At 67.6% G+C, this 111,488-nt stretch carries 106 protein-coding genes and 2 tRNA genes (2 of these 108 cut by a window edge); 69 read left to right on the top strand and 39 right to left on the bottom strand.

Annotated features, from left to right (window positions below; translation table 11 throughout):
• Positions 1-364, top strand: partial view of an RNA polymerase sigma factor RpoD gene (rpoD, locus tag LCI23_RS07205; RefSeq protein WP_224945753.1) — the 3' portion only. Its footprint begins 2,372 nt before the window's first position; only the last 364 of its 2,736 coding nucleotides appear in the window; its start codon lies off the left edge, out of view; it ends in the stop codon at positions 362-364.
• Positions 365-675: 311 nt separating this feature from the next.
• Here rpoD and ppc read toward each other — a convergent pair whose 3' ends face one another.
• On the bottom strand, positions 676-3,522 hold the full coding sequence (ppc, locus tag LCI23_RS07200) for a phosphoenolpyruvate carboxylase (RefSeq protein WP_224945752.1): 2,847 nt from the start codon (positions 3,520-3,522) through the stop codon (positions 676-678).
• 117 nt (positions 3,523-3,639) lie between these two features.
• Here ppc and hemC point away from each other — a divergent pair, with 117 nt between their 5' ends.
• From hemC to ppa, 5 genes are all read left to right on the top strand, one after another.
• Positions 3,640-4,665, top strand: a complete 1,026-nt coding sequence (gene hemC, locus LCI23_RS07195) for a hydroxymethylbilane synthase (RefSeq protein ID WP_224945751.1) — start codon at positions 3,640-3,642, stop codon at positions 4,663-4,665.
• Complete coding sequence (locus tag LCI23_RS07190) at positions 4,637-5,422, top strand: uroporphyrinogen-III synthase (protein WP_224945750.1); 786 nt, start codon at positions 4,637-4,639, stop codon at positions 5,420-5,422. Before hemC ends, LCI23_RS07190 begins: the two co-directional genes overlap by 29 nt.
• A gap of 40 nt (positions 5,423-5,462) precedes the next feature.
• Complete coding sequence (locus LCI23_RS07185; protein WP_224945749.1) at positions 5,463-6,581, top strand: uroporphyrinogen-III C-methyltransferase; 1,119 nt, start codon at positions 5,463-5,465, stop codon at positions 6,579-6,581.
• Position 6,582: 1 nt separating this feature from the next.
• Positions 6,583-7,779 carry a heme biosynthesis protein HemY gene (locus LCI23_RS07180; RefSeq protein WP_224945748.1) on the top strand — a complete coding sequence of 399 codons (1,197 nt, stop codon included), beginning with the start codon at positions 6,583-6,585 and terminating at the stop codon, positions 7,777-7,779.
• Between the two features lie 122 nt (positions 7,780-7,901).
• Complete coding sequence (ppa, locus tag LCI23_RS07175; protein ID WP_224945747.1) at positions 7,902-8,441, top strand: inorganic diphosphatase; 540 nt, start codon at positions 7,902-7,904, stop codon at positions 8,439-8,441.
• 81 nt (positions 8,442-8,522) lie between these two features.
• On the opposite strand, the gene LCI23_RS07170 is transcribed toward ppa, so the two are convergent.
• The 7 genes from LCI23_RS07170 to LCI23_RS07140 all read right to left on the bottom strand — a co-directional run bounded on the left by LCI23_RS07170 (position 8,523) and on the right by LCI23_RS07140 (position 16,702).
• A complete protein-coding gene (locus LCI23_RS07170; RefSeq protein ID WP_224945746.1) occupies positions 8,523-9,602 on the bottom strand; it encodes a branched-chain amino acid ABC transporter permease in 1,080 nt (359 codons plus the stop codon).
• A gap of 4 nt (positions 9,603-9,606) precedes the next feature.
• Positions 9,607-10,647, bottom strand: coding sequence for a branched-chain amino acid ABC transporter permease (locus LCI23_RS07165; protein ID WP_224945745.1), 1,041 nt, complete (start codon positions 10,645-10,647; stop codon positions 9,607-9,609).
• A gap of 13 nt (positions 10,648-10,660) precedes the next feature.
• Positions 10,661-11,386 carry an ABC transporter ATP-binding protein gene (locus LCI23_RS07160; protein ID WP_224945744.1) on the bottom strand — a complete coding sequence of 242 codons (726 nt, stop codon included), beginning with the start codon at positions 11,384-11,386 and terminating at the stop codon, positions 10,661-10,663.
• A complete protein-coding gene (locus LCI23_RS07155; RefSeq protein ID WP_224945743.1) occupies positions 11,379-12,185 on the bottom strand; it encodes an ABC transporter ATP-binding protein in 807 nt (268 codons plus the stop codon). The genes LCI23_RS07160 and LCI23_RS07155 overlap by 8 nt, the downstream gene beginning before the upstream one ends.
• A gap of 1 nt (position 12,186) precedes the next feature.
• Complete coding sequence (locus tag LCI23_RS07150; RefSeq protein WP_224945742.1) at positions 12,187-13,389, bottom strand: substrate-binding domain-containing protein; 1,203 nt, start codon at positions 13,387-13,389, stop codon at positions 12,187-12,189.
• Between the two features lie 20 nt (positions 13,390-13,409).
• On the bottom strand, positions 13,410-14,294 hold the full coding sequence (locus tag LCI23_RS07145; protein WP_224945741.1) for an alpha/beta fold hydrolase: 885 nt from the start codon (positions 14,292-14,294) through the stop codon (positions 13,410-13,412).
• Positions 14,295-14,413: 119 nt separating this feature from the next.
• On the bottom strand, positions 14,414-16,702 hold the full coding sequence (locus LCI23_RS07140) for a TonB-dependent receptor (protein WP_224945740.1): 2,289 nt from the start codon (positions 16,700-16,702) through the stop codon (positions 14,414-14,416).
• Between the two features lie 310 nt (positions 16,703-17,012).
• Between LCI23_RS07140 and LCI23_RS07135 the strand changes: the two genes are divergently transcribed.
• From LCI23_RS07135 to LCI23_RS07120, 4 genes are all read left to right on the top strand, one after another.
• Positions 17,013-17,879, top strand: coding sequence for a LysR family transcriptional regulator (locus LCI23_RS07135; RefSeq protein WP_235584363.1), 867 nt, complete (start codon positions 17,013-17,015; stop codon positions 17,877-17,879).
• A gap of 176 nt (positions 17,880-18,055) precedes the next feature.
• A complete protein-coding gene (locus LCI23_RS07130; protein ID WP_224945738.1) occupies positions 18,056-18,193 on the top strand; it encodes a hypothetical protein in 138 nt (45 codons plus the stop codon).
• 144 nt (positions 18,194-18,337) lie between these two features.
• Positions 18,338-19,255, top strand: coding sequence for a hypothetical protein (locus tag LCI23_RS07125; RefSeq protein ID WP_224945737.1), 918 nt, complete (start codon positions 18,338-18,340; stop codon positions 19,253-19,255).
• Between the two features lie 12 nt (positions 19,256-19,267).
• Positions 19,268-19,543: a hypothetical protein gene (locus tag LCI23_RS07120; RefSeq protein WP_224945736.1), complete on the top strand. Its 276-nt coding sequence runs from the start codon at positions 19,268-19,270 to the stop codon at positions 19,541-19,543.
• A gap of 40 nt (positions 19,544-19,583) precedes the next feature.
• Here LCI23_RS07120 and LCI23_RS07115 read toward each other — a convergent pair whose 3' ends face one another.
• Positions 19,584-19,970 (bottom strand): response regulator, encoded by a 387-nt coding sequence (locus LCI23_RS07115; RefSeq protein ID WP_224945735.1) that lies wholly within the window; start codon positions 19,968-19,970, stop codon positions 19,584-19,586.
• 67 nt (positions 19,971-20,037) lie between these two features.
• Complete coding sequence (locus LCI23_RS07110; protein ID WP_224945734.1) at positions 20,038-21,177, bottom strand: GNAT family N-acetyltransferase; 1,140 nt, start codon at positions 21,175-21,177, stop codon at positions 20,038-20,040.
• A gap of 35 nt (positions 21,178-21,212) precedes the next feature.
• On the opposite strand from LCI23_RS07110, the gene LCI23_RS07105 reads away from it, so the two are divergent.
• The 4 genes from LCI23_RS07105 (at position 21,213) to LCI23_RS07090 (ending at position 26,950) form a co-directional block, all read left to right on the top strand.
• Complete coding sequence (locus tag LCI23_RS07105; RefSeq protein ID WP_224945733.1) at positions 21,213-23,270, top strand: NAD(+) synthase; 2,058 nt, start codon at positions 21,213-21,215, stop codon at positions 23,268-23,270.
• 24 nt (positions 23,271-23,294) lie between these two features.
• Positions 23,295-23,633 carry a P-II family nitrogen regulator gene (locus tag LCI23_RS07100; protein WP_224945732.1) on the top strand — a complete coding sequence of 113 codons (339 nt, stop codon included), beginning with the start codon at positions 23,295-23,297 and terminating at the stop codon, positions 23,631-23,633.
• A 154-nt stretch (positions 23,634-23,787) separates the two neighbouring features.
• Complete coding sequence (locus tag LCI23_RS20615; protein ID WP_235584362.1) at positions 23,788-25,287, top strand: ATPase domain-containing protein; 1,500 nt, start codon at positions 23,788-23,790, stop codon at positions 25,285-25,287.
• The gene (locus tag LCI23_RS07090) at positions 25,280-26,950 is read left to right on the top strand and encodes an ATP-binding protein (RefSeq protein WP_224945731.1); all 1,671 of its coding nucleotides are present in this window, start codon (positions 25,280-25,282) and stop codon (positions 26,948-26,950) included. Before LCI23_RS20615 ends, LCI23_RS07090 begins: the two co-directional genes overlap by 8 nt.
• Here LCI23_RS07090 and LCI23_RS07085 read toward each other — a convergent pair.
• From LCI23_RS07085 to trxB, 4 genes are all read right to left on the bottom strand, one after another.
• Positions 26,947-27,552, bottom strand: a complete 606-nt coding sequence (locus tag LCI23_RS07085) for a trimeric intracellular cation channel family protein (protein ID WP_224945730.1) — start codon at positions 27,550-27,552, stop codon at positions 26,947-26,949. The genes LCI23_RS07090 and LCI23_RS07085 overlap by 4 nt on opposite strands.
• Positions 27,553-27,639: 87 nt before the next feature.
• The gene (locus LCI23_RS07080) at positions 27,640-29,826 is read right to left on the bottom strand and encodes an ATP-binding protein (RefSeq protein WP_224945729.1); all 2,187 of its coding nucleotides are present in this window, start codon (positions 29,824-29,826) and stop codon (positions 27,640-27,642) included.
• Positions 29,827-29,940: 114 nt separating this feature from the next.
• A complete protein-coding gene (locus LCI23_RS07075; RefSeq protein ID WP_224945728.1) occupies positions 29,941-30,618 on the bottom strand; it encodes a Smr/MutS family protein in 678 nt (225 codons plus the stop codon).
• Positions 30,619-30,626: 8 nt separating this feature from the next.
• Complete coding sequence (gene trxB, locus LCI23_RS07070; protein ID WP_224945727.1) at positions 30,627-31,598, bottom strand: thioredoxin-disulfide reductase; 972 nt, start codon at positions 31,596-31,598, stop codon at positions 30,627-30,629.
• Positions 31,599-31,803: 205 nt separating this feature from the next.
• Between trxB and LCI23_RS07065 the strand changes: the two genes are divergently transcribed.
• The 3 genes from LCI23_RS07065 (at position 31,804) to LCI23_RS07055 (ending at position 36,415) form a co-directional block, all read left to right on the top strand.
• A complete protein-coding gene (locus LCI23_RS07065) occupies positions 31,804-34,314 on the top strand; it encodes a DNA translocase FtsK (RefSeq protein WP_224945726.1) in 2,511 nt (836 codons plus the stop codon).
• A 91-nt stretch (positions 34,315-34,405) separates the two neighbouring features.
• A complete protein-coding gene (lolA, locus tag LCI23_RS07060; RefSeq protein ID WP_374041152.1) occupies positions 34,406-35,047 on the top strand; it encodes an outer membrane lipoprotein chaperone LolA in 642 nt (213 codons plus the stop codon).
• A 63-nt stretch (positions 35,048-35,110) separates the two neighbouring features.
• Positions 35,111-36,415 (top strand): replication-associated recombination protein A, encoded by a 1,305-nt coding sequence (locus LCI23_RS07055; RefSeq protein ID WP_224945724.1) that lies wholly within the window; start codon positions 35,111-35,113, stop codon positions 36,413-36,415.
• On the opposite strand, the gene LCI23_RS07050 is transcribed toward LCI23_RS07055, so the two are convergent.
• A complete protein-coding gene (locus LCI23_RS07050) occupies positions 36,412-36,768 on the bottom strand; it encodes a winged helix-turn-helix domain-containing protein (RefSeq protein ID WP_224945723.1) in 357 nt (118 codons plus the stop codon). The genes LCI23_RS07055 and LCI23_RS07050 overlap by 4 nt on opposite strands.
• 146 nt (positions 36,769-36,914) lie before the next feature.
• Here LCI23_RS07050 and LCI23_RS07045 point away from each other — a divergent pair, with 146 nt between their 5' ends.
• The 5 genes from LCI23_RS07045 to LCI23_RS07025 all read left to right on the top strand — a co-directional run bounded on the left by LCI23_RS07045 (position 36,915) and on the right by LCI23_RS07025 (position 39,932).
• Positions 36,915-37,448 carry a hypothetical protein gene (locus tag LCI23_RS07045; RefSeq protein ID WP_224945722.1) on the top strand — a complete coding sequence of 178 codons (534 nt, stop codon included), beginning with the start codon at positions 36,915-36,917 and terminating at the stop codon, positions 37,446-37,448.
• Between the two features lie 190 nt (positions 37,449-37,638).
• Positions 37,639-37,836, top strand: coding sequence for a hypothetical protein (locus LCI23_RS07040; RefSeq protein ID WP_224945721.1), 198 nt, complete (start codon positions 37,639-37,641; stop codon positions 37,834-37,836).
• Positions 37,837-38,009: 173 nt separating this feature from the next.
• Positions 38,010-39,302: a serine--tRNA ligase gene (serS, locus tag LCI23_RS07035; RefSeq protein ID WP_224945720.1), complete on the top strand. Its 1,293-nt coding sequence runs from the start codon at positions 38,010-38,012 to the stop codon at positions 39,300-39,302.
• Positions 39,303-39,397: 95 nt separating this feature from the next.
• Positions 39,398-39,487 (top strand) — tRNA-Ser (locus LCI23_RS07030).
• A gap of 355 nt (positions 39,488-39,842) precedes the next feature.
• Positions 39,843-39,932 (top strand) — tRNA-Ser (locus tag LCI23_RS07025).
• A gap of 414 nt (positions 39,933-40,346) precedes the next feature.
• Here the strand turns inward: LCI23_RS07025 and LCI23_RS07020 are convergent.
• Positions 40,347-41,549, bottom strand: a complete 1,203-nt coding sequence (locus LCI23_RS07020) for a family 1 glycosylhydrolase (RefSeq protein ID WP_224945719.1) — start codon at positions 41,547-41,549, stop codon at positions 40,347-40,349.
• Between the two features lie 197 nt (positions 41,550-41,746).
• Between LCI23_RS07020 and LCI23_RS07015 the strand changes: the two genes are divergently transcribed.
• Positions 41,747-42,454, top strand: coding sequence for a YjjG family noncanonical pyrimidine nucleotidase (locus LCI23_RS07015; protein WP_224945718.1), 708 nt, complete (start codon positions 41,747-41,749; stop codon positions 42,452-42,454).
• A 20-nt stretch (positions 42,455-42,474) separates the two neighbouring features.
• Here LCI23_RS07015 and LCI23_RS07010 read toward each other — a convergent pair whose 3' ends face one another.
• A complete protein-coding gene (locus LCI23_RS07010; RefSeq protein ID WP_224945717.1) occupies positions 42,475-43,410 on the bottom strand; it encodes a class I SAM-dependent methyltransferase in 936 nt (311 codons plus the stop codon).
• A 189-nt stretch (positions 43,411-43,599) separates the two neighbouring features.
• On the opposite strand from LCI23_RS07010, the gene LCI23_RS07005 reads away from it, so the two are divergent.
• The 4 genes from LCI23_RS07005 to LCI23_RS06990 all read left to right on the top strand — a co-directional run bounded on the left by LCI23_RS07005 (position 43,600) and on the right by LCI23_RS06990 (position 46,728).
• The gene (locus LCI23_RS07005) at positions 43,600-43,797 is read left to right on the top strand and encodes a hypothetical protein (RefSeq protein ID WP_224945716.1); all 198 of its coding nucleotides are present in this window, start codon (positions 43,600-43,602) and stop codon (positions 43,795-43,797) included.
• Between the two features lie 44 nt (positions 43,798-43,841).
• Positions 43,842-44,702, top strand: coding sequence for a neutral zinc metallopeptidase (locus LCI23_RS07000; RefSeq protein ID WP_224945715.1), 861 nt, complete (start codon positions 43,842-43,844; stop codon positions 44,700-44,702).
• Between the two features lie 190 nt (positions 44,703-44,892).
• Entirely contained in the window at positions 44,893-46,077 is a 1,185-nt protein-coding gene (locus LCI23_RS06995; protein WP_224945714.1) for a zinc-dependent alcohol dehydrogenase, read from the top strand.
• A gap of 9 nt (positions 46,078-46,086) precedes the next feature.
• Entirely contained in the window at positions 46,087-46,728 is a 642-nt protein-coding gene (locus LCI23_RS06990) for a hypothetical protein (RefSeq protein WP_224945713.1), read from the top strand.
• A 7-nt stretch (positions 46,729-46,735) separates the two neighbouring features.
• On the opposite strand, the gene LCI23_RS06985 is transcribed toward LCI23_RS06990, so the two are convergent.
• Complete coding sequence (locus tag LCI23_RS06985; RefSeq protein WP_224945712.1) at positions 46,736-47,965, bottom strand: PepSY domain-containing protein; 1,230 nt, start codon at positions 47,963-47,965, stop codon at positions 46,736-46,738.
• A 101-nt stretch (positions 47,966-48,066) separates the two neighbouring features.
• Between LCI23_RS06985 and LCI23_RS06980 the strand changes: the two genes are divergently transcribed.
• Complete coding sequence (locus tag LCI23_RS06980; RefSeq protein ID WP_224945711.1) at positions 48,067-50,214, top strand: TonB-dependent receptor; 2,148 nt, start codon at positions 48,067-48,069, stop codon at positions 50,212-50,214.
• Positions 50,215-50,218: 4 nt separating this feature from the next.
• Here the strand turns inward: LCI23_RS06980 and LCI23_RS06975 are convergent, their stop codons facing one another.
• Both LCI23_RS06975 and LCI23_RS06970 read right to left on the bottom strand, forming a co-directional pair.
• On the bottom strand, positions 50,219-50,935 hold the full coding sequence (locus LCI23_RS06975; RefSeq protein ID WP_224945710.1) for a M23 family metallopeptidase: 717 nt from the start codon (positions 50,933-50,935) through the stop codon (positions 50,219-50,221).
• Positions 50,936-50,968: 33 nt separating this feature from the next.
• The gene (locus LCI23_RS06970; RefSeq protein ID WP_224945709.1) at positions 50,969-51,976 is read right to left on the bottom strand and encodes a L,D-transpeptidase; all 1,008 of its coding nucleotides are present in this window, start codon (positions 51,974-51,976) and stop codon (positions 50,969-50,971) included.
• Between the two features lie 112 nt (positions 51,977-52,088).
• Between LCI23_RS06970 and LCI23_RS06965 the strand changes: the two genes are divergently transcribed.
• Positions 52,089-52,391, top strand: coding sequence for a 2Fe-2S iron-sulfur cluster binding domain-containing protein (locus tag LCI23_RS06965; protein ID WP_224945708.1), 303 nt, complete (start codon positions 52,089-52,091; stop codon positions 52,389-52,391).
• A 4-nt stretch (positions 52,392-52,395) separates the two neighbouring features.
• Here LCI23_RS06965 and LCI23_RS06960 read toward each other — a convergent pair whose 3' ends face one another.
• Complete coding sequence (locus LCI23_RS06960; RefSeq protein WP_307727712.1) at positions 52,396-53,328, bottom strand: alpha/beta hydrolase; 933 nt, start codon at positions 53,326-53,328, stop codon at positions 52,396-52,398.
• 160 nt (positions 53,329-53,488) lie between these two features.
• On the opposite strand from LCI23_RS06960, the gene LCI23_RS06955 reads away from it, so the two are divergent.
• Both LCI23_RS06955 and LCI23_RS06950 read left to right on the top strand, forming a co-directional pair.
• Positions 53,489-53,671, top strand: a complete 183-nt coding sequence (locus tag LCI23_RS06955) for a hypothetical protein (RefSeq protein WP_224945707.1) — start codon at positions 53,489-53,491, stop codon at positions 53,669-53,671.
• A 112-nt stretch (positions 53,672-53,783) separates the two neighbouring features.
• Entirely contained in the window at positions 53,784-53,933 is a 150-nt protein-coding gene (locus LCI23_RS06950; protein ID WP_224945706.1) for a hypothetical protein, read from the top strand.
• 61 nt (positions 53,934-53,994) lie between these two features.
• Here LCI23_RS06950 and LCI23_RS06945 read toward each other — a convergent pair whose 3' ends face one another.
• The gene (locus LCI23_RS06945) at positions 53,995-54,204 is read right to left on the bottom strand and encodes a hypothetical protein (protein WP_224945705.1); all 210 of its coding nucleotides are present in this window, start codon (positions 54,202-54,204) and stop codon (positions 53,995-53,997) included.
• A 149-nt stretch (positions 54,205-54,353) separates the two neighbouring features.
• On the opposite strand from LCI23_RS06945, the gene LCI23_RS06940 reads away from it, so the two are divergent.
• On the top strand, positions 54,354-54,725 hold the full coding sequence (locus LCI23_RS06940) for a hypothetical protein (RefSeq protein WP_224945704.1): 372 nt from the start codon (positions 54,354-54,356) through the stop codon (positions 54,723-54,725).
• A 38-nt stretch (positions 54,726-54,763) separates the two neighbouring features.
• On the opposite strand, the gene LCI23_RS06935 is transcribed toward LCI23_RS06940, so the two are convergent.
• The 3 genes from LCI23_RS06935 to LCI23_RS06925 all read right to left on the bottom strand — a co-directional run bounded on the left by LCI23_RS06935 (position 54,764) and on the right by LCI23_RS06925 (position 58,965).
• Entirely contained in the window at positions 54,764-55,000 is a 237-nt protein-coding gene (locus tag LCI23_RS06935) for a hypothetical protein (RefSeq protein ID WP_224945703.1), read from the bottom strand.
• A 137-nt stretch (positions 55,001-55,137) separates the two neighbouring features.
• The gene (locus LCI23_RS06930) at positions 55,138-58,086 is read right to left on the bottom strand and encodes an EAL domain-containing protein (RefSeq protein WP_224945702.1); all 2,949 of its coding nucleotides are present in this window, start codon (positions 58,084-58,086) and stop codon (positions 55,138-55,140) included.
• A gap of 108 nt (positions 58,087-58,194) precedes the next feature.
• Entirely contained in the window at positions 58,195-58,965 is a 771-nt protein-coding gene (locus LCI23_RS06925) for a fused MFS/spermidine synthase (RefSeq protein WP_224945701.1), read from the bottom strand.
• Between the two features lie 125 nt (positions 58,966-59,090).
• Between LCI23_RS06925 and LCI23_RS06920 the strand changes: the two genes are divergently transcribed.
• The 6 genes from LCI23_RS06920 (at position 59,091) to LCI23_RS06895 (ending at position 66,453) form a co-directional block, all read left to right on the top strand.
• A complete protein-coding gene (locus LCI23_RS06920; protein ID WP_224945700.1) occupies positions 59,091-59,366 on the top strand; it encodes a hypothetical protein in 276 nt (91 codons plus the stop codon).
• 11 nt (positions 59,367-59,377) lie between these two features.
• Positions 59,378-60,550, top strand: coding sequence for a diguanylate cyclase (locus tag LCI23_RS06915; RefSeq protein ID WP_224945699.1), 1,173 nt, complete (start codon positions 59,378-59,380; stop codon positions 60,548-60,550).
• An 86-nt stretch (positions 60,551-60,636) separates the two neighbouring features.
• Positions 60,637-61,545 (top strand): ABC transporter substrate-binding protein, encoded by a 909-nt coding sequence (locus LCI23_RS06910; protein WP_224945698.1) that lies wholly within the window; start codon positions 60,637-60,639, stop codon positions 61,543-61,545.
• On the top strand, positions 61,532-64,618 hold the full coding sequence (locus tag LCI23_RS06905) for a hybrid sensor histidine kinase/response regulator (protein ID WP_224945697.1): 3,087 nt from the start codon (positions 61,532-61,534) through the stop codon (positions 64,616-64,618). The genes LCI23_RS06910 and LCI23_RS06905 overlap by 14 nt, the downstream gene beginning before the upstream one ends.
• Positions 64,615-65,736: a two-component system response regulator gene (locus LCI23_RS06900; protein WP_224945696.1), complete on the top strand. Its 1,122-nt coding sequence runs from the start codon at positions 64,615-64,617 to the stop codon at positions 65,734-65,736. Before LCI23_RS06905 ends, LCI23_RS06900 begins: the two co-directional genes overlap by 4 nt.
• Before the next feature lie 93 nt (positions 65,737-65,829).
• Entirely contained in the window at positions 65,830-66,453 is a 624-nt protein-coding gene (locus tag LCI23_RS06895) for a hypothetical protein (RefSeq protein WP_224945695.1), read from the top strand.
• Here the strand turns inward: LCI23_RS06895 and LCI23_RS06890 are convergent.
• From LCI23_RS06890 to LCI23_RS06865, 6 genes are all read right to left on the bottom strand, one after another.
• Complete coding sequence (locus tag LCI23_RS06890) at positions 66,450-66,737, bottom strand: hypothetical protein (protein ID WP_224945694.1); 288 nt, start codon at positions 66,735-66,737, stop codon at positions 66,450-66,452. The two genes, LCI23_RS06895 and LCI23_RS06890, sit on opposite strands and share 4 nt — an antisense overlap.
• Before the next feature lie 178 nt (positions 66,738-66,915).
• On the bottom strand, positions 66,916-67,560 hold the full coding sequence (locus LCI23_RS06885) for an ABC transporter ATP-binding protein (RefSeq protein WP_224945693.1): 645 nt from the start codon (positions 67,558-67,560) through the stop codon (positions 66,916-66,918).
• Between the two features lie 14 nt (positions 67,561-67,574).
• Positions 67,575-68,357, bottom strand: a complete 783-nt coding sequence (gene phnE, locus LCI23_RS06880) for a phosphonate ABC transporter, permease protein PhnE (RefSeq protein ID WP_224945692.1) — start codon at positions 68,355-68,357, stop codon at positions 67,575-67,577.
• A complete protein-coding gene (locus tag LCI23_RS06875; RefSeq protein ID WP_224945691.1) occupies positions 68,357-69,181 on the bottom strand; it encodes an ABC transporter permease in 825 nt (274 codons plus the stop codon). The genes phnE and LCI23_RS06875 overlap by 1 nt, the downstream gene beginning before the upstream one ends.
• Complete coding sequence (locus LCI23_RS06870) at positions 69,181-70,008, bottom strand: phosphonate ABC transporter ATP-binding protein (protein ID WP_224945690.1); 828 nt, start codon at positions 70,006-70,008, stop codon at positions 69,181-69,183. Before LCI23_RS06870 ends, LCI23_RS06875 begins: the two co-directional genes overlap by 1 nt.
• Before the next feature lie 18 nt (positions 70,009-70,026).
• Positions 70,027-70,914 carry a putative selenate ABC transporter substrate-binding protein gene (locus LCI23_RS06865; protein WP_224945689.1) on the bottom strand — a complete coding sequence of 296 codons (888 nt, stop codon included), beginning with the start codon at positions 70,912-70,914 and terminating at the stop codon, positions 70,027-70,029.
• 204 nt (positions 70,915-71,118) lie between these two features.
• On the opposite strand from LCI23_RS06865, the gene egtD reads away from it, so the two are divergent.
• From egtD to LCI23_RS06840, 5 genes are all read left to right on the top strand, one after another.
• On the top strand, positions 71,119-72,078 hold the full coding sequence (gene egtD, locus LCI23_RS06860; protein WP_224945688.1) for an L-histidine N(alpha)-methyltransferase: 960 nt from the start codon (positions 71,119-71,121) through the stop codon (positions 72,076-72,078).
• Positions 72,078-73,310, top strand: coding sequence for an ergothioneine biosynthesis protein EgtB (gene egtB / locus LCI23_RS06855; protein WP_224945687.1), 1,233 nt, complete (start codon positions 72,078-72,080; stop codon positions 73,308-73,310). The genes egtD and egtB overlap by 1 nt, the downstream gene beginning before the upstream one ends.
• Positions 73,307-74,236: a YihY/virulence factor BrkB family protein gene (locus LCI23_RS06850; protein WP_224945686.1), complete on the top strand. Its 930-nt coding sequence runs from the start codon at positions 73,307-73,309 to the stop codon at positions 74,234-74,236. Before egtB ends, LCI23_RS06850 begins: the two co-directional genes overlap by 4 nt.
• Positions 74,237-74,371: 135 nt before the next feature.
• On the top strand, positions 74,372-74,548 hold the full coding sequence (locus LCI23_RS06845) for a hypothetical protein (protein WP_224945685.1): 177 nt from the start codon (positions 74,372-74,374) through the stop codon (positions 74,546-74,548).
• Positions 74,549-74,655: 107 nt separating this feature from the next.
• On the top strand, positions 74,656-75,015 hold the full coding sequence (locus LCI23_RS06840; protein WP_224945684.1) for a hypothetical protein: 360 nt from the start codon (positions 74,656-74,658) through the stop codon (positions 75,013-75,015).
• 26 nt (positions 75,016-75,041) lie between these two features.
• On the opposite strand, the gene selD is transcribed toward LCI23_RS06840, so the two are convergent.
• On the bottom strand, positions 75,042-76,097 hold the full coding sequence (gene selD / locus LCI23_RS06835; RefSeq protein WP_224945683.1) for a selenide, water dikinase SelD: 1,056 nt from the start codon (positions 76,095-76,097) through the stop codon (positions 75,042-75,044).
• Positions 76,094-77,092, bottom strand: a complete 999-nt coding sequence (senB, locus tag LCI23_RS06830) for a selenoneine biosynthesis selenosugar synthase SenB (RefSeq protein WP_224945682.1) — start codon at positions 77,090-77,092, stop codon at positions 76,094-76,096. The genes selD and senB overlap by 4 nt, the downstream gene beginning before the upstream one ends.
• A 158-nt stretch (positions 77,093-77,250) precedes the next feature.
• Here senB and LCI23_RS06825 point away from each other — a divergent pair, with 158 nt between their 5' ends.
• A complete protein-coding gene (locus tag LCI23_RS06825; RefSeq protein WP_224945681.1) occupies positions 77,251-77,499 on the top strand; it encodes a hypothetical protein in 249 nt (82 codons plus the stop codon).
• A gap of 87 nt (positions 77,500-77,586) precedes the next feature.
• Here the strand turns inward: LCI23_RS06825 and LCI23_RS06820 are convergent, their stop codons facing one another.
• Together LCI23_RS06820 and LCI23_RS06815 are read right to left on the bottom strand one after the other, a co-directional pair.
• Positions 77,587-79,236: a DEAD/DEAH box helicase gene (locus LCI23_RS06820; protein WP_224945680.1), complete on the bottom strand. Its 1,650-nt coding sequence runs from the start codon at positions 79,234-79,236 to the stop codon at positions 77,587-77,589.
• 416 nt (positions 79,237-79,652) lie between these two features.
• Positions 79,653-80,984 (bottom strand): transglycosylase SLT domain-containing protein, encoded by a 1,332-nt coding sequence (locus tag LCI23_RS06815; RefSeq protein WP_374041151.1) that lies wholly within the window; start codon positions 80,982-80,984, stop codon positions 79,653-79,655.
• Between the two features lie 329 nt (positions 80,985-81,313).
• Between LCI23_RS06815 and LCI23_RS06810 the strand changes: the two genes are divergently transcribed.
• Positions 81,314-81,883 (top strand): DUF1415 domain-containing protein, encoded by a 570-nt coding sequence (locus LCI23_RS06810; protein WP_224945679.1) that lies wholly within the window; start codon positions 81,314-81,316, stop codon positions 81,881-81,883.
• Positions 81,864-82,100 carry a DUF1289 domain-containing protein gene (locus tag LCI23_RS06805; protein ID WP_224945832.1) on the top strand — a complete coding sequence of 79 codons (237 nt, stop codon included), beginning with the start codon at positions 81,864-81,866 and terminating at the stop codon, positions 82,098-82,100. The genes LCI23_RS06810 and LCI23_RS06805 overlap by 20 nt, the downstream gene beginning before the upstream one ends.
• A gap of 16 nt (positions 82,101-82,116) precedes the next feature.
• Here LCI23_RS06805 and LCI23_RS06800 read toward each other — a convergent pair whose 3' ends face one another.
• Positions 82,117-82,623, bottom strand: coding sequence for a DUF1993 family protein (locus LCI23_RS06800; protein ID WP_224945678.1), 507 nt, complete (start codon positions 82,621-82,623; stop codon positions 82,117-82,119).
• A gap of 183 nt (positions 82,624-82,806) precedes the next feature.
• Between LCI23_RS06800 and LCI23_RS06795 the strand changes: the two genes are divergently transcribed.
• Positions 82,807-85,989: an EAL domain-containing protein gene (locus LCI23_RS06795; protein WP_224945677.1), complete on the top strand. Its 3,183-nt coding sequence runs from the start codon at positions 82,807-82,809 to the stop codon at positions 85,987-85,989.
• The gene (locus tag LCI23_RS06790) at positions 85,946-88,279 is read left to right on the top strand and encodes a molybdopterin cofactor-binding domain-containing protein (protein ID WP_224945676.1); all 2,334 of its coding nucleotides are present in this window, start codon (positions 85,946-85,948) and stop codon (positions 88,277-88,279) included. Before LCI23_RS06795 ends, LCI23_RS06790 begins: the two co-directional genes overlap by 44 nt.
• 77 nt (positions 88,280-88,356) lie before the next feature.
• On the opposite strand, the gene LCI23_RS06785 is transcribed toward LCI23_RS06790, so the two are convergent.
• A complete protein-coding gene (locus LCI23_RS06785) occupies positions 88,357-88,773 on the bottom strand; it encodes a thioredoxin family protein (protein WP_224945675.1) in 417 nt (138 codons plus the stop codon).
• Between the two features lie 67 nt (positions 88,774-88,840).
• On the opposite strand from LCI23_RS06785, the gene tsaB reads away from it, so the two are divergent.
• The 4 genes from tsaB to LCI23_RS06765 are packed head-to-tail and all read left to right on the top strand — an operon-like array spanning position 88,841 to position 91,869.
• On the top strand, positions 88,841-89,557 hold the full coding sequence (gene tsaB, locus LCI23_RS06780) for a tRNA (adenosine(37)-N6)-threonylcarbamoyltransferase complex dimerization subunit type 1 TsaB (RefSeq protein ID WP_224945674.1): 717 nt from the start codon (positions 88,841-88,843) through the stop codon (positions 89,555-89,557).
• Complete coding sequence (gene rimI / locus LCI23_RS06775; protein ID WP_224945673.1) at positions 89,554-90,024, top strand: ribosomal protein S18-alanine N-acetyltransferase; 471 nt, start codon at positions 89,554-89,556, stop codon at positions 90,022-90,024. The genes tsaB and rimI overlap by 4 nt, the downstream gene beginning before the upstream one ends.
• A complete protein-coding gene (locus LCI23_RS06770; protein ID WP_224945672.1) occupies positions 90,021-90,908 on the top strand; it encodes a uracil-DNA glycosylase in 888 nt (295 codons plus the stop codon). The genes rimI and LCI23_RS06770 overlap by 4 nt, the downstream gene beginning before the upstream one ends.
• Positions 90,892-91,869, top strand: coding sequence for a DUF1853 family protein (locus LCI23_RS06765; RefSeq protein WP_224945670.1), 978 nt, complete (start codon positions 90,892-90,894; stop codon positions 91,867-91,869). The genes LCI23_RS06770 and LCI23_RS06765 overlap by 17 nt, the downstream gene beginning before the upstream one ends.
• Before the next feature lie 220 nt (positions 91,870-92,089).
• On the opposite strand, the gene lplT is transcribed toward LCI23_RS06765, so the two are convergent.
• A complete protein-coding gene (lplT, locus tag LCI23_RS06760) occupies positions 92,090-93,340 on the bottom strand; it encodes a lysophospholipid transporter LplT (RefSeq protein WP_224945668.1) in 1,251 nt (416 codons plus the stop codon).
• A 148-nt stretch (positions 93,341-93,488) separates the two neighbouring features.
• Between lplT and alr the strand changes: the two genes are divergently transcribed.
• The 16 genes from alr to LCI23_RS06680 all read left to right on the top strand — a co-directional run bounded on the left by alr (position 93,489) and on the right by LCI23_RS06680 (position 110,724).
• A complete protein-coding gene (alr, locus tag LCI23_RS06755) occupies positions 93,489-94,595 on the top strand; it encodes an alanine racemase (RefSeq protein ID WP_224945667.1) in 1,107 nt (368 codons plus the stop codon).
• Complete coding sequence (gene radA / locus LCI23_RS06750) at positions 94,588-95,964, top strand: DNA repair protein RadA (RefSeq protein WP_224945665.1); 1,377 nt, start codon at positions 94,588-94,590, stop codon at positions 95,962-95,964. The genes alr and radA overlap by 8 nt, the downstream gene beginning before the upstream one ends.
• 20 nt (positions 95,965-95,984) lie before the next feature.
• Positions 95,985-96,341 carry a PilZ domain-containing protein gene (locus LCI23_RS06745; RefSeq protein ID WP_307727711.1) on the top strand — a complete coding sequence of 119 codons (357 nt, stop codon included), beginning with the start codon at positions 95,985-95,987 and terminating at the stop codon, positions 96,339-96,341.
• A 528-nt stretch (positions 96,342-96,869) separates the two neighbouring features.
• On the top strand, positions 96,870-97,907 hold the full coding sequence (gene pstS / locus LCI23_RS06740; protein ID WP_224945661.1) for a phosphate ABC transporter substrate-binding protein PstS: 1,038 nt from the start codon (positions 96,870-96,872) through the stop codon (positions 97,905-97,907).
• A 161-nt stretch (positions 97,908-98,068) separates the two neighbouring features.
• Positions 98,069-99,001 (top strand): phosphate ABC transporter permease subunit PstC, encoded by a 933-nt coding sequence (gene pstC / locus LCI23_RS06735; protein WP_224945831.1) that lies wholly within the window; start codon positions 98,069-98,071, stop codon positions 98,999-99,001.
• A complete protein-coding gene (gene pstA / locus LCI23_RS06730; protein WP_224945658.1) occupies positions 99,001-99,858 on the top strand; it encodes a phosphate ABC transporter permease PstA in 858 nt (285 codons plus the stop codon). Before pstC ends, pstA begins: the two co-directional genes overlap by 1 nt.
• 37 nt (positions 99,859-99,895) lie before the next feature.
• The gene (gene pstB / locus LCI23_RS06725; protein ID WP_224945656.1) at positions 99,896-100,678 is read left to right on the top strand and encodes a phosphate ABC transporter ATP-binding protein PstB; all 783 of its coding nucleotides are present in this window, start codon (positions 99,896-99,898) and stop codon (positions 100,676-100,678) included.
• 34 nt (positions 100,679-100,712) lie between these two features.
• The gene (gene phoU, locus LCI23_RS06720; protein ID WP_224945654.1) at positions 100,713-101,414 is read left to right on the top strand and encodes a phosphate signaling complex protein PhoU; all 702 of its coding nucleotides are present in this window, start codon (positions 100,713-100,715) and stop codon (positions 101,412-101,414) included.
• Positions 101,415-101,416: 2 nt separating this feature from the next.
• Complete coding sequence (locus LCI23_RS06715; protein ID WP_224945652.1) at positions 101,417-102,103, top strand: response regulator; 687 nt, start codon at positions 101,417-101,419, stop codon at positions 102,101-102,103.
• An 18-nt stretch (positions 102,104-102,121) separates the two neighbouring features.
• On the top strand, positions 102,122-103,438 hold the full coding sequence (gene phoR / locus LCI23_RS06710) for a phosphate regulon sensor histidine kinase PhoR (protein WP_224945650.1): 1,317 nt from the start codon (positions 102,122-102,124) through the stop codon (positions 103,436-103,438).
• Between the two features lie 152 nt (positions 103,439-103,590).
• Positions 103,591-104,505, top strand: a complete 915-nt coding sequence (locus LCI23_RS06705) for a patatin-like phospholipase family protein (protein WP_224945647.1) — start codon at positions 103,591-103,593, stop codon at positions 104,503-104,505.
• A 9-nt stretch (positions 104,506-104,514) separates the two neighbouring features.
• A complete protein-coding gene (locus tag LCI23_RS06700; RefSeq protein WP_224945645.1) occupies positions 104,515-104,928 on the top strand; it encodes a heme-binding protein in 414 nt (137 codons plus the stop codon).
• 318 nt (positions 104,929-105,246) lie between these two features.
• Entirely contained in the window at positions 105,247-106,437 is a 1,191-nt protein-coding gene (gene carA / locus LCI23_RS06695; protein WP_224945643.1) for a glutamine-hydrolyzing carbamoyl-phosphate synthase small subunit, read from the top strand.
• Positions 106,430-109,660 (top strand): carbamoyl-phosphate synthase large subunit, encoded by a 3,231-nt coding sequence (gene carB, locus LCI23_RS06690; RefSeq protein WP_224945641.1) that lies wholly within the window; start codon positions 106,430-106,432, stop codon positions 109,658-109,660. The genes carA and carB overlap by 8 nt, the downstream gene beginning before the upstream one ends.
• A gap of 102 nt (positions 109,661-109,762) precedes the next feature.
• Positions 109,763-110,242: a transcription elongation factor GreA gene (gene greA / locus LCI23_RS06685; RefSeq protein WP_224945633.1), complete on the top strand. Its 480-nt coding sequence runs from the start codon at positions 109,763-109,765 to the stop codon at positions 110,240-110,242.
• Positions 110,243-110,262: 20 nt separating this feature from the next.
• A complete protein-coding gene (locus LCI23_RS06680) occupies positions 110,263-110,724 on the top strand; it encodes a DUF4149 domain-containing protein (RefSeq protein ID WP_224945628.1) in 462 nt (153 codons plus the stop codon).
• Positions 110,725-110,820: 96 nt separating this feature from the next.
• Here LCI23_RS06680 and yhbY read toward each other — a convergent pair whose 3' ends face one another.
• Positions 110,821-111,291 carry a ribosome assembly RNA-binding protein YhbY gene (yhbY, locus tag LCI23_RS06675; protein WP_224945626.1) on the bottom strand — a complete coding sequence of 157 codons (471 nt, stop codon included), beginning with the start codon at positions 111,289-111,291 and terminating at the stop codon, positions 110,821-110,823.
• A 41-nt stretch (positions 111,292-111,332) separates the two neighbouring features.
• Here yhbY and LCI23_RS06670 point away from each other — a divergent pair, with 41 nt between their 5' ends.
• A protein-coding gene (locus LCI23_RS06670; protein WP_224945624.1) for an RlmE family RNA methyltransferase crosses the window boundary here: on the top strand, positions 111,333-111,488 show its beginning. The gene runs 492 nt beyond the window's last position; only the first 156 of its 648 coding nucleotides appear in the window; its start codon is at positions 111,333-111,335; its stop codon lies off the right edge, out of view.

Here is a 111,488-nt window from a genome sequence, read left to right as displayed (position 1 = left end):
TCGCGAGATCATGAAGATCGCGAAGGAACCGATTTCGATGGAGACCCCGATGGGCGAGGATGGCGATTCGCAGCTGGGCGACTTCATCGAGGACAACACCACCCTGGCCCCGCTGGACGCCGCGCTGCACGCCTCGATGCGCAACGTGATCAAGGAAGTGCTGGACTCGCTGACCCCGCGCGAAGCCAAGGTGCTGCGCATGCGCTATGGTGTCGAGATGTCGAACGACCACACGCTGGAAGAAGTCGGCAAGCAGTTCGACGTGACCCGCGAGCGCATCCGCCAGATCGAAGCCAAGGCGATGAGCAAGCTGCGCCAGCCTTCGCGCTCGGACAAGCTCAAAACCTTCCTGCACAACCAGTAATTTTTACCAGCTGGTAAAAAATGCCGCCCGGCCCGCGCCCGGCGGCATTTTTATTGCCTGGTGTAACTGTGCAACGACATTCTCTTTATAGAATTGCATTGATGCGCTGGAGGAGCAGGCGGCGCGCCTGGCCAGCCTGGTCGGGGTATCCAGCCTGGCTGACAGGCGAGACACGAAACACCGCACGGACTGCAGTACCGTGATGTGACCGCGTGGGCGGGAGACCCGCCCACCCTACGGACGAGCGGGCCTTTCAGGCAACCGGCACTAAGCCGGCGGAGCCTCGGCCAACGCAAGGTCCGCCGGCCCGCTCAGCCGGTGTTGCGCAGCCCCGCCGCCACGCCGTTGATCGACAGGTGGATCCCCCGGTGCACGCGCGGATCCACGTTCTCGCCCAGCTTGCGGCGGCGGTGGATCAGCTCCACCTGCAGGTGGTTGAGCGGATCGAGGTAGGCGAAGCGGTTCTGGATCGAGCGCGCCAGCAGCGGATTGCCGGCCAGCCGCTCGCCCACCCCGGTCACCGCTTCCAGGCAACGCAGGGTTTCGCCATGCTCGGCCGTGATGCGGCTGAAGATTCGTTCGCGCAGCGCCACATCCGCCACCAGGCTGGCATAGCGCGAGGCGATCGCCAGGTCGGTCTTGGCCAGCACCATGTCCATGTTCGACAGCAGGGCCGCGAAGAAGGGCCAGTCGCGGTGCATCTCGCGCAGCAGGGAAAGGCGCTCCTCGCGCCCGTCCGCTCCAGCCTCGTCCAGCCAGTCGCCGACGGCGCTGCCGAAACCGTACCAGCCCGGCAGCAGCAGGCGGCACTGGCCCCACGAGAAGCCCCAGGGAATCGCGCGCAGGTCTTCGATGCGGCGGGTCGACTTGCGCGAAGCAGGGCGCGAGCCGAGGTTCAGTTCCGCGATCTCGGCGATCGGGGTGGCGCTGAAGAAGTAATCGGTGAAGCCCGGGGTCTCGTAGACCAGCTTGCGGTAGGCGCGGTAGGCGCGCGCCGACAGTTCGGCCATCACGGCTTCGAAGCGGGCCAGGCGGCCACCCGCTTCGCCAGCGGCTTCCCCGGCGCCGGCGCTGGCCGGGCGCCGGCCCAGGCTCGCTTCCAGCGTGGCCGCCACCAGCAGCTCCAGGTTGCGCCGGCCGATCTCCGGATTGGAGAACTTCGAGGCGATGATCTCGCCCTGTTCGGTCAGGCGGATCTGGCCGTTGACGGTGCCCGGCGGCTGGGCCAGGATCGCGTCGTAGCTCGGGCCGCCGCCGCGGCCGACGGTGCCGCCGCGGCCGTGGAACAGGCGCAGCTTGACGCCGCGCGCGGCGAACACGTCCACCAGCTTCAGCTCGGCCTGGTACAGCTCCCAGTTCGAGGTAAGGAAGCCGCCATCCTTGTTCGAGTCCGAGTAGCCGAGCATGACTTCCTGCAGCCGGCCCTGGCGCTCGACGATGCCGGCCACCAGCGGCAGCGCCATCCATTCGTCCATGATGGCGCTGGCGCGCTGCAGGTCGGGAATGGTCTCGAACAGCGGGATCACCATCGCGTCGCAGCTGCCGGAAGACACCTGCAGCAGGCCGGTCTCCTTCTGCAGCAGCAGCACCTCGAGCAGGTCGGACACGGTCTCGGTGTGCGAGATGATGTAGTTGCGGATCGCGCGGCTGCCGTAGCGCGCGCGGATCTCGCGCGCGGTGCGCAGGATCGCCAGTTCCGAGTTGGTCTCGTCGGAATAGGCTTCGAACGGCGAGTACAGGGGCCGCGGCTGGGCCAGTTCGGCCAGCAGCAGGGCGCGCTTGGCGTCCTCGTCCAGGCCTGCATAGTCGCGCTCGGTGCCGGCGCGCGCGAACAGCTCGGCCAGCACGCGTTCGTGCACGTCCGAGCTCTGGCGCATGTCGAGCGAGGCCAGGTGGAAGCCGAAGATGCGCGCCGCGCGGGTCAGGCCGGACAGGCGCGGCTCGATCAGCGCCGCGCCGTGGTTGGCGCGCAGCGAATCGACCAGCACGTCGAGGTCGGCCGCGAAGTCCCGCGCCTCGTGGTAGGGCGGCGCTTCGCCGACTTCCTTGCGCAGGATGTGGTCCACGCCCAGCACGCGCGCGGTGGCGGCTAGGCGCGCGTAGATGCCGATCAGCGCGCGGCGGTAGGGTTCGTCGCTGCGGTGCGGGGAATGGTCGACCGAGGCGTCGGCCAGGGCCTGCATCTCGGGCGTCACCGGCACCATCAGGGTCGAGCTGGACAGCTCGGCGCCCAGCGCATGCACTTCTTCCAGGTAGAAGTCGAGGATGGTGGTGGACTGCCGTACCAGCGCATGGCGCATGGTGTCGGCATTGACGTTCGGGTTGCCGTCGCGGTCGCCGCCGATCCAGCTGCCCATCTGCAGGAAGCGCGCTTCGCCCAGCTGCGGCTGGCGGCCGTAGCAGGCCGCGATCTCGTCCTCGATGTCGTCGTACAGGCCGGGCAGCTCGCGCAGGAAGGTGATGCGGTAGTAGGACAGCGCGTTGTCGATCTCGTCGGCCACGGTCAGCTTCGAGTAGCGCAGCATGCGGGTCTGCCACAGCGTGGCCACGCGCGCCTGCAGCAGCTGGGTGTTGCGCTGCAGTTCCTTCGGCGTCAGGCCGCGGTCGCGCTCGGCCAGCAGGCGCGCGATGTCGTGCTCGGCGTCGAGGATGCTCTTGCGCTGCACTTCGGTCGGGTGGGCCGTGAGCACCGGCGAGATCAGGGCCTCGCGGAAGAATCCCTCGACCTCGTCCTGCTCCACGCCGGCCGCGCGCAGCTCGCCCAGGGCGTGCGCCACGCTGCCGCGGCGCGGCGGCGCGCCGCGCATCAGGTGGGCGCGGCGGCGCCGGATGTGGTGCTGGTCCTCGGCGATGTTGGCCAGGTGCGAGAAATACGAAAAGGCGCGTACCACCGAGATGGTCTGGTCGCGCGTGAGGCGGTGCAGCAGCGTGGTGAGTTCTTCGCCGGCCACCGGGTCGGCATCGCGGCGGAAACGCACGGCGGTCTGGCGCACGGTTTCGACCACGTCGAACACGGCTTCGCCTTCGTGCTCGCGCAGCACGTCGCCGAGCAGGCGGCCGAGCAGGCGGATGTCTTCTTTCAGCGGCGCGTCCTTGTCCGGCGAAGGTGGGGAAGCGTCGGATACGGCAAGCTTGGAGGGTAAGGCTGGATTTTCCATATGGACCACAAGTTAAATTGTTGGGCATGGCCGATGGGCCATCGTCTGCGAGAGGGCCCATGCTAAAATTTGTGATCTTATGCAAGGGCCGTTACCGGCATCGTCCTGGTGGGCCAGATGACAGTGAAAGAATCCGTGTTGAATGCAAATGAACCGGCGCTGCAAGCGCCTGCGAAACTGATTATCGCATCCCGCGAGAGCCGCCTGGCAATGTGGCAGGCCGAGCATGTGCGCGAGCGCCTGGCCGCCCTGTATCCACAGTGTAGCGTCGAAATTCTCGGAATGACAACACGGGGCGACCAGATCCTCGACCGCGCGCTATCGAAGGTGGGTGGCAAGGGCCTGTTCGTGAAGGAACTCGAAGTGGCGATGGCCGAAGGCCGCGCCGACCTGGCGGTGCACTCGCTGAAGGACGTGCCGATGGAGCTGCCGCAGGGCTTCGGGCTGGCCGCCGTGCTCGAACGCGAAGACCCGCGCGACGCGTTCGTGTCGAACGACTACGCCAGCCTGGCCGCGCTGCCGCCGGGCGCGGTGGTCGGCACCAGCAGCCTGCGGCGCCAGGCCCTGATCGCGGCGCGCTATCCGCAGCTGGTGATCAAGCCGCTGCGCGGCAACCTCGACACCCGCCTGGGCAAGCTCGATCGCGGCGAATACGCGGCCATCATCCTGGCCGCGGCCGGCCTCAAGCGCCTCGGCCTGCCGCAGCGCATCCGCGCGCTGCTGGAACCCGAGGACAGCCTGCCGGCGGCCGGCCAGGGCGCGATGGCGATCGAGATCCTGGACGCTCCGCGCAGCGACGGCGTCGACCTGCGCGCGCTGCTGGCGCCGCTGAACCACGAGGCCACCGCGCGCGCCGTCGCGGCCGAGCGCAAGGTCTCGAAGCTGTTCGGCGGCAGCTGCCAGATCCCGCTGGCCGCCTTTGCCACCGTGAGCGGCGCCACCATGCGCCTGCGCGCCATGGTCGCCACGCCCGACGGCAGGCGCACCGCGCGCGCCGAAGTGGCGGGGTCCTGGGAACACCCGGAATTCCTGGGCGAGCAGGTGGCGATCCTGCTCGAGGACCAGGATGCGCACGCGATCCTCGACGCCTGCCGGCAGGAAGCCGCCGCCGCCGATGCCAGCTCCCCCGGCCAGGATGCCTGAGCGGGCGGTCGTCATCACCCGGCCGCGGGCCCAGGCCGAAGGCCTGGCGCAGGCCGTCGCCGCGCGCGGGCGCCGCGCCGAGGTCCTGCCGCTGCTCGAGATCGCGCCGGTCGAGGATACCGCGCCGCTGCGCGCCGCGCTGGCCACGCTGACTTCCTGCGCGCTGGTGGTGTTCGTGTCGCCGAACGCGGTCGATGCCGCGTTCGCCCACCTCGCCGCCTGGCCGGCCGGGGTGCCGATCGGCGTGGTCGGGGAGGGCAGCCGGGCCGCGCTGGCGCGCCACGGCATCACGGGCGACCAGGCCACGATCCACGCGCCGCAGGATCCAGCCTGCAGCGATTCCGAACACCTCTTGGCGAGCCTCGACCTGGCAGCCCTGGCCGGCCGCCGCGTCCTGATCGTGCGCGGCGACGGCGGGCGCGCGCTGATGGCCGACACCCTGCGCGCGGCCGGCGCCCTGGTCGAGACGGTCGCCGCCTACCGGCGCAGCGTGCCGCGCCTGGACGCCGCGCTGGCGGCCCGGCTGGCCGCCTTGCTGGGCGGGACGAACGACTGGATAATCACGAGTTCGGAAGCGCTGCACGGTCTGGCCGGCCTGGTGCGCGAACTCGATCCCGGCGCCGGGATGGAGGCGCTGCGCGCCCAGCACCTGATCGTGCCCCATGCACGCATCGCCGAGACGGCGCGCGCACTGGGCTGCACCCAGGTCACCCTGACCGGTTCGGGCGACCTCCGCTTACTTGAGGCACTCCACTGAGCATGCACTGAGGCGCCCGGCGCCGCGCTACAATCACGGTATGAACGAACAAGCAAACCCACCAGACCAGAACATCCCGGCCAGCGCCCCGCAGAAAGCGGCGATCCAGCCGCCGGCCGGCCCAGGCCTGCTGCACACGCTGCAGCGCCCGCTGCCCGCCGCAGTCGCCATCCTCGCCCTGCTGCTTGCGGTGCAGGCCTGGAGCTCGCACAGCCGCATCAACACGCTGCGCCGCGACATGGCGCAGAGCCTGCAGAAGGGCAATGCCGTGAACGCCGAGACCGCGGCGCTGGCGCGCGAGGTGTCCGACACCGCCAAGGAGTTGCAGATCAAGGTCGGCGTGCTCGAAAGCCGCCAGTCGGAGGCCCAGACCCAGCAGCTGGCCCTGGAACAGCTCTACCAGGACCTGTCGAAGAACCGCGACGAATGGGCCCTGTCGGAGGTCGAGCAGGTCTTGAACACGGCCAGCCAGCAGCTGCAGCTGGCGGGCAACGTGCAGGGCGCCCTGATCGCACTGCAGAACGCCGACCGCTCGCTGGGCCGTTCCGACAAGCCGCAGTTCCTGAACATCCGCCGCGCGATCGGCGCCGACATCGAGCGCCTGAAGGCGATGCCGGCGGTCGACCTGGCCGGCGTCGCGCTGCGCCTCGATAACGTGATCGCGCAGGTGGACACGCTGCCGATGCTGTCCGACGAAAAGCCGCTGCTGCCGGCCGCGCCGGTGCGCAGCACGCGCCAGGGCGCCTCGGCGACCCCTGCCGCGCCGGAAAACCTCGGCCTGGGCCAGCGCATGCTGCAAACCTGGCGCAACTGGAGCCAGGAGATGTGGGACGACGTGCGCCAGCTGGTGCGCGTGCGCAGCGTCGATACGCCGGAGGCGCTGATGCTCTCGCCCACCGAGTCCTTCTTCGTGCGCGAGAATCTCAAGCTGCGCCTGCTGAACGCGCGCCTGGCCCTGCTGTCGCGTAACGAAGCGGCCTTCCGCGACGACCTGGGCAGCGCCCAGGCCATCCTGCTCAAGTACTTCGACACGCGCGCCCGCGCCACCCAGTCGGCGCAGAACGCGCTGCGCCAGGTGCAGGCGAACAACCTGACGATCGAGATGCCGACCCTGTCCGAGAGCCTGAACGCGGTGCGCAACTACAAGGCGAAGCAATAAGATGCGGCTCCTTCTCTGGCTAGTCGCCCTGATGGCCGCCGCCATCGGCATCGCCGTGACGGCACGTTTCAACCCGGGCAATGTGGTGCTGTTCTATCCGCCGCACCGGCTCGACATGTCGCTCAACCTGTTCGTGGTGCTGCTGGTGCTGCTGTTCGCGCTGGTCTACGGCCTGGTGCGCGCGGTCAAGTCGACCATGAACATGCCGCAGCGCGTAGCCGCCTACCGCCAGCGCAAGCGCGAGCGCGAAGGCAACAAGGGTTTGCGCGATGCGCTCAAGGCCTTGTTCGAGGGCCGCTTCGGACACGCCGAAAAGGCTGCCATGCGCGCCGCCGAGCTGCCGGAAAACGCCGGCCTGGCGGCCCTGATCGGGGCCCGCGCCGCGCACCGCATGCGCGAACCAGGCAGGCGCGATGCCTGGCTTGCGGGCATCGCCCACGACAATGCGCTCAAGACCGCGCGCCTGATGACGGTGACCGAACTGCTGGTCGACGACCACCAGCCGGAAGCGGCGCTGGAGGCGGTGGCTGAACTGAATGCCAGCGGCCAGCGCCATATCCACGCGCTGCAATGGTCGATGAAAGCCAACCAGCAGGCCCGCAACTGGCCCGAGGTATTGCGCCTGGTGCGTATCCTCGACAAGCGCAAGGCCCTGCATCCGGCGCTTTCCAGCCGCCTGCGCGAGCTGGCCTACGAATCCCTGCTGGGCGAGGGCGGCCACGATGCCGAGTCGATCCGCCGCGTGTGGGCCGGCGTGCCACCCGCCGAACGCACCGTCCCCACCATCGCTGCGCGCGCGGCGAATGCCTTCAATGCCTGCGGCCTGCACGACGAGGCAAGAGTCGTCGCCGAGGAAGCGCTCAAGGCCAACTGGGACGACTGCGTGGTGCGCGCCTACCGCGAGGCGGCGGGGCCGTCCGGCTCGCCCTCGCTGCTGGCCCAGATCGAACACTGCGAAACCTGGCTCCGGGAGCGTCCGCAGGATGCCGAACTGGCACTGACCCTGGGCTCGCTCTGCCTCAAGCAGAAGCTGTGGGGCAAGGCCCAGCGCTACCTGGAGCAGGCGCTGTCGGACGCCACGGAAGGCGACATGGTGCGCGAGGCGCATCTCAAGCTGGCGCAGATGCACGAGGCGCTGGGACAGGAAGCGGAGGCCGCCAGGCATTACCGGCAGTGCGCGCTGGCCAGCATGCTCTGAACCTGGTCGGCGCCAGAACCGCCCCGCACCGGCAAGCCAAACGCCCCGCGCAGCGCGCCCAGGTCTTGCCGGATTCGCTATAATGACGCCCTTTATTCAAACTTCCGCAAGCAAGGAATCCCATGAGCCTGAATAACGTCCCAGCCGGCAAAGACGTGCCGAACGACTTCAATGTCATCATCGAGATCCCGATGAACGCCGATCCGGTCAAGTACGAGGTCGACAAGGACAGCGGCGCGATCTTCGTCGACCGCTTCATGGGCACCGCCATGCACTACCCGTGCAACTACGGCTACGTGCCGCAGACCATCGCCGACGACGGCGACCCCTGCGACGTGCTGGTGGTCACCCCGTTCCCGCTGCCGCCGGGGGTGGTGGTGCGCTGCCGCGCGCTGGGCGTGCTGAAGATGACCGACGACGGCGGCGGCGACGCCAAGGTGATCGCGGTGCCGGTCGAGAAGGTGCTGCCGATGTACAAGAAGATCCAGAAGCTGGAAGACCTGGAAGAGCTGCGCCTGCAGCAGATCCAGCATTTCTTCGAGCACTACAAGGACCTCGAGCCGGGCAAGTGGGTCAAGATCGAAGGCTGGGCCGATGCCGAAGCGGCCAAGGCCGAGATCACCAATGGCGTCGAGGCGTTCAAGCGCAAGGGCGAGGCATAAGCCGCTGCCGCCGCGGCCATGAAAAAACCGGCGCCCTTGCAAGGGGCGCCGGTTTTTTTTGGGGCCTTGCCGTAGCCGGCCTCAAGGCTGCCGTGCCGCCAGGCTGCGCAGGCGCAGCTTGCCGACGATACCCACCGGGAAAAAGTAGATCGACAGGATGAACAGCACGCCCAGCCACAGCATCCAGCGGTCCGGATGCAGCAGGGCCGCCAGCAGCGGCACGCCGGCCAGCGCTTCCGAGCCGGCGCCCATCAGGCCCTGCAGGTAATTCTGTGCCAGGATGAACAGGACCGCGCCGACCACCGCGCCGTACATGGTGCCCATGCCGCCGATGACGACGATCAGGAGGATGTCGGTCATCACCTTGAAGCCGAGCGAGGTGTCCGGGCCGACGTAGCGCAGCCAGAGCGCCATCAGGGCGCCGGCCAGGGCCGCGACCAGCGCCGCCAGGCAGTTGGCCCAGATCCGGTAGGTCATGGTGCGGTAGCCCAGCGCCTCGGCGCGGAACTCGTTCTCGCGGATCGCCTGCAGCACCCGGCCGAAGGGGGAATTCACCACCCGCAGCAGGAACAGGAATAGCGCCAGGCAGCCGAAGAACACCAGGTAGTAGCTGAGCAGCTTGCCGTCGATCGAGCGCCCGAACACCTCGTTTTCCATCAGCGTGAAGCCGGGCGTGAGCACTTCCGGCACGCTGAAGGTGATGCCGTCCTCGCCGCCGGTGAAGTCGGACAGCTGCGAGGCCAGCACGGCGAAGGAAGAAGCCACGGCCAGCGTGATCATGGCGTAGAAGATGGCGCGCACGCGCAGGGCGAACAGGCCGACCACCAGCGCCAGCGCCAGTGCCAGCAGCAGGGCGATGCCCAGGCCCGTCAGGGCCGCGCTCCAGGTTGGCTCGTCCACGCGCGCCAGGCCGAGGCCGATGCCGTAGGCGCCGATGCCGTAGAACATGGTATGGGCGAAGGAGACGATGCCCGTATAGCCCAGCAGCAGGTCGTAGGACGCGACCAGCACGATGTAGATGCAGATCGTGGCGGCCGTGTTGAGCGGACGCGCGCCCGAGGTGAGGAAGGGCGCGAAGGCCAGGCCGAACAGGATCAGGAGCAGGACGCCCGACAGCAGGCGGCTGCGCGGCATGTCGGCGGAAAGAAGTCGGTGCAGCATGTGTTCAACCCCGCATTTTCGAGTACAGGCCGGCCGGACGCCACAGCAGGATCGCGATCATCAGGATGATGTTCGAGACCAGCGCGATCTTGGGCGCCAGGAAGCCGGCATAATTGGCCACCAGCGCCATGAGCAGGGCGCCGATGAAGCAGCCGCCCACCGAGCCGAGGCCGCCGATGATGATGACGATGAAGATCATGACCATGATCTCGCCGCCCATGGCGGCGGTCAGGGTCTCCTTGTACAGGCCCCACAGCACGCCGCCCATGCCGGCCAGCGCCGAGCCGGCCGCGAACACGGTGACGAACAGGCGCTTGATGCGGTAGCCGAGCGCTTCCACCATCTCGCCGTTTTCCACGCCGGCCCGGATCAGGAGGCCGATCTTGGTCCGGTTCAGCAGCAGGAACATGCCCACGAAGACCAGCAGGCCGATCACCACCGCCACCAGGCGGTACTTCTCGATGGCGGCGTCGCCAAGGAAGATGGCGCCGCGCAGCGCGGTCGGCAGCGGCAGGGCCACCGTCTCGGCGCCCCAGATCACGTGGATCAGCTGCTCGACCACGATCATGCCGCCCATGGTGACCAGGATCTGCTTCAGGTGCTGGCCGTAGACCGGCATGATGATCAGGCGCTCGAACGCCCACCCCATCAGGGCGGTGACCAGCATCGCGACCGTGATCGCCAGCGCCAGCACGCCCAGGTTGAGCAGCAGCGAATCGACCTCGAGCCAGCCGCGCATCGGCAGCAGCACCAGGGTGGCGGCGAAGGCGCCGACCGACACGAAGGCGCCGTGGCCGAAGTTCAGCACGCTCATCAGGCCGAACACGAGGGTCAGGCCGCTGGCCATGATGAAGATCATCATGCCCATCGCCAGGCCGGCGACGGTGAGGGTGACCCAGGTGGGAAAGCTGCCGACCAGGGGCAGCATGGCCAGCATCAGGGCCGGCACCAGCAGCAGCGGCGCCAGGTCGCGCGGCGCCTTCGGCAGGGGCGCGCTCGCTTGCTGCGGGGTGTCCGTGGCGGGGACGGGAAGGGTAGCGCTCATGGTGGATCGGTCCTCATTGGTGGGAGTCGAGCGACAGGCCGAGCAGGCGCTGCTGCAGGTCCTCGTCGCCGGCCAGCTGGGCCATCGCGCCGGTATGCACGACGCGGCCGTCGTCCATCACGCCGACCGTGTCGCCCAGGGTGCGCACGAAATTGAAGTTCTGCTCGACCAGCAGGATGCTGGTGCTGGTGTCCTTCAGCTCGCGGAAGGCCGCCATCAGGCTCTGCACGATGGCCGGCGCCAGGCCCTTGGTCGGTTCGTCGACCAGCAGCAGCTTCCTCGGCTCGACGATGGCGCGGGCGATCGCCACCATCTGCTTCTGGCCGCCGGACAGGTTGCCCGCCGGGTAGTACCAGAATTTCTTCAGGGCCGGGAAGAAGCGGCAGATCCAGTCCACCCGCGCCTCGTCCAGCGGACCGTTGCGGGCGGCCAGGTAGAGGTTCTCGCGCACGGTGAGGTCGGAGAACACGGCCATGCTTTCCGGGACATAGGCGATGCCCAGGCGCGCGATGTCGGGCGTGGCCATCTTCGTGATGTCGTGGCCGTCGAACACGATGGAGCCGCTCGACGCCTTCCACAGGCCCATGATGGTGCGCAGGGTGGTGGTCTTGCCGGCGCCGTTGCGGCCCAGCAGGACCGCCAGGCCGCCGCGCGGCACGGCCAGGTCGACGCCTTGCAGGATGTGGTACTGGCCGATGTGGGTATGCACGCCGGACAGGCGCAGTATCGGTTCAGGCATGGGCGGCGTCCGGTGCGGGTTCGGGTGTTCCAAGATAGGCTTCCTGTACGATCTTTGATTGCATGACTTCCTGCGGCTTGCCGTCCGCGACCAGGGTGCCGTTGTGCAGCACCACGATGCGGTCGGCCAGGGCGCGCACCACGTCCATCTTGTGCTCGACCAGCAGCACGGTCTTGTTGCGCTCGGCCTTGACGGCATGGATCAGGTCGAGCACCACCGGCACTTCGTCCACGCTCATGCCGGCGGTCGGTTCGTCGAACATCATGATCTCCGGTTCCAGCGCCAGCAGGATCGCCACTTCCAGCTTGCGCTGGTCGCCATGCGACAGGGTGCGTACCCAGGCGTCGCGGCGCCTGACCAGGCCCACGCGCTCCAGGTAGTGCTCGGCGCGCGCGATCGGCTCGTGGTGGCTGGACCAGACCGAGAACAGCTTCAGGCCCAGGCCGGCGCGGCTCTGCACCGCCAGGCGCACGTTCTCCATCACCGTCAGGTTGGGGAACAGGTTGGTCAGCTGGAAGGCGCGGCCGATGCCCATGCGGGTACGGCGGGCGGCGCCGGCGCGGGTCAGGTCCTGGCCCTTGACCAGCACGCGGCCCGAGGTGGCCGGTAGCTGGCCCGAGACCAGGTTGAAGTAGGTGGTCTTGCCGGCCCCGTTGGGGCCGACGATCACGGTCAGGGTGCCGGGGTAGAAGTCCGCCGTCACCGCGTTCACCGCGACGTGGCCGCCGAAGCGCACGGTCAGGTCGCGGGTCGAGAGCGCCGGCGCGGCGCTGGCGTGCGGAGTGCTGTGAACCGTCATGTCAGCGCTTGTTCCGCACCGGCAGCGGAAGTTCGGAGGCCGGGATCTCGCGCACCAGTTCCAGCAGGTCCCACTCGCTCTTCTGGTCCTTCTTGATGCGGAAGTGGTACATCGGCTGCAGCGCCTGGTGGTCTTCCTTGCGGAAGCTCATCCTGCCTTTCGGCGTGTCGAAGGCCATGCCTTCCATCGCCGCCACCAGCTCGTCGCCGTTCTTCGCGTTCGGCGCCTTCGATAGCGCCGCATGCACGGCGCCCGCCGCCGCCATGCCGCCGGCGGTGAACATATCGGGCGGCATCTTGTAGCGCCTGGTGTGTTCGGCCACCAGCCAGTCGTTCATCTTGTTCTTCGGGAAGCCGTAGTAGTAATAGATCGTGCCTTCGGTGCCTGCGAAGCTCTTCCAGGTCTTCATCACCGGCAGGATGTTGCCGCCCGGGGCCAGCGCGATGCCGTAGCGCTCGGGCTTCATGTCGGCCAGCTTGTTCAGCGGATTCGGGCCGGCCCACACGATCTGCAGCACGCGCGGCTGCGGCTTGTCCTTCAGCTTGTCGAACAGGCGCTGGGCCGGGGCGGTGAAGTCGGTGGCGGTGGCCGGCGCATATTCCTCGTGCACCACCACGCCCTTGCTGCCGGTGGTCTTCAGCGCTTCCTTGGCGGCCGCGATGGCGTCCCGTCCGAACGCGTAATCCTGGGCCAGGAAGCCCACGCTGCCGCTCCTGAAGGTGCTGGCCGCCGCCAGCGCGTCCTGCATCGAGCTGCGCGCGGTACGGAACACGTACTTGTTCCACTTGTCCTGGGTGATGGCATCGGCCACGGCCGGCTCCACGATCAGGACCTTCTTGTACTCCTTCGCCACCGGCAGCATGGCGATCGCCGAGCCGGAGGACGTAGTGCCGACCGCGAGGTCGACCTTGTCGTCGCCATAGGCCTCGGCCAGCAGCGTGCGGCCGAGCGAGGGGTTGGACTGGTCGTCCTTGACGATGACCTTGATTCTCCGGCCATTGATCTGCATGGTGCCGCCGGTGAGGTACTCCAGGCCCATCATGAAGCCGGTCTCGGTCTCCTTGGCATAGGCTTCGAGCGGGCCGGTCTTGCCGGCGATGAGGGCGATCTTCAGGTCCTTGCCCTGGGCCTGCGCGGCCGGAGCGGCGCCGGCGGCGAAGGCCGCGAACATGGCTGCGGCCAGGGGGGTGATCAGGTGCTTCATGTAGTCTCCTCGTGATTCACTTACGGTAGCTTGGACAGGAAGGCGCGGATCGCCTCCAGCGCTTGCGGCTCGGTGAGCATGGGCGCATGGCCGACGTCCGGCACTTCCACGTAGTGCAGTTCCGGCGCCGCCTTGCGCATCCATTCGGCCTGTTCGGTTTCGACCAGGTCGGACAGCGCGCCGCGTACCAGCAGGGTAGGACGGTGCCGCGCCAGCCGGCGGAAGGCCATGCGCGCCGCGAGTGACGTCGGACGCAGCGCGCCAGTCTGGATCGCGGTCGCGATATGCGGATCGTAACGCAGAGCCAGCCGTCCGTCATCCCCGGGGGCGAAGGCGCGCCGCGCCCATTTGCCCCATTCCTCGTCGCCGTTGGCGGGGAAGGCGCAGGCGTTGATGTCACGCAGGTAGGCGGCCGCCTCCTCCCACGACGACAGCGTGCTGCAGCGGCCCGCATAGCCGGCAATGCGGCGCAGGCCGCGTACCGACAGCACCGGGCCGACGTCGTTGAGCACGGCGGCGGCGATCAGGTCGAGCCGGCGCGCCGCCAGGGTCATGGTGATCAGGCCGCCCATCGAGGTGCCGATGAAGACCGCCTGGCCCAGGCCCAGTTCGTCCATCAGCTCGATGATGTCGCCGGCGTAGACCGTGGCGTTATAGTTGGCGGGGTCGGGATCGTGCGCGGAATGGCCGCGCCCTCGCACGTCGACCGCGATCACGCGGCGGCCGGTGGCGGCCAGTTCGGGCGCGAGTTCGTCGAAATCGGCCGAATTGCGTGTCAGGCCGTGGATGCAGATCACCGGCAGGCGCGCCTCGGCGCCGTGATCCGTGCCCGCAGGCGGATAGTCACGCGCATACAGCGCCAGCCCGTCGCTGCTGGTGTAGCTGATGGGAGTAAAAGTGGACACGCTGGCTTATATCCTGTGAGTCGTTCTGGGTCGGCCGAAGCCGTTCGGTAGGGCGGCAGCCGCCCCGGCCGGCGCCGCGCGGGCGCCAGCCAGGGGAACTGCCGGTGCGGCCGGGATGCTTAGAAGCGGTACTCGAGCGTCGCCGAGACCTGGCGCGGGTTGCCGTAGAAGGCGGTCAGCGTGCCTTCGAAGCCCAGGGTCGGGAACACGTAGCCGCCGGTGCGGTAGTGCTTGTCGCCTAGGTTCTTGCCGTGCAGGCCGGCGCGCACCTTGCCGTCGCTGCGGGTCCAGACGATGCTGGCGTCATACAGCTTGTACGATTCCTGGTCCAGGGCGGACGCGGTCTCGAACTGGGCGGTGGCCCCCTTGTACGCGGCGCTGCCGATCAGCGACAGCTTGCCGCCGTAGCCCATTACCGGCATCGGGATGTCGTAGTTGAAGCGCAGGTTGGCCGAGTTCTTCGGGGTGTTCTGGAAGCGGCGCTGGCTGGCCACGTTGACGCCACCCGCGAAATATTCCTTGTACTCGGCATCGATGTAGCTGTACATGCCGGCGACCATGAAGTTCGGGGTCAGGTTGGCCACGGCTTCCAGTTCGGCGCCCTTGATCTTGGCCTTGCCGGCGTTGGTGGTGACACCTGCGAAGCTGTCGTCCTTGCCGTCGCCGTTGGTATCGATCGCCACCGAACCCGGGATCTGCACGTCCTGGTAGTCGCTGTAGAACACCGCCGCGTTGGTGGTGATGCGGCCCTTGTAGAAGGCCGACTTCAGGCCCAGCTCGTAGGTTTCGATGGTTTCCGGCTCGTAGCCGCGCCTGGCAACCTCCAGCGGCAGTTTGGTACCGACCATGTTCAGGCGCGGCTCGAAGCCGCCGCCCTTGAAGCCCTCGGAGTAGGACGCGTACACGTTGTGGTCCTGGTTCAGCTTGTAGTTCAGGGCCAGGCGCGGGGTGAACTTCTTGTCCTTGCGGCTCAGGATGCCGCCACGGAGGTCGGTGTCGGTGCGGAATAGCAGCGCGTTGGGTGCGCCCAGTTTCGGCGAACCGGCAGCGCCGAAGTAGATCTGGCGCAGCACTTCGGCGTCGCGCTGGTCGACGGTATAGCGGCCGCCCAGCGACACGCTGAAGGCGTCGGTCACGTTGTAGCTGCCGTCGGCATAGATGGCCCAGGCCTTGGTGTCGATGTCGCCCATCGTGTAGGTCGAGGTCGGCACGGCGCCGGCCAGGATGGTGTCGAACTCGTTGAAGGCGTTGGCATCGATGTAGTAGATGCCGGCCACGCCGGCAAGCCGCTCGCCGGTGTAAGTAAGGTTGAATTCCTGGCTGAACTGCTTGTTGGTGTACAGGGCCGGCACGTGCATGTCGGTCACCGCGAGCGAATCGAAGTCGATCGGCGCGTAGGACTTGTCCTTGCGCGAGGCCGTAATCGACTTGAAGCTCCACGCGTCGTTGAGCGTGTATTCGACGGTGGCCGAGACGCCGTGCGCCTTGACTTCCTGGTCGTGCCCGAGCGCTTGCATCAGGTTGGCGCGGGTGTCGAAGACGTTGCCCAGGATCGGTGCGCCGCTGGTGCGGCCGACGATCAGGCGGTGCCCGTTCTTCGGGCTGGAGTCGTCCTGGGTGATGTCGCCGGCGATGCGGATGAACAGGTCCTGGCTCGGCGTGAACTCGGCCGACAGGCGCGCCGCGGTGACATCCTTGTCGTAGTTCTCGCCGCCGGTGGTCAGGTTCTTGCCGAAGCCGTCGCGCTTGAAGCGGGCGAAGGTGCCGCCGATGCGTGCGCTTTCCGCGATCGGGGTGCTGGCGGTAGCGACGATTTCCTTCTGGCCGTACTGGCCGATGGTGGCACGCAGGCGCGCGTCCGGCTGCGGGGCCAGCTTGCGGGTCACATACTTGACCGCGCCGCCGATGGTGTTGCGGCCGTACAGCGTGCCCTGCGGGCCGCGCAGGACCTCGATGCGTTCGACGTCGTAGATGTCGGCCACGGCAGCCTGCGGGCGGGCCAGGTAGATGTCGTCGATGTAGATGCCGACACCGGCCTCGAAACCGGCCAGCGGGTCGGCCTGGCCGACGCCGCGGATGAAGGCGGTCAGGGTCGAGTTGGTGGCGCGCGAGGCCTTCAGGGTGGTGTTCGGCAGGGCCACGGCGAGGGCGGTGATGTCCGGGGTGGCGGTCTTCGACAGCTGGTCGGCGCTGAAGGCGGTCACCGAGACCGGGACGTCCTGCAGGGATTCCTCGCGGCGGCGGGCGGTCACGACCACCTTGTTCACGCCTTCCTCGCTGGTGGCCACCGGCGGCGCGCCGGTCGCTTCCTGGGCCAGGGCCACGTTGCCGCCGGAGAGCACGAGCAGGGCGACGGCGGACTGGATGGCGGGGTTCAGCAGCTTCAGTTTGTTCTTGGTCAGACGCATTCTTGTCTCCTAATTTTTGATGGCGGCATGCGTTCAGGTTTTCGCATGACCGGCAGTGTGCCTCGCTCGGGTCTGCTTAGATAGTCAACAATCGCCCACCCCTTTGTGCAAAAATGCACAGTCCACTGCACCAAGCCCGTGCGGGTACGTACCCAGGAGGATGGCGTGCGGAGTTGCGGCAGTGCACCGTTTGCGCGCGGCGGGAAGGGAGGTGCACCGGAGGATTGCAGGGGCAATGTGCACTAGTGCACAATATGTCACATTGACATCAGACAATAGCCAAATGAATACGTTGCCCGAGTGGACAGACTTGCGCTTCTTTCTGGAACTGGCGCGCGCCGGCACCCTGTCGGGCGCCTCGCGCCGGCTGGAAGTCGAGCATACGACCGTGGCGCGCCGCATCGACCGCCTCGAAACCCAGCTCGGCTCGACCCTGTTCGACCGTTCGCGCGAAGGCTATGAGCTGACCGAGGTGGGCCAGGCGCTGCTGCCGCATGCGGAGGCGATGGAAGGGGCGGCGCTGGCGGCGGCCGAGCAGATCGGCGGCGCGGAAGTGGCGGCGCACGGCGTGGTGCGCCTGGGTGTGCCGGAAGTGTTCGGGGTGCGGGTGGTCGCGCCGCTGCTGGCCACCCTGCTGGAGCAGCATCCGGACCTGTCGATCGACCTGCTGAACCTGCCGCGCTTCGCCAACCTGGCCAACCGCGAGGCCGACCTCGGCGTCATGCTCGATCCGCCCACCACCGGCCGCTACATGGTGACGCGCCTGGCTTCCTTCCACTTCTACCTGTACGCCTCGCCCGGCTACCTGGCGCGGCATCCGCCGATCCGCACCCAGGCCGACCTGGCCCACCACGATTTCGTCGACTATGTGCAGGACCGGCTGGCCAGCCGAGAACTGTCCTATCTGAACGAACTCGGCTTCACGCCGCGGCGCCGCATCTGCTGCTCGGGCATGACCGGGCAGCTGGAAGCGGCCTCGCTCGGCATGGGCCTGATGATGGCGCCACCCTACGCGATCCCGGCCGACGGGCGCCTGGTGCGGGTGCTGCCCGGCTTCCAGGCCGAGCGCTCGTTCTGGCTTGCCGCTCCCACCGACCTGTACCGGCTGCGGCGGGTGAAGGTGGTGTGGAACCTGCTGCGCGAGTGTGCCGAGAGCCATCCCGACTTGTTCGTGTGAATATCAGATGATATAAATATTCACCTTGTAAATAACTGGTATGGCGAACCGGAATTGGCAATGCGGCCGGCGAAGGCCTATAAAGGTGCTTGTCGGCGATCGCTGCTGGATCCTGCCGAATCCCAGCGGGGCCGCATCCGACCTGGCCCCGCACCAATACCGAGGAGTCGATGGTGATGCCTATCCTGAAGGCCGCCCCAGGCATGTTGATGTCGGCTGCCGATGGCCCCGTCCTGCGCGTCCTGCGCAAGGGAGCCGCGCTGTCCGAGCCCTTCCATGTCGAGTTCCGCTCCTGGCCGGACGGCTGGCGCTGATACTGCAGTGAGCTGTCGAAGGGCCATCGGGCCCACGGCGCCGGCACCGGCGTGGCGGTGCCGGACGTGGAAATGCGAGGACATTGACGGCGCCCGGCTGGCTATACTCGGTCCATCGCCCTGATGTTAGCCCCAGCCCCTGCCATGACCTTGCCGCCACGCCTGCCAGCGCCATCTGCCCGCTTCCTGAAGGCGCTTGCCGCCTGTTGCCTGTCGCTGGCCGCGCTGTTTTCCGCGCCGCCTGGCGTGCAGGCCGAAGAGCGCTTCATTCCCGACGACCTGCGCGCCTGCGCGCCCCAGCTTCCCGCGGACGGCTATGCCATGCCGTGCAAGGCGCCGCTGTCCAGCGCGGAACGGGCGGCGCTGGCAGGCAGGCTCGGCGAGCGCGGCTTCGCCTACGCCGTCGAGGGCGATTCGCTGCTGCTGGTGCTGAAGATGGCCGCATCCGCGCTGCCTTATCCACGCGGTCCCTACATCTGCTGCGAGATCCAGGCCTACCTGGACCCGGCGGGCACGGACCTGCATGCCGCCCGGATCCGCTGGAACCGGATGCCGGAAGCCTTGCTCGACCTGCATCTGCTGGACGTGCAGGACCGTCCCGACGCCATCGTTCGGCACCGCGGCTCGCCCGCGTTTGTCATGCCCGCCGCCGGGCCGGCGCAGCAGGCACTGGCCGCGTCCGGCATCGCCGTGGTCACCGAAACCATCGACGCCGGGCCCGTGCTTGGCCGGCGCAAGCTGACGGTCGCCACCGGCGCCCGTTGTACCGCCACGCTGGACGGCTGCACCGTGGTCTACATGCCGGATGGAGGGAGCACGGCCAGCCTGGTGCGCAATGCCCAGGACAACGGCGCCGACATGCACGGTTTCGTGGTGGTTGGCCTGCACAATGCCGAGACCGATCCGATCGGCTCGCGCATCGGCGAACTGCTGGCCGGCCAGGAGCCCGCGCGCCACCAGGCCTACCTGCGCTTCATGGTGGAGCAGCTGCCAGCCCGCATCGAAGGCGGCGCCAGGCCGCGGCGGCGCCTGGCGGCCGGCTACTCGAACGGCGGGGCCTAGGCCTTCGAAGCCATGCAGGCCCATCCCGGCTGGTTCGATGGGGCGATCGTGATGTCGCCTGCCATGACCGCGCCGCCGCAAACCCGGCGCCTGGATGGCCACCGCGTGTTCATCGGCGCCGGCTACATGGAGCCGCGCTTCCATGCGAAAGCCGTGGCGCTGGCCGCCGACCTGAAGGCGCGCGGCGCCGAGGTCGGCGAACGCTACGTCCCGAGTGGCCACAGCATGAACACCTGGGTCAATGTGTGGAATGCGGCGATCACGGCGCTGAACGCGCAGGTGCAGTAAAAAGCCCGGCGGGCGAGCCTCGCGTGCCGGCCTCACGCCTTCAGGCGCGCAGGCCGTTGCGTTCGAGGGTAGTGGCGAGGTCGGCGTGGAAGACCGCGAAGTCCAGGGCTTTTTCGACGAAGCCGCAGGCGCCCAGCATGCGCGTGCGCACCTGGTCCGAGCCCTTGCGGGAACTCGACAGCACGATGATGGGAACGTCGGACAGGAAGGGTTTCGACGAGAGTTCCTTCAGCACTTCGAAACCGTCGACCTTGGGCAGGGCCAGGTCGAGCAGGATCAGGTCGAAGTCACAGGTTTCGCGCAAGGTCGTCAAGGCGGCTTCGCCGTCGGACACCACGGTGACTTCATAGGCGCTGTCGCAACGGTGCAGCGCCCGTTGGGTCAGTTCGGCGTCCAGCGGCAGGTCATCCACGATCAGGGCTTTCATCCGCGCAGTGTAACCGTGATTGTCAATTGTGTCTAAAGTTTACATTCCGCCATGGGGCGCTGCGCGTTTATCCCGGGCGGAATGGACTGCGCTCGTTCAGTTCGTCCAGGTAGTCGTCGATCCCGTCGCGTTCCCGTTCCAGGAAGCGCTCGACCGCATCCGCGAACGAGGGATGCGCCAGCCAGTGCGCCGACCAGGTGCGCGTCGGCAGGAAGCCGCGCGCCATCTTGTGCTCGCCCTGGGCGCCGCCTTCGAAGACGGCGATGCCCTGTTCGATGCAGAACTCGAGCGGCTGGTAGTAGGCCGCTTCGAAGTGCAGGCAGGGCACATGTTCCAGCTCGCCCCAGTAGCGGCCGAACAGGGTGCGCTCGTTGTGGATCACCAGCGAGGCGGCGATGTCGCGTCCCGCGCGCGAGGCGATCACCAGCAGGATGTTGTCCGGCATGGTGTCCCCGATGCGGCGGAAGAAATCCAGGTTCAGGTAGGGCGTCGCGTGGTGCGCCTGGTAGGTGCGGCGGTAGCAGCGGTTGAACAGCACCCAGTCGGCATCCACGGCGTCGCGCCCGCGCACGCGGCGCAGCGTCACGTCGGCCTCGCGTACCTTGCGCCGCTCGGCGCGGATGTTCTTGCGCTTTTTTTGTTCCAGCGTGGCCAGGAACGCGTCGAACGAGGCGTAGCCTGCGTTCAGCCAGTGGAACTGTACGCCGCTGCGCAGCATGAAGCCGGCTTCCTGCAGCTGGCGCGCCTGTTCCTCGGGCGGGAACAGCACGTGGGTCGACGACACGCCGGCCGCCTCCTGCGTCGCGATCAGCACCTCGACCAGGGCCGCGCGCGCTGCGGCATCGGTTGCCAGCAGGCGCGGGCCCGCCACCGGCGTGAACGGAATCGCGGCCAGCAGCTTGGGATAGTAGGGCAGGCCGTGCCGGTGGTAGGCATCGGCCCAGGCCCAGTCGAACACGTACTCGCCATACGAATGGTCCTTGACATACAGGGGCAGGGCGGCTGCCAGCCGCTCGCCCTGGTACAGCACGATGTACTGCGGCTGCCAGCCGGTCTCCGGCGCGGCGCTGCCGGATGCGTGCAGCGCATGCAGGAAGGCCCAGGACAGGAAGGGGTTCGGATTGTCCTGGCTCGCCAGCAGCGCATCCCAGGCCTGCTGGCCAATCTCGGACAAAGTGGAAACGATATGCGTGCGATAATTCGACATGACTTCCGTAACATTTGGATAATGGCGGACCACCAATGAACAAGCGATTCTTCAACCTCTACACGCACCACTTCGCCCGCGTCGCGGTCGCCATTCCGCGCTGCCGGATCGCCGACCCCGGCTTCAACGTCGAGCAGACCCTAAACCTGGCGCGCCAGGCGGCGGCCGAGGGCGCCGTGCTGGCCGCCTTTCCGGAACTGGGCCTTTCGGCCTACAGCTGCGACGACCTGTTCCACCAGGGTGCCCTGCTCGATGCCTGCCTGGACGGCCTGGCCAGGATCATCGAGGCATCGCGCACCCTGCCGCTGGCGCTGGTCGTCGGGCTGCCGCTGAAGGTCAACCACCAGCTCTTCAACTGCGCCGCCGTGGTCGCCGGCGGCCGCGTGCTGGGCGTGGTGCCCAAGAGTTTCCTGCCTAATTATGGCGAGTTTTACGAATCCCGGCAGTTCAGTGCCGCCGATTGCGCCGCGGTCGAGCAAATCGACCTGTTCGGCGCCACCGTTCCCTTTGGCCCCAACCTGCTGTTCGAGGTCGAGAACCTGCCGCTGCTGCGCTTCCATGTCGAGATCTGCGAAGACGTCTGGGTGCCGATCCCGCCGTCCTCGTTCGCGGCGATGGCCGGGGCCACGGTGCTGGTGAACCTGTCGGCTTCGAACGTCGTGGTGGGCAAGAGCGGCTACCGCCACCAGCTGGTGAGCCAGCAGTCGGCGCGCTGCCTGGCGGCCTATTTGTATACCTCGGCCGGGCGCGGCGAGTCGACCAACGACATGGCCTGGGACGGGCAGTCCCTGATCTACGAAAAGGGCGAGCTGCTGGCCGAGTCGGAACGCTTCAGCGACGACTCGCACGTGATCTACGCCGACGTCGACCTCGAGCGCCTGTCGAACGAGCGCATGCATGCGACCACCTTCGCCCAGTCGGTGCGCCGCCATGCGGACGAAGTCGCGAAATTCCGGCGCGTGGCGTTCGCGCTCGACCTGCCCGTGGCGCGCGACCTGCCGCTGGCGCGCACGGTCGAACGCTTTCCCTATGTGCCGGCCGACGCGGCGCGGCGCGACGAGCGCTGCCAGGAGGTCTATAACATCCAGGTGCAGGCCCTGGTCCAGCGCCTGTCGAGCACCGGCATCAGGAAGGTGGTGATCGGTGTCTCGGGCGGGCTCGACTCCACCCACGCGCTGCTGGTCTGCGCCAGGGCCATGGACCGGCTCGGCCTGCCGCGCACCAACATTCTTGCCTACACGATGCCGGGTTTCGCCACCAGCGAACGCACCCTGCACCAGGCCAATGCGCTGATGCGCGTGGTCGGCTGCAGCGCCCAGCTGATCGACATCCGGCCGAGCTGCCTCCAGATGCTCAAGGACCTCGGCCACCCGTATGTGGAAGGCAAGGCCGACTATGACATCACCTTCGAGAACGTGCAGGCGGGCGAACGCACCAACCACCTGTTCCGCCTCGCGAACTTCCACAACGGGATCGTGATCGGCACCGGCGACCTGTCCGAGCTGGCGCTGGGCTGGTGTACCTATGGCGTGGGCGACCACATGTCGCACTACAACGTGAACGCGAGCGTGCCCAAGACCCTGATCTCCTACCTGGTGCGCTGGGTGGCCGAGACCGGCGCCGTCGTGCAGGATGGCGCTGACGTGCTGCTGCGTATCCTCGATACCGAGATCAGCCCCGAGCTGGTGCCCGGAGGGGACAAGGATGGCAAGCCGGCCCAGATCACCGAGGACACGATCGGACCCTACGAGCTGCAGGATTTCAACCTGTACTACACGCTGCGCTATGGCTTCAAGCCGAGCAAGGTGGCCTTCCTTTCATGGAGCGCCTGGCACGACCGCGCGCAAGGCAGCTGGCCGAGCGCGGCCAATGTGCGCAACGAGTACGGGCTGGATGCGATCAAGAAGAACCTCGGCATCTTCCTGTGGCGCTTCTTCAAGACCAGCCAGTTCAAGCGTACCTGCGTGCCGAACGGGCCGAAGGTCGGCAATGGCGGCTCGCTGTCCCCGCGCGGCGACTGGCGCGCACCGTCCGATTCCGAGGCCACCGTGTGGATGGATGACCTGAACAATATTCCCGACCAAGCCCGATAACCTGTTGTGTAGAGAGAGAACAAGATGAAACAGATTACCTGCGTGATCAAACCCTTCAAGCTGGATGAGGTGCGCGAGGCGCTGGCCGAAGTGAACGTCACCGGCCTCACCGTGACCGAAGTGAAGGGCTTCGGCCGCCAGAAGGGCCATACCGAGCTGTATCGTGGCGCCGAGTACGTGGTGGACTTCCTGCCGAAGGTGAAGATCGAGGTGGTGGTGGACGACGCCATGGCGGACGGGGTGGTCGACGCCATCATCAAGGCGGCGCGCACCGGCAAGATCGGCGACGGCAAGATCTTCGTCCAGAACGTCGAGCAGGTGATCCGCATCCGCACCGGCGAAACCGGCCCGGACGCCGTCTGACCCGACCGGCGCTCATCCCTTGTAGTCCTATTCTTGCTTGACGAGAAGCCAGCCCGCCAGCGTCGCGCGGGCTGACCTGAGCTATCATGCATAAAATTGTATTTATGGCATGTAAGATATCGTTCGCTCTTCCTTCAAATTCAGCGAGAACCCCATGAGCGACCTGGAAAAAATTCACACCGGCATCCCCGAGCTCGACATGGTCTTGCGCGGCGGCCTGCCCCAACAGCGTATCCACCTGGTCGAAGGGCGGCCGGGTTCCGGCAAGACCACCATCGGCCTGCGCTTCCTGATCGACGGCGCCGAAAAGGGCGAGACCTGCCTGTACGTCTCGCTGTCCGAGACGGTCGAGGAACTGCGCGCCACCGCGGCCAGCCACGGCTGGTCGCTGGAGAACATCGCGCTGCGCGAAGTCGTGCCGGCCGAAGTCCAGCTTGGCCGCCAGCAGAGCGTGCTGTTCCCGTCCGAGGTCGAGCTGGGCGAGACCATCGCGGCGATCACCGGCGCGGTACAGGACATCGCCCCGACGCGGGTGGTGATCGACTCGATGTCGGAACTGCGCATGGTGGCCGACGACCCGATGCGCTACCGGCGCCAGATCGTGGCCCTGAAGCGCTTCCTGCTGCGGCAGAACTGCACCACGCTGCTGATGGACGACCTTACCGACGAGCCGCGCCAGTACGACCTGCAGGGCACGGTGCACGGCGTGATCACCCTCGAACAGCGCGAGCGTGAATTCGGCGCCGCGCGCCGGCGGCTGCGGGTGGTCAAGATGCGCGGCGCCGAGTTCCAGAGCGGCTGGCACGACTTCGCCATCACCGCGCGCGAAGTCTACGTGTTCCCGAGCCTGATCGCGGACGAGCACAAGAGCGAACGCAGCCGCGACGCGATCACCAGCGAGATCCCGGCCCTGGACGGCATGCTGTGCGGCGGCCTGGCGCGCGGCACCTCGGCCCTGATCCTCGGCCCGACCGGGGTCGGCAAGTCTTCGCTGGCACTGCAGTACGCCAACGTCGCCGCCGAGCGCCAGGAGCACGTCGCCTATTTCGCCTTCGACGAGTCGCGCGCAACCCTGGTCGAGCGCGCCAACGGGCTGTCGATGCGCGCCGCCGACGCCATCGACAAGGGCACCATCTACTGGGAACGCATCAATCCCTCGCGTATCTCGCCAGGAGAATTCATCTGGAAGGTGCGGCGCCAGGTCGAGGGCCAGGGCGCGGCCGTGGTGGTCATCGACAGCCTGAATTCCTATCTCGAGACCATGCACGAGGAAAAGGCGCTGATGCTGCAGATGCACGAGCTGCTCAGCTACCTGTCGAACCAGGGCGTGCTGTCGATCCTGATCGTCGGCCAGAGCGGCTTGCTGAACGACGTCGGCGACCCGCTCGACATCGCCTTCATCAGCGACACCGTGATCCTGATGCGCTACTTCGAGGCCGAAGGCCAGGTACGCAAGGCGATTTCGGTCGTCAAGAAGCGTCCCGGACGGCATGAAACCAGCATTCGCGAATTTTCCCTCACCGCCGCCGGGGTCGCGGTGGGGCCGGCGCTGGAAGAGCTGCAGGGTGTGCTGAGCGGCGCGCCGCGCGCGGCGGCCGAGGCTTCCGGGCCGCCCGAAGCCGTGGCTCCACCGCCGCCGGTGGGACATGACTGACCCGCGCAAACCCGGCGCCAGCGTAGCCGTCGCCATCTGCGCGCCCTTCGGCTACGACGAGCAGGCGCTGGCCGGCCTGCTGGCGGAGTGGGGCGCGCAGGCGAGGACCTGCGCCGACGGGGCCGCGCTGGCCGCGGCGGTGGAAGATCCCGGCGTCTGGCTGCTGCTGCTCACCGACGATGCCCTGGAAACCCACGCCACGCCGCTGGCCGCGGCGCTCCAGGCGCAGCCCGCATGGTCGGACATGCCGCTGATCGTGCTCAGCGCCCAGGCCAGCAGCAGCGGCTCGCACCTGCAATGGAATTTCCTGCGCCAGTTCGCGAATATCACGGTATTGGGGCGACCGGGGTCGGCCAACGTGCTGCGCACCGCCTTTGACGCCGCCTGCCGTGCGCGTGCCTGGCAGTTCACCGTGCGCGAGCAGATGGCGACCCTGTCGGCGGCGGCCACCCTGCTGGAGCAGCGGGTGCTGGAACGGACCGCCGAGCTGGTGGCGGAAACCGACAGCCGCAAGCGGGTCGAAAGCGCCCTGAACGAAGCGCGCAAGCTCGAAGCGATCGGGCGCCTGACAGGCGGCGTGGCCCACGACTTCAACAACCTGCTGCAGGTGATCCAGGGCTCGACCACCCTGCTGCCGCTGGTCGAGCCGCACAGCGAGCGCTGGGAGCGCGCCCTGCATGCGATCCAGCGCGCGGCCGCGCGTGGCGCCAAGCTGACCCACCAGCTGCTCGCCTTCGGCCGGCGCCAGGCCCTGAGCGGCGGCGCGCTCGACATCGCGCGCCAGCTCGACGAGATGCGCGACCTGCTGCAGCAGTCGCTGCGCGAACGGATCGTCCTGCAGCTCGAGGTCGCGCCGGACCTGTGGCTGGCCGAGGCCGACTTGACCCAGCTGGAAGTAGCACTGCTCAACCTGGCCGTGAATGCTAAGGACGCCATGCCGGACGGCGGCACGGTCACGATCCGCGCGCGCAACTGCAGCCTGCCCGCGCCGGAACTGCCCCAGCTCGGGCTGAGCGGCGACTTCATCTGGCTGACCGTGCTCGATACCGGCGCCGGCATGGCGCCCGACGTGGTGCGCCAGGCCTTCGACCCCTTCTTCACCACCAAGCCGGTCGGCGCCGGCACCGGCCTTGGTCTGAGCCAGGTGTACGGGTTCGCGCGCCAGTCCGGCGGCATGGCCTGGATCGAGAGCTCGACGCAAGGCACGGCAGTGTCGATCCTGCTGCCGCGCAGCGCGGCCGAACGGGTGCAGCAGAAGGAAGACGGCGCGCTGGCCGCACCTCTGGAGGCCGGCGCGCGCGTGCTGTTCGTCGAGGACGACGCGGAGGTCGCCGACGCCACCCTTGCGCTGCTGTCCAACCTCGGTTGCGAAGCGTTGCTGGCGCGCGATGCGCAAGAGGCGCTGCGCCAGCCGCTGGAGCAGTTCGACCTGGTGTTCTCGGACGTGGTGATGCCAGGGGCGATGGACGGCATCGGCCTGGCGCGCCATATCCGCGAGCGCCACCCAGGGCTGCCCGTGCTGCTGGCCAGCGGCTACGTGGTGGCGCCCGAGCGCCTGCGCGGGCTGGATGTGAGCGTGCTGGCCAAGCCCTATACGCAGGAAGAACTGCGGCGGACGCTGGCGCGGCTGCTGGCGCGCGGCGCCGGCAAGGGCGCGCCCTAGCGGCCCATGCGCAGGTCGAACTTCCAGGTAAGCAGGCGCAGGCTACTGATGAACAGGGCGCTCGACCAGAGCGCGAAGTCGTGCGCCACGCCATACTTGCCCATCAGGAGGAACAGCCAGTTGCCGAGGAAGGCGCAGATCGCATAAGGCTTCCCGTCGCGGAACACCATGGGCACTTCGTTGCAGACGATGTCGCGCAGCACCCCGCCGAAGATCCCGGTGATCACTCCCATCATCGAGGCGATGAAGATCGGCATGTTGGCGTCCAGCGCAGCCGAGGTGCCGGCAATCGAGAACAGGCCCAGGCCGACCGCGTCGGCGATCACGATCAGGCGTTCCGACACGATCTGGCGCAGGGTGCGGATCAGCGGCGAGGCCACCAGCGCCAGCACGAAGATCAGGATCGCGTATTCCTGGTGGATTACCCAGAACAGGGGGCGGCGGTCGAGCAGGATGTCGCGCAGGGTACCGCCGCCGAAGGCCGTGATGAAGGCAACCGTGAACACGCCCACCAGGTCCATGCGCTTGCGCCGCGCCTCGATGAAGCCGGAAAAGGCGCCGACCAGGATCGCCATGATTTCGATGAACTTGATGAGGGTCATGCGCTAGGGAAGAGCCGGGGTGTTGCTAGACTACCATGCCGCTGAGCATTTATGAAAGGCGCAGTCAGCCGGACAGACTAGCGGTCCCTAGCTGTCGAGCAGGGGCAGGCGCACCGCGAACACGACTTCCGCGCCCTGATGCCGGTAGGCGATCTCGCCATGGTGCTCGCGCACGATCTGCTGCGCGATGTACATGCCCAGCCCCATGCCGGTGCGGTTGCGCGGATTGTGCAGCGAGGCGCGCTTGAAGGGATTGAACAGGGTCGCCACGATGTCGGGCGCGATCGGCGCGCCCACGTTGCTGACCTCGACCACCGCTTCCCGTCCGTCCGCCATCACGCCGACCCGCACCGGCGTGCCCGCTTCGCCATGGTGGCGCGCGTTGCTCAGCAGGTTGGACAGCACCTGGCCCAGGCGGCCGCTGTCGGCATTCACGATTGCCGGTTCGCGGGGACCGGACTGGAAGGGAATCGCGGGATAGGCCATGCGCGCTTCGTCGAGCAGGTCTTCGACCAGCGCGGCCAGGTCCACCGGTTCCAGGCTCATGCCCAGACCGAGGCCGCCGTCGATGCGGCTCATGTCCAGCACCTGGCTGATCATGCGCTGCATGCGGCTGGTCGAGGACTGGATGCGCTTGCCCAGGGTCGGCTGGGCGGCGTTCTTTTCGAGTACCATGCCGGCCATGTTGATCGAGTGGAGCGGGTCGCGCAGGTCGTGGCCAAGCATGGCCAGCAACTGCGCACGGGTGGCCTCGGTCTGGCTGCGGCGCGAGGTCATCACGCGCACCAGTTCCGCCATGGTCAGCCGCGCATTGGCCAGGATCGTCGCTTCCCACGGATGCGCATGGCCGCGCACCGTCTCGTACCAGGCGTCGAAGGAGCCGCGCGGCGTCAGGCGTTCGCCCAGCGGGCCGAAGGTGCTGGTCTTCTCGGGCCGCCTGCCCCAGGCTACCTGTTCGATCTGCTCGACGCGCAGCACGATGTTCCAGCCGTTGGCTGGCGGATCGAAGGGCAGGGCCAGCATGCCGACCCACTTGCCGAGCCGGGCGCGGACCGGCGCGGGCCAGTCGTCCAGTTTTTCCCGCATGATCATGTCGTGGCCGCCGTCCGGCAGCGAGTCGACGATGGTCTGCGCCAGGCCGGCCGGAACATCGCCGTGCACGCGCAGCTTGCCGTAGCAACTCGTGATCTGCGCCTGGGCGTCGGTGGCGGCCAGGATCGACCCGGCGAAGCGGCTGAAGGTCTCGAGCGGGTCGTCCTCCAGCAGCAGGTCCTCGACCAGCTTGGTGCGGTTCGAGGCCGAGCGTTCGATCAGCTGGCTTTCCAGACGCGACTCAATGCTGTGGATGGTCGAGCCCATCACCTGGGCCAGCACGTCGGCCGCCATGCGGATCGAGTAGGGGACAAGCTTGCGCGCCATGTGGTGGCAGGCGATCAGTCCCCACAGGCGGCCATTGATCACGATCGACACGCTCATCGAGGCGCCTACGCCCATGTTCTTCAGGTATTCGATGTGGATCGGCGAAACGCTGCGCAGCACCGCATGGCTCATGTCCAGCGTGGGCGTGCCCGCCGGGCCGAGCAGGGGAACGGCCTGGTAGTCCACGTCGACGATCGAGCGCAGGGTGTTCAAGATGTACAGGCGGCGCGCCTGGGCCGGGATGTCCGAGGCCGGGTAGCGCTGGCCGAGGTAGGGCACGAGGTCGTCGCGCCGGCTCTCGGCCACCACGTCGCCGCTATCGTCGGGGCGGAAGCGGTAGGCCATCACGCGGTCGAAGCCGGTGAATGCGCGGATCTGGTCGACCGCGCTGGTCAGCAAACCCTCGATCGTCTTCTGGCGGCGCAGGCGGTCGATCGAAGCATGCGCCTTGACCGCGAACAGCGCCACCTGGTCCGCACCCACGTCGCGTCCCTCGAACTCGGCCACCACGCGGCCGCAGGCGGCGTGCACGATGCAGTCGAAGTCCTGGCCTCCGATGTCGATCGGGACCATCGAGGGCGAGCTCTCCGTCTCGCCGGTGCCGACATAGTCGCCCAGCAGGTCGAGCACGGGTTGCGGGAGTGGCAGCGCATCATAGGGCATGCCAGGAGCAGGATCGACGGCGAGCAGGCCGGGAGCGTTGACGCTCCAGCCTTCGAGCAGGCCGCTGGCAGTGAAGAAGAGGAGGGCGCCGTGTGGCTGGATCAACCCGGGAAGATGGATCGGCTCGTCGGCACAGTTGAGCAGGTCGACCTGGCGGCCGTGCTCCATGGGAATCACGGAAGTACCCTTCAATTCGCCACCATTCCCTTCTCGTCAAATCCGGCAATTGCCGGTCGAGCACATTTTACATGCAATGCATGGCGCGACACACTTTATTCAAAAGGAGAGACCGGTCCGTGCGCCGGTTCAGTCCTGGAGGGCGGGGCGCAGCAGGACAACCAGGGCGCCGTGCCCGCCATCCTTCTTGCCGGCGACGCAAAAGGCCACCACTTCGCTCTTCTGCACCAGCCAGCTGTGCACGATCCCGCGCAATACCGGTTCGCCCTTGGGCGAACCATAGCCGATGCCGTGCACGATGCGCACGCAGCGCACGCCGCGCCGGTTGGCACGGTGGAGGAACTCGGTGACGGCGTCGCGCGCCTGGTCGCGGTTCATGCCGTGCAGGTCGAGTTCGTCCTGCACCGGCCAGTGGCGCTTGCGCAGCTTCTTGACGACGTCCGGCCCCACACCCGGCTGGGCGTAGCTTAGCGACGGGTCTTCGTCGAGCAGGCCCTCGACGTCGAACAGGTCCGACAGCGACTCGCGCAGCACGGCCTGGATTTCTTCTTCCTCGGACAGGGGCATGCCTGGCTTGCGGTCCTGGAAGCTGCGCTCGGACGGTACGTAGACCGGGCGGTAGACGTAGCGGTCCGACTCCGGCAGCTTCTTCACGTCTACCATCGCGCCGCGAAATTCCACGGCGCGCGCGCGCGCGATGCGCTCGCGCCTCTCGCGCTCGGCCTGTTCGATGGCGCGCTGGCGCTCGTCTTCCTTGAGCTTGTCGCGCAAGCCCTTCAGTTCGGAAAAGTCCTTCATGCCCGCCATCGTTCCCCTCAAGCCTGTTGCGGCGAGTCCTCCAGCGCTTCGAGGTAGCGCTGGGCGTCGAGCGCGGCCATGCAGCCGGTGCCCGAGCTGGTGATCGCCTGGCGGTAGATGTGGTCCTGCACGTCGCCGGCGGCGAACACACCCGGCACGCTGGTGGCGGTGGCCATGCCTTCGGTACCCGAGCGGGTCAGGATATAGCCGTTCTTCATCTCGAGCTGGCCTTCGAAGATGCCGGTGTTCGGCTTGTGGCCGATCGCCACGAACAGGCCGTGCACGGCCAGGTCGCGGGTGGCACCGTCGCCGGTGGACTTGATCCGCAGGCCGGTCACGCCGCTGTTATCGCCCAGGACTTCGTCCAGGGTGTGGTTCAGCGCCAGTTCGATCTTGCCTTCCCCGACCTTGTGCATCAGGCGGTCGACCAGGATCGGCTCGGCGCGGAACTTGTCGCGGCGGTGGATCAGGGTCACCTTGGAGGCGATGCCGGCCAGATACAGGGCTTCCTCGACCGCGGTGTTGCCGCCGCCGATCACCGCCACTTCCTGGTTGCGGTAGAAGAAGCCGTCGCAGGTGGCGCAGGCCGACACGCCCTTGCCCATGAAGGCCTGTTCCGAGGGCAGGCCGAGGTACTGGGCCGAGGCGCCGGTGGCGATGATCAGGGCGTCGCAGGTGTATTCGTGCGCGTCGCCCACCAGGCGGATAGGTTTCTCATGCAAGTGGGTGGTGTGGATGTGGTCGAACACGATCTCGGTATTGAAGCGCTCCGCGTGCTGCAGCAGGCGCTGCATCAGTTCCGGACCCTGCACGCCCAGCGGGTCGCCCGGCCAGTTCTCGACGTCGGTCGTGGTCATCAGCTGGCCACCCTGCTCGACGCCGGTCACCAGCATCGGCTGCAGGTTGGCGCGCGCGGCGTACACGGCGGCGCTATAGCCGGCAGGGCCGGAACCGAGAATCAGGACTTTGGCGTGTTTGGAAGTAGTCATGGGAGGCTTCAATAAGAGATGAACAAGCGGAAACTGGGGGCGGCCTTCTCCAGATCAAGGCCTGCTTTGCAACACAAGATTATAGACGATGATGCATGCCAGCATGAATCGTGGTCCGGCCCAGCCGTATATGGCTTAGAATGGGCGGATTGTCGATAGCGTACACTTCTGCGGACATTTTGCAGACATTTAGCAGCACCAAGCAATGAGCAAGAATAGCCAAGCCAGCACTTCAGGATATACCCGCACCGCGCAATCCACGCATGCCCGCCAGCCCCTGCCGGGCCGGTTGTCGCGCCTCCTGCTGGAGGCGCGCTGGATCGCCATGGCCGGCGCCTTCCTGTACTTCGTGCTGATCCTCCTCAGTTACAACAAGGCCGACCCGGGCTGGTCGCACGCCAATGCCGTGCCGCGCATCGCCAACCTGGGCGGCAAGGCCGGCGCCTGGCTGTCCGACCTGCTGCTGTTCATCTTCGGTTTCTCGGCCTGGTGGTGGGGCGTGATCTTCCTGCGCGGGGTGTGGAAGGGCTGGCACCGTCTGAGCAACGCGCTGGCGCCGGCCGAACCGGTGCATGCCGGCGAAATGTACGTGCGCTGGACCGGCTTCGCCATCATGTTCATCGGCAGCGTCGGACTCGAGTTCCTGCGCATGCATGCCTGGAAGGTCGAGCTGCCGCGCCTGCCGGGCGGGGTGCTGGGCCAGGAGCTCGGCCTGGCGGCCCTGGCCGCCTTTGGCGCCACCGGCGCCACCCTGCTGTTCCTGCTGCTGTTCGGGCTCGGCTTCTCGCTGTTCTTCCAGGTGTCCTGGCTGGCGGTGGCCGAGCGCATCGGCGAAGCGGTCGAGAACACGATCGACTGGTTCCGCCTGCGCATGGAAGACCACGAAGACCGCAGGCAGGGCGAGGCCGCGGCCGTCAAGCGCGACGAACTGATGGTGAACGAACGCCAGAAGTACACCGAGAAGCATCCGGCCCCGCCGGCCATCGTCAAGGCCGAGCCGGTCCTCGAGCCGCGTCCGCAGGCCGCGTCCCAGGACGGGGCGCGCGCCGAACCCGTGATCCTGCCGCCTTCGATGCCGGCCTCGCTGGCCATGCCGCCCGCGTCCTCGCCTGCGCCTTCGGCCCAGGCCCCGGTACCGTCGATCAAGATCGAGCCGCAGATGACCAGCGTGCCGAAGTCCGAGCGGGCCCAGAAGGAAATGCAGACCCCGCTGTTCCACGACCTGAACGGCGACTCGCCGCTGCCGCCGCTGGCGCTGCTGGACGAGGCGCCGCCGGCCCAGGAGACGGTGGCGGTCGAGACGCTGGAATTCACCAGCCGCCTGATCGAGAAGAAGCTGTCCGACTTCGGCGTCGAAGCCAAGGTGGTGGCGGCCTATCCGGGCCCGGTGGTCACCCGCTACGAGATCGAGCCGGCCACCGGCGTCAAGGGCAGCCAGATCGTCAACCTGGCGCGCGACCTGGCGCGTTCGCTGTCGCTCACCTCGATCCGCGTGGTCGAGACCATCCCGGGCAAGAACTACATGGCGCTTGAACTGCCGAACCCGAAGCGCCAGATCGTGCGCCTGTCGGAGATCGTCGGCTCCAAGGTGTATGGCGACAGCGCTTCCGCGCTCACCGTCGCGCTGGGCAAGGACATCGCTGGTAAACCAGTCTGCGCCGACCTGGCCAAGATGCCGCACCTCCTGGTGGCGGGTACCACCGGTTCGGGTAAATCGGTGGGCATCAACGCGACCATCCTGTCGCTGCTCTACAAATCCGACCCGGCCGATGTGCGCCTGATCCTGATCGACCCGAAGATGCTGGAGATGTCGGTGTACGAGGGCATCCCGCACCTGCTGGCGCCGGTCGTGACCGACATGCGCCAGGCCGGCCACGCGCTGAACTGGGCGGTGAACGAGATGGAGCGCCGTTACAAGCTGATGAGCAAGCTGGGCGTGCGCAACCTGGCCGGCTACAACGGCAAGATCATGGAAGCGGCCAAGCGCGAGGAACACATCCCGAATCCGTTCTCGATCATGCCGGACAATCCCGAGCCGCTCGAGAAGCTGCCGACCATCGTCATCATCATCGACGAATTGGCCGACCTGATGATGGTGGTGGGTAAAAAGGTGGAAGAGCTGATCGCCCGTATCGCGCAGAAGGCGCGCGCGGCCGGCATCCACCTGATCCTGGCGACCCAGCGCCCGTCGGTGGACGTGATCACGGGCCTGATCAAGGCCAACATCCCGACCCGCATCGCGTTCCAGGTATCCTCGAAGATCGACTCGCGCACCATTCTCGACCAGATGGGCGCCGAAACCCTGCTCGGCATGGGCGACATGCTCTACATGCCGCCGGGGACCGGCCTGCCGATCCGCGTGCACGGCGCCTTCGTGTCCGACGACGAAGTGCATCGAGTTGTAAAACATCTGCAGTCGCTCGGCGAACCGAACTATATTGAAGGCATTCTCGAAGGCGGCACGCTGGAAGAAGGCAATGCCGAGGGTATCCCGGCCGGCGAGGGCGGTGGCGAGTCCGACGCACTCTACGACCAGGCGGTGGCCGTGGTGCTCAAGCACCGCAAGGCCTCGATCTCGCTGGTCCAGCGCCACCTGCGCATCGGCTACAACCGTGCGGCCCGCCTGATCGAGCAGATGGAACACGCCGGCATGGTGTCGCCGATGCAGTCGAACGGCAACCGCGACATCCTCGTGCCGGCCACGACCGCCGAATAACCCACGTCCACCGCTGCGGCATGCTTTTCGTAGGGTGGGCGGGTCCCCCGCCCACGCGGTCAACGCACGGTGGCGGACCACAACAAGAGGAATGCACATGAAATTCACGTCCCATGCCTTCGCAGCAGCCGTCGTCGCCAGCGCCCTCGTGCTGCCTGGCACCACCCACGCCGCAGCCCTCGACCAGTTCAAGAGCTTCGTCGCCGGCACCAAGTCCGCTAGGGGCGAATTCACCCAGCAGCAGCTGAGCAAGTCAAAAAGCGGCAAGGCCGCTCCCGTCTCGAGCGGCAGCTTCGTGTTCGCCCGTCCCGGCAAGTTCATCTGGACCTACCAGAAGCCCTACGAACAGCTGCTGCAGGCCGACGGCGAGACGCTCTACATCTACGACAAGGACCTGAACCAGGTCACCACCCGCAAGCTCGGCAACGCGCTGGGCTCGTCCCCGGCCGCCATCCTGTTCGGCAGCAACGACCTGGAAAAGAACTTCACCCTGAGCGAAGCGGGCGAGCGTGACGGCGCCGAGTGGCTGACCGCCGTGCCGAAGGCGAAGGACACGACCTTCGAACAGATCGGCATCGGCCTGAAGGGCGGGGTGCCGGTGGCGATGGAACTGAAGGACCAGTTCGGCCAGGTCTCGCTGCTGAAGTTCACCAATTTCCAGCGCAATCCGGCGCTGGGCGCGCAGCAGTTCAGGTTCGAGGTGCCGAAGGGCGCCGACGTCGTCAGCCAATAAGCGGGGTGCCGCGCAGGCCGGCCGTGCACGTCTTCCGGTGCGTCGATCGTTTACACTAGGCGCATGGACGACCTTTTCAAGACCGAACCCGCGCCCCCGCTGGCCGAGGCGCTGCGCCCACGCACGATCGGCGACGTCATCGGCCAGAGCCACCTGCTCGGCCCCGGCAAGCCGCTCAACCTGGTGTTCAAGTCCGGCAAGCCGCATTCGATGATCCTGTGGGGTCCGCCGGGCGTGGGCAAGACCACGCTGGCGCGCCTGACCGCGCACGCCTTCGACTGCGAATTCATCGCGCTGTCGGCCGTGCTGTCGGGCGTGAAGGACATCCGCGCCGCCATCGAACAGGCCGAGCAGTACCTGGCGCGCGGCAAGCACACCATCCTGTTCATCGACGAGATCCACCGCTTCAACAAGGCGCAGCAGGATGCCTTGCTGCCCTTCGTCGAATCGGGCCTGGTCACGCTGATCGGCGCCACTACCGAGAACCCCTCGTTCGAGGTCAACTCGGCGCTCCTGTCGCGCTCCCAGGTGTACGTGCTGAAGGCGCTGAGCGACGCGGAGATGCGCCAGCTCTTGCAGCGCGCCCGCGAGCGGGTGCTGCAGCACCTGACGTTCGAAGAGGTCGCGGTCGACACCCTGGTCGGCTATGCGGACGGCGATGCGCGCCGCTTCCTCAACCTGCTCGAGCAGACCAAGACCTCCGCCGACACGGCCGGTCTCACCCATATCACCGCGGACTTCGTCGAGAACGCGCTGACCCTGAATGCGCGCCGCTTCGACAAGGGCGGCGACAATTTCTACGACCAGATCTCGGCCCTGCACAAATCGGTGCGCGGCTCGCATCCGGATGCGGCCCTGTACTGGCTGTGCCGCATGCTGGATGGCGGCGCCGACGCCAAGTACCTGGCGCGCCGCATCGTGCGCATGGCCTGGGAGGACATCGGCCTGGCCGACCCGCGCGCGCTGCAGATCGCCAACGACGCCGCCACCACCTACGAGCGCCTGGGTTCCCCGGAAGGCGAGCTGGCCCTGGGCCAGGCCGTGATCTACCTGGCCATCGCGGCCAAGAGCAATGCCGGCTACAACGCCTTCAACGCGGCGATGGCGTTCGTGCGCAAGGACAAGTCGCGCGAGGTGCCGGTCCACCTGCGCAATGCGCCGACGAAGCTGATGAAGGAACTGGGCTACGGCCACGCCTACCGCTACGCGCACGACGAGCCGCATGCCTATGCGGCGGGCGAGACCTACCTGCCCGAGGGGATGCCGGAACCGGGCTGGTACCAGCCAGTGCCGCGTGGGGTGGAGTCGAAGATCGCCGAGAAGCTCGCCTTCCTGCGCGGTCTCGACGACGAGGCCGGGGCGGCCTAGCTGCCCTCGGTGGCTTTGAGCATCAGCCCCGACACCTGGTCGAAGTAGGCGAGGGCCGCCGGCGTCAGGTCGACCTGCTTGCGGCGGCTGTCCTCGGTATCGGCCAGCACCAGCCAGCCCTTGCTGCGCATCGACTTGATGCGGGTATGGACGGTGGCCGGCGCACCCAGGCCTTCCTGCGCCATCAGGTCGCGCACGCTGAGGCGCTCTTCCAGCTGGCGCGCGCGTCCGACCACGGCCAGGATGCGTTCCTCGAGCGGGTCGAGCGGCGGCAGCGCGGGCAGGGCGCGCAGCGCATCGAGCAGGTTCAGGAAGCGCAGGTAGATGTCGGCCGGGCGGCTGGACTTGCTCATGCTGTCGCGCTTCCTGCCGCGGGACGCATCCCCGGCTGGCGCGCCGGGCCCGGGTTGGTCAGGTCGGAATGTTCTGGATGGTGTGGCATTCGCTGATATGATCGTGCACTGAAGAGCAAAGCTTATCCTACCTCGCGTCCGAAGTCATGTCTGATATGCAGTGGAAGTTCGCCGCCGGCGCCGGCACGGCACTATTGTTCCTGGGTGCGATCGCGTTGAACGAGCTGCTGTTCTCCAGCTTCGAATTCGCGCGCGGGATCAGCTGGGTCTACCTGCCGGCCGGCGTGCGCCTGCTGTGCACGCTGCTGTTCGCGGAAGCGGGCGCGCTCGGCATCCTCGCCGCGTCCTGGCTGATCTGCTTCTTCTACTTCTTCCCCGACGATCCGATCCGCTCCTTCATCGGCGGCATCCTGGCCGCGCTGGCGCCCTACCTGACCTACCGGATGCTGGTGGCGGGACGCATCGATGCCTCGCTCACCGGGCTGGGCCCGTGGCGCCTGCTCGGCTGCGCGCTCGCCTTCTCGCTCGCCAGCCCGGCGCTGCACCACCTCTGGTTCGCGCTGCGCGGCCAGCGCGAGGGCCTGCTCGACAGCTTCCTGGTCATGGCCAGCGGCGACCTGGTGGGCACGCTGATCGTGCTGTACAGCGCCAAGCTGCTGCTGCTCCTGCGCCGCCCGTAGCGCGTTCGGCAGTGCGCGGTGCACGGTTCGTCGCCAAACGTCGCCGAACCTGCTTTGATCTGCGTCCGGTCCGTGCTTCGCGCATTCTGGCCCGCGTTTTTCGCGCTTCGTCGCATCCCGATGGCGACAGCTCCTGGCGATCGGTAAAGTTCAATCATACCGAATCACTTTTGAGCCCAAGGAGCACACCATGAACATCCGTAAAAACTTCGAAGCCATCTTCCTCGCCGCCGCCGCACTGGGCCTGGTCGCCAGCTACGCCAGCGCCGCCGCGCGCCCTGTCGAGATCCTGCAGGCCTCTTCGGCGGTCATGGTCGACTCGACCGTCCACGTGGTCGTGGTCAAGGCGCCGCGCCTGAGCGTGGCCGAGAAGGCAGGTCTGCAGTAAGCAGGCCTGCAACAGGAAGGCGGCCCCGGAGCGCCGACCGGAGCTGACTGACAGGGCCTGGCGAGCGGCCCGGCTGGCGTGAACGATCCCGCCTGCGAATCTCGCCAAGAACAGGAGAAAACGGCCCCCGGCTTGGTACAATTGTGTTTTCGACATACGCAAGCGTCCCTGACATGATTGACATCCAACTTCTCCGCAAAGACATCGACAACGTCGCCGCGCGCCTGGCGACCCGCAAGTTCCAGCTCGACGTGGCCGCCTTCGGCGCCCTCGAAGCCGAACGCAAGGCGATCCAGACGCGCACCGAAGAGCTGCAGGGCAAGCGCAATTCTCTGTCCAAGCAGATCGGCATGATGAAGGGCAGGGGCGAGGACACCGCCGGCGTGATGGCGGAAGTGGCCGGCCTCGGCGACGAGCTGAAGGCCAACGAGGCGAAGCTGGCCGAGGTGCAGGAGAACATGGCGCGCTTCATCGAAGCGGTGCCGAACCTGCCGCACGAGAGCGCCCCGCAGGGCCTCGATGAAAGCGGGAATGTCGAGGTGCGCAAGGTCGGTACGCCGCGCGTCTTCGACTTCGAGGTAAAGGACCATGTCGACATCGGCGAGCAGCTGGGCCTGGACTTCGACACCGCGACCAAGCTGACCGGTTCGCGCTTCTCGATGATGAAGGGCGGCATGGCGCGCCTGCACCGCGCGCTGGCGCAGTACATGCTCGACACCCACACCGGCCAGCACGGCTATACCGAGTGCTACACCCCGTACATGGTCAACGCCGACTCGCTGCGCGGCACCGGCCAGCTGCCGAAGTTCGAAGCCGACCTGTTCTCGGTGAAGAAGGGCGGCGCGGAAGGCGAGGGCGAGCAGTTCTACCTGATCCCGACCTCGGAAGTCTCGCTGACCAATGTGGTGCGCGACGAGATCGTTGCGCTTGACCAGCTGCCGCTGAAGATGACCGCGCACACCCCGTGCTTCCGTTCGGAAGCGGGCAGCTACGGCCGCGACACGCGCGGCATGATTCGCCAGCACCAGTTCGACAAGGTCGAGCTGGTCCAGGTGGTACATCCGGAACAGTCGTATGCGGCGCTCGAAGAGATGGTGGGCCAGGCCGAGTTCATCCTGACCTCGCTGGGCCTGCCCTACCGCGTGATGCTGCTCTGCACCGGCGACATGGGCTTTTCAAGCGCCAAGACCTACGACCTCGAGGTCTGGCTCCCGGCGCAGAATACCTACCGCGAGATCTCCTCGCTGTCGAATTGCGAAGCCTTCCAGGCGCGCCGCATGGGTGCCCGTTTCCGCAACGCCGCCGGCAAGCCGGAACTGCTGCACACCCTGAACGGCTCCGGCCTGGCCGTGGGCCGCACGCTGGTGGCGGTGCTGGAGAACTACCAGCAGGCGGACGGCAGCGTGATCATTCCGGAAGTGCTGCGTCCCTACATGGGTGGGCTGGAGCGCCTGTCGCCGGTCTGAAAAATTTTTGCGGTCGGGAAGAATGTTTGCTCTTCCGTTTTTGCAAGAGCATCGCTATAATGCGTGTCTCTTGCAGCGACCGCAACACCGATTTAGGAGAGGTGGCAGAGTGGTCGAATGTACCTGACTCGAAATCAGGCGTACGGGTGACCGTACCGTGGGTTCGAATCCCACCCTCTCCGCCAGTAAATAAAAGGGCTCCCTCGGGAGTCCTTTTTGTTTACTGGCGGAGAGGAGAGCGCCCCCTGCGGGGCGCTCGCGTGGGATGCGAAGCCGTGCGCATACTTGCGCACGGGCGGCCGGCGGGATGTGGGCGAATCCCACCCTCTCCGCCAGTAAATAAAAAGGGCTCCCTCGGGAGTCCTTTTTGTTTTCGGGCGGTGAGGAGAGCGCCCCCTGCGGGGCGCTCGCGTGGGATGCGAAGGCGTGCGCATACTTGCGCACGGGCGGTCGGCGGGATGGACGAAGTTTCACCTTTCCCAAACCAAAAACACCCGCTATAATGCGGCCTCGCTTACGCGACCGCGCAGCACCGAATCAGGAGAGGTGGCAGAGTGGTCGAATGTACCTGACTCGAAATCAGGCGTACGGGTGACCGTACCGTGGGTTCGAATCCCACCCTCTCCGCCAGTAAATAAAAAGGGCTCCCTCGGGAGTCCTTTTTGTTTTCGGGCGGTGAGGAGAGCGCCCCCTGCGGGGCGCTCTCGTGGGATGCGAAGCCGTGCGCATACTTGCGCAAGGGCGGCCCGCGGGATGTGGGCGAATCCCACCCTCTCCGCCAGTAAATAGAAAGGGCTCCCTCGGGAGTAATGCCGTTCAGTTAAGGGGGGCGTAGGGTGGGCGGCTACGCCGCCCACGCGGTGATAGTTAGCCGATGGAAAGCCGTACGCGATGATTTCGCAGCTGCTTGACCGCGTGGGCGGGAATCTAGTCCACTGGACTAGATTCCCCCGCCCACCCTACAAATACTCCCAGCACTGCTTAATTGAACGTCATTACTCCCTCGGGAGCCCTTTTCGCTATTCAGCGAAGCCCTGGCAGCGGCTAGCGCAGAAAGATAAAATCGTTCCCCACCCTCGGCCGCCAGGTCTCGATCAGCTGACGATACGCTTCTCCTACCGGCCGCACCCGCCGCTCCAGGTCGCACAGGCCGTATTCGTTGACCGTACCGGCATTCTCGGTGAGCGCGCTGTCCCAATCCACCTGGTCGATCAGGCTGTACCAGGTAAAGCCGAGGATCGGCACGCCGTCCGTCTTCAGGCGCACCAGGTTCGACCACTGCTTGTCGAGCCAGGCGCGCGCATCCTTCGACCCGGCGCCTGCGTCGCGGTTGTTGGTCTCGGTATGCATCACCGGGATCCGGTAGCGGTGGTAGTACTGCTGGGTGATCACGTAGTAGCCGAACAGCTCGCAGGAGCTGGTACTGCCGTCCGGATGGATCACATGCTCGTTGGTCGCGTAGTAGTCATTCCCCATGATGCACACCGGCTTGACGCTGCGGTTGAGGAAGAAGTGGTAGTCCTTGCGCGTCATGCCGTGGTCGAACAGGTATTCGTACATGCGGCCGCTGACATCGTGGCCATAGGTGAGGTCGAGCGCCAGGAAGCGCAATTCGTTCATGTGGCGCGCCATCTCCATCGCGTCCGGGCCAGACGGGTGGAAGTACTCCGACGATTCGCTCTGGATGAACTTGGCGTCCGGCCGCACCATCATGATCGCCTCGGTCGCCAGGATGTTGGCGCGCGCCAGGTGGCGGATCGCGTTGACGAAGGCGCGGTCAGAGCGCAGGCGCTCGTTCCACAGACCCTCGTGGGCCGAGAACTTGGCGGTGATGTAGATCTCGTTGATCGGCGTGTACAGGTCGACCCAGGGATAGCGTTTCGCGAACGCGGCCGCGTACTCGGTGAAGAAGGGCACGAACTCCGGATTCTGGAAGTTGCCCAGCCAGTCGGGCAGCCCAAAGTGGCACAGGTCGACGATCGGCTTGATGCCGCGCGCGCGGATGTCGGCGAAGACCTCGTCGGTGAAGTCCCAGTCGTAGCGGCCCGGGCCCAGGTGCACCCGGTAGTAGGGCGGGCCGTAGCGCAGCGCGTCGATCCCGAGCGCGCTGACCAGGGCCAGGTCTTCCTTCCAGTGGCGGTAGTGGCCGGTCTTTTCCATCTCGTCGATGCGCAGGGCGCCGCCATCGCCACCGGTGACCACCGGATAGCTGCCCTCGATCCCGGTCGCAAACATGAATCCCTGCATGGCATGCTCCCTTTCGCCGGCCCTGGCTCCAGCCGGCCAAGCCATCTTCCCGCCAACGCCGGCGCCATGCAAGACAAATGGTGCGCGCAGATGTATCCAACTGTATCCGTTTGGCGCGCGCGCAACGGTCCCGCCCATGGCCGCGTCGAAGGGAAGGCGGGGTGCCCATGCTAAGATGTCCGGTCATGCATCAAGAGATGGACGCGGTGAGACACAGCTTATTCCTGTTCGACCTGGACGATACGCTGCTCGATTTCAGGGCCTCAGAGCAGTTGTCCTTCGCGCGCACCATGCGCGCGCTCGGCCTCGATGGCAACGTGGACGCCCTGTTCCAGCAGTACCAGGCCATCAACCTGGCCCTGTGGCGGGCCTTCGAAGCCGGCACCGTCTCCAAGGACGTGCTGAAGGTCGAGCGCTTCCGCCAGACCTTCGCCCTGAACGGCCTCGATCTCGATCCGGAAGCGGCCAGCGCGTCCTACCTCGAAGCTCTGTCCGATACGGTCGTGCTGGTCGATGGCGCGCGCCAGCTGTGCGCCAGCCTGAGCGCGATCGGCGAAATCGGGATCATCACGAATGGCGTGCACCATATTCAGCACCGGCGCATCGCCAGTTCAGGACTGGGCGAGTACATCGCCTTCGTGGCGACCTCGGAAGCCTGCGGCCACGCCAAGCCCGACAGCCGCTTCTTCGACTACTCGGTGCGCATGGCGCGCGCGTTCGCGCGGCACGAGACGGTCATCGTCGGCGACCGGCTCGACGCCGACATCCTCGGCGCGAACCGCTTCGGCATCGACAGCTGCTGGTTCAATCCGGGCCGCCTCGCCAACGACACGGGGGCACGGCCCAGCTGCGAAGTCGCCAGCCTGGACGCGGTGATCCCGGCGCTGTACCGGCTGGCCGCCTGAATTGCCCCCCTGTTGCCGGCTCAGCGCCTGATCGCGTGCAGCCAGACGGCCGCGATCCGCTCCGCGTCTTCGTAGCCGGGTTCGCCCAGCTGCCCGCCGAAGATGTCCGGATCCAGCTCGTCATAGGTCCAGTGGTCGCAAACCCGCTCCAGCTCGGGGCGGATGCTTTCCAGGAAATCGTCGCGCGCGCCGGCGATCGCCACCCCCGTATACAGCATCAGGTTGCCGCCGCGGCGCAGGTGCGCCAGGCTTTCCTTGACGATGCGCACCGACAGCTCGGCGCCGCGCATGCCGCCGCCGTGGCGGTAGGGCAGTTCGCTCGGGTCGAGCACGTAGGGCGGATTGGAGACGATCAGGTCGAAGTCGCCTTCCAGGCTGTCGAACAGGTCGCTGTGCTGGACGGTCAGGTTGTCGAGGCCGGCCAGGCGCGCGTTCACCACGCTCAGGGCCAGCGCCCGCGTATTGATGTCGGCGCCGACCACCTCGGCGTGCGGGAAATGGCGTGCGATCGCCAGCGCGCCGGCGCCGGCACCGCAGCCGATGTCGAGCGCCCGTACCGGCCCCGAGCCCAGCCAGGGAAAGGCACGCCCCATGGTACCGACGAAGCGGTAGGTGTCCGGCCCGAAGAACACGGCGTCATGCTCGTCGGTGGGAAAGGCCGAGTGGAACACCAGCATGTCGCCCAGGCTGGAAGCGCGCAGCGTCGAGCGCAGCAGGCTGCCGTCCTGCGCCAGGATGCGCGCTTCGCGCATCAGGGCCAGCAGATCGGGGTCGACCTCGTCCGCGGCAAAGGGCCGGCTCCAGCCGAAGATGCCACGCAGGTCGCGCGCGCGCTCGTTGCCCGGGCGCCGGTTGATGCGGCGGTGGGTCGACGGCGTCACCGTCATGAAACGGTAGTCGTGGGCGCGCAGGTAGGCGCCCACGGCGAGCAGGGCTTGGGCATGGTGGCTTGTCATGCCGCCAGCATCCGCCATCGGGCCCGGCGTGGCTGTGCGGCAGCGAACATAGTTGCCGTACAGCTGCCATTTCCCTGCCATGCACCCGGCTTGTCGCCGATTTCGCGTCGAATATCCGTGCTGTGTGCGCATGCGTACAGTGTGCGGCCGCCCCGGCGTCCATACTCGGTTCGACAAGTCGGAGGATGCATGGCAAACAGGGACAGCGATGAAGGTCTGGCGACGCCGCGGCGCCAGCTGGAACGTGAACTGGCGCGCGAACGCCAGGCGCGCAGCCAGCACGACGCGGCGCGCGCCGGGCTGGCGCCACACGAGGAAGAATTGCGGCTCAAGGACGCGCGCGAGCGCGCCGATACGGGCGGGCTGAAGCGGCGTGCTGAACGCTGAGCCGCCCGCATTTGCATACACAGGACAGGCGGGGAGGGCAGGCCATGAAGTGGGAAGGCGAACGCGAAAGCACGAATGTGGAGGACCGCCGCGGCGGCGGCGGTGGATTCGGCGGGCTGGGCGGACGCAGCGTCGGCATCGGCACCCTGGTGATTGCCCTGGTCGGCGGTGCGATCTTCGGGGTCGATCCGGGCACCATCCTGGCCCTGCTCTCGGGTGGGGGCGGCGCGGTGCCGGTCCAGCAGCGCCAGCCTGCGGGGCCGCCGGCGAACGATGAGCAATCGGTGTTCGTCCGCAAGACCCTAGGCTCGACCGAGGATGCCTGGGCCCAGCTGTTCTCCGGCCAGGGCGCGCAATACCAGCCGGCGCGCCTGGTGCTGTTCGAAGGCGCGACGCCCACCGCCTGCGGCACCGGGCGCAGCGCCACCGGCCCCTTCTATTGCCCGGCGGACCGCCAGGTGTACATCGATCTCAGCTTCTTCCGCCTGATGGAGCAGCGCTTCAGGGTGGAAGGCGAATTCGCCCAGGCCTACGTGATCGCACACGAGGTCGGCCACCACGTGCAGAACCTGCTCGGCATTTCGGACCAGGTACATCGCGCCCAGCAGGCCATGTCCGAGACCGAAGGCAACCGCCTGTCGGTGCAGCTCGAGCTGCAGGCCGACTGCTTTGCCGGCATCTGGGCCCACCAGCGCAGCCAGGTGATCGAGCCTGGCGACGTCGAGGCCGCGCTGGCCGCGGCCACCGCCATCGGTGACGATGCGCTGCAGCGCCAGTCGCAGGGGACGGTGGTGCCGGATTCGTTTACCCATGGCAGCTCGGCGCAGCGGGTGCGCTGGTTCCGCCGCGGCCTGGAGAGCGGCAGCGTGGAGCAGTGCAATACCTTCGAGGCCCGCCAGCTCTAGCGCGCCGTGTAGGACAAGCTCCCGTCGAGCCCTGGCGACCTCCGAAAGCGCGTGGAAACGCCCCGTTCGTTTCCGTGCGCGTATCGCAATCCTTAGCGTTTTGACATAACGTGCATCCTCATGGCCCGCCGGGCGGCGGGCACCGTGACATCCTGTCGTGAAACACTCATGTGACTTTCGAGGAGGAGTTATGCTGGCAATGAATTACCGCGGGCCCTATCGTGTCCGCGCCGACCACAAGCCCGACCCTGTCATCGAGCATCCCGGCGACGCCATCGTGCGCGTCACCCGTTCGTGCATCTGCGGTTCGGACCTGCATCTCTACCATGGCATGGTGCCGGACACCCGTGTCGGCCATACCTTCGGACATGAGTTCATCGGCGTGGTCGAGGACGTCGGCTCCGGCGTGCAGAACCTGAAAGTGGGCGACCGCGTGCTGGTGCCCTTCAACCTGTTCTGCGGTTCCTGCTTCTTTTGCCAGCGCGAGCTGTTCGGCAACTGCCACAACACCAATCCCGAATCCACCGCGGTCGGCGCCATCTACGGCTATTCGCACACCGCCGGCGGCTACGACGGCGGCCAGGCCGAGTACGTGCGCGTGCCGATGGCCGATGTCGGGCCCTACGTGATTCCCGATGATATCGAGGACGACGACGCCGTCCTGCTGACCGATGCGCTGCCGACCGGCTACCAGGCGGCCGAGATGGGCGACATCAAGGAAGGCGACACGGTGGTGGTGTTCGGCGCCGGTCCGGTCGGCATCTTCGCCGCCAAGTCGGCCTGGCTGATGGGCGCGGGACGCGTGATCGTGGTCGACTGCGTCGACTACCGGCTGGAGTTCGTCAAGCGCTACGCCCAGTGCGAGGTCGTGAACTTCCTCGAAGTGAACGACATGGCCCTGCACATCAAGAAGATGACCGACTGGATGGGCGCCGACGTCTGCATCGACGCGGTCGGCGGCGACGCCTCGGGCAACATCAGCCAGACCATCACCGGGCGCCTGATGAAGATCCAGGGTGGCGCGGCCACCGTGCTACATTGGTGCATCAATTCGGTGCGCAAGGGGGGCAACGTGTCGATCGTGGGCGTCTACGGCCCGACCACCAACATGGTCCCGATCGGCAATGCGCTGAACAAGGGCCTGACCCTGCGCATGAACCAGGCCAGCGTCAAGCGCCACCTGCCGCGCCTGATCGAACACATCCGCGCCGGGCACATCGATCCGAAGCAGATCATCACCCACCGCATCCCGCTGGAAGAAGTGTCCGACGCCTACCACATCTTCTCGAGCAAGCTCGACAACTGCATCAAGCCCATCCTGATCCCGCCGAGCGCCAGCCAGGTGCGCGCGGTCAAGGCCAGCGCCACGCATTAAGGAGCGACCATGCAAGCACACGAACACCACCACGGTCACGACCACGACCACGACCACGATCACGGCCACCTGCACAGCCATCCGGCCCAGGGGCACCTCGCGCCGCGCCGTCCGTCGCGCGAGGAGCTGTCGCACATCCAGGGCTGGGGCGCCGACCTCGACCGCAAGAACCGTCCCGCGGTGCCGATGGAACGCACGCCGCCGCGCTTCATCGACGCCAAGCCGGGCGATCCGCCCCAGCAGGCGGAAACCGTCGAGATCCTGGTCTCGCCCGAGCGGCCCGGCATCACGCCGCTCTTCGGCACCGCCCAGCCGCCTTCCGGGCTGTCGGGCATGATCCGCCGGCTGGCCTTCAAGTCCACCGAGAACGACCTGCGCCACTGGATGCTGCTGCTGCTGGCCGACCGCGTGAACGTGGTCGAAGGCGTGGTCGAAGACCTGGCGCGCGGCCACGTGCCGAACATCCTGGGCGAAATGGGCATCAAGTCCGAGATGAAGCACAACCCGGCCGGCCTGGCGAAGAAGGCCCTGATCGCCACGGCGGTGGTGGGCGCCGCGGTCTACCTGATGCAGCGGCGTGATCGCGACGACGCAGGCTATCGGTCCGGACGCTACCAGGGCGAGCGCGACGGCACGCGCTACTCGCGCTGAGGATCGTTCAGGGCTGTGCCTGCCGGGCGCGCGCCATGACCGGTGCCGCATCCGGCAAGGCCCTGCCGGCCGGGGCCTTGCGCCTGGCCGGCTTGCGGCGGAACTTGATCCACACCACCAGCCCGGTGATGAAGAAGACGAGCGGGGTCATTCCCGCCACGCTGACCAGGACGCGGCCGGCGGTCCCGAAGGCTTCGCCCGTATGCAGCGGGTACAGGGTGCTGACAAACCAGTCGCCGCCGCGCGCGGCCAGCGGGTCGATCGTGCGCAGCACCACGCCGCTGCCGGCATCCACGCTCACGCGGGTAGCGCCTGGCCCGTGGCGCAATTCGCCCGGCTGGCGTACCCGTACCTCGTAGGGCTGCTCCGGTCTGGCCGGGATGCCGATGCGCGACACCCGCGCTTGCGGGTAGCGTGCCTGGGCCGCGGCCAGCGCCGCGCCGGCGTCGATGCGCGGCCCATCGTTCGGGCTGGCATTCGTGACTTTCCCGTTCTCCGCAAGCGGTGCGGCTGCGCGGATCGCTGGCGTCAGCCACTCCGGCGCATTGAAATACACGCCCGAGAAGCCCAGCACCAGCAGCACCGGCGCCACCCAGAAACCGGCTGCGCGGTGCAGCTGGAAGCTGAACTTCGGCCAGTTGCCGCCGCGCCGTACCGTCACCGCATGCCAGAACGCGGCCAGGGTCGGCTTGGGCCACCACACCACGATGCCGCTCAGGCACAGGAGCATCAGGGCCACGCCCTGCACCGCGATCACCAGCTTGCCGGCGTCGCCCGACATCAGGTAGCGGTGCAGGTGGAACAGGGTGGGCATCAGGAGCGGCCGTGACAGGCCGGCCTCGCCCCAGTTGCGCTCGCCCAGCACGCGCAAGCTGGCCGGGTCGACCATCACCTGGCGCGTCACTCCCTGCGACCAGGGCGAGGCCGGCTTTTCCGGGCGATACCAGGCCACATAGACATCGCCGTGCACTTCCGGCAGGAACAGGGTATCGGGCCGTCCATAGGCCGGATCGCCCGCCAGGCGCGTGCTCACGGCAGCCACCTGTGCGGCCGAGGGACGCGCCTCGGCGCCGGCGATGGTCCCAGGCGGCGGCGCGACCCGCAGCAGGCCCGGATTGAGCCAGGCGTCGAGCTCGTGGCGCCAGCCGATGACGGTGCCGGTCAGGCCTTGCAGGACCAGGATCGTGCCGAAGATGAGGCCGGCCCAGAGGTGAACGGAGCGGATGAGCGGTTTCATGGGTGAATGATAACCGAAATGAGAATGATTCTCGATCTTGCATCGCTATATGATAACGATTATCATTACGGTCATTCGTCACAGCATGCCTAACGCTCTTTATGAACAAGAAAAATCTGATCAAGCCCACCGCCGCCGCGGTATCCCTTGCCTGCATGCTGATGGCGAACGCCACCGCCCAGGAACAGGTCCCGGGACAGGCCGGGGAGGACGCGCCCGCCACCGTCGTCGTCACCGCCACCCGCACGGCCAAGGCCATCGACAAGATTCCGGGCGCCGTCTCGGTCATCACCCAGCAGGAGCTGGCGACCCAGTACCTGATCGCCGACGACCCGTCGCAGGCCCTGTCGACCTATGTACCGGGCTATGCCCCGAGCCGCCAGAAGATGACATCCACCGGCGAATCGCTGCGTGGCCGCCAGCCCCTGATCCTGTTCGACGGCATCCCGCAATCGAACCCGCTGCGCGCCGGGATGCGCGAAGGCTACTTCGCCGACAGCGCCATCATCGAGCGTATCGAGGTCATCAACGGCGCTTCCGCCATGCAGGGCATGGGCGCAACCGGCGGCATCATCAACTACATCACCAAGACCCCGCGCGTCGAAGGCACGCGGTATACCGTCAACACGCGCTTCGCCAGCCAGTTCGAGTCCGATAGCCTGGACTGGAAGACCGGTCTGACGCTCAGCCACAAGGCGGGCGACTTCGACCTGCTGGCCTTTGCCAGCGTGCAGCGCCGTGGCATGGGTTACGACGGACGCGGCCGTCGGCTGGGCGTGGACGCGGTCCAGGGCGACACCATGGATTCGCACGGCAACGACCTGTTCCTGAAGATGGGCAAGTCCTTTGGCGACCAGCGCCTGCAACTGACCCTGAACCGCTTCGACCTGGCCGGCGATGGCGACTACCGCAGCATGCCGGGCACGCTGGCGGAGGGTGTGCCGACCAGCTCCGTGCCGGGCACCCCGATCGGCATGCCACCGCGCAACAAGGTGCGCAGCGCCAGCCTCGACTACCGCCATCACAACCTGGGCGGAGGCAGCCTGAGCGCGCAACTGTTCGGACACGAATTCTCGGCCCTGTATGGCGCCACCAACACCGCGACCTTCCAGGACGTGGCGATCGCGCCGAGCGGGAGCCTGTGGGACCAGTCGCAGGTGGTGACCGACAAGCGCGGCGCGCGCATCACCTGGGTGCGCCCGGACCTGTGGGTCGAAGGGCTGGAACTGACGGCCGGCGTCGACTGGCTGCAGGACAATCCGCAGCAACGCCTGGCCGGAACCGGGCGCACCTGGGTGCCGGAACTGAAATTCCGCTCGCTGGCGCCGTTTACCCAGCTTGAATACGAATTCGGCCCGCTGACCGTGCGCGGCGGCGTGCGCTACGAAGACGCCAAGCTCGATGTCGATACCTATACCACCCTGGCCGCCTATGGCAGCCGCAGGGTGCAGGGCGGCTCGGCCGAGTTCACGAAGGCGGTGAAGAACATCGGCGCTGTCTGGCGGCTGGCCCCCGGCTGGTCGGTGTTCGCCGGCAGCTCGGAAGGCTTCGGCCTGCCGGACGCCGGCCTGGTGCTGCGCGGCGTGGCGGTGCCGAACCAGTCGGTCTCGAGCCTGATCAGCCTGCAGCCCATCGTGACCCGCAATAACGAGGTCGGCATCAACTGGCGCGGTGCGAACGGCCAGTTCGGCCTGTCGCGCTACGATTCGCGCTCCAAGCTGGGCAGCGTGATCCGGATCACGTCCAGCGGTATCGGCCTGGTCGAGCGCGTGCCGACCACGGTCAAGGGCTGGGAGGCGAATGCCGAATGGCGTCCGGCCCGGGCCTTGAGCGTGTTCGGTACCTGGGCCACGCTGGACGGCAAGACCGCCGCCACGCAGGGCGCGCCAATGGACCTCGACCTTGGCGCCCGTTCGCAGGGGCCGGACAAGGCGGTGCTGGGCGCCAACTGGAGCTTCAGCCCGAAGGCCCAGCTGCGCCTGCAGGCCACCCACCTGCGCGACCGCGACATCAACATCGGCCGCCGCGTCGGCACCAGCAAGCTCGAAGAGCACTTCAAGGGCTACACCCTGGCCGACGCCGCCGTCACCTGGGACAGCGCCTACGGCCGTTTTGGCCTGAGCCTGGAAAACCTGTTCGACAAGTACTACGTCGGCTACTACTCCCAGTCGGCATCGAGCGTGGACCCGAATGCGACCTACGCCGGCCGCGGACGCACGCTGGCACTCAGCTGGACCCGCGACTTCTGAGGCCTTACCGGGCCGCGACGGCCTGTCCGTCCGTCATCAGGGGGAAGGGATTGATCGGCGTCCCTTTCCACCACTGCTTCTCGGGCGTGAGTTCGAACACGGCGAAGTGCAGGTGCGGCGCGTTCGGATCGGCATTGCCCGTCACGCCGACGTAGCCGATCACGTCGCCGCGTTTCACGTCCATGCCTTCCTTGACGCCGTCGGCATAGCGGTCCAGGTGCGCGTAGTAGTAGGCGTACTTCTCGCTCGGGTCGAACTGGTACAGGGTGGTGCCGCCCGGCTTGCTGGTGAACAGCTTGGCCACCTTGCCGTCGGCGGCCGCCAGCACCGGCGTGCCTTTCGGCGCCATGATGTCCAGGGCCTCGTGGTGACGCTGGTTGCCGCGCGGCTGGTCATAGGTATCGGTGAGGCTGGCCTGCTTCAGGCCCTGCACCGGCACCAGCAGCTTGCCGTGGACGGCGGCCGCCACCGCATCGGCCGGCGACTGCGGGCCGGTGGCCGCGGCCGCGGCCGACGGAGGACGCAGGGGCAGGTCGAACTCGCTGAGGTCGGCCTGCACCACCGGCGGACCAGGCAGCTGGGGCTCGATCTGCGCCGCCGGCACGCCCGCGGGCGGCGCGCTGGCGACAGGCGCGGGTTCGTCGGGCACGGCGCGCAGCAGCACGAACAGTCCACCGGCGCCGACCAGCACGCCGAGCAGGAAGCTCATCAACCATTTCATCTCGTCCTCCGTGGGGTTAACAATGCCCGGGCATCATTCCTGCAGCACGACCTCGAGGCCGGCCGCCACCGCGCCCGCGACCTCGGCGGCGCTCCAGTTGGTCAGCCGGATGCAGCCATGCGATTCGGTCTTGCCGACGTGGCCAGGCACCGGAGTGCCGTGGATGCCATAGTGCGGCTTGGACAGGTCGATCCAGACCACGCCCACCGGGTTGTTCGGGCCGGGCGCGATCTTCGCCTTCTTGTCGCCCGGCTCGGCGTCCCAGAACAGCTTCGGGTTGTAGTGGTAGGTCGGGTTGGCATGGATGCCTTCGATCTTCCAGGTGCCGATCGGCAGCGGATCGTTCTCGCTGCCGGTCGAGACCGGATACTGGGCGAGCAGGGCGCCGCCGGCGTCGTACAGCTGCAGCACCTTGGCTTCGTTCCTGACCACGACCTTGGCCGCCTTCGGTAGCGGCTGTTTGCCATGGACGTTCGGCACCATGATCTGCTCGCCGGCGCGGCGCAGGTTCTTGCCCGGGTTCAGACGCTCGATCAGGGCCGGACTGGCGTGGAACTTTTCGCCCAGGCCTTCGCTCACGCTGGCATAGCCGAGCGCCGGCAGCTTGGCCTTTTCCATCATGTCGTTCGGGATCGGACGGAACGGACCGGCCACGTCGTCCTCGACCAGCGTGTAGGTGGCCAGGTGCGCGGTGGTGTCGGCGTTCAGGGCGTTCCAGGTCGCTTCGTCGAGCTTGCCGGTGACGGGGAGCTGGCGCGCGGCCTGGAAGCTGTTCAGGGCCTGGCGCATGTTGGAACCGTAGGCGCCATCGATCTCGCCCGGCGAGAAATAGGCGCGGTCGAGCAGGACCTGGGCACGCAGGGTGCGTTCGAATTCGGCCTGCCTGGCGGTGGTTCGGGCAGCCGCTGCCGCAGGCTGCTGCGGCGCTTGCGCCTGCTGGGTTTGCTGGGTTTGCGGCGGCGGCACCGCGGCTGCCTGCGCCACAGGCAGCGCGGTCAGCGAGACGGCGGCGATCAGGGTGGTGAGCGTGATTTTATTCATGTGGTTTCCTGCAATGCTTGCTTTTGGAAACCCCAGCGTAGTGCCGCACCGCGGGCGGGTCTGTGCGAGAACGAACTCAAGCGGGCGGGCCAGGCGGCGCTACAATGCCGGCATGAGCCGTCATCCGATCCTGCTGCATCCCGCCGCGCTCGCCTTCGAGGCGGACGCCGACGCCAGCATCCTGCAGGCCGCCGAGCGCGCCGGCATCGCGCTGCCCAGCTCCTGTCGCAACGGCACCTGCCGCAGCTGCATCTGCCGGGTGCGTCGCGGCACGGCGGTCCACCTCATCGAGTGGCCCGGCCTGTCGCTCGAAGAAAAGGGCGAAGGCTGGATCCTGCCCTGCGTGGCGGCGGCGCGGGGCGCGCTCGAACTCGAGGCGCCGCTGGCGCGCCGCATCGCCTGGCCGGACGACTAGGCCTTCACGGCCGCGCCAGGCCCAGGGCGCGCTCGATCACGTCCAGCACCCGGGGCCAGGCGGGCGAGCTGGCGGCCACTTCGTCGTAATGGCTGGCGCCTGGCAGGATCACGACCTCGGCGGCATCGCCCGCCTGGCGCGCCCGCGCCGCATAGTCGTGCGCCACGCGCGGCGGCGAGATCGTGTCACGCTCCCCCGTGACCAGCCAGGTCCGGCTGCCGTTGGGCACCAGCTCGGCCGCATTGGTGTCGGCGAACACGTCGGGGCGCTCCGGTCCCGGCAGGCCCGCCAGTTCCGCCGTGTCGCGGCCGCAGCTGGCCTTGATCAGGGGCGCTTGCGCGCGCAGGTCGGCCAGGCCGCCGAGGCTGACCACGGCCCGCACCGGCACCGGCGGCGCGCTGCCGGCGTACAGCGGGCTGGTGGCGGGAATGCGCGCGCGTCCGGCCATCCATTGCACCAGCTGGCCGCCGGCCGAGTGACCGACCGCGACCAGCCGCTCCAGGTCGAGCCGGTGACGCGCGGCCTGCTGTCCCAGCAGCGCCAGCGCGGCGTGCATGTCCTGGTAGGTGCCCGGATAGCCGCCGCCGGCTTCGTCGCTGCGCCGGTATTCCACGTTCCACACCGCGATGCCGCGCGCGGCCAGTGCGCCGGCCATGTTGCGCAGCTGGGTGATGCCGCCGAAGCGGCTGGTCCAGCAGCCGCCGTGCACCAGCACCGCCACCGGGAACGGGCCCGCGCCGGAGGGCAGGAACAGTTCCGCATACTGCGACGCTGCGCTACCGTAGGAAAAGCGGGCAGTCGGGGCCGGGCCTTCCAGGGCCAGGTAGTCGGCCAGGGTCATCGGGGCGGCGGCGCTGGCGGTCGCGGCGGCACACGGGCCGAAGGCGAGCAGCAGGGCCATGGGCAGGGCGGCCGGCGGGAATGGGCGGAGCGGCATGGTCGGCTTTCAGGGATCGGAGATTCGGTGGCTGGACGCTCACTATAGCCGAGCCAGGCGCGCCAGGCCAGGCGGCCGGTGCGGCGCACGATTGAAGACCCGGCGCCGGCATCCATGCTAGGCTGTTTCCAACGTCAACCAGTCAAGAAGGAGGAGTACGATGAGCCAATCGACATCGGGCGGCAGCCAGACCAACAAGCAGTCGGACAACCGGTCCGAGGAAGACCTGGCCAAGCAGCGCGCGGGCAAGGACGAGAAGAGCAGCCACGATCACATGTCGCGCGTCAAGGCAGGCAAGGGCGAGGGCGCCGGTGGCGGCGCCAAGCAGAAGGCCAAGCGCTGAAGGCCACTGCCGGCCGACGCGCCGTGTCTGCCGGCAGGCCTCCCGCATCCATCCGGAGAGTTCGACCATGACCATGCTTGTGCAAGACCGACCGCCGCACGGGGCACTTCCCGTGCATGCCCACAGTACCCCGGATCCGGACGTCCCGAATCCGATACCCACCCCCGACCAGCGTCCGCCGGTGCCGGACGACGTGCCGGATCCGGCCAATGCGCCGGTCGAGGAACCGCGCCTGCCGGAGCCGCCGATCCGGGCCGGCTGAGCCGCTCCTGCTGCGTCGCTCCTGCTGAGCCGCGCCGGCCGGCCGTGATGGCGCCAGGGCCTCAGGCGTGCGAAGCGTCGCGCGCGCCGGCCTGCTCCCCCTTGGGCTGCTGCCTGGGCTGGCCCCCCGATGGCGGCAGCGGCGGAATTTCGCGAATCATTTCCTCTGTTTCCAGTTCTCCCGGCGACTTTTCGCCACTGCCGATGTCGGCTTCATGGAACACGTGGCCGCCCTTGGCGGCTGGGTCCGGCTTGCGTGTGGGGTCGTTCATGGCCTGCTCCAATCGATGATCAATTGCACGATCCTAGCAGGCCACAAGGTGCGCCGGCGCGCGCCACGGGAGGGCCGGGCATGCGCCGAGGCTTGCCCTGCGCCGGCGCCCCGGTTACCATGACGCGCCCTGGCAGAGATGAAGACCCCATGAAGAACGAACAATTGACGACGGATGAATACGACGCCCTGGAACTGGTAGGTCGCGGTGTGAAGCGCGACACGGCTGGTGCCTGCGTCGGGCGCAATGCCAAGAAGCTGTCGGGACTGAAGATGCTGGAGAACACCCGCGACGGGCGCATCGTGCTCACGGAGAAGGGACGCCAGGTACTGTTCCTGCGCCGCTGCATCCAGTCGCTGGCCGCGCTCGCGGCCGATCCGCAGGCGCCGCTCGATGCCGAAGTGCTGCGCTTCCTGAGCCTCAAGTCGCACGTTGCGCCGCGCGCGGAGGGCGGCTATGCGCTGACCGACAAGGGGCGCGAATCGCTGGACGACATCACGCGCCAGCAGCAGCGCCGTTAAGGCTGTCCACTGCGCCGGCGCAGGCCGGCGCATGCTTGCTAGCCGGCGCGGCGCCGGTTCGGATACACCAGCACCCGCACCGCCACTTCGGCCGGCACGTTCATCGTCGCCAGGAATTCGGCTGCGCGCTGCAGGCCCAGCGTGGGCACCGAGGCCACGGCCTGGTTCACCAGGTCGCGTGTGCGCAGGTCGGTCCGCTGGCGGCGTACGCCGCCGGCTTCGACGCTCGCCGGGGCCAGGCTTGCCTGTTCGGCGCTCTCATTCATGATCATCATATCCGTGGTTCCCCGTCGTTCCAGCCATAAGATTGCTAAGAAGATACGGCCATTCTACGGCGAATAATAAAAAAAAAGCCACAAATAAATTGATTTATAGCAGCTTATTATGCTGGAGCAAGCTGGTGCCTCTGCGTTCAGGCAGCCAGGGCGTCCGATTCGCTATCCCGGCCGCTGTTGCTCACACCGGCCGGGGCACAGGGCGCGCCGAGTTCGCAGGCCGATCCTGACGCGCTGCCGGACACGCCGCCGTCCGCCACCTGGCGCGGCGGCAGGGCGCGGCGCTGGACCAGCAGCTGCTCGAATTCGGCCGCGGGCAGTGGCTTGCTGAAGTAATAGCCCTGCATTTCGTCGCAGCCGTGGCTGCGCAGGTAGTCGAGCTGCTCGAGCGTTTCCACCCCTTCGGCGATCACGGCCAGCTTCAGGTTATGGGCCAGCGCGATGATCGAGGTGACGATCGCGGCATCGTTCGCATCGTGCGTGATGTCGGCCACGAAAGAACGATCGATCTTCAGCACGTCGATCGGGAAGCGCGACAGGTAGGACAGGCTCGAATAGCCGGTGCCGAAGTCGTCGATCGACAGGCTCACGCCGAGCGACTTCATGCGGTGCAGCAGGTCTACCGCCGGCGTCACGTCGCTCATGAACAGGCTTTCGGTGAGCTCGATTTCCAGGCATTCCGGATCGAGGCGGGTATCGGCCAGCACCGACTCCAGGCTGGCGATCAGGTCGGCGGCCCCGAACTGGCGCGCCGACAGGTTCACCGCCACCCTCAGGCGGCCCAGGCCGGCATCCTGCCAGGCCTTGTTCTGGGCGCAGGCGGTGCGCAGCACCCAGGCGCCGATCTGCACGATCAGGCCGGTCTCCTCGGCGATGCCGATGAAGCGGCCAGGTGGCACCATGCCCAGCTCCGGATGCTGCCAGCGCAGCAGCGCTTCCATGCCGACGATCTGCCCGGACGTCAGGTCCAGCTGCGGCTGGTAATGCAGCACGAATTCGTTGCGCTCGAGGGCGTTGCGCAATGCGCTTTCGATGCGTACCCGCTCCAGCGATTCCTCGTTCATGGCCGGCGTATAGAACTGGAAGTTGTTGCGGCCCAGTTTCTTGGCGCTGTACATGGCGATGTCGGCGTGCTCGATCAGGCTGTCGGCCGGGGTGCCTTCGCTCGGGTAGACGGCCACCCCGATCGAGCAGGTGACGAAGAACTCCTTGTTGCCGAGCAGGACCGGCTGGGCCACCGAATCCATCACGCGCTGCACGATCTCGGGCGTGAGCGGCTCGTCGTGGTGCTCGGAGAGGATCACCACGAATTCGTCGCCCGACAGGCGCGCCACGGTGTCGGTGTCGCGCAGCGAACCGGTCAGGCGCGCCGCCACCGTCATCAGGAGCACGTCGCCGGCCTTGTGGCCCATCGAGTCGTTGACGAACTTGAAGCGGTCGAGGTCGATCAGCATCACCCACATCGGACGGCCGCTGCGGTTGGCGTAGGCGATCGCCTGGCCGAGGCGGTCCTGCAGCAGCGAGCGGTTGGGCAGGCCGGTCAGCACATCGTGCTGGGCCACGTGGTGCACGCGCTGCTCGGTGAGCTTGCGCTCGGTGATGTCGCTGCCGGTGCCGCGGTAGCCCAGCAGCGCGCCGGTGTCGTCGAACACCGGCTGGCCGTTGACGCAGAACCAGCGGGTGTCGCCGTGCTCGTCGATCACCTTGTATTCCAGGTTGGCGAAGGGCTCGTGCGCCTTGACCTGCGCAATGTGGGCGCGCCCCTCTTCGGTCTCCAGCAGCGCGGGCACGTATTCCCAGCGGGTCTTGCCCAGCACCGCCTCGACCGCCACGCCGGCCTTCTCGGTGAAACCGCCGGTCACCATCGTGAAGCGCAGCTCGCGGTCCTGTTCCCAGTACCAGTCGGACGACATCGACACCAGCTGGCGGAAGCGCTGCTCGCTTTGCTGCAGCGCGCGCTCCGCGCGTCCGCGCGCGGCCATGTCCTCGATCAGGCGCCGGTTGGTGCGGCGCAGCTCGGCGGTGCGCTGGCGCACGAGTTGCTGGACCTGGTACGCGCGCCGCCCGGAGGCCTGCACGAAGGCCGTCCCCAACAGGCTCATCAGGATGCCGCCGACCAGCAGCGCGGTCGATGCCATGTGGTCGTGCAGGAAGGAGCGCGGCGCGCTCGCCACTTCGATCCGCCAGCGCTGGCCGGCGATGTCCAGCAGCTTGGCGCTGTGGCCGTGCCGCTCGGGGTACAGCAGAGCGCCCAGCCAGCCCGGCTGTGGCGGCGTGCCGGTGTCGCCGGTGGAAAACAGCAGCCTGGAGGGCGTCGCCTGCGGGTCGGCATAGACCGACACGAACACTTCCTTGGCCGCGCCGCGCGCATCCAGCAGGCCGGCACCGGCCAGCGAGGCGCGCACCAGTTCCGGCGCGCGGATCACCAGCGCGGTGTCGCCGGCCAGCGCGCCGCCGCGGTCGTACACCGGCATGATCAGCTCGAAGGCCGGCAGATGGCGCTCGTCCTGGGCCAGCGGGAACAGCTCGGTGGCGGCGGCGCGGCCTTCGCGGCGCGCGCGCCCCAGGGCACTCATCACCTGCACGTTCTCGGTGATGTTCAGGCCCAGGGCGCGTTCGTTGCCGGCCATCGGCACAATGTAGTCGACAATATGGTAGTGCGGACGCTGCGGCGCCGGCACCAGGCGCCCTGGCGCCAGCTCGGTGAACACGGTGCCGGGACGGATGCGCTGCAGCTCGGCTTCGACGGCGGCGCGCGCCCCGCCCGGCACGCTGCGGTGGAAATTGAAGGCCTGAATGTAGTTATGGCGTTTCAGCAGCGCCGTGGTGAAGTCGTGGAAGCGCTCGCGGCTGACCGGTTCGCCGCGTGCGAACAGCTGATTGGTCACGGCCAGCACTTCGACCGCCTGGTCGATCCCCTGGCGCACCGCCGCCACCCGCTCGTCGGCGCGCTGGGTGAAGGCGAGCGCCATGTTGTCGTACTCGAGCTGGCTCACCCCGAGGAACAGCGCGGCGGACGCGGCCAGGCCGCCCCCCAGCGTGAGGGCCGCCGCGAGAGTCAGCGACAGGGACGGACGGTGCGGCATGGATGGGTTCAGGATTTCCGTAGGGAAGGCTTGCCAGTGGGCATCAATACTGGAAGTGTGTCACAACCTGTCGCGCTTCGGCAAACGAAATGTCGCGCCGGCGCAGCCTCAGCGTGGCCACCATGCCAGCCAGGCAAGCACCAGCCGCGCCAGTAAACGGTTGAGCGCGCCCAGGCCGAGCCCACGGTTGCGGCAGCCGTCGCGCAGCAGGCGCAGAGCGGCGCCGGGCGCCGCGCTGCACATGGCCGGACGCTGGGCGAACAGGATCTGGTTGCTGCCGGCGATGCCGCGCAGCCAGCAGACCTGGCTGTCGAAGGCGGCCTGCAGGCGTTGCAGCGCAGTCACATAGTCGGGATCGTAGTCGAGCATGTTCGCCACCAGCACCCCGCCCGGGCGCAGCGCGCGCCGGCAGTCGGCGTAGAAGCGGGCGCTCGACAGGCCTGGTGGCAGGCCGGTGGCGTCGAAGCCGTCCACCAGCAGCACGTCGCAGGCGCCGCCTGGCGCATCAGCCAGCCAGCTGGCGGCGTCCGCATGCAGCACCCGCAAGCGGGCATCGTCGGGCGGTACTCCGAACTGGCCGCGCAGCGCGATCACGTCGGCGCGCACTTCCAGCACCGTGATCCGGGCCTGGACCAGGTGGCGGTGGCAGAATTTGGCGAGCGAACCGCCGCCCAGGCCCACCATCACGATGTGGCGCGGGCGCGGCACCAGCAGGGTGAAGCACATCATGGCGCGCGCATAGGCCAGCACCAGCGACGCCGGGCGCGACAGCCGCATTTCGCTCTGGATGTCGCCGGGGGTGAATTCCAGGATGCGGCGGTCGCCGTGGGTGGAGACGATCGGGGGCGGGGGCGATGGGAGCTCAGGTGGCGCAGGCATGGCGCCAGTATATACAGCCGCGCCACGTCGAACCATGACGGGCGGCCTGTTCCTCCCCCTGCAGTCGCTTGTTGTACGGCATCTCTTTCTGATAAGCTGGTCATTCGAACAACCGGAAGCCTCCCATGTTCCTCGACCATCCTTCCATCACCGCCACCAACGCCCAGACCGAAGCCGACCGCCTCGAGCGCCTGCAACGCGTGTACGGCTACGCGATGGCGCTGGCCGACAGCGCCGGCAACGCCGATTTCGTCGACAAGCTGGTCCAGCTGCACGACCACAAGGGCACCCTGATCGTGTTCTGGCACACGGCGCCCTCCGACGAAGAGCGCGACTATTTCGCGCGCGCCTGGGCCAGCAAGGTCGGCGACGGCACCACCCTGGTCGAGCACGAATACTGAGTGGCGCCGCGATGAGCAACCTCGATCCCACCACGATGGTGCTGGTGCTCGCGCTGGGCAACCTGGCCCTGTGCGCGCTGCTGACCTTCTTCGACCACGGCACGGCGCGCCCGCCCGCGCTTGGCGTATGGGCGTTGGCGCGCCAGGTGCAGGCTGGCGCCTGGACCCTGCTGGCCCTGGGTGGCGCCAGCGTCCTGCCGGAGCCGCTGGCGCTGCCGGCCGGCTTCGCGCTGCTGTTCGCCGGTGTCGCCATCGAGGCCGGCGCCGGCTGGGAAGAAGCCGGCCGCGACGGCTGGCGCCGTCCCACCCTGGTGGCGGGGACGCTGGCGATCGGCGTGTTCCTGGCCTGCTACGTGGTCGACCAGGGCGGCCTGCGCAGCCTGGCGGCCTCGCTGCTGCTGGGCGCCCTGTACCTGAATGTGGCGGCGGCGCTGGGCGCCGGCTGGGCCGAGGCCAGCCTGCTGCGCCGCTTCCTGGCCGTCCTTACCGCCGTGCTGGCGCTGGTGGTGGCGGCGCGCGGTCTGTCGGTGCTGCTGCTGCCGGGCGGCTGGCGCTGGCTGTCGAGCGAGCTGCTGCGCCAGCTGTCCAGCGCCGCGCTCTACCTCCTGATGCTGGCCAACGCCTTCGGCATGCTGCTGCTCGGACGCGAACGCGCCGGGCGCGAACTGGCGCGCCTGGAGGTGGTGGATCCGCTCACCAATGTACCGAACCGGCGCGGCTTCTTCGCCGCCCTGGCGCCCTGGATGGCGCTGGCGCGCCGCCCGGGCCAGCCGACCGCGCTGGTGGTGCTCGATCTCGACGGCTTCAAGCGCGTCAACGACGCCTACGGCCACCCGGCCGGCGACGCCGTGCTGCGCCATGTGGTGGAACTGTGCCGGCGCCAGCTGCGCGACTCCGACCTGCTGGGGCGCCTGGTGGGTGTCGAGTTCGCGATCCTGCTGCCGCGCACCCGGCTCGAGGAAGCCCTGCTGGTGGCCGAGCGTATCCGCGCCGCCATCGCCAGTTCGCCGGTCAAGAGCGAGCGCGCGATGATCGCCATGACGGCCAGCTTCGGCGTCACCGTGATCCGCCCGGAAGACAGCACCGTGACCTTGTTCCAGCGCGCCGACGATGCGCTGCGCGACGCCAAGGACGGGGGGCGCAACCGCGTCAGCGAGGCACTGCCGGCCGCACTCGAAGCCTGAACCGCTGGCGGCGCCGGCGCACTGTCGTTTCCTCGCCAAGGCGCCGGTTTCACTGTTGTTTGGCAACTACTGGTGGCATACTTCCCTTGTCCGAACAACATGCCCGTTCCTTGCCTGCCATGCGCCGTTTCCCGTTCCCCGCCCTGGCCGCCCTGGCCACCCTGGCTACCCTTTGTGCGCCGGCCCTGGCCGCGCCGGGCGAACGCATCACCCTGTGTTTCGAGCGCCAGGAAGTGCGTCCGTGGCGCAGCCTGGACGGGGGCGGCCTGAACTTCGAGCTGCTGGCCGAGGTCGCGCGCCGCACGGGCGTCAGCTTCGACTACCAGAGCATGCCCTGGAAGCGCTGCCTGGAACAGCTCAAGGCGAACCAGGTCGGTGGCGCCTTCGCCGTCAGCTTCAACCGCGAACGCATGGCGCTCGGCGCCTACCCGGGCGTGTCGCCGGGCGCGCGCGACCCCCAGGCCGACCCGTCCAAGCGCATGCATGTCGATACCTACGTGCTGGTGCGCAGGCGCGGCAGCCGCCTGGAGTGGGACGGCAAGCGCTTCCGCCACCTCGACGGACGCATCGGCTTCCAGCTCGGCTACTCGGTGGGCGACTTCCTGCGCGCCCAGGGCGTGGCGGTGGACGAAGGCAGCCAGCGCGCCGACGAGCTGGCGCAGAAACTGACCGCCGGCCGCCTGGCCGGCGCCGCGATGGGCGGAGGCGACAGCGTGCGCCTGATGCGCGGCCCTTTCGGCGCCCAGCTCGAGGTGGTGCCGGTGCCGCTGGTCGAGAAGAATTACTACCTGGTGCTGTCGCGCGCCCTGGCCACCCGCCAGCCGCAGCTGGCCGCGCGCCTGTGGGACGCGATCGAGCAGGTGCGCACCAGCCCGTCCTACCGCCGGCGCGAGCAGCAGGCGCTGGGAGGGCGCGCGGCGGCGCCGATGCCGCACGCGGGTGCGGGTGCAGGTGCGGGCCTGCCCGCGGACGGAGGCCGGCATGGGCTTCGCTAGCTATGCGTGGCTGCGCACGGTGCCGCGGCGCCTGATCGAGAACTGGCGCCAGAACATCGTGTTCCGCCTTGGGGCGGGCATCGTGCTGGCGGTCGCGCTGTCGACCGGCGTGTACACCACCTACACCCTGCACACGATGAGCCAGGATGCCGATGCCCGCCTGCAGGAGCGCGTCGAGCGCCAGGCCGAGGTGCTGCGCCAGGCGCTGGCGCGGCCGCTGTTCGACATCAACAGCGCCGCCGTGTACTCGGTGGTCGACGCGCTCGGCGCCACGCCCGACGTCCAGACCCTGCGCGTGCTCGGCCCGGACGGCAGCCTGATCGCCTCGCTCGGCAACCGCGGCGGCGGCGAGCCGGCGGCGGTACGGGTGCGGCGCCGCATCAGCTATAACGATGGCATCCGCAACTATCCGGTGGGCGCGATCGAGCTGGCCTTCTCGCGCGAGCAGATCGACCAGGACTTGCGCAAGCAGATCGTGCACACGGCCGCCGCCCACATCCTGCTGACCCTGGCCATCGTGGCCTGCGTGTTCGTGGTCGGACGCCGCATGTCGCAGCCCTTCGCCGACATCCAGGACGCGCTGGAAAAGCTGGCGCGTGGCGAGACCGATATCCGCCTGTCCGGCATCGGACGGCGCGACCAGGTCGGACGCCTGTCCTCGGCGGTGCGCAGCTTTCGCGATACCCTGAACCGGTTGCGCCAGGCCGAGCAGGTGACCAACGGCCTGCTGCGCGAGAAGAGCCGCATCGAGCAGCAGCTGCGCGAGCTGAACGAGGACCTGGAACAGAAGATCGCCGCCCGTACCGAGGAACTGACGCAGTCGAACCTGCGCGCCGAAGCCGCGAACGTCGCCAAGTCGGAGTTCCTGGCCAACATGAGCCACGAGATCCGCACCCCGATGAGCGCGATCATCGGCATGGCTTACCTTGCTTTGCGCACCGACCTCAATCCGAAGCAGCAGGATTACGTCGGCAAGATCCACCGCGCCGCGCTGTCCCTGCTCGGCATCATCAACGACATCCTCGACTTTTCCAAGATCGAGGCCGGCAAGCTGGACGTCGAGCAGGTACCGTTCTGCCTCGACGAGGTGCTCGGCAACGTGGCCAGCGTGACCAGCCAGCGCGCCGCCGACAAGCGCCTCGAATACCTGTTCCACGTGCCGCACGCGGTGCCGCGCAAGCTCGTGGGCGACCCGCTGCGCCTGGGCCAGGTCCTGATCAACCTGGTCAACAACGCGGTCAAGTTCACGCCCAGCGGCGAGCTGCAGCTGTCCTGCATCCCGCTCAAGGGAGCGGAACCGGGCAGGGTGAAGCTGCGCTTCGCGGTACGCGACACCGGTATCGGCATCGGCGAGGAGCAGCAGGCCAAGCTGTTCCGCGCCTTCAGCCAGGCCAACGGCTCCACCACCCGCGAGTACGGCGGCACCGGGCTCGGGCTGTCGATCTCGCAGCAGCTGGTGGGCCTGATGGGCGGGCGCATCGCGGTCGACAGCGCGCCCGGCGCCGGTTCCACCTTCCATTTCGACCTCGACTTCGCGCTCTCGGGCGAGCCTGAGTCGGCGCTGGTGGTGCCGCCCGAACTGAACGGGGCGCGGGTGCTTGTGGTGGACGACAGCGCGCTGGCGCGCGCCATCCTGCGCGAGGCGCTGGCGGCGCTGCCGCTGCGGGTCGAATGCGCCTCCGACGCGCGCCACGCGGAAGGCGCGATCGTGGCGGCCGACTCCGCCGGCATGCCCTACCGCCTGGTGCTGACCGACTGCAGCATGCCGCGCATGGACGGGATCGAGCTGGTGCGCCGCATCAGCGCCAACAAGGATCTGGGCGCACCGCCACTGACCGTGCTGGTGACCGCCTTCGGCCGTGAAGACGTGCAGGCCAGGGCCGAGCAGGCCGGCGTGCACGGCTTCCTGTTCAAGCCCTTCGTGCAGTCGGCGCTGTCGGGGACCCTGGCCAAGCTGTTCGCCGCGGCGCCCGCCGGCGCGGCCGGCACCGGGGTGGCGCGCACCCACCAGCAGGGAGCGCGCGTGCTGGTGGTCGAGGACAACCTGGTCAACCAGCAGATCGCGCGCGAACTGCTCGAAGCCCAGGGCATGGACGTGGACGTCGCTTCCACCGGCCGCCAGGCCCTGGACAAGCTGGCCGAGGCCGGGCCCGGGGCATACCGCCTGGTGCTGATGGACCTCGAGATGCCCCAGCTCGATGGCCATGCGGCCACGGTCGAGCTGCGCCAGGATCCGCGTTTCGACGAGCTGCCGGTGATCGCCATGACCGCGCATGCGCTGGCCGAGATCCGCGAACGCTGCCTCGCCGAAGGCATGCAGGACTACATCACCAAGCCGGTCGACCCGGAAAAACTGTACGCTACGCTGGCGCGCTGGATGGGCAAGGCGATGCCGGCGCGCCCGCCCGCCACGCTGCCGGCGGCCGCACTGGCCCCGCTGCCCGGCCTGGCGGGCATCGACTCCAGCTTCGGGCTGCGCAACGTGGGCGGCAACAGTGCGCTCTACGTCGAGCTGCTCGACCGCTTCCGCGCCTCCCAGCGCGATGCGGGCGGCGCGATCCGCTCCGACCTCGAAGCCGGGCGCCTGCGCGAGGCGGCCAGCCGCGCCCATTCGCTGCGTGGCGTGGCCGGCAACATCGGGGCGCGCGCGCTGCAGGGCTTGTCGCAGGAGATCGAGGAGGGCGCCGGCCGCCCCGTGCCCGACCTGCCGGCCCTGCTGCGCAGCGGCGCCGACCTGGAACGCGAAGTCGCCGGCCTGATGGACGCGCTCGACTGCTACTTCGCGAACGCGCCGGAAGTGCCGGCCGCCTTGCCCTGGCCCGACACCGCGGGCAGCGCCGCCAGCGCCGAGGATGGCCGCGCCGCCATCGCCATGCTGGAAAGCCTGCTGGCGGAGTTCTCGGGGGAAGCCACCGATTATTTCGACACGGTGCGCGCGCCGCTCGGCCGCCTGCTGGGTCCGGGCGCGCTGGCGCGCCTCGAGGCGCACCTGTCGCGTTACGAATTCGAAGAAGCGCGCCAGGTGCTGGCCCAGGCCGGTGGCGCCCCTTCATCCATGGCGGAACACATATGAGCGCAGCACCGCAGGACCGTCCTTCGCGTCCGACCATCCTGATCGTGGACGACACGCCGGACAACATCATGTTGCTGTCGCGTCTGCTGAAGGACAAGTACCAGACCAAGGTCGCCACCAACGGCAGCACCGCGCTGCAGGTGGCCGCCGCCACCCCGGACCTCGACCTGGTCCTGCTCGACGTCATGATGCCGGGCATGGACGGCTACGAGACCTGCCGCGCGCTGAAGGGCAATCCAGCCACCGCCGACATTCCGGTGATCTTCCTGACCGCCAAGAACCAGGTCGAGGACGAGGCGATGGGCCTGGCCGCGGGCGCCGTCGACTATCTCGCCAAGCCGATCAGCCCGCCGATCCTGTTCGCCCGCGTCGCGACCCACCTGACCCTGCGCGCCGCGCGCCGCCAGCTGGAGGTGCACAACCAGGACCTGGAACGGATGGTACAGCAGCGCACCGCGCAGCTGCTCCTGATGCAGGAGGCGCTGATCCTGGCGATGGCGGCGATGGCCGAGGGGCGCGACGGCGAACCGGCCAAGCACCTGCGCCGCACCCAGCACTACCTGCGGGCGCTGGCCATGGCGCTGCGCGGCCATCCGCGCTTCGCGGCCAGCCTGAGCGACGAGAACATCGAGCTGATGGTCAAGTCGGCGCCCCTGCACGACATCGGCAAGGCCGCCATCCCGGACCATATCCTGCGCAAGCAGGGCCGGCTGGATCCGGAAGAATTCGAGGTGATGAAGCTGCACGCCGCCTACGGGCGCGACACCATCATGCTGGCCGAGCGGCACCTGGGCGGCACCAACACCTTCCTGATGTTCGCGCGCCAGATCGCCCATTCGCACCAGGAAAAGTGGGATGGCAGCGGCTATCCGGAAAACCTGAGCGGCGAAGACATTCCGCTGGCGGCGCGCCTGATGGCGGTGGCGGACGTGTACGACGCCCTGATTTCGCACCGCAGCTACAAGCCGGCCTTCAGCCATGCGCAGGCGCTCGAGATCATGCGCCAGGGACGCGGCACCCATTTCGACCCGGACGTGCTGGACGCCTTTTTCGCGCTGGAGGCGGAGTTCGCCCGCATCGCGCGCGAGCATGCGGACGAGACGGCGCCGGCGCCCTAGCGCGGACGAGGAGGCGTCCCGCGCCGCGCGCGCCTGGCGGGTACTGCGGAAATCGACTATATTGTTTAGTTCAATGAAACAATGGAGTCTGTCATGCCGAGCAAGTCCGCCGCCGCCCAGCTGCCAGCCAAGGGGCCCGCGCGCGCCAGGGAAACGACTGGTGCGAAAGGCAGCGCGAAGACCGGCAGCGCGCAGAAGGGCAGCCCAGCCAAACCCGCCAAACCCGCCAAACCCGCCAAACCCGCCAAACCCGCCAAACCCGCCAAGCCCGCCAAGCCGGCGGCGGGTTCGGCCGCGGCTGGCCGCACCGGCGCAGACAAGGCAACCAAGGCGCCACCCAGGGTGGGAGCCAAGACCACGGTAAAGGCGGCTGCCAGGGCCGCCGCGCTGGCGCTGGCCGCGCCTGTGGCCGCGCCTGTGGCGGCGCCAAAGCGTGCCGCGCGCAAGGCCAACGCCGCTGCGCGCGCCACCGCCATGGCGGCGCCAGCCCCGGCCGCGCGTCCGGTCCTGGTGCGCGACAGCTTCACCATGCCGGAGCAGGAATATGCGGTACTTGCCGAGGTCAAGCAGGCCTGCCTGCGCGCCGGGATCGAGGTCAAGAAGAGCGAGCTGCTGCGCATCGGCGTGGCCCTGCTGGGCCAGGTCGATCTCGTTACGCTGAAATCCGTGCTGGCGGCACTGCCCCAGCTCAAGACCGGACGGCCGCCGGCATCCTAGTGGATCGAGGCGCTGGTCAGCTCCTTCAGCTCGCGGATCGGGATGTTCGATTTTTCGTGCATGCGCAGCAGGATGGTGGCGCCGACGTTGAGCTTGCGGTGGCGGATCTTGCTGATGATGGGCGGCTGCACCTCCAGAACGCGGCACAGCTCGGCGTCATTCTTCAGATGCATGCGTTCGATCAGGGTGTCGAGCAGCTTGTTGGGCACGAAGCTCGACGGTTCCAGCGCGCGGGCCCGGTGCATCGCGGCGAGCATTTCCTGTTTTTTCTGTCTTACACTCATGTTGCTTCTCCGAATATGAATACATGGATTCGGGACAGATCGACTTGTTCTGGAAATTTGCCCTGCCTGTTGTGGGAATGTCTGGGTGGCGGGTCGTTGTGATATTACTACGATTGCGTCACACACGATTCACAAATTGAACGTAACGGCGGGTAACGCGCGTCTTTCCGCGCGGAACTTACGCTAATTTCAAGCCGGAACGGGTCAGCAGCAGGACCTGGTCGGCCATGGCGGCCGCGGCGTGGGAGTGGGTGACCATGATGGCGCCGGCGCCGCTTTGCCGGGTTTCGCGCCGCAGCAGGTCGAGGATGCCTTGCGCGGTGTCAGGATCGAGGTTGCCGGTCGGCTCATCGGCCAGCAGCAGGGCCGGGCGGTGCACCAGGGCGCGCGCGATCGCGACCCGCTGCAGTTCGCCGCCGGACAGCTGGCGCGGGAAATCGGCGCCGCGCCCGCCAAGGCCGACCGCGTCCAGCATCTCGTCGGCACGGCCGTCGATGGCGCCGTTGAGCAGCAGCGGCAGCGCCACGTTCTGGCGCAGGCTCAGGTGCGGCAGGACGTGGAAGGCCTGGAAGATGAAGCCCATGCGGGTACGCCGCAGGCGGGTGGCGGCGGCATCGTCCAGCGCCGACATCGGGGTGCCGTCCACCAGCACCTGGCCGCTGTCCGGGGCGTCCAGGCCGGCGATCAGGTTCAGCAGGGTCGACTTGCCGACCCCGGATTCGCCCATGATCGCGACGAATTCGCCGGCGCGGAAGGTGTGCGACAGGCCGGCCAGCACGTCGCGGCCGCCGTAGGACTTGCTCAGCTTGTCGAGGACGAGCATGGTTTCCTTTCTGGTCAACGGGTGAGGGAGCGCCGCAGGGCGTAGCTGGCCGCGTCCACGGCCGCCACCAGCAGCAGCATGGCCAGCACCACGGTGGCCGCGCTCGGCATCTGGAACAGCGACAGGTGGTACTTCAGCATCTGGCCCAGGCCGCCGGCACCGACCACCCCCAGCACGGCGGCGGCGCGGATATTGTTCTCCCACCGGTACAGCGTATACGACAGCATCTGCGGCAGGGCCTGGGGCAGGGTAGCGTACAGGAAGGCGGCCAGGGGCGCGGCGCCGTTGGCGCGCAGGCTGCTCTCCGGCAGCGGCTCGACGTTTTCCAGCGCGTCGGCGAACAGGCGCCCCAGTACGCCGCTGGTGTGCGCGGCCAGCGCCAGGGTGCCGGCGAAGGGGCCGAGGCCGGCCGCGACCAGCAGCAGCGCCGCCCACACCAGTTCCGGGATCGAGCGCAGCACGTTCAGCAGCACGCGCACCAGGGCGCGCAGCGAGCGTCCCAGCCGGCCGGCGGCGGGCAGGGCCAGCGCCAGGCCGGCGAGCGCGGCCAGCAGGGTGCCGACCAGCGACATCGCGAGCGTTTCCCATAATGCGCCCACGGTCCTGGCGAGGAACGCCTGACTGGTCTCGGGCGGGCTGAAGCCGCGCAGGAACTCCGCGGCCGAATCCAGGGCCTCGGGCGCGAAGAAGGCGGCCCACTGCAGCGGCAGCGAGGCGAAACTGGCCACCACCAGCGCCAGCAGGGCGGCCAGCAGCAGCCAGGTGCCCGGCGCGCGCGGCGGCGGCGTGGGCGCCATCAGCCCAGCCTCCGGCGCAGCAGTTTCGACACCAGGTCGGCCAGCGCCACCAGCAGCACGAACATGATCAGCATGGTCGACACTTCGCCGCCCGCCATCATCTTGGTCGATTCATCCATGCGCTGGCCGAGGCCGCCGGCACCGACGAAGCCCATCACCGCCGAGCCGCGGATCGCGCACTCCCAGCGGTACACGGTGTAGGACACCAGTTCCGCGCTGGATTCCGGCAGGGCCCCGTACAGCAGGGCCGGCAGGCGCGCGCTGCCGTTGGCCAGCAGCGCTTCGGTGGCGTGGGCGTCGGACGACTCGAGGATCTCGGCGTAGACCTTGGCCAGCATGCCGCAATAGGTGAGCGCGATGGCCAGCACGCCGGCGGTCGGCCCAAGGCCGGCGATACGCACGAACAGCAGCGCCCACACCAGTTCCGGCACGCTGCGCAGCAGCACCAGCACCCAGCGCAGCAGCTGGCGGACCAGGCGCGCGGCCGGGCGCATGCGGCCGGTGCCGAGCAGGGACACCGACAGGCGCTCGGTGACCAGCACCGTGGCCGGCACCGCGCCCAGCAGCGCCAGGCTCAGGCCGGCGGTGGCGATGGCCACGGTCTGCCAGGTCTCGCGCAGCACCATGGCCAGGAATTCGCCTTCGGTGGCCGGATGCAGGAAGTCGGACAGGAACATCCCGGCGGACGCCAGGCTTTGCGGGTCGAACAGGATCCAGGGCTTGAATTCGCTGGCCGCGAGCATCGGCCATAGCAGCAGCAGGCATACCAGGATCGCCGTGACGCGGCCGCGCCAGGCCGGATCGGGGTGCAGGCTGGCCGCCATCAGAAGCAGGCGCCGACGGCGATGCGGTCGGGGGATTCGTGCGGCTGGGCCGGACGCGGCTGCACCGAGTCGTTCTCGTAGAGCGCGGCGATCATGGCGTCGGTGACGGCTTCGCGCGGAGCGTCGAACACGATGCGGCCGGCGCGCAGGCCGACCAGGCGCGGAAAATGGGCGCGTGCCATGTCGACCTGGTGCAGGCTGCACACCAGGGCCGCGTTGCGGCTGCGTGCCTCGGCCTGCAGGGTGGCCAGGGTGTGCTGGGCCAGGGCCGGGTCGAGCGCGGAGATCGGCTCGTCGGCCAGCAGCGCCTCGGCGCTGGAGAGCAGCAGGCGCGCCAGGCCGCAGCGCTGGCGCTCGCCGCCGGACAGGCGGTCGACGCGCGCATACAGCTTGTCGCCCAGGCCGAAGCGGACCAGCGCCGCATGGGCCGCGTCCGGATCGGCGGGGTGCAGCAGCGAAGCGAAAGCCTGCCACAGGCTCATGTGCGGCAGGCGGGCGGCCAGCACCGCCGTCACCACGCGCTGGCGCGGCGGCAGGGGCGGGGTCTGCGGCGCCAGGAACAGGCGCGCGCGCAGGCGGTGGCGCGCGCCCTGGGACAGGGCCCAGGGATCCTGGCCGAACACCTCGAAGCGGCCCTCGGCCGGACGGTGGGCGCACGCAAGGGTGGCCAGCAGGGTGGTCTTGCCGGCCCCGGAAGGACCGATCAGGGCCAGCTGTTCCCCGGGCGCGATGGCCAGGTCGAGCGCGTGCAGGGCGGCCGGCGCCTGCGCCGCCGCGCGTCCGGACGCCAGGTGGCGCACCGTGAGTTGCTCGAGCAGGAAGCTCATCGGGAGCCCGCGCAGGTCTTACTTGAGCAGGCCGGCGTTGCGCGCCGCCGCCTCGATCGCGCCGTAGTTGGCGGCCCTGGTCGGGATGAACCTGGTGGCGCGCTGCAGGTCGAGGATCTGCTTGCCTTCGGGGGTGCCGTCGTTCAGCGCCAGGAAGGCGTCCGTGATCTTCTTCTGCAGGGCCGGGCTCATGTCGCTGCGTACCGACCAGTTGTAGTCGAAGTAGCCGGGGGTGGTGTAGAACACGCGCACGACTTTCGGATCGACCTTCTTCGCTTCGACCAGCTTTTCCCATACCGAGATGTTGAGGGCGCCGGCATCGACCTTGCCACCCGCGACCGCGGCCACGGTGGCGTCGTGCGCGCCAGAGTACGCCACGCGCTTGAGGTCGGTGTCCGGGTTGATCTTCGCCGCCAGCAGGTAGGAGCGCGGCATCAGGTGGCCCGAGGTCGAGGATTCCGAACCGAAGGACAGGGTCTTGCCCTTCAGGTCTTCCAGCTTCTGGATGGCCGGGTTGGTGGTGATGAAGACCGAGCGGAACTTCTCGTCTTCGGCGCGCTGCACCAGCGGCGTGACCTGGCCCTTGCTGCGCGCGTGCGCCTGCACGAAAGTGAAGCCGCCGAACCAGACCATGTCGATCTTGCGGTTGATGAGTCCTTCGACCGAGGCCGCGTAATCGGTCACCGGGGTGAACTCGACCTTCAGGCCGGTGGCCTTGGCCAGGTAGTCGCCCAGCGGCTTGAACTTGCGCTGCAGTTCGGTCGGGGCTTCGTCCGGGATGGCCGAGACCCGCAGCACGCCCGGGGTGTTCTGGGCGCCGGCGCCGGTGGCGGCGAACATCAGGCCAGCCGCGGCGGTGGCGGTGAACATGGTTTTCAGGGCACGCAAAGGCGAGAAGGACATCATGCTTGGCTTTCTGGTCAGGTAAATGGAAATGGGTGAACCGGGTTCGTCGTGCCCGCACGCCAGCGGGATGCGGTCAAAATCGGGATTCCGCTATGATGGCCAAAACGGCAACTCGGCGGCCGGCTTGGCCGAACTTCAGCTTCACTTCAGCTTAACTTATGCCATGACGCAAGCCGCGGCGTGGCGGCACGAATGATAACGCTTATGCACATCTCCTGCACGGAAGCCCCCCCGCGCGCCACGAATGCCCACGTGGCCGGCGAGCTGCACGCAGGCCTGGCCGCGCCCCAGGCCTGGATCGCCCCCAAGTTCCTGTACGACGCGCTCGGCTCCAAGCTGTTCGAAGCCATCTGCGAGCTGCCCGAGTATTATCCGACCCGGGTCGAGGCGGCGATCTTCGCGTGCCACGGCGCCGAGATCGCGCGCGCGGCCGGCAGCGGCGCTACCCTGGTCGACCTCGGCGCCGGCAACTGCGCCAAGGCGGCGGCGCTATTTCCGCTACTGGCCCCGGCCCAGTACGTGGCGGTCGACATCTCCGCCGAGTTCCTGTGCGATGCCCTGGCGCGCCTGCGCCAGCGCTTTCCCCTGATCGCCATGGAAGGCCTGGGCATGGACTTTTCCAGCCGCTTCGAGCTGCCATCCCAGGTGCGCGCCGCGCGCCGCCTGTTCTTCTACCCCGGTTCCTCGATCGGCAATTTCACGCCGGACGAGGCGCAGGGCCTGCTGCGCCGCCTGCGCGCCCAGTGCGGCAGCGACGGCGGCCTGCTGATCGGGATCGACCTGGCCAAGGACAAGGCCGTGCTGGATGCCGCCTACGACGACGCGCTGGGCGTCACCGCCGCCTTCAACCTGAACGTGCTGCGCCACGTGAACCGCCTGCTGGGCGCCGACTTCGACATCCGCGCCTGGCGCCACCACGGGTTCTACAATCCCGCCCAGGGACGGGTCGAGATGCACCTGGAAGCAGTGCGGCGCCAGGAAGTGCGCTGGAACGGCGGCGGCCGGGTGTTCGAGGCGGGCGACTGCATCCACACCGAAAACAGTTACAAGTACCAGCAGGCCGAGGCGATCGCGCTGCTGGAACGCTCCGGCTTCGAGGCCACCCGGGTCTGGACCGATCCGCAGCGCTGGTTCGCGGTGATCCACGCACAGGCGAGCGGCTGATGGGCGCGCACCAGCACCCGGACCTGCGGCACGCCTATGCCACGGTGCGCGCGCGCTCGCTCGAGATCGCGGCGCCGCTCTCGGCCGAGGACTGCTGCGCGCAGTCGATGCCGGACGCCAGTCCCATCAAATGGCACCTGGCGCACACCACCTGGTTCTTCGAGACCTTCATCCTGGAAGCGCACGAGGCGGGCTTCGCGCCTTTCCACCCGGCCTTCCGGGTGCTGTTCAATTCCTACTACAACGGCATCGGCGCCAAGCACCCACGCCCGCAGCGCGGCCTGCTCACCCGTCCCGCGCTGGACGAGGTGCGCGCCTACCGGCACGACGTCGACCGCCGCATCGCGCGCCTGCTGGCGGGCGGCGCCTCGCCCGCGCTGGCCGCCCTGCTGGAACTCGGCCTGCAGCACGAGCAGCAGCACCAGGAGCTGATGCTCACCGACCTCAAGCACCTGCTGTCGCGCAATCCCCTGTATCCGGCGTATGAAGCGTCCCAGGCGCCAGGCGGTGCCGACGCGCCGCCGCTGGACTGGATCGGCTTCGAGGGCGGCCTGGCCGAGATCGGCCATGAGGGCGGCGGCTTTTGCTTCGACAATGAGTTGCCGCGCCACCGCAGCTACCTGGCCCCGTTTGCGCTGGCCTCGCGCCTTGCCACGAACGGTGACTACCTCGAATTCATCGAGGCCGGCGGCTACCGCGATCCGGCCTTGTGGCTGGCCGAGGGCTGGGACCAGGTCTGCGCCGGCGCACTGGCGCACCCGCTGTACTGGGTCGCGGACGGGGAGGGGGGCTGGCGGGAATTCACGCTGCACGGCCTGCAAGCGCTCGATCTGCGCCGCCCGGTGACCCACGTCAGCCTGTACGAAGCCGACGCCTACGCCCGCTGGCGCGGGGCGCGCCTGCCCACCGAAGCCGAATGGGAATTCGCCGCGCGCCGGGCGGCGCTCGACCTGGATCAGGACCGCCTGCACCCGCAGGTGGCGGCAGGAGAGGGCCTGGTCCAGATGTTCGGCGCCTGCTGGCAGTGGACCGCCAGCAGCTACGCGCCCTATCCGGGCTACGCGCCGGCGCCGGGGGCGATCGGCGAATACAACGGCAAGTTCATGGTGAACCAGTATGTGTTGCGCGGCTCCTCCTGCGCCACGCCGCGCGGCCATGCGCGTGCCAGTTACCGCAACTTTTTCCCGGCCGCAGCGCGCTGGCAGTTCACCGGGATCAGGCTGGCGCGATGAACCGCCGCCGTAGCTGGCGTGAGCGCCTGCTGGACCAGCGCGCCAACGCCTGGATCCTGGCCCATCCGTTCGCCTTCGTGCTGCAGGTGGTGAAGGGCTTCCGCGCCAACCAGGGCCTGCTGCTGGCTGGCGCCGTGGCCTACTACGCGCTGCTGTCGATCGTACCCTTCCTGATGCTGGTGGTGGTGGCGCTGTCGCACTTCATCGACCAGGCCGAGCTGCTGGAAACCCTGACCCGCTACCTCGGCATGCTGGTGCCGGCCCAGTCGGCGCCGATCGTGGCCGAGGTCGCGCACTTCCTCGAGAACCGCGAACTGATCACCTGGCTGCTGGGGGCGACCATGCTGTTTTTCAGCTCGCTCGCCTTCACGGTGCTGGAGAACGCGATGAGCGTGATCTTCATCCACCGGGTGGCGGACAGGCGCCGCCATTTCGTGGTGTCGGCCGTGCTGCCGTACTGCTACATCCTGGCGCTGGGCCTGGGCGTGATGATCGTCACCCTGGTCGCCGGTACGCTGGAGGTGATGGGGGAAGAGAGCGTCTGGCTGTTCGGCTACCAGTGGTCGCTGGGCGGGGTCTCCGGCGTGCTGCTCTACCTGCTCGGGCTGCTCGGCGAGATCCTGGTGCTGACCTCGATCTACCTGGTGATGCCGGTGGGGCGCCTGTCGATCTGGCACGCCCTGGTCGGCGGCGTCAGCGCGGCACTGTTGTGGGAACTCGCGCGCCACGTGCTGGTCTGGTACTTCTCCACCCTGTCGCAAGTGAATGTCGTGTACGGCTCGATGACCACGGCGATCGTGGTCATGTTCAGCCTCGAGATCGCCGCCACCCTGCTGCTGCTGGGCGCCCAGGTGATCGCGGAATACGAGCGGGTAGGACATGGCCTGGCCGGGCAGCCATCACCGGGACTGCGCACCGGTCCGTGAAGCGATGGTGCCGGATTGCATGACGAATTGCGTCTAATCAATTTTATTGTTACAAGAAATGGCACAGTGGGTCATGCGGAGCGACACTTGGGATAGCGCAAGCGTTCGCACCGCCTGACAACTCCGGAGCTTGCCATGGATCCTCTACCCGCCGTCGTCCTTCCCCTGCCGGTCGTGCTCGCCCTCGTCTGCCTGCTGTGCGTGATGGTGGTGTTGGGCGCGCTTGCGCTGTCGCTGCGCCTTCCGGCGCCCTGGGCCGGCCCTGTCGACCCGCATGGCGCGGATCAAACGGAGGCTGAATTTGTTCCGTAGGGAAACTAAAATTAACGTCGCGCAATAAACGACGGTCGGGTGCGCTCTACAGTGGGCTCCTGGCCACGGGTCGTGGCCATCATCCCCTCACTACCAAGGAGCCCATCATGTGCCGTTCCCTGTCGCCCGTCCTGATCGCCGCCGCCTTTGCCGCTACCGTCCTGTCGCCGCTCGCCCATGCGATGCTGGCCGCCCCGGCCGATGCGGATGCGCCGCCCACCGCCCAGCAGATGTCCGAGATCGCCGGCGACTACCAGCTGAGCGACGGGCGCCGCATGTCCGTCGATTTCGACGGCACCGAGGTCTACGTCCAGCTGGACAAGCGCCCGCGCCAGCAGCTGCAGGGCGGCAGGGATGGCCAGTTCAGGACCCTGGACGGTGCCATCTCGATCAGGCGCAAGAGCGCCGCCGATGCCGCGGCGATCGACGTCAGGCTGAGCGGACAGGCGGTGGCGGTGCTACGCTAGCCGGCGCCAACGCCAGTACATCCGGCTCAGGCCACCGTGACGCGCGGCGCGCCCGCTTCCATGCGCCCGATCACCGCCGCCGCGTCGAAGCCTTCGCGCGCGAACAGCGCCAGCACCTCGTCCACGCTGGCCGGGTCGCAGGAGACCAGGAGGCCGCCGGAAGTCTGCGGATCGGTCAGCAGGGCGCGCTGGGCCGGCGTGACGGCGTCGCCCAGCGCGACGTCCTTGCCATAGGCTTCCCAGTTGCGCCCGGAAGCGCCGGTGAAATAGCCGTCCTGGGCCAGTTGCAGCACGCCGGGCAGCAGCGGCACCCGGTCCATCTCGAGCGTGGCCGAGAGCTGTGCGCCGCGCGCCAGTTCCAGCAGGTGGCCGAGCAGGCCGAAGCCGGTGACGTCGGTCATGGCGTGCACGCCCGGCATCTCGGCCAGCAGGCGCCCCGGCTTGTTCAGCCTGGTGGTGTTGGCGATCATCGCCGCATAGCCATCGGGGCCGAGCACATCTTTCTTCAACGCGGCCGACAGCACACCCACGCCGAGCGGCTTGCCGAGCACCAGCACGTCCCCGGCACGGGCATCGGCATTGCGCTTGACCTTCGACGGATGCACCAGTCCCATCACCACCAGGCCGTAGATCGGCTCGACCGAGTCGATCGTATGGCCGCCCGCGATCGGAATGCCGGCCTCGGCGCACACCGACTCGCCGCCGCGGATGATCTGGCCGATCGTCTCCAGTGGCAGTTTGTTTACCGGCATGCCGACCAGGGCCAGGGCCATGATCGGGGTGCCGCCCATCGCGTACACGTCCGAGATCGCATTGGTGGCGGCGATACGGCCGAAGTCGAAGGGGTCGTCGACGATGGGCATGAAGAAGTCGGTGGTGGCGATCAGGGCCTGCTCGTCGTTGAGCAGGTAGACGGCGGCATCGTCGGCCGTCTCGATGCCGACCAGCAGCTCCTTCGGCACGGGGAAGCCTTTCGATTTACCGAGGATTTCCGCCAGCACGCCGGGCGCGATCTTGCAGCCGCAGCCGCCGCCATGCGAGAAGGAGGTGAGTTTGATGGGTTGCGCGGTCGTCGTGCTCATCGTGATTCCGTATCGAGGGTTGTGCGCGGGGCGCGAAGGAAAAGATTATCCACCATGTCGCGCAGCGCCGCTTTCTCGGCGCCAGGTGCGAACAGCGGCGCGCGCGCCGCGCACTGGCGGCGCAGCAGGGCGGCGAAGCCGGCGTCGGCGATCGCGCGATCGACCAGGCGCGCCAGGGCGGCCGCGTCGCCCGCCGCGAAATAGCCGGCGTAGTCCTCGCCCAGCATGCCGCGGTTGCCGCTGATGTTCGATGCCAGCACCGGCACGCCGCAGGTGACGGCTTCGATGATGACGTTCGCGCCGCCCTCCATGCGTGAGGTGATGGCCATCGCGTGGCAGCGTTTCAGGCGCTGCCGCGCATCCGCATGGGACAGGGCGCCCAGCCAGCGATAGCGCGGGTTCTCCGCTTGCGCGCGCTGGGCGGTGGCGCCGAGGGCCGGATCGAGTGCGCCGCCGATGTGCAGCAGGCGCGCGGCCGGGTGGGTGACCAGGCCCGCGGCGCGGATGAAGCACAAGGGGTCTTTTTCCTCGCGCAGGTGGCCGACCATGCAGACGTCGCGGTAGCGCGGCGTGCGCGCGGGCCGCCAGGGCCGCAGGCTCGCGGCCGACTGGTAGATGACGCGCGCCTTGCCGCGCAGCGCCTCCGGCAGCAGGGCCAGGCCGGCCGGCTGCAGCAGCACCAGGGCCGTGGCATGCTCGATCGAGGCGCGCGCGTGCGGATCGGTGTCGATGTCGCGGTACAGGTCGGTCCCGGTCAGGACCAGCGCCAACGGCCGTTCGGGATGGGCGGCGCGGAAGGCGGCCAGCGCGGCGGCCGAGCGGCGCGCATGCAGGGCGATCATCAGGTCCGGCGCGGGATCCTGCAGCGCCCAGCCGGCGGCGATGTCCACCGCGTGCAGGTCGCGCAGGAAGCGCGCCCAGCGGCTGGCCGTCTGCCAGTTGCCGTTGTTGTCGCGCGCGGTCGCGGGGCTGACGATGAGGATGCGCTTGCGCACAGGCGGTTTCTCAAGTGATGGGACGGCGATTATACGCCGCCGTTTGCCGCCCCTCGCCGCCATGTCATGCGCTGCGGTTGGCGCTGGCGCTGCTCCGCAGCTACACTCCCGCATGGGCGGGCCGCCATGCCTGGCCCAGCGGAGAGAGGGGAGCTTTCATGGGAGCGCGCAAGATGCCGGATCTGTTGCTGATGCTGGCCGGCTTGATCGTGTTGATGGTGGCGTGGAGCAAGCACGCCTACTGGTGGGTCTTGTTCGGGGGACTGCTGCTGATCGCCGGCTTCTGGCTCGGCCTGAAGTACCGGCGCGCGAGTCGTGCAGCGCAGGGAGGCGAAGATGGCGGCGGCTGGGTCCCCGGTGATGGCGCCGACGACGGTGGCGATGGTGGGGATGGCGGCGGCGACTAGTCCACCCAGAACACCGGTCCTAAGAAATGAACACGCCCCAAAAGAAAATGGCTGCCAAAGCAGCCATTTTCAGGGGTGGTTCAGCGATCAGTAGTCGCCGAAGCTGCGGCGTGCGCCGTCGGCCGAACGCGGGTGCGCGGACTTGCTGGCGAAGCCGCCTTCGCGCTTCTCGCCGTAGCGGGCACCTTCCGGGCGGGTGCTGCGGTAGCCGCCTTCGCGAACGCCGCCTGCCGGTGCGCCTTCGCGCGGGGCGCTGTCGCGGCGGTAGCCGCCTTCGCGTTGCGGACGGTCACCGTAGCTGCTGCGCGGTGCGTAGCCTTCGCGCGGACCGCGGTCGGCGTAACGGCTTTCGGCAGGGCGGCTATCCGCCGGACGTGCGTAGCCGCCTTCACGCGGGGCGCCGAAGCCGCCTTCACGTGGAGCACGGTCGCCGTAAGCCGGCTTGGCGAAGCTGCGCTGGCCCGGCTTGCCGGCATTGCGGCCGTCCCCCGGCTTCCAGCCCGGACGCGAACCCGAGCGGCTCGGTGCCGAACGCTTCGGCTCGAAACCTTCCACGATGTCGACCGGGATCAGCTGCTTGGTGAAGCGCTCGATGCGCTTCACGTTCATGCCTTCGGCATGGTTCACCAGCGAGATCGCGAGACCGTTGCGGCCCGCGCGGCCGGTACGGCCGATGCGGTGCACGTAGTCTTCCGGGAACTTCGGCAGGTCGTAGTTCACCACGTGGGTGATGGTCGGGACGTCGATGCCGCGCGCGGCGACGTCGGTCGCCACCAGCACGCGCACCTGGCCGCGGCGCATGCTGTCCAGGGTGCGGTTGCGCGCGCCCTGGTGCATGTCGCCGTGCAGGGCGGCGGCCGCGAAGCCGGCGATGTTCAGGCGGTCGGCGATCATGTCGGCGTCGCGCTTGGTCGCGGTGAACACCACGGCCTGGTCCATCGACTCGTCACGCAGCAGGTGGTCGAGCAGGCGGTTCTTGTGCGACAGGTCGTCGACAAAGTGCACCTTCTGCACGATGTTCTCGTGGCGGTTGGCGGCGCTCATGATCTGGATCGTCTGCGGATCCCTGGTGATGCGGCGCGCCATGTTGCCCACCACGCCGTCGAGCGTGGCCGAGAACAGCATGGTCTGGCGGGTGGCCGGGGTCGCGGCGACGATCTTCTCGATGTCCTCGATGAAGCCCATGTCCAGCATGCGGTCGGCTTCGTCCAGCACCAGGATCTCGAGCTGGGAGAAATCGATCTTGCCCGACTCCATGTGGTCGATCAGGCGGCCCGGGGTCGCCACCAGGATTTCCGGATTCTTCGACAGCAGCTGCATCTGCTTCGGGTAGGGCATGCCGCCCAGGATCGACACGGCGCGGATGCGGCGCATGTCGGTCGTATATTGTTCGGTCGCGCTGGTCACCTGCAGAGCCAGTTCGCGGGTCGGGGTCAGGACCAGCATCTTCGGCTGGGCCGGGGTGAAGCGGACGCGTTCGCCGCGGGCGCGCGCCGACTGCGCGTTCTGCGCCGGGGTGCGTGCGGGCGCCGCTGGCTCGGCATTGGCCAGCTTGTGCAGGGCCGGCAGCATGAAGGCCGCGGTCTTGCCCGAACCGGTCTGCGAGGATACCAGCAGGTCACGGCCGGCGATGCCGGCAGGGATGGCCTGTTCCTGGACCGGGGTCGGCTTGGTGTAGCCGGCGCTAGCAACCGCCTTGACGAGCGACGCGTGTAAACCTAGTGCTTCAAAACTCATGTGTACTTTTACTTTCGGAATAAATCATGATCGCGCGTGTCGAAACGACGAGCGCAAAATAGCAACGCGAACCAACACTACGAAATGACTAGAAACTGAAAAGAAATTTCGGCACAAAAGCTTTGCGCCGGGACGGTGTCTGGATGGCTGACACGCAGGGCGGGAGGGCTTTTAGAAGGGCGATCACTGTCGCCAGGGCTTGCGATGCTGCTTGGTTAATACTTGTTTGCTGCTTGGATTTGTTTGCTGCTGCTTGACTGCCAGCTGGCGACTTGCCGGGTACGCTCTGTTCGGACGCCCTATTGCAGCGCACAAACGATACTATACAGGAGATTGGAAAAGTCTGCACGGCCGCACGAATAGGCGGCCGCCAGGGTGAAGCGTCAGGGCCAATGCGGCCCTGACACGGTTGGCGCTCAGCGGTGCTTGCGCTTCGAGGAGGTATTGCGCGCGATGCGCTTCTTGTTCGGGCTGCCGGCCTTGGCCTTGTAGCGCGCGCCCTTGGCCGAGGCTTTCACGCGCGGGCTGCGTTCGGCTTCGAAGGCGACCACGGCGTTCTCGATGATGTTCTCGGCGATGTCGCCGGCATGCGAGGCCGACATCTTCGGCACCAGGATGGTCGAGCCGGCCTTGACGGTCGACTTGGCCGGGATGTTGTTGGCCTGGCGGATCACTTCCGGCGTGGTGCCGAACTTCGAGGCGAGCGCGCCGATGCTGACCCGGGCGCTGGTGATCTTGTGGGTGGTCCAGGACGACAGGTCGCGGCTCCACTGGGCCAGGTTCAGCTGGAACTTCTCGGCGTTCGCCTTCGGCAGCAGGATCTTGGTCTTCTCGCCGCCGGTGATGACCGGCTTCTTGAACTGCGGGTTGAGCGCCTTGAATTCGTCGAGCGACATCTCGGCCAGCTGGGCGGCGACGGCGAGGTCGATGTCGCTGGTCTTGTCGATCGCGGTGAAGTAGGGCTGGTTGTCGATCGCCGGCAGGGCCATGTTGAACTGGCCCGGGTTGGCGACGATGTTCTTCACCGCCTGCAGTTTCGGCACGTAGTTGCGGGTCTCGGCCGGCATCAGCTCGGCCAGGCTCTCGAAATCGGTGCCCTTGCCGAGCGCCTGGTTCTTCTTGATGGCGCGCTGGACATTGCCTTCGCCCCAGTTATATGCAGCCAGGGCCAGGTGCCAGTCGCCGAACATCGTATACAGGCGCTGCAGGTAGGTCAGGGCCGCGTCGGTCGAGGCCAGCACGCCGCGGCGCTCGTCCTTGAACATGTTCTGCTTCAGGTCGTAGTCCTTGCCGGTGCCCGGCACGAACTGCCACAGGCCGGCCGCATCGGCGCTCGACAATGCCTGCGGATTGAACGCCGATTCGATCACCGGCAGCAGGGCCAGCTCGGTCGGCATGCCGCGCTTTTCCAGTTCCTGCACGATATGGTAGAGGTAGGGCGAGGCGCGGCCCGAGATGCGCTTGAGGCTGTCGGGACGGCTGCTGTACCAGCCGGTATGGCGCTCGACCAGCTTGCTGTCGACGTCGGGAATCGCGTAGCCGCTACGGATACGGTTCCACAAGTCGGTTTCCTTGTAGTCGTCGATCTTCAGCAGGCCAGGTGCGAGTGGCGCCGTGGTGCGGGCGCCCGGGATGGTGGTTGCCGCGGCCGCGGGCGAGGGCGCATTGTCCATCGCGTGGGTCAGCGGAGTGGTGGCCAGGAGTCCCAGCGCGGCAGTCACTAAGGTCTTGCGGATCATGTCGTGCATCGCTTTCCAATGTTGCGTCCAGGAACGGACGTACTGGTCAAGGGGGCAGTGTACGTAGTCATGCTTGAGTCAGTCAAGAAATATGTCCGCCTCGTTACAAAATACTTGAGGGGCCATTTATCTGTAAATTGACATCATGAACACGGATGATGCAGGAAGATGCGTGTGCATTCGCTGCGCATTGCCGCTCGGCGGCCGGGCCGCGCAAGGCTTGCCATCACGGTCCGTGCCGGTCTAGCCTAGCTGGCCGCGCGGGGGGCATCTATGAGGCTGGACAAAGTATGCGTACAATCCTGCATCCACCTGCAAGCATGGAAGAAGTCCAGAACATGAGTACCGCAAACCCGCATGCCGACGACGACGCGGTCGTCGCCGCCACCCGCCGCTGGCTGGAAAAGGCCGTCATTGGCCTGAACCTGTGTCCCTTCGCGAAATCGGTCTACGTGAAAGAGCAGGTGCGCTACGTGGTCTCGCCCGCCACCACCCCCGAAGCCCTGCTCGAGCAACTGATGGACGAGCTGCAGCACCTGTCCGATACCCCGGCCGAGCAGGTCGACACGACCCTGCTGATCCATCCATTCGTGCTCGCCGACTTCGAGGACTACAACGAATTCCTGGACGTGGCCGACGCGGCGGTGGAAGACATGGGCCTGGATGGCGAACTGCAGGTGGCCAGCTTCCATCCGCTGTACCAGTTCGCGGACACCGACGTGAACGACATCGCGAACTACACCAACCGCGCGCCCTATCCGATCCTGCACCTGCTGCGCGAGGACAGCATCGACCGCGCGGTCGAGGCCTTCCCGGAAGCGGCCGAGATCTTCGAGAAGAATATCGACACCATGGAAAAGCTCGGCCATGAAGGCTGGGACCGGCTCGATGTCGGACCCGCGCGCTGAAGACGGGGGCGCGCCCCCGCAGCGCCCTGTCGGGGCGCTCCCGCAGCGCCCCGACACTCCGTGCGTGGCGGTATGCTCGACCACCTTCGACGAGATCTGCCGCGGCTGCGGGCGCAGCGTGGCCGAAGTGGCGCACTGGGTGTCGATGAGCGCCGAGGAAAAGGAGCGCGTCTGGGTGCGCATCCTGGCGCAGGGCTACCCGCGCCGCAATACCTAGGCCTTTGGGCGGGGCTTCACAGCCCCAGGAAGTCGCGCTTCCCCAGCGGCACCCCGTTGTGGCGCAGGATCGCGTAGGCGGTCGTCACGTGGAAGAAGAAATTCGGCAGCACGAAGCCGGTCAGGTAGTCGTCGCCGCGCGCGAAGTGGCGCGCCCGTTCGCCGGCGCCATGGGTGATGGGGCGTCCGGCGGCGGCATCGAAGTCCGCTGGCGCCAGCGTGGCGAGATAGCCGAGCGTCTTGGTGATGCGCTGCTGCAGTTCGGCGAAGCCCTGTTCATTGTCCTCGTAGTGCGGCGCCTCCTGTCCCGCCAGGCGTGCGCTGGCGCCTTTCGCGAAGTCGCTTGCCACCTGCACCTGGCGCAGCAGCGGGAACATGTCGGGATACAGGCGCGCCTGCAGCAGGGCGGCGGGCTCGATCCGGTGCTGCTGGGCGTGGGTTTCGGCTTTTTCCAGCACCGCGGCCAGCGCGCCCAGCATCTTCTGGAACACCGGCACCGAGGCGGCATACATCGACAGGCTCATGGCATCTCCTTTGAAAGATTCAATCATAGCAAGTCCTGTCGCGTTCCGCCGACAGCCGCGGGACGATTCGCGCGGCTCAGGCGCGCAATTTGATGACGCATAGCAATCTCACATGCATAATCAAGCAATTCCTTGCGATTTGTTAAATCCCTGCCCGGTGGCGGGGTACAGGCCGAAAACGCGATGTCCCTGCCACGCAATCCCCTCCATGCACTGCGCCGCCTGTATGGGCGTTCCATCTACGGCACCCTGCTGCTGGTCCTGATCGGCGGACTGGGCGTGCCGGCCGCGGTCGGCGGCTACTTCCTGATTGGCGTCGAAGAACGCAGCTCGACCGCCCGCAGCCTCGACGCTGCCTTGCAGCGCAACGCCGACCTGCTGGCGCTCGCCATCCAGGAACCCCTGTGGGACATGAACCCGGAGGCCGCGCGCGCCCTGGCCGATTCCTTCATGCGCGACCCGGCCGTGGTCCACGTCGGGGTGCGCGACCTGTCGCAGGCCGAGTTCATCAACCGCCGCATGCCACTGGAGCCGGGCGCGCGCGCCTACCGCGCCGAGCGTGACGTGGTGGTGCGCGGCCAGGCCATCGGCCGCGTCGCGATCGAGATGGACGACCATGAGTACCAGCAGGACCTGCGCAACAAGCAGCGCAACTATGCGCTGGTGCTGGCGCTGCAGCTGGCGGTGTCGGTGCTGCTGATCGCGGTGCTGCTCAAGCGCCGGCTGCTGTCTCCGCTGCGCACGCTGACCGGCTTTTCGGACCGCCTGGCACGCGGCGACTTCGACACCCCGCTGGCGCTCGATACCGGCGACGAACTGGGACGCCTGGGCAGCCAGATGGAGCGCATGCGGATGGCGATCGGCCAGCTGTTCGCCGATATCGCGCGCCGCGAGGAACAGTTCCGCACCATCGTCTCGCAGGTGCCGGGCGCCGTGTTCCGCGCCAGCCCGGGCGGGCGGATTGACTTCGTCAGCGACGCGATCGAGGAAATCTCCGGCTACCCGGCCGGACGCTTCATGCTGGCCACCACCGATGACTGGTCCGACATCATCCATCCCGAGGACCGCCGCATGCAGCGCCGCGTGGCGCGCGCGGCCCTGGAATCGGGCAGCGCCTACGAGGTCGAGTACCGGATCGTGGACGCGGCCGGGGTCGAGCGCTGGGTGCTGGAGACCGGGCAGCCGCAGGGCAGCTGGGGCAGCGAGAACTTCCGCATCGACGGCATCATCTACGACGTCAGCGATCGCAAGCACGACGAGATGCGCATCGAAGCCCTGCTCACCGAACAGGGTGCGATCCTGGACAACGTGATGTTCGGGGTCCTGTTCGTGCGCGAGCGCCGCATCGTCTCGGCCAACCCGCGCGCCGAAGCCCTGTTCGGCTATCCCGAGGGCGGCATGGTGGGGCGCTCCACCGGCACCCTGTTCCCGGGGCGCGCCGAATACGAGCGCATGTGGAGCGCGACCTATCCGCGTATCGCGGACGCACCGGATAGCGGCGAGGAGCTACAGTTTCGCCGCCACGACGGCAGCCTGTTCTGGATGCTGGTGAGCGGCTGCGCGCTCGATCCGGCCCGCCCCGACGAGGGCAGCATCTGGGTGTTCGCCGACATCACCGAGCGCAAGCTGGCCGAGGAAAAGCTGCGCCTGTCGGCCACGGTGCTCGAGCACATCGCCGACGGCGTGATGGTGCTCGACCCGTCCGGCCGCATCGTCGCCACCAACCCCGCGTATACCCAGATCACCGGCTACACCGAGCGTGAAGCGCTCGGCCAGCCCGTCGGCCTGACGCGCGCCGCGCGCCACGACGAGGATTTCCAGCGCGAGGTATGGCGGGCCCTGGCCGACATTGGCTTCTGGCGCGGCGAATTGTGGGAAACGCGCAAGAATGGCGAGGTCTATCTCGAGTGGCTGACCGTGTCCGCGGTGCGCGACGACCAGGGCCTGCTCACGCATTACGTGTGCGTGTTCAGCGACATCACCCGGGTCAAGGAATCGCAGGACAAGCTCGACCACCTGGCCCACCACGACCCGCTCACCGCGCTGCCCAACCGCCTGCTGTTCCACGACCGCCTGCAGCATGCGCTGGTGCGCGCCGCGCGCGAGGGCGAGGAGCTGGCGGTGCTGTTCATCGACCTCGACCGCTTCAAGAACGTCAACGATACGCTCGGCCACCACGTGGGCGACGAGCTGCTCAAGCAGGTGGCCGCGGCGCTGGCGCGCTGCCTGCGCGAAGGCGACACCCTGGCGCGCCTGGGCGGCGACGAGTTCATCGTGCTGCTGGAAGCGGTGCAGGGCACGTCCGGAGCGGCCAACGTGGCCGGGAAACTGATCGCCCTGTTCGAGCAGCCGTTCACGGTATCGGGCCACGAGCTGTTCGTCACCGGCAGCGTCGGCATCAGCCTGTTCCCGCGCGACGCCGCCGACCTGAATATGTTGATACGCAATGCCGACGTGGCGATGTACCAGGCCAAGGCGCGCGGGCGCAACGGCTATCAGTTCTACGCGCCAACGATGAGCGGCGAGGGCGTCGAGCGCCTGCGCCTGGAAGCGCTGCTGCGGCGCGCCATCGAGCGCGGGGAAATCTTCCTGCACTACCAGCCGCAGGTCGACATCGGCAGTGGCCAGCTGGTCGGGGTCGAAGCGCTGGTGCGCTGGGACAACCCGGAGCTGGGCCTGGTGCCGCCGGTGCGCTTCATTCCGGTCGCCGAAGACACCGGCTTCATCAGCCAGCTGGGCGACTGGGTGCTGGCCGAGGCCTGCCGCCAGATGGTGGAATGGGAGCAGGCCGGGCTGCGCGTGCCGAAGATGGCGGTCAACCTGTCGGTGCGCCAGTTCGAGCGCGGCAGCGTCGCGCCCACCGTGGCCCGGGTGCTGCGCGACACCGGGCTGGCGCCGGAGCGCCTGCAGCTGGAAGTGACCGAATCGGTGATCATGCATACCGGCGACGCGCTCGACTACATCAACGACCTGCGCGCCGTGGGCGTCGGCCTGGCGATCGACGACTTCGGCACCGGCTACTCCTCGCTGGCCTACCTGAGCCAGCTGCCGGTGCAGACCCTGAAGATCGACCGCAGCTTCATCCAGGACATCTCGACCGACGCCAACGACGCGGCGATCGCGGTGGCCATCATCCAGCTCGGCAAGAGCCTGAACCTGGCGGTGGTGGCGGAAGGCGTCGAGACGGCCGCCCAGGCCGCTTTCCTGCTGCGCCACGGCTGCCGCCATGCCCAGGGCTACCTCTACAGCCGGCCGGCCGCGCCAGGCGATATACTGCTGCGCTGGAGCGTGCCGCCGGGGCGCGCGGGGGAACGGGACGACGATGAATCGAATGAGGCTGGTGCAGCCGCCGCAAGCGAAGCCTGAACAAGGTACGCTACCCGGCAAGGGGGCGTCCGCGCGCGGCCGCCGCCGCTTTTTGCTGGGCGGACTGGCGGCCGGTGGCGCGTTGCTGGTGGGCTGGGGCGTGCAGCCGCCGCGCCAGCGATTGCACGCGGCGCGTCCGCTGGCCCTGGGCGGCGGCACGGTGGGCCTGAACGGCTGGATCGCGATCGCGCCCGACGGCGCGGTGTCGGTGGTGGTGCCGCGCAGCGAGATGGGGCAGGGCGTGCACACGGCGCTGCCGATGCTGGTGGCCGAGGAAATGGACCTGCCGATGAGTGTCGTGCGCATCGCCCAGGCGCCGGTCGACCCGATCTTCGCCAACCTGGCGCTGCTGCGCGAGAACCTCCCTTTCCACCCGGACGACGCCGGCCGCACGCGCCAGGGCGCGCAGTGGCTGATGGCCAAGCTGGGCCGCGAACTGGGCATCATGTTCACCGGCGGCTCGACCAGCATGAAGGATGCCTGGATGCCGATGCGCGAGGCCGGCGCAGTGGCGCGCGCCATGCTGCTCAAGGCGGCTGCCGAGGCCTGGCGGACGCCGGTGGCGCGCCTGCGCACCGAGGATGGCTTCGTGCTGCATCCCGACGGCCGGCGCCTGGGCTATGGGGCGCTGGCCGCGGCGGCCGCGCGCACCGGCGCCGGCATCGATGCGGGCGACGTGCGCCTGAAGGAGCCCGGCGCCTTCCGCCTGATCGGCAAGCCGGTGGCGCGCCTGGACAGCCTGGCCAAGGCGAACGGCGCGGCGCGTTTCGGCATCGACGCGCGCCCGCCCGGCATGGTGTACGCGGCACTGAAGATGGCGCCGGTGATCGGCGCGACCCTGGAGGGCTTCGAGGCCGCCGCCGTCGCCGCGATGCCGGGCGTGCTGGGTGTGGTGCCGGTGCCGGGCGTGCCGGGCAAGCGTCACGGCGCCGGCGCCGCCGTGGCCGTGCTGGCGACCAGCTGGTGGCAGGCGCGCCAGGCGGCGCAGGCCCTGCCGGTGCGCTGGAACGACGGCGCGGCGGCCACCCTGTCCAGCGCGGCCGTGTTCGCGCAGCTCGCGCGCGCCCTCGACGAGGAGTCCGGCTACGTGTACCACGAGGCCGGCACCCAGGACGTGGAAGGTGCCGCGCTCACCGTCAGCGCCGAATACCGCGCGCCCTTCCTGGCCCATGCCGCGCTGGAACCGATCAACTGCACGGCCCAGGTGGCGGACGGCAAGGTGCGCCTGTGGCTGTCGACCCAGGTGCCGAGCATGGCCGTGGACGTGGCCGCGCGCGTGGCCGGGGTCGACCGCGCGGCGGTCTCGATCGAGGTGATGCTGCTGGGCGGCGGCTTCGGCCGGCGGCTGGAGACCGACATGGTGGCGCAGGCGGTCACGGTGGCCCTCGCGGCCGGCGGACGGCCGGTACAGCTCATCTGGTCGCGCGAGGACGACACCACCCACGACGTGTACCGCCCGGCGGCGCTGGCGCGCTTTCGCGCCCGGCTCGACGCCCGCGGCGACATCCTGGCCTGGGACAGCAAGTCGGCCGGCGGCGCCATCGGCCACCAGTATTTCCCGCGCAACCTGGGCCTGCCGGGAATCGGGCCGGACAAGACCACCGCCGAGGGCGCGTACGACATGCCGTATGCGATCGCCAACCAGCGCATCGCCCACGTGACCGTGGACAGCCCGGTGCCGATCGGTTACTGGCGTTCGGTGGGGCATTCGCACAATGCCTTCTTCAAGGAAGGCTTCCTGGAAGAGGTGGCGCACGCCGCCCGGCGCGACAGCGTGGCGCTGCGGCGCGCGCTGCTGCGCGGGCAGCCGCGCGCGCTGGCCGTACTGGATGCGGCCGTGGCCCGGGCCGGCCAGCCGGCCGCGGGCCGGGCGCACGGCGTGGCGCTGCACCGCTCCTTCGGCAGTACGGTGGCCCAGGTGGCCGAGGTCTCGGTGCAAGACAAGCGGATCCTTGTACACCGCGTGGTGTGCGCGATCGATTGCGGACTGGCGGTGAACCCGAACATCGTGGCCCAGCAGGTCGAGTCCGGGGTGCTGTTCGGCCTGTCGGCCGCGCTGCATGGCGACATCACCATCCAGGACGGCCGCGTGCAGCAGTCGAACTTCGGCGACTATCCGGTGCTGCGCATGCACGAGGCGCCGCAGGTGGACACCATCGTGATGCCGAGCGGCGCGCATCCGGAAGGCGTGGGCGAGCCGGCGGTGCCGCCGGTGGCGCCGGCGGTGGCCGCGGCCGTGTTCAGGCTGACCGGACAGCGGCTGCGCAGCCTGCCGCTGCGCTTGACGTAGGGTGGGCGGCTACGCCGCCCACGCGGTGATGACAAGCCGCCAGTTCAACCGGTAGCACAGCAGGGCCGACGTGTAGCTCACCCCAACAGCACGCGCAAATTGCAGTCGCGCTGCCACGCGCGCCGCTCGTCGCTGGACATGGCCAGGCACGCCAGCTCCTCCGGGCTGGCCGCGGCCTGGGCCTGCAGCAGGCGCTCGGCCACGGCGCCGTCGGGCAGCACCGTGCCGAAGAAGGCGACGGTGTCGCCGCGCTGCACCAGCAGGGTGGGGAAGTTCTCGACATCGAGGTCGCCCACGACGTCGGCCTGGTCTTCGATGTCGATCCACACGAAGCGCATGTCCGGCTGGCGCCGCGCCAGCTCCTCGAAGGTGGCGCGGTAGGACGCGCAGGTGCCGCACCAGGCGGCGCACAGGCAGGCGACCGTCAGCGCATCATCCTCGATGGCGGCGGCGAGCTGCGCGCGGTTGTCGGAATCCAGGGTCAGGCTTTGCATGTGCCGGATTGTACAGGCTGTCGCGGTGCCGTGGCCAGCGGCCCTGCCGAGCGGGTAAAATACCGGCATGCCCACCATTCTCGCCATCGAAACCTCGTCCGAGCTCGCTTCCTGCGCGCTGCTGGCCGGGGGCCACGTTTACGTCCGTTCCAGCGCCGGCGTGCGCACCCACTCGCAATCGGTCCTGCCCATGGTGCAGGAACTGCTGGGCGAAGCCGGCATCGCGCTGGCCGCCTGCGATGCCATCGCCTTCGGCGCCGGTCCTGGCTCCTTCACCGGCGTGCGCACCGCCTGCGGCGTGGCCCAGGGCCTGGCCTACGGCGCCGGCCTGCCGGTGCTGCCGCTGGTGACGCTGGCGGCGATGGCCGAAAGCTGCCGCGCCCGCACCGGCGCGCACGAAGTGCTGGCGGTGCTGGACGCGCGCATGGGCGAAGTCTACTGGGCCCAGTACCGCTACGATACGGCGCGTGGCGCCTGGGACGAAGTCGCCGCCCCCGCGCTGTGCGCGCCGCAGGACCTGCGGCCGCTCCCGGCCGCGCAGCTGGCGGCCTGCGGCAACGGCTTCGCCGCCTATCCGGACGCCTTCGCCGGCCAGGCTTTCGCCGCCGGCGCGCTGGACGATATCCTGCCGCATGCGCGCGAGCTGGCGCTGCTGGGCGCGGCGGCGCTGGCGGCCGGGCTGGCGCTGCCGGCGGCCCAGGCCCAGCCGCTTTACCTGCGCAACAAGGTCGCGTATACCAGCGCCGAACGGCAGGCCATCAATGCCGCGAAGGCCGGCACATGAGCCTGGCCCCTGAAGCCGCCGCGCTGCGCTTCGCCCCGATGCGGCCGGCCGACCTGGACGAGGTGCACGCGCTCGAATGCAGCGTCTTCCCCCATCCGTGGAGCCGCGGTAACTTCCAGGACTCGCTGGCCAGCGGCTATGACGCCTGGACCGCGCGCGACAACGCGGGCGCGCTGGCTGGCTATTACGTCGTGATGTATGCGGTGGACGAAGCGCACCTGCTGGACGTGGCGGTGGCCGCGGCGCGCCAGGGCCGGGGACTGGGCCGCCAGCTGCTGGACCGGATCGGCGCGCGCGCGAAGGAGCAGGGCATGGCCTCGATCCTGCTCGAGGTGCGCCCGTCCAACGCGCGCGCGCTGGACGTCTACCGCCGCTACGGCTACCGCGAGATCGGCCGCCGCAAGGGCTATTACCCGGCCCACGGCGGCCAGCGCGAGGATGCGATCGTGATGAGGATGGACCTGTGAACGGCGCCGCGAAACGGATCGGTGCGCGCGAGGCGGCCTTCCTGGCCGAGATGGGCATCGGGCCGCTGTGGAGCCTGCGCGCGGCGCCGGCGCCGGAAGCAATGCCGCCCGACACCGGGGCGGTCGACGCCGATACCGAAGCCGTGGTTGCCGCGCCGGCGGCACCGGCCCAGGCCCGCCCGCTGGCGCCACCGCCGATGCCGCGCCAGGTGGCCGAACCGGCGGCGCGCCAGGCGTGGGCGCCGCCCGCCGCCGACACCGCGCCGCCGGCCGCACCCGTGCGCATCGACGTCTCCCGCATGGACTGGACCGAACTGCGCCAGGCGATCGCCGCCTGCCGCCATTGCAGCGCCTGCAGCGAAGGGCGCCAGCCGGTGCCGGGCGCCGGCGCGACGACGGCGCGCTGGCTGGTCGCCGCCGGCACCGCCAGCGCCGCCGACGAGCAGGCCGGACAGCCGCTCACCGGCGAGCCGGGCAAGCTTCTCGACAACATGCTGCAGGCGGTGGGCATGTCGCGCGCGGCCGATGTCTACGTCACCACCCTGGTCAAGTGCCGGCCCGCGAATGCGCGCGGCGGCGAGCGCGCGCCCAGCGCCGAGGAAGTGGCGGCCTGCCGTCCCTTCCTGGACCGCGAGCGCGAACTGGCCGGTGCCGCGCTGGTCCTGACCCTGGGCCAGGTGGCCGCCAACGGCCTGCGCGGCCAGGCCTTGTCCGAGCCGCTGGCCGTCAGCCGCGGCGCCGCGTACCGCCTGGGCGAGGTGCCGATGGTGGCGACCCTGCACCCGGCCGAGCTGTTGCGGCGCGGCGCCGACAAGGCGCTGGCCTGGGCCGACCTGTGCCTGGCACGGCGCACCGGCGCTTCCGGCGATGGACGCGCCGGCTGAAACTTACCAGCAGGGCTTCCACCGCCGCTGGGGCCACTTGCGGCGGGCCCGGGTGCGGGCGCTGGCCTGGCTGCTCGACGCGCCCGGCCTGCTCGACGAGCAGGACCCGCTGTGGGCCGGCCGCATCGCCAGCCTGCCCCCGGTCGATGCCGCGACGGCGCAGTGGCTGGCGCGGCTCGACCACGATCCGGCCGCGCTCGATGCGGCGTTCGGCGAGCGCAAGCCGACCCGCCTCGGCCTGTATGCCGAGAAGCTGATGGCTTTCTATTTCGCCGCGCAGGGCAGGCTGGTGGCGCACAGCCTGCAGGTGCGCGCCAGTCCCAACGACACGGTCGGCGAATTCGACTTCCTGCTGGAGTACGGCCCGGATGCGGTCGAACACATCGAGTTCGCCACCAAGTTCTACCTGCTCGACGACGATGCCGCCGGCGGCCAGGAACGCGAGGGCGGGCTGGACATGCTGGTCGGCCCCAACCTGGCCGACAGCCTGGGCCGCAAGATGCGCAAGGTGTTCGCGCAGCAGCTCGACCTGGGCCGTCATCCGGCCGCACAGGCCCTGCTGCCGCGTCCGGTGGCGCAGGCGCGCGCGCTGGTCAAGGGCTGGCTGTTCTATCCGGCCGGCAGCTGGCCGCGCATGCGCGGCATCGCCGCCGGCCATTGCCGCGGCTTCTGGTGCGCGCTGGACGAGATCGACACCCTGGCCGGAGAGGCATTCCTGCCGCTGCCGCGCCTGCAATGGCTGGCGCCGTTCCGCGCCGCCTCGGCTACATGGATGCTGGACCGCGCCCAGCTCCACGCCGAGCTGTCGGCCCAGTTCGAGACCGCGTCCGCGCCGGTGCTGGTGGCGGTGGTGCGCCATGTGCCGGCACTGGGCCTGGTGGAAGAGGTGGAGCGTGGGTTCATCGTACCGAACGACTGGCGCGGACGCGCCGCCGCGCGCCGGAACGGCCGCGCCGATTGATATCTACGAGGCGAATTTGAGCGGGCTGTGATACGCCGCGCGTATCAGTAATGCCGTTCAGTAAAGGGGGCGTAGGGTGGCGTCTACGCCGCCCACGCGGTGATAGTTAGCCGATGGAAAGCCGTACGCGATGATTTCGCAGCCGGTTGACCGCGTGGGCGGGAGGTCCGCCCACCCTACAAATACTCCCAGCACTTAACTGAACGTCATTACACGCGTATCAGTGCTTTTCCTCGCCAATCAGCGCCAGCGAATCGTGCTCGCGCTGGTTGGCCGCATGGCGCCGTCCGATGAAGTACATGATGCCCGCCACCGACAGCCCGAACAGGACGACGATGATGTCCAGGTCGAGGTTCAGCGTGATCATGATCGCGTACACCGCCAGCATGGTCAGGATCGACAGGTTCTCGTTGAAGTTCTGCACCGCGATCGAGTGCCCGGCGCTCATCAATACGTGGCCGCGGTGCTGCAGCAGTGCGTTCATCGGCACCACGAAGAAGCCTGACAGGAAGCCGATCAGGGCCAGCAGCGGGTAGGCCAGGCTGACCGAGGTGACGAACACCATGCTGCACACCACCAGGCCCATGATGATCCCGAGCGGGATCACCGTCAGCGACTTGCGCAGCGGGATCATGCGCGCCGCCATCGCCGCGCCCAGGGCCACCCCGATCGCCACCACGCCGATCAGGTTGGTCGCCTTGTCCAGCGGCATATGCAGCGAGCGCTCGGCCCACTTCAGAACGATGAACTGCAGGGTCGCGCCGGCGCCCCAGAACAGGGTGGTGACGGCCAGCGAGATCTGGCCCAGCTTGTCGCGCCACAGGGTGGCCGAGCAGTTGGCGAAATCGGCGATCAGCTTGGCCGGGTTGCGCTCCTGGTGCTCGTAGCGCGCGCCGGTATCGGGAATGCGCAGGTTGAACAGGGCGGCCAGGACGTAGACCCCGACCACCACCGCCATCGCCGCCTCGGCGCCGCTGTCGATGCCGGGCAGGCCCAGACCGAGCAGGAAACTGGCGCCGCGTTCGCCCACCAGGGCGCCGCCGGCCACGGTGCCGAGGATGATCGACATCACGGTCAGGCCCTCGATCCAGCCATTGGCGGGCACGAGTTTCTCGGGTGGCAGCAATTCGGTGAGGATGCCGTACTTGGCGGGCGAATACACGGCCGCGCCGAAGCCGACCACGGCATAGGCAAGCAGCGGATGCACGCTCAGGAACATCAGTGCGCAGCCGCCAATCTTGATCAGGTTGGCAATGAACATCACGCGGCCCTTGGGCAGCGAGTCGGCGAAGGCGCCCACGAAGGCGGCCAGCAGCACGTAGAACAGGACGAATGACAGCTTCAGCAGCGGAGTGAGCGAAGCCGGGGCGTTCATCGACGTCAGCAGACTGATCGCAACAAACAGGAGCGCATTGTCTGCCAGCGACGAGAAGAACTGCGCCGCCATGATGGTATAAAAGCCACGGTTCATTCGAAAAGAGTAAAAGCTGGTTCGAGTTGCTTTATACCATGAATGATCCCTGCGCCAAAAGAAAACGCGTCTTGTCAGCAGCAGGGTTTTGCCCGCTCCGGTAAAATAACGGGCTGTCCCCACGATGCCGCGCCGCCGGTTCCTGAGCATGCCCCGCCCGCTGACCGCAACCATCCATCTCGACTCGATGCAGCATAATCTGCAGCGCGCGCGCGCCTGTGCGCCGCTGGCCCGGATCTGGGCCGTGGTCAAGGCGAACGCCTATGGCCACGGACTGGAGCGCGGCATGCGCGGCTTCGCCGGGGCCGACGGCCTGGCCCTGGTCGAGACCGAGAACGCGCTGCGCCTGCGCGAGCTCGGCTGGAGCAAGCCGATCCTGCTGCTGGAAGGCTTCTTCGACGCCTCCGACCTGCCGCTGCTGGCCGAGCATGACATCGGCACGGCGGTGCACAGCATCGAGCAGGTCAGGATGCTGGAATATACCCAGCTGTACCGACCGATCGACGTGCACCTGAAGATGAACACCGGCATGAACCGGCTCGGCTTCCGCCCGGACGAATACGCGGCCGCCTACCAGCGCCTGCGCGCCATTCCCGGCGTGCGCAACATCACCCACATGACCCACTTCGCGAATGCCGACGAACTGGAACACCCGCGCCTGACCATCGCCGAACAGGTGCGCCGCTTCCAGTTCGGCGCGGGCGGGCTGCCGGGCGAGCGCAGCCTGTCGAATTCCGGCGGCGTGCTGCACGCGGCCGAGCTGGGAGCGCTCTTGAGCAATGACTGGGTCCGGCCTGGCATCATGCTCTACGGCGGCACCCCGGGCGGACGCTCGGCGCTCGATTATGGCCTGCTGCCGACCATGACCCTGCGTTCGGAGGTCATCGGCATCCAGCGTATCGGGGCGGGCGACACGGTGGGCTACGGCAGCCGCTTCGAGGCGGACGCGCCGATGACGGTGGGGGTGGTGGCCTGCGGCTACGCCGACGGCTATCCGCGCCATGCGCCGCACGGCACCCCGGTGCTGGTGGACGGCGTGCGCACCACCCTGGTGGGTCGGGTCTCGATGGACATGATGACGGTCGACCTGACCCCGGTGCCGAATGCCCGGGTGGGCAGCAAGGCGCTGCTGTGGGGTGATGGCCTGCCGATCGACGAGGTGGCCCAGGCCGCCGGCACGATCGGCTATGAACTGATGTGCGCACTCGCGCCGCGGGTGCGGGTGCAGGAAGGAAGGATGGGCAGCGATGGCTAAGGCACGCACCTCTTACGTCTGCAGCGAGTGCGGCGCCGTCGCCAGCCGCTGGTCCGGCCAGTGTCCGGACTGCAAGGCCTGGAACACGATGGTGGAAACCGTGCAGGACGCGCCGGGCGTGAACCGCATGTCGCAGACCGCGCACAAGGCGCTGGCGCAGACCGCGCCGGTGCTGTCCCTGCGGGACATCGAGGCGCTCGACGTGCCGCGCTTCGGCACCGGCATCGAGGAATTCGACCGCGTGCTGGGCGGCGGCCTGGTGGCGGGCGGTGTGGTACTGATCGGCGGCGACCCCGGCATCGGCAAGTCGACCCTGCTGCTGCAGGCGCTGGCCAACCTGGCCGCCACCCGCAACACCTTGTATGTGAGCGGCGAGGAATCCGGCGCCCAGATCGCGCTGCGCGCGCGCCGCCTGTCGGTCGATTCGGCCGAGCTGAAACTGCAGGCCGAGATCCAGCTCGAGAAGATCCTCGGCACCCTGGCGGATCTCAAGCCCGAAGTGGCGGTGATCGACTCGATCCAGACCCTGTACTCGGATGCGCTGACCTCGGCCCCCGGTTCGGTGGCCCAGGTGCGCGAATGCGCGGCCCAGCTGACGCGGGTGGCCAAGCAGACCGGCGTGACCATCATCCTGGTGGGACACGTGACGAAGGAGGGCGCACTGGCCGGCCCGCGCGTGCTCGAGCACATCGTCGACACCGTGCTGTATTTCGAGGGTGATACCCAGTCGAGCTTCCGCCTCGTGCGGGCGATCAAGAACCGCTTCGGCGCCGTCAACGAGCTGGGCGTGTTCGCCATGACGGAGAAGGGCCTGAAAGGCGTGTCGAATCCTTCCGCCCTGTTCCTGTCGCAGCACGACAGCCAGGTGCCGGGATCCTGCGTGATGGTGACCCAGGAGGGCACGCGCCCGCTGCTGGTCGAGATCCAGGCCCTGGTCGACGCCAGCCACCTGCCGAACGCGCGCCGGCTCTCCGTTGGCCTGGAACAGAATCGCCTGGCCATGCTGCTGGCGGTGCTGCACCGCCACGCCGGCATCGCCGCGTTCGACCAGGACGTGTTCATCAATGCGGTAGGTGGCGTCAAGATCACCGAGCCGGCGGCCGACCTGGCGGTGCTGCTGGCGATTAACTCGTCGATGCGCAACAAGCCGCTGCCACGCGGCCTGGTGGTGTTCGGCGAGGTCGGCCTGGCCGGCGAGATCCGTCCCGCGCCGCGCGGCCAGGAGCGCCTGCGCGAGGCGGCCAAGCTGGGCTTTTCGATCGCGGTCATTCCGAAGGCCAACGTGCCCAAGCAGAAGATCGAAGGCATGACCATCGTCGCCGTCGAGCGCATCGACGAAGCGTTTACCAAGCTGCGCGAGTTGGACTGAGCCGGGCACGCGCTCGTATAATGCCGCCTGGCTCATCAATCACTATGTCGCTTCACGTGTTTACAGAACAGAGAACATCCGAACGCAAGGTGCTGCGCACGCGCGCCCGTGTCGTCATGGAAGGCGCGGCGCCGGTCAGTGGCAGGACCAGCGACCTTGGCGCCAATGGCGTCAGCATCAACCTGCCCGAGCCCCTGGTGGTCGGGCAGGCCGGCCAGGTCAGCTTCGACCTTCTGATCGAAGGCAAGCTGGTGCCGGTCAGCGCACGCGCCAAGGCCTTGTACTGCATCTTCAGCAGCGGCGAATTCAAGGTCGGGTTCCAGTTCCTGAACCTGGAACTGGCGGCGATGACGGCGGTGGCGCGCTTCCTGCGCTGAGTGTGCGCCGGAGGCCCGGTCAACACCGGGCGGCGCAATGCAAAACGGCGAGCGCCCAGTGGGCCTCGCCGTTTTGTCGCTTTATGACATGGTCCGAAGGGTCGGACCGGCACTATTCGTGATAGTGATCGTACAAGCCATCTCTGCTACCCCGCACCTCCTGCCAGATCTCGAAAGCCACGAGTCCTGCCAGGCCGCTGAGTATGCCAAACACCATGACACTGAACATAAATCCGAACGCTTTTCAGCGTCCCCTCTCAATGAATGATACGTTTTCAGCTTAGCAGAAGACGTCGCATTTACAAGGCCGGCGGACCGGTCGGCGCATGAATATTTTTACATCGCCGGAGCCGCTTGAATGCCGGACAGGGCAGGGCGCCGAATCGCGTGCCGGGCTTGCCCAAACTGCGTCAATATACGCCCGCCCAGCCGAATTATTACACCTGTCATGAACTTGTCATAATCGGCCAGTAGACTTCGCAGCGTCAATGAACGGGCAGCCCCCGAGTCTCTCTGAAAGGATCCATCATGCGCATGAAGCACCTGTTTGTCTCCATCGCCATCGCCGCTTCCAGCCTCGCCGCCAGCGTCCAGGCCGCCAACATCACCGGCGCCGGCGCCACCTTCCCGTACCCGGTCTATGCGAAATGGGCCGAGCTGTACCAGAAGGCCTCGGGCACCGGCCTGAATTACCAGTCGGTCGGTTCGGGCGCGGGCATCAAGCAGATCAAGGCCAAGACCGTGGACTTCGGCGCGTCCGACATGCCGCTGCCGGCCGCCGAGCTGAACGCCGCAGGCCTGTTCCAGTTCCCGGCCATCATGGGCGGCGTGGTGCCGGTCGTAAACCTGCCGGGCGCCGCCCCGGGCCAGCTGAAGCTGACCGGCGCCGTGCTGGCCGACATCTACCTGGGCAAGATCACCAAGTGGAACGCGCCGCAGATCGCCGCGCTGAACCCGGGCGTCAAGCTGCCGGCCGACGACATCACCGTGGTGCGCCGCGCCGACAGCTCCGGCACCTCTTTCCTGTTCACCGACTACCTGGCGCAGAGCAGCGCCGAGTGGAAGCAGAAGATCGGCTCGGGCACCGCGGTGAAGTGGGCCGTGGGTGTGGGCGGCAAGGGCAACGAGGGCGTGGCCGCCAACGTGCAGCGCATCAAGGGCTCGATCGGCTATGTCGAGTGGGCCTACGCCAAGAAGAACCGCATGCAGCACACCCAGCTGCAGAACAAGGACGGCGTCTTCCTGCAGCCGGACGACGAAGCCTTCAAGGCCGCCGCCGCCGGCGCCAACTGGACCGGCACCCCGGGTTTCGCCGTGGTGCTGACCAACCAGCCGGGCAAGGCCAGCTGGCCGATCACCGGCGTGTCCTACATCCTGGTGCACAAGAGCCAGCCTGACGGCGCCCGTGCCAAGGAAGTGCTGAAGTTCTTCGACTGGGCCTACAAGAACGGCGATGCCGCCGCGGTGGAACTGGACTATGTGCCGATGCCGGACAGCGTCGCCAAGCTGGTGCAGGACGCCTGGCGCGCCAACCTGAAGGACGCTGCGGGCAAGGCGGTCTGGTAATCACCCTTACAAGCGCATGGAAGGGCCGGCAATCCGGCCCTTCCGTTTGCCAGAAAGATTGACAAAAAACCATGAGCGTACAACCATCCGTCGCGCTGCAGGACCTGGCTGATCCGGCCGCGGTCGACGCTTCCCACCAGTCCGAGGCCCTGCGCAAGGCCATGCGCAGGCAGCGCCTGCAGGACTTCTTCTTCCACAAGGTCACGCTGCTGTTCGCGGCCTCGGTGCTGCTGGTGCTGGCCGGGATCATCATCTCGCTCATCATCGGCGCGGCGCCGGCCTTCAAGGAATTCGGCGCCGGTTTCATTACCCGCGTCGAATGGGATCCGGTGGGCGACCAGTTCGGCGCCATGATCGCGATCTGGGGCACGCTCGCCACCTCGATCATCGCGTTGGCGGTGGCCTTCCCGATCAGCTTCGGCATCGCTCTGTTCCTGACCGAGATCTGCCCGGTATGGCTGCGCCGTCCCCTGGGCACCGCGGTCGAACTGCTGGCCGGCGTGCCTTCGATCATCTACGGCATGTGGGGCTTCTTCGTGTTCGCGCCGCTGTTCGCCGACCACGTCCAGCCGCTGCTGAAGAACAGCATCGGCCAGGTGCCGGTGATCGGCCAGCTGTTCCAGGGCCCTATCATGGGCATCGGCATCCTGACCGCCGGCCTGATCCTGGCCATCATGATCATCCCCTTCATCGCCTCGGTGATGCGCGACGTGTTCGAGATCGTTCCCACCGTGCTCAAGGAATCGGCGTACGGCCTTGGCTGCACCAAGTGGGAAGTGGTGCGGAAGGTAGTGCTTCCGTACACCCGCACCGGCGTGGTCGGCGGCGTGATGCTGGGCCTGGGCCGCGCCCTTGGCGAGACCATGGCGGTGACCTTCCTGATCGGTAACGCGCATGACCTGTCCTGGTCACTATTCTCGGCGGGTAATTCGATTTCCTCGACCCTAGCCAACGAATTCAATGAAGCGGCCACGCCGCTGCACCAGTCCTCGCTGTTCGCGCTGGGCCTGATCCTGTTCGCCATCACCTTCATCGTGCTGTCGGCAGCGAAGCTGATGTTGCTCGGTATGTCCCGCAAGGAAGGTACGAAATAATGAACGCCACCGCAAAAAACCCGGTCTACCGCAAGCGCCTGCTGGCGCATCGCGTCGGCATCTTCCTGTCCGTGCTTGCCATGGGCATTGGCCTGGCTTTCCTGGCCTGGATCCTGGTAACGCTGCTGATCAACGGCTTCAGCGCGCTGTCGCCCACCCTGTTTACGCTCGATACCCCGGCGCCCGGCAGCCCCGGCGGCCTGCGCAACGCCATCGTCGGCAGCCTGATGATGGTCGGCCTGTCGACCGTGGTCAGCACCCCGATCGGCATCCTGGCCGGCATCTACCTGGCCGAATACGGCGAGAACAACAAGCTCGCCCAGGTGACGCGTTTTGTTACCGACATCATGCTGTCGGCGCCTTCAATCGTGATTGGCGTGTTCGTCTACGCCCTGTACGTGGCGAAAGTCGGCGACTTCGCAGGCTATGCCGGGTCCATCGCGCTGTCCCTGATCGCGGTGCCGGTGGTGGTGCGCACCACCGACAACATGCTGCGCCTGGTGCCGACCAGTCTGCTGGAAGCGGCTTATGCGCTGGGGGCGCCGCACTGGAAGGTAGCGATGACTGTGCGCCTGCGCGCCGTCAAGGCCGGCGTGATCACCGGCGTGCTGCTGGCGGTGGCGCGCGTCGCCGGCGAAACCGCGCCGCTGCTGTTCACCGCCCTGAATAACCAGTTCTTCAGCACCGACATGAGCCAGCCGATGGCCAACCTGCCGGTCGTGATCTACAACTATGCGATGAGCCCCTATGACGACTGGCGTTCGCTGGCCTGGGGTGGGGCGCTGCTGGTGACCTTTACCGTGCTGATGCTGAACATCCTGTCGCGGACCCTGTTCAGCCAAAAAACTCCGCGTTGAACCATTTCATTTTAGAGAAAAAGTGATGATCCAAGCCATGCCAAACCAGGTCCCGAGCGCGGCCAAAGCCAAGACGATCGAGATCTCCGGCCTCAACTTCTTCTACGGTAAGACGCAGAGCCTGAAGAACGTCTCGCTCGATATCCACGACAAGCAGGTAACGGCCTTCATCGGCCCCTCGGGCTGCGGCAAGTCGACCCTGCTGCGCACCTTGAACCGCATGTACGATTTGTATCCCGGCCAGCGCGCCGAGGGTTCGATCATATACCGCGGCCGTAACATCCTGGAGCCGGGCGTCGACGTCAACATGCTGCGCGCAAAAGTGGGCATGGTGTTCCAGAAGCCGACCCCGTTCCCGATGTCGATCTACGACAACATCGCCTTCGGCGTGCGCCTGTACGAGAACCTCTCGAAAGGCGAGATGGACGAGCGCGTCGAATGGGCGCTCAAGAAGGCGGCCCTGTGGGAAGAGGCCAAGGACAAGCTGAGCAAGAGCGGCCTGTCGCTGTCCGGCGGCCAGCAGCAGCGCCTGTGCATCGCGCGCGGCGTCGCGGTGAAACCCGACGTGCTGCTGCTGGACGAACCAACCTCGGCGCTGGACCCGATCTCGACCGCCAAGATCGAAGAGCTGATCAGCGAACTGAAGCAGGACTACACGATCACCATCGTGACCCACAACATGCAACAGGCCGCGCGCTGTTCCGACTATACCGCCTACATGTATCTTGGCGAGCTGGTCGAATTCGGCGAGACCAACCAGATCTTCATGAATCCGGCGCGCAAGGAAACCCAGGATTACATCACCGGTCGTTTCGGCTGATCGTTTAAATACCAAATCTATTTCGGAGAACTTTATGACGGGCGAGCATTCATCCAAGCAGTATGACCAGGAGCTGGAAGCGATTCGTTCCAAGGTCCTGCTGATGGGCGGCATGGTGGAAACCGCGTTCGACGAGGCGATGGAATGCTTCCGCGCGGGCGACGCCGCGCGCGCCGACCGCGTGATCGCCGACGACCAGGCCGTCAACCAGCTCGAAGTACAGCTCGACGACGCCTGCAGCCACTTGATCGTGCGCCGCCAGCCGACCGCGAACGACCTGCGCACCGTGATGGCGTCCATCAAGGTGATCACCGACCTCGAACGCATCGGCGACGAAGCCTCGAAGATCGCGCGCACCGCCAAGAACCTCCACGAGCGAAACGGCGCGCCCTTCGCCCACTACGACATGGTGCGCACCATCGCCAAGGCGACCGCGGACCTGCTGCACAACGCGCTGGACGCGTTTGCCCGGCTGGACGGCAAGCAGGCGCTGGAACTGATCGCGGCCGACGAAGTGGTCGACCACGAATTCCGCACCATCCTGCGCAACCTGATCACCTTCATGATGGAAGACCCGCGCACGATCTCGTCGGCGCTGGACACGCTGTGGGTGGCCAAGGCCATCGAGCGCATCGGCGACCACGCCAAGAACATCGCCGAATACGTGATCTATGTGGTGGAAGGCCGCGACATCCGCCACAGCAAGCCGGCGGCAACCGAGCAGGCGGGCGTCTAGGCATGGCGGACAACACGAGCGTGCTGGTGGTCGAGGACGAACCTGCAATCGTCGAGCTGGTGAAGTATTCGCTGCGCGAAGCCGGGTGGGACATCCGTACCGCCGACACCGTGGGCGGCGCCTGGGACAGCATTACGCGCGGCAAGCCCGACCTGGTGCTGCTGGACTGGATGCTGCCCGACCAGAGCGGCCTGCGCCTGCTGTCGCGCCTGCGCGGCGACCGTGACTTCCAGGAAATCCCGGTCATCATGTTGACCGCCAAGAGCATGGAAGAAGACAAGATCGCCGGCCTGAACACGGGCGCTGACGACTACGTCACCAAGCCGTTCTCGCCGCGCGAGCTATTGGCGCGTTCCCGTGCGCTGCTGCGCCGCAAGAGCCCGCACCTGGCCGAGGCGCCGCTGCGCGCCGGCAGCGTAGTGCTCGACCCGAACAGCTGCACCGTGACGGTCGACAACGCGCAGATCGACATCGGCAATGCCGAATACAAGCTGCTCAAGTTCCTGCTGGCGCACCGCGAGCGCGTGTTCTCGCGCGCCCAGCTTCTCGACAAGGTGTGGGGCGACCACGCCGTAATCGAGGAGCGCACCGTGGACGTGCACGTACTGCGGCTGCGCAAGGCGCTCAAGACGGCCGATGGCCTGATCCGCACGGTGCGCAGCGTCGGCTACATGCTGTCCGAGAAGTAAAGGGCGGCGATGCGTTCGATGAACCCGAAGCTGCTGTTCTGGGTGCCGGCGATCCTGCGCCTTGGCCTCGTGTTCGCCGCCGCCGGCATCGTCTGGTGGATGTCTGGTGTCGTCGAGGCCCTGGCCTTCGCGCTGGCGGCGACCGTGATCGCACTGTTCGTCCAGCTGCGCTACCTGCACGCGCTGGGCGAATGGCTGAACGACCCGCGCTCTGACCGGCTGCCGGACGGCTGGGGCGCCTGGACCGAGGTGTTCGCGCGCCTGTACCGGCTGCGGCGCGAAGACGAGCGCCACCAGGCCGAGATGGCCGAATGGCTGGCGCGCTTTCGCCAGGCCATGCAGCTGCTGCCGGAAGGCGTGGCGATCATGGACGACGTGCTGTTCCTGGAGTGGTGCAACGAGGCGGCCGAGCGCCACCTTGGCCTGAGCCTGGCGCGCGACAAGAGCCTGCGCGTGACCAACCTGGTGCGCCACCCCGAGTTCATCGACTACGTGGTGCTGGGCCGCTACGAGCAACCGCTGACGCTGTCCTTCCGCGGCCGCAAGCTCGAATGCCGCATCATCCCCTTCGAGAACCGGCGCCAGATCCTGGTCACCCACGACGCCACCGAGTCCGAGCGACTGGACGCGATGCGGCGCGACTTCATCGCCAACGCCTCGCACGAACTGCGTACGCCGCTGACGGTGATCGTCGGCTTCCTCGAGATCGCGCTGTCCGATCCCGGGATGGACCTGGCCACCCGGACGGCGCACCTGCGCCTGATGACGGAACAGGGGCAGCGCATGCAGCGCCTGATCGGCGACATGCTGACCCTGTCGCGCCTGGAGTCGGACGAATTCCCGCTCAAGCGCGAGCGGGTCGACATGCGCGCGCTGGTGGAATCGGTTGCGGAAGAAACCCGGGCCCTGTCGGGCGGGCGGCATGCGGTCGAGGTCGAATGCGAGGGACCCGACGTGATGGGCAGCCAGGAAGAGCTGCGCAGCGCCTTCGCCAACCTGGCCTCGAATGCGGTGCGCTATTCACCGGATGGCGGCACGATCCGCTTGTCCTGGAAGCGCGGGCCGGACGATTTGCGCTTCGCGGTGACCGACAGCGGCATCGGCATCGAGCCGATCCACATCGCGCGCCTGACCGAGCGCTTCTACCGCGTCGACAAGAGCCGCTCGCGCGAGACCCAGGGGACGGGGCTGGGGCTGGCGATCGTCAAGCACGTGCTGCTGCGCCATGGCGGACGTCTTCTGATCAGTTCGGTGCCGGGGCAGGGAAGCAGCTTCACGGCGGTGCTGCCGAACACCTCACTGGGGTCGGAGTCGAATTCGTCGGAAAACACCTGAAATCTCAGGGCAACCGGCCCCGAGCCGGGGTTTGCCGGATGAGGTCTGCGTCGAATTGTCCGGCCCCTCCGTTGAATGTCCGGATCATTCGATGCGTCCCCTTCATTCTTCGGTCGCGGTACAATCGTGCTTCGTTCTCTCAAGCACCTCTTATGTTCTCTCGCCGTAGCTCCCTGATCGCCTGCGCCGCGCTGTTCCTGACCGCTTGCGGCAGTACCCCATCCCAGCCTCCCGCGACGCCTGCCGCCCAGCAGGTCACGCCACCGCCACCGCGCAAGCTGAAAATCGGCCTGGCCCTCGGCGGCGGTGCCGCCCGCGGTTTTGCCCACATCGGCGTCATCAAGGCACTGGAGGCCCAGGGCATCGTGCCCGAGATCGTCGTCGGCACCAGCGCCGGCTCGGTCGTCGGTGCGCTGTATGCGTCGGGCATGGACGGCTTCACCCTGCAGAAGACCGCGATGGGCATGGACGAGTCCACCATCTCGGACTGGGCCCTGCCGCTGTTCGGCAAGTCGACCGGGGTCTTGAAAGGGGAGGCGCTGCAGAACTACGTTAACAAGGCCGTGGGCGGCGTGCCGATGGAACGCCTGAAGCTTCGCTTCGGCGCCGTGGCCACCGACCTCAAGACCGGCAGCCCGATTCTGTTCAACAAGGGCAACACCGGCATGGCCGTGCGCGCCTCGTCGAGCGTGCCGAGCGTGTTCCAGCCGGTCAAGATCGGCGCGAATACCTATGTCGATGGTGGACTGGTGGCACCGGTGCCGGTGAAGTTCACCAAGGAAATGGGCGCCGAGTTCATTATTGCGGTAAATATTTCCAGCGCCACCGAAGGGGCGGCCACGGCCAGTTCGCTGGACGTTCTGATGCAGACCTTCAGCATCATGGGCCAGCGCCTGAACCACTTCGAACTGAAGGAAGCCGACGTCGTCATCACGCCCAAGCTTGGCAACATGGGCAGTGCCGAGTTCACCAGCCGCAATCAGGCCATCCTCGCCGGAGAACAGGCGGCGGCTGCGGTGATGCCGCAAATCAAGGCCAAGCTCAAGGCCAAACAACAAGGACAATAAGGGGACCCCATGCAAACGAAGCCTTACCTGATGCTGGAAGACGTCAAGAAGATCGCCGCCGCCGCCGAAGCCGAGGCACTGCGCAACAACTGGGCGGTGTCGTTCGCCATCGTGGACGACGGGGGCCACCTGCTGTGCTTGCAGCGCCTGGACGGCGCCGCGCCGAGCTCGGCCTACATCGCACCGGCCAAGGCACGCACCGCCGCGCTCGGCCGTCGCGAATCAAAGCTTTACGAGGACGTGATCAACAACGGCCGCACCTCGTTTCTGTCGGCTCCGGAACTCGAGGGCATGCTGGAAGGCGGTGTGCCGGTGATCGTGGACGGACACGTGATCGGTGCGGTCGGCGTGTCGGGCGTGAAATCGAACGAGGACGCACAGGTCGCCAAGGCGGGCATCGCGGCCCTGGGGATCGGCGGCTGAGTCACGCACACGCACGGGAGAACAGGGCGCTGCGGCGCCTTTTCTTTTATTTCGCCCAGGCAGCAAAGCCGCGAGCGCGCGCCGCTTTTGCGCGTTTTTGAGCACAATCAGGGCCACTTTTATAGAATTGCTGCATTGCCGAATAAGGCCTTCCCGCGCTATAATTCGGAAGTTTAACCATTCACACATTTGCCGTAGCGCCTACCCACCATCCCTCATTCAACTAGATGTCCAGCTACCGGCAGGCAGTCTCCGCCCGGGTGTGTTGGATGCCGGTCTGACGTGGCGAAGCTACGGTAACTTTATTGGGAGTTACCCTTGCCGCCATTTTTTTCTGGCCCAGCCGTCCCGGCCATCCTGGCTCTCGCTGACGGAACGATTTTCAAAGGAGTTTCCATTGGTGCCACCGGTCATACGACTGGTGAAGTGGTGTTCAACACCGCGATTACCGGCTACCAGGAAATCCTCACCGACCCCAGCTATTCGCGTCAGATCGTTACCCTGACGTACCCGCACATCGGCAACTACGGCGTCAACCCGGCCGACGTCGAGGCCTCCAAGGTGCACGCCGCCGGCCTGATCATCCGCGACCTGCCGCTGCTGGCATCGAATTTCCGTTCCACCCAGTCGCTGTCGGATTACCTGAAGCAGGAAAACGTGGTCGCCATCGCCGGCATCGACACCCGCAAGCTGACCCGCATCCTGCGCGAGAAGGGTGCACAGAGCGGCGCCATCGTGACCGGCATCCAGGGCAAGGAGCCGTCGGAAGCCCAGGCGCTGGAACTGGCGCGTTCCTTCCCGGGACTGGCGGGCATGGATTTGGCCAAGGTCGTGTCCGTGAAAGAACCGTATGTGTTTATCGAGACCGAGTGGAAACTGGGCCAAGGCTTCGGCCAGCAGGACAACCCCAGGTACCACGTGGTCGCCTTCGACTACGGCGTCAAGCGCAACATCCTGCGCATGCTGGCCGAGCGCGGCTGCAAGGTGACCGTGCTGCCGGCGCAAGCCACTGCGGCCGACGCGCTGGCGCTCAATCCTGACGGCATCTTCCTGGCCAACGGTCCGGGCGACCCCGAGCCTTGCGACTATGCGATCAAGGCAAGCGCGGAGCTGATCGAGAAGGGCATTCCGACCTTCGGCATCTGCCTCGGCCACCAGATCATGGCGCTGGCCTCCGGCGCCAAGACCATGAAGATGAAGTTTGGTCACCACGGCGCCAACCACCCGGTGCAGGACCTCGATTCGAAGAAGGTTTTGATCACGTCGCAGAACCACGGCTTCGCGGTCGACCCGGAGACCCTGCCGGCCAACTGCCGCGTCACCCATGTGTCGCTGTTCGACGGTTCGCTGCAGGGCTTCGAGCGTACCGACAAGCCAGCGTTCTGCTTCCAGGGCCACCCGGAAGCCTCGCCCGGCCCGACCGACGTCGCCTACCTGTTCGACCGCTTCATCAAGCTGATGGATGCGAAAGCTGGAAAAAAACCTGCAGGAGAAGAAGTAAATGCCTAAGCGTAGTGATATCAAAAGCATCCTGATCATCGGCGCGGGGCCGATCGTCATTGGCCAGGCGGTCGAATTCGACTACTCGGGCGCCCAGGCCTGCAAGGCCCTGCGCGAGGAAGGCTACAAGGTCATCCTGGTGAACTCGAACCCGGCGACCATCATGACCGACCCGGAAACGGCGGATGTCACCTACATCGAGCCGATCACCTGGAAGGTGGTCGAGCGCATCATCGACAAGGAGCGTCCGGACGCGATCCTGCCGACCATGGGCGGCCAGACCGCGCTGAACTGCGCGCTCGACCTGCACCACAACGGCGTGCTGGAAAAATACAAGGTCGAGCTGATCGGCGCGACCCCGGAAGCGATCGACAAGGCCGAGGACCGTTCCAAGTTCAAGGATGCGATGACCAAGATCGGCCTCGGTTCGGCGCGCTCGGGCGTGGCGCACTCGATGGAAGAGTCGTGGGCGGTGCAGCGCGAGCTGGGCTTCCCGACCATCATCCGTCCGTCCTTCACCATGGGCGGCAGCGGCGGCGGCATCGCCTACAACGAAGAAGAATTCGAAGCAATCTGCAAGCGCGGCCTGGAAGCCTCGCCGACCAACGAACTGCTGATCGAAGAGTCGCTCCTCGGCTGGAAAGAGTACGAGATGGAGGTTGTCCGCGACAAGAAGGACAACTGCATCATCATCTGCTCGATCGAGAACCTGGATCCGATGGGCGTGCACACCGGCGACTCGATCACCGTCGCGCCGGCGCAGACGCTGACGGACAAGGAATACCAGATCATGCGCAACGCGTCGATCAACGTGTTGCGCGAAATCGGCGTCGACACCGGCGGCTCGAACGTGCAGTTCGCGATCAACCCGAAGGACGGCCGCATGATCGTCATCGAGATGAACCCGCGCGTCTCGCGCTCCTCGGCGCTGGCCTCGAAAGCCACCGGCTTCCCGATCGCGAAAGTGGCGGCCAAGCTGGCGGTGGGCTTCACGCTCGATGAGCTGCGCAACGAGATCACCGGCGGCGCGACCCCGGCTTCGTTCGAGCCCTCGATCGACTACGTGGTCACCAAGATCCCGCGCTTCACCTTCGAAAAATTCCCGACCGCGGACAAGCACCTGACCACCCAGATGAAATCGGTGGGCGAGGTGATGGCCATGGGCCGCACCTTCCAGGAATCCTTCCAGAAGGCCCTGCGCGGCCTGGAAGTGGGCGTGGACGGCCTGAACGAGAAGACCCGCGACCGCGAGAAGATCGAAGAGGAGCTCGGCGAGCCGGGTCCGGAGCGCATCTGGTACGTGGGCGACGCCTTCGCCCAGGGCTTCACCCTGGAAGAGGTGCACAACCTGACCAAGATCGATCCGTGGTTCCTGGTGCAGATCAAGGAGATCGTCGACATCGAGCTGTGGCTGGATCACCAGAAGCTCGACAGCCTGGACAAGCCGACGCTGTACAAACTCAAGCAGAAGGGCTTCTCGGACCGCCGCCTGGCTTTCCTGATGCAGACCACGCCGCAGGCCGTGCGGCAGCAGCGCCATGCGCTGGGCATCCGTCCGGTGTACAAGCGCGTCGACACCTGCGCCGCCGAGTTCGCGACCAACACGGCCTACATGTACTCGACCTACGACGAGGAGTGCGAGTCCAACCCGACCGACAAGAAGAAGATCATGGTGCTGGGCGGTGGCCCGAACCGCATCGGCCAGGGCATCGAGTTCGACTACTGCTGCGTGCATGCGGCCCTCGCGATGCGCGAAGACGGCTACGAGACCATCATGGTCAACTGCAACCCGGAGACCGTGTCGACCGACTACGATACCTCGGATCGCCTGTACTTCGAATCGCTGACCCTGGAAGACGTGCTGGAAATCGTCGACCTGGAAAAGCCCGAAGGCGTGATCGTGCAGTACGGCGGCCAGACTCCACTAAAACTCGCGCTGGATCTGGAAGCCAACGGCGTGCCGATCATCGGTACCTCGCCGGACATGATCGACGCCGCCGAAGACCGCGAGCGCTTCCAGCAGCTGCTGCAGAAGCTCGGCCTGCGCCAGCCGCCGAACCGCACCGCGCGCACCGAAGCCGACGCGCTGGCGCTGGCCGACGAAATCGGCTACCCGCTGGTGGTGCGTCCGTCCTACGTGCTGGGCGGCCGCGCGATGGAGATCGTCCACGAGCAGCGCGACCTCGAGCGCTACATGCGCGAAGCGGTCAAGGTCTCGCATGATTCCCCAGTGCTGCTGGACCGCTTCCTGAACGACGCCATCGAAGTCGACGTCGACTGCATCTCGGACGGCGAGGCCACCTTCATCGGCGGCGTGATGGAACACATCGAACAGGCCGGCGTGCACTCGGGCGACTCGGCCTGCTCGCTGCCGCCGTACTCGCTGTCGCAAGAGACCATCAATGAGCTCAAGCACCAGACCGCGCTGATGGCCAAGGCCCTGAACGTGGTCGGCCTGATGAACGTGCAGTTCGCGATCCAGCAGTCCGAAGTCGACGGCAAGACGGTCGACACCGTGTTCGTGCTGGAAGTGAACCCGCGCGCATCGCGTACCGTACCCTTCGTCTCGAAGGCGACCGGCCTGCAGCTGGCCAAGATCGCCGCGCGCTGCATGGTCGGACAGACCCTGGCGCAACAGGGCATCACGAAAGAAGTGACGCCGCCGTTCTACAGCGTCAAGGAAGTCGTGTTCCCGTTCGTGAAATTCCCGGGCGTCGACACCATCCTCGGACCGGAAATGAAATCGACCGGCGAGGTGATGGGCGTGGGCGAGACCTTCGGCGAAGCCTTCGTGAAATCGCAGCTGGCGGCCGGCATCATCCTGCCGACCAAGGGCACGGTGTTCCTGTCGGTGAAGGGTGCGGACAAGCCGCGTGCCGTCGCCGCGGCGCGCGAGCTGGTGGCGCTGGGCTTCTCGCTGGTGGCCACCAAGGGCACTAGCGCCGTCATCGAGGCGGCCGGCATCCCGGTGCGCCAGGTGAACAAGGTGCTGGAAGGCCGTCCGCACGTGGTCGACATGATCAAGAACCGCGAAATCGTCATGGTGATCAACACCGTGGAAGAAAAGCGTTCGGCGATCACCGATTCGCGCACCATCCGTACCTCGGCCCTGCAGTCGCGCGTGGTCACCTACACGACCATCGCCGGCGCGGAAGCCGCGATCGAGGGCATGCGCCACCTGGACGAGCTGCGCGTCTACGATTTACAAGGCCTTCATAAAACCTTAAACTAAGCAGCAAGTAGTACCTTTGAACCACAGAGCTCGCGTGGCTTGCGCCGCGCGCCTCTGTGGTTTTCACTTGGTACGTCCAATCACGAATCAACGTAGAGCGACATGAACACTAGCGTACCACTGACCAAATACGGCGCCGAACTCCTGAAGGAAGAGCTGCACCAGCTCAAGACCAAGGAGCGCCGTAACGTGATCGACGCGATCGCCGAGGCGCGCTCGCACGGCGACCTGTCCGAAAATGCCGAATACGATGCCGCGAAAGAGCGCCAGGCCTTCGTCGAGGGCCGCATCGCGGAACTCGAAGGCAAGCTGAGCGCCGCGCAGATCATCGACCCGGCCACGCTGGATGCGGAAGGCCGCGTCGTGTTCGCCTCGACCGTCGACCTGGAAGACCTGGAAAGCGGCCAGAAGGTGAGCTACCAGATCGTCGGCATCGACGAAGCCGACATCAAGCTGAACAAGGTATCGGTGACCTCGCCGATCGCGCGCGCCCTGATCGGCAAGTACGCCGGCGACGTGGTCGAAGTGCAGGCCCCGTCGGGTCCGCGCGAATACGAAATCCTCGAAGTGCGCTACGTCTGATGGCGGACAGCCGGACGGCCGTGCCGTCCCGTTCCGCTTCCCGTGTCGCCGCCGCCAGGCTGCTGGTGGCGGTGCTGTGGGCGGGAGCGCTGTGGGTACTGGGCTATATCGCGGCGCCGGCCGTGTTCGCCACGGTGCCGAGCGCGGTGGCGGGCGACGTGGTGGGCAGCTTCCTGCAGCGCCTGGGCTGGATTTCGCTCGGCTGCGGGGCCGCCATGCTGGTGCTGGTGCGGCTGTCGGGCGAGCTCGACGCTGTGCGGCGGCGTAGCCTGAACCTGTTGGTGCTGGCGATGCTGGCCTGCGCCCTTGTAATGTGGGCCGGGCTGCAGCCGGCCATGGCGGAACTGCGCGTGCTGGCAGGGGCGGGTGGGGTGAGGGCATCGCCGTACTGGACGCAGTTTGCGGTGATGCATGGGGTGTCGCAGCTGTTTCACGTGATCGAAAGCGTACTCGCTGCGGTGCTAGTGCTCAAGAGTCGCTGACGAGCCTGCGGTCCTCGGCTTGGAAGGCCGAGGACCGGTCCAAAAGAAACGGCGAAAAAAAAACCGGGTCGCCCCGGTTTGGCCTGCGCGGCCCGATCACTTGTTCAGTGAATTCTTCTTGGTCGACGCCTGGCGCGGCTTGGCGCGCTTGATGTTACCGCCCGCGGTAACACGTTCGTTCCCCTTCAGCATGACCTTGGTGACACTCGGCTTCTTGGTGCCGCTGGCGCTGGCCTTGACGATGGTGACTTCGCGCATGCCCTTGCCGGCCTTGCTGCTGCGTTCCTTGACGACTTCCTTCTTCGGGCGGTACAGCACCAGCAGCTTGCCGATGTGCTGGACAGGCGCCGCGTCGAGTTCGCCGCAGATCTGTTCGTACATGGCGACGCGGGCTTCGCGATCGTCGCCGAACACACGCACCTTGATCAGGCCGTGCGCGTCGAGGCTGGCGGCGATTTCCTTCATGACCGATTCGGTCAGGCCCGATTCGCCGATCATGACGACCGGATTGAGTCCATGGGCTTCGGCACGCAGTGCGCTGCGCTCGGCCGGAGTGAGTTTAAGCATAATTAGTTTGGAAGTACCTTTAAAAGCAGTATTCTACGCGAATGGCCAAGAACAAATTAAACAAAAACTGGTTGCACGACCATATTAACGATCCTTACGTCAAACTGGCCCAGAAAGAAGGCTTTCGCGCGCGCGCGGCCTACAAGCTCAAGGAGATCGATGAAAGCGAAAAGCTGATCAAGCCGGGCCAGGTCATT

Origin of the sequence: Massilia sp. MS-15, assembly GCF_020176695.1 — a bacterium.
GTDB lineage: Bacteria > Pseudomonadota > Gammaproteobacteria > Burkholderiales > Burkholderiaceae_D > Telluria > Telluria hydrophila.
This window is presented reverse-complemented; position numbering and strand designations above follow the sequence as displayed.

What these genes read in the sequence shown, in the direction of transcription:
- phoR (WP_224945650.1), top strand. Translation starts at nt 102,122, where the DNA reads ATGAACCCGAAGCTGCTGTTCTGGGTGCCGGCGATCCTGCGCCTTGGC.
- LCI23_RS06705 (WP_224945647.1), top strand. Translation starts at nt 103,591, where the DNA reads ATGTTCTCTCGCCGTAGCTCCCTGATCGCCTGCGCCGCGCTGTTCCTG.
- LCI23_RS07065 (WP_224945726.1), top strand. Translation starts at nt 31,804, where the DNA reads ATGAGCAAGAATAGCCAAGCCAGCACTTCAGGATATACCCGCACCGCG.
- pstS (WP_224945661.1), top strand. Translation starts at nt 96,870, where the DNA reads ATGCGCATGAAGCACCTGTTTGTCTCCATCGCCATCGCCGCTTCCAGC.
- lplT (WP_224945668.1), bottom strand. Translation starts at nt 93,340, where the DNA reads ATGAACCGTGGCTTTTATACCATCATGGCGGCGCAGTTCTTCTCGTCG.
- LCI23_RS07165 (WP_224945745.1), bottom strand. Translation starts at nt 10,647, where the DNA reads ATGAGCGCTACCCTTCCCGTCCCCGCCACGGACACCCCGCAGCAAGCG.
- LCI23_RS06965 (WP_224945708.1), top strand. Translation starts at nt 52,089, where the DNA reads ATGAGCCGTCATCCGATCCTGCTGCATCCCGCCGCGCTCGCCTTCGAG.
- LCI23_RS06820 (WP_224945680.1), bottom strand. Translation starts at nt 79,236, where the DNA reads ATGAGTTTTGAAGCACTAGGTTTACACGCGTCGCTCGTCAAGGCGGTT.
- LCI23_RS07115 (WP_224945735.1), bottom strand. Translation starts at nt 19,970, where the DNA reads ATGAAAGCCCTGATCGTGGATGACCTGCCGCTGGACGCCGAACTGACC.
- LCI23_RS06875 (WP_224945691.1), bottom strand. Translation starts at nt 69,181, where the DNA reads ATGGCGGCCAGCCTGCACCCCGATCCGGCCTGGCGCGGCCGCGTCACG.
- yhbY (WP_224945626.1), bottom strand. Translation starts at nt 111,291, where the DNA reads ATGCTTAAACTCACTCCGGCCGAGCGCAGCGCACTGCGTGCCGAAGCC.
- LCI23_RS06900 (WP_224945696.1), top strand. Translation starts at nt 64,615, where the DNA reads ATGAGCGCAGCACCGCAGGACCGTCCTTCGCGTCCGACCATCCTGATC.
- LCI23_RS07050 (WP_224945723.1), bottom strand. Translation starts at nt 36,768, where the DNA reads ATGAGCAAGTCCAGCCGCCCGGCCGACATCTACCTGCGCTTCCTGAAC.
- LCI23_RS06700 (WP_224945645.1), top strand. Translation starts at nt 104,515, where the DNA reads ATGCAAACGAAGCCTTACCTGATGCTGGAAGACGTCAAGAAGATCGCC.
- rimI (WP_224945673.1), top strand. Translation starts at nt 89,554, where the DNA reads ATGAGCCTGGCCCCTGAAGCCGCCGCGCTGCGCTTCGCCCCGATGCGG.
- LCI23_RS06745 (WP_307727711.1), top strand. Translation starts at nt 95,985, where the DNA reads ATGCCGCCTGGCTCATCAATCACTATGTCGCTTCACGTGTTTACAGAA.
- LCI23_RS07085 (WP_224945730.1), bottom strand. Translation starts at nt 27,552, where the DNA reads ATGACCCTCATCAAGTTCATCGAAATCATGGCGATCCTGGTCGGCGCC.
- ppc (WP_224945752.1), bottom strand. Translation starts at nt 3,522, where the DNA reads ATGGAAAATCCAGCCTTACCCTCCAAGCTTGCCGTATCCGACGCTTCC.
- LCI23_RS06920 (WP_224945700.1), top strand. Translation starts at nt 59,091, where the DNA reads ATGTTCCTCGACCATCCTTCCATCACCGCCACCAACGCCCAGACCGAA.
- LCI23_RS07015 (WP_224945718.1), top strand. Translation starts at nt 41,747, where the DNA reads ATGGACGCGGTGAGACACAGCTTATTCCTGTTCGACCTGGACGATACG.
- pstC (WP_224945831.1), top strand. Translation starts at nt 98,069, where the DNA reads ATGCGCAGGCAGCGCCTGCAGGACTTCTTCTTCCACAAGGTCACGCTG.
- LCI23_RS06870 (WP_224945690.1), bottom strand. Translation starts at nt 70,008, where the DNA reads ATGAGCTTCCTGCTCGAGCAACTCACGGTGCGCCACCTGGCGTCCGGA.
- LCI23_RS07010 (WP_224945717.1), bottom strand. Translation starts at nt 43,410, where the DNA reads ATGACAAGCCACCATGCCCAAGCCCTGCTCGCCGTGGGCGCCTACCTG.
- serS (WP_224945720.1), top strand. Translation starts at nt 38,010, where the DNA reads ATGATTGACATCCAACTTCTCCGCAAAGACATCGACAACGTCGCCGCG.
- LCI23_RS06895 (WP_224945695.1), top strand. Translation starts at nt 65,830, where the DNA reads ATGCCGAGCAAGTCCGCCGCCGCCCAGCTGCCAGCCAAGGGGCCCGCG.
- hemC (WP_224945751.1), top strand. Translation starts at nt 3,640, where the DNA reads ATGACAGTGAAAGAATCCGTGTTGAATGCAAATGAACCGGCGCTGCAA.
- LCI23_RS06840 (WP_224945684.1), top strand. Translation starts at nt 74,656, where the DNA reads ATGTGCCGTTCCCTGTCGCCCGTCCTGATCGCCGCCGCCTTTGCCGCT.
- phnE (WP_224945692.1), bottom strand. Translation starts at nt 68,357, where the DNA reads ATGGCGCCCACGCCGCCGCCGCGCGCGCCGGGCACCTGGCTGCTGCTG.
- radA (WP_224945665.1), top strand. Translation starts at nt 94,588, where the DNA reads ATGGCTAAGGCACGCACCTCTTACGTCTGCAGCGAGTGCGGCGCCGTC.
- LCI23_RS06925 (WP_224945701.1), bottom strand. Translation starts at nt 58,965, where the DNA reads ATGCCTGCGCCACCTGAGCTCCCATCGCCCCCGCCCCCGATCGTCTCC.
- LCI23_RS07190 (WP_224945750.1), top strand. Translation starts at nt 4,637, where the DNA reads ATGCCAGCTCCCCCGGCCAGGATGCCTGAGCGGGCGGTCGTCATCACC.
- LCI23_RS07120 (WP_224945736.1), top strand. Translation starts at nt 19,268, where the DNA reads ATGCAGGCCCATCCCGGCTGGTTCGATGGGGCGATCGTGATGTCGCCT.
- LCI23_RS07090 (WP_224945731.1), top strand. Translation starts at nt 25,280, where the DNA reads ATGACTGACCCGCGCAAACCCGGCGCCAGCGTAGCCGTCGCCATCTGC.
- LCI23_RS06930 (WP_224945702.1), bottom strand. Translation starts at nt 58,086, where the DNA reads ATGCCGCACCGTCCGTCCCTGTCGCTGACTCTCGCGGCGGCCCTCACG.
- LCI23_RS07005 (WP_224945716.1), top strand. Translation starts at nt 43,600, where the DNA reads ATGGCAAACAGGGACAGCGATGAAGGTCTGGCGACGCCGCGGCGCCAG.
- lolA (WP_374041152.1), top strand. Translation starts at nt 34,406, where the DNA reads ATGCACATGAAATTCACGTCCCATGCCTTCGCAGCAGCCGTCGTCGCC.
- pstB (WP_224945656.1), top strand. Translation starts at nt 99,896, where the DNA reads ATGCCAAACCAGGTCCCGAGCGCGGCCAAAGCCAAGACGATCGAGATC.
- LCI23_RS07185 (WP_224945749.1), top strand. Translation starts at nt 5,463, where the DNA reads ATGAACGAACAAGCAAACCCACCAGACCAGAACATCCCGGCCAGCGCC.
- LCI23_RS06885 (WP_224945693.1), bottom strand. Translation starts at nt 67,560, where the DNA reads ATGCTCGTCCTCGACAAGCTGAGCAAGTCCTACGGCGGCCGCGACGTG.
- LCI23_RS06985 (WP_224945712.1), bottom strand. Translation starts at nt 47,965, where the DNA reads ATGAAACCGCTCATCCGCTCCGTTCACCTCTGGGCCGGCCTCATCTTC.
- LCI23_RS20615 (WP_235584362.1), top strand. Translation starts at nt 23,788, where the DNA reads ATGAGCGACCTGGAAAAAATTCACACCGGCATCCCCGAGCTCGACATG.
- LCI23_RS06785 (WP_224945675.1), bottom strand. Translation starts at nt 88,773, where the DNA reads ATGCAAAGCCTGACCCTGGATTCCGACAACCGCGCGCAGCTCGCCGCC.
- LCI23_RS07020 (WP_224945719.1), bottom strand. Translation starts at nt 41,549, where the DNA reads ATGCAGGGATTCATGTTTGCGACCGGGATCGAGGGCAGCTATCCGGTG.
- alr (WP_224945667.1), top strand. Translation starts at nt 93,489, where the DNA reads ATGCCCCGCCCGCTGACCGCAACCATCCATCTCGACTCGATGCAGCAT.
- LCI23_RS07180 (WP_224945748.1), top strand. Translation starts at nt 6,583, where the DNA reads ATGCGGCTCCTTCTCTGGCTAGTCGCCCTGATGGCCGCCGCCATCGGC.
- LCI23_RS07100 (WP_224945732.1), top strand. Translation starts at nt 23,295, where the DNA reads ATGAAACAGATTACCTGCGTGATCAAACCCTTCAAGCTGGATGAGGTG.
- LCI23_RS06995 (WP_224945714.1), top strand. Translation starts at nt 44,893, where the DNA reads ATGCTGGCAATGAATTACCGCGGGCCCTATCGTGTCCGCGCCGACCAC.
- LCI23_RS06990 (WP_224945713.1), top strand. Translation starts at nt 46,087, where the DNA reads ATGCAAGCACACGAACACCACCACGGTCACGACCACGACCACGACCAC.
- LCI23_RS06790 (WP_224945676.1), top strand. Translation starts at nt 85,946, where the DNA reads ATGAATCGAATGAGGCTGGTGCAGCCGCCGCAAGCGAAGCCTGAACAA.
- ppa (WP_224945747.1), top strand. Translation starts at nt 7,902, where the DNA reads ATGAGCCTGAATAACGTCCCAGCCGGCAAAGACGTGCCGAACGACTTC.
- LCI23_RS06940 (WP_224945704.1), top strand. Translation starts at nt 54,354, where the DNA reads ATGAAGAACGAACAATTGACGACGGATGAATACGACGCCCTGGAACTG.
- tsaB (WP_224945674.1), top strand. Translation starts at nt 88,841, where the DNA reads ATGCCCACCATTCTCGCCATCGAAACCTCGTCCGAGCTCGCTTCCTGC.
- LCI23_RS06915 (WP_224945699.1), top strand. Translation starts at nt 59,378, where the DNA reads ATGAGCAACCTCGATCCCACCACGATGGTGCTGGTGCTCGCGCTGGGC.
- LCI23_RS06795 (WP_224945677.1), top strand. Translation starts at nt 82,807, where the DNA reads ATGTCCCTGCCACGCAATCCCCTCCATGCACTGCGCCGCCTGTATGGG.
- LCI23_RS06905 (WP_224945697.1), top strand. Translation starts at nt 61,532, where the DNA reads ATGGGCTTCGCTAGCTATGCGTGGCTGCGCACGGTGCCGCGGCGCCTG.
- LCI23_RS07170 (WP_224945746.1), bottom strand. Translation starts at nt 9,602, where the DNA reads ATGCTGCACCGACTTCTTTCCGCCGACATGCCGCGCAGCCGCCTGCTG.
- LCI23_RS06945 (WP_224945705.1), bottom strand. Translation starts at nt 54,204, where the DNA reads ATGAACGACCCCACACGCAAGCCGGACCCAGCCGCCAAGGGCGGCCAC.
- LCI23_RS06865 (WP_224945689.1), bottom strand. Translation starts at nt 70,914, where the DNA reads ATGATGTCCTTCTCGCCTTTGCGTGCCCTGAAAACCATGTTCACCGCC.
- egtB (WP_224945687.1), top strand. Translation starts at nt 72,078, where the DNA reads ATGGGCGCGCACCAGCACCCGGACCTGCGGCACGCCTATGCCACGGTG.
- LCI23_RS06845 (WP_224945685.1), top strand. Translation starts at nt 74,372, where the DNA reads ATGGATCCTCTACCCGCCGTCGTCCTTCCCCTGCCGGTCGTGCTCGCC.
- LCI23_RS06890 (WP_224945694.1), bottom strand. Translation starts at nt 66,737, where the DNA reads ATGAGTGTAAGACAGAAAAAACAGGAAATGCTCGCCGCGATGCACCGG.
- LCI23_RS07075 (WP_224945728.1), bottom strand. Translation starts at nt 30,618, where the DNA reads ATGGCGGGCATGAAGGACTTTTCCGAACTGAAGGGCTTGCGCGACAAG.
- trxB (WP_224945727.1), bottom strand. Translation starts at nt 31,598, where the DNA reads ATGACTACTTCCAAACACGCCAAAGTCCTGATTCTCGGTTCCGGCCCT.
- LCI23_RS07140 (WP_224945740.1), bottom strand. Translation starts at nt 16,702, where the DNA reads ATGCGTCTGACCAAGAACAAACTGAAGCTGCTGAACCCCGCCATCCAG.
- LCI23_RS07000 (WP_224945715.1), top strand. Translation starts at nt 43,842, where the DNA reads ATGAAGTGGGAAGGCGAACGCGAAAGCACGAATGTGGAGGACCGCCGC.
- LCI23_RS06975 (WP_224945710.1), bottom strand. Translation starts at nt 50,935, where the DNA reads ATGAAATGGTTGATGAGCTTCCTGCTCGGCGTGCTGGTCGGCGCCGGT.
- LCI23_RS06970 (WP_224945709.1), bottom strand. Translation starts at nt 51,976, where the DNA reads ATGAATAAAATCACGCTCACCACCCTGATCGCCGCCGTCTCGCTGACC.
- LCI23_RS06800 (WP_224945678.1), bottom strand. Translation starts at nt 82,623, where the DNA reads ATGAGCCTGTCGATGTATGCCGCCTCGGTGCCGGTGTTCCAGAAGATG.
- LCI23_RS07055 (WP_224945724.1), top strand. Translation starts at nt 35,111, where the DNA reads ATGGACGACCTTTTCAAGACCGAACCCGCGCCCCCGCTGGCCGAGGCG.
- LCI23_RS07040 (WP_224945721.1), top strand. Translation starts at nt 37,639, where the DNA reads ATGAACATCCGTAAAAACTTCGAAGCCATCTTCCTCGCCGCCGCCGCA.
- LCI23_RS07150 (WP_224945742.1), bottom strand. Translation starts at nt 13,389, where the DNA reads ATGAAGCACCTGATCACCCCCCTGGCCGCAGCCATGTTCGCGGCCTTC.
- LCI23_RS06825 (WP_224945681.1), top strand. Translation starts at nt 77,251, where the DNA reads ATGGGAGCGCGCAAGATGCCGGATCTGTTGCTGATGCTGGCCGGCTTG.
- phoU (WP_224945654.1), top strand. Translation starts at nt 100,713, where the DNA reads ATGACGGGCGAGCATTCATCCAAGCAGTATGACCAGGAGCTGGAAGCG.
- LCI23_RS07130 (WP_224945738.1), top strand. Translation starts at nt 18,056, where the DNA reads ATGCCTATCCTGAAGGCCGCCCCAGGCATGTTGATGTCGGCTGCCGAT.
- LCI23_RS06935 (WP_224945703.1), bottom strand. Translation starts at nt 55,000, where the DNA reads ATGATGATCATGAATGAGAGCGCCGAACAGGCAAGCCTGGCCCCGGCG.
- LCI23_RS06960 (WP_307727712.1), bottom strand. Translation starts at nt 53,328, where the DNA reads ATGCCGCTCCGCCCATTCCCGCCGGCCGCCCTGCCCATGGCCCTGCTG.
- LCI23_RS07045 (WP_224945722.1), top strand. Translation starts at nt 36,915, where the DNA reads ATGTCTGATATGCAGTGGAAGTTCGCCGCCGGCGCCGGCACGGCACTA.
- selD (WP_224945683.1), bottom strand. Translation starts at nt 76,097, where the DNA reads ATGAGCACGACGACCGCGCAACCCATCAAACTCACCTCCTTCTCGCAT.
- LCI23_RS06765 (WP_224945670.1), top strand. Translation starts at nt 90,892, where the DNA reads ATGGACGCGCCGGCTGAAACTTACCAGCAGGGCTTCCACCGCCGCTGG.
- LCI23_RS06955 (WP_224945707.1), top strand. Translation starts at nt 53,489, where the DNA reads ATGAGCCAATCGACATCGGGCGGCAGCCAGACCAACAAGCAGTCGGAC.
- LCI23_RS06810 (WP_224945679.1), top strand. Translation starts at nt 81,314, where the DNA reads ATGAGTACCGCAAACCCGCATGCCGACGACGACGCGGTCGTCGCCGCC.
- LCI23_RS07160 (WP_224945744.1), bottom strand. Translation starts at nt 11,386, where the DNA reads ATGCCTGAACCGATACTGCGCCTGTCCGGCGTGCATACCCACATCGGC.
- LCI23_RS07125 (WP_224945737.1), top strand. Translation starts at nt 18,338, where the DNA reads ATGACCTTGCCGCCACGCCTGCCAGCGCCATCTGCCCGCTTCCTGAAG.
- LCI23_RS07155 (WP_224945743.1), bottom strand. Translation starts at nt 12,185, where the DNA reads ATGACGGTTCACAGCACTCCGCACGCCAGCGCCGCGCCGGCGCTCTCG.
- carB (WP_224945641.1), top strand. Translation starts at nt 106,430, where the DNA reads ATGCCTAAGCGTAGTGATATCAAAAGCATCCTGATCATCGGCGCGGGG.
- LCI23_RS06980 (WP_224945711.1), top strand. Translation starts at nt 48,067, where the DNA reads ATGAACAAGAAAAATCTGATCAAGCCCACCGCCGCCGCGGTATCCCTT.
- LCI23_RS06805 (WP_224945832.1), top strand. Translation starts at nt 81,864, where the DNA reads ATGTCGGACCCGCGCGCTGAAGACGGGGGCGCGCCCCCGCAGCGCCCT.
- pstA (WP_224945658.1), top strand. Translation starts at nt 99,001, where the DNA reads ATGAACGCCACCGCAAAAAACCCGGTCTACCGCAAGCGCCTGCTGGCG.
- LCI23_RS06815 (WP_374041151.1), bottom strand. Translation starts at nt 80,984, where the DNA reads ATGCACGACATGATCCGCAAGACCTTAGTGACTGCCGCGCTGGGACTC.
- LCI23_RS07110 (WP_224945734.1), bottom strand. Translation starts at nt 21,177, where the DNA reads ATGTCGAATTATCGCACGCATATCGTTTCCACTTTGTCCGAGATTGGC.
- greA (WP_224945633.1), top strand. Translation starts at nt 109,763, where the DNA reads ATGAACACTAGCGTACCACTGACCAAATACGGCGCCGAACTCCTGAAG.
- LCI23_RS07105 (WP_224945733.1), top strand. Translation starts at nt 21,213, where the DNA reads ATGAACAAGCGATTCTTCAACCTCTACACGCACCACTTCGCCCGCGTC.
- egtD (WP_224945688.1), top strand. Translation starts at nt 71,119, where the DNA reads ATGCACATCTCCTGCACGGAAGCCCCCCCGCGCGCCACGAATGCCCAC.
- LCI23_RS06715 (WP_224945652.1), top strand. Translation starts at nt 101,417, where the DNA reads ATGGCGGACAACACGAGCGTGCTGGTGGTCGAGGACGAACCTGCAATC.
- LCI23_RS06850 (WP_224945686.1), top strand. Translation starts at nt 73,307, where the DNA reads ATGAACCGCCGCCGTAGCTGGCGTGAGCGCCTGCTGGACCAGCGCGCC.